General features: G+C 48.9%; 64 protein-coding genes, 1 tRNA gene and 6 pseudogenes. 31 read left to right on the top strand and 40 right to left on the bottom strand.

The window, feature by feature from the left end:
- Window positions 1-87: 87 nt before the first annotated feature.
- Window positions 88-1,599, bottom strand: a complete 1,512-nt coding sequence (pepA, locus tag FEK42_RS07775) for a leucyl aminopeptidase (RefSeq protein ID WP_000397144.1) — start codon at window positions 1,597-1,599, stop codon at window positions 88-90.
- A 153-nt stretch (window positions 1,600-1,752) separates the two neighbouring features.
- On the opposite strand from pepA, the gene ytgA reads away from it, so the two are divergent.
- The 3 genes from ytgA (at window position 1,753) to lptG (ending at window position 4,048) form a co-directional block, all read left to right on the top strand.
- A complete protein-coding gene (gene ytgA, locus FEK42_RS23005) occupies window positions 1,753-1,803 on the top strand; it encodes a protein YtgA (protein WP_211180521.1) in 51 nt (16 codons plus the stop codon).
- A gap of 62 nt (window positions 1,804-1,865) precedes the next feature.
- Window positions 1,866-2,966: an LPS export ABC transporter permease LptF gene (gene lptF, locus FEK42_RS07770; protein ID WP_105290081.1), complete on the top strand. Its 1,101-nt coding sequence runs from the start codon at window positions 1,866-1,868 to the stop codon at window positions 2,964-2,966.
- A complete protein-coding gene (gene lptG, locus FEK42_RS07765; RefSeq protein ID WP_105290080.1) occupies window positions 2,966-4,048 on the top strand; it encodes an LPS export ABC transporter permease LptG in 1,083 nt (360 codons plus the stop codon). The genes lptF and lptG overlap by 1 nt, the downstream gene beginning before the upstream one ends.
- Window positions 4,049-4,173: 125 nt before the next feature.
- On the opposite strand, the gene FEK42_RS07760 is transcribed toward lptG, so the two are convergent.
- Window positions 4,174-5,676 (bottom strand): helicase HerA-like C-terminal domain-containing protein, encoded by a 1,503-nt coding sequence (locus FEK42_RS07760; RefSeq protein ID WP_135491862.1) that lies wholly within the window; start codon window positions 5,674-5,676, stop codon window positions 4,174-4,176.
- Window positions 5,677-5,785: 109 nt separating this feature from the next.
- Window positions 5,786-5,969: pseudogene (locus tag FEK42_RS23000) on the bottom strand (alcohol dehydrogenase); the annotation flags it as partial.
- A 195-nt stretch (window positions 5,970-6,164) separates the two neighbouring features.
- Here FEK42_RS23000 and FEK42_RS07750 point away from each other — a divergent pair.
- Window positions 6,165-6,249: transfer RNA gene (locus FEK42_RS07750), tRNA-Leu, on the top strand.
- 224 nt (window positions 6,250-6,473) lie between these two features.
- On the opposite strand, the gene FEK42_RS07745 is transcribed toward FEK42_RS07750, so the two are convergent.
- From FEK42_RS07745 to FEK42_RS07735, 3 genes are all read right to left on the bottom strand, one after another.
- The gene (locus tag FEK42_RS07745; RefSeq protein WP_138211790.1) at window positions 6,474-9,590 is read right to left on the bottom strand and encodes an HsdR family type I site-specific deoxyribonuclease; all 3,117 of its coding nucleotides are present in this window, start codon (window positions 9,588-9,590) and stop codon (window positions 6,474-6,476) included.
- A 121-nt stretch (window positions 9,591-9,711) separates the two neighbouring features.
- Window positions 9,712-10,845, bottom strand: coding sequence for a restriction endonuclease subunit S (locus tag FEK42_RS07740; protein WP_135491863.1), 1,134 nt, complete (start codon window positions 10,843-10,845; stop codon window positions 9,712-9,714).
- Window positions 10,842-12,398: a type I restriction-modification system subunit M gene (locus FEK42_RS07735; protein WP_135491864.1), complete on the bottom strand. Its 1,557-nt coding sequence runs from the start codon at window positions 12,396-12,398 to the stop codon at window positions 10,842-10,844. The genes FEK42_RS07740 and FEK42_RS07735 overlap by 4 nt, the downstream gene beginning before the upstream one ends.
- Before the next feature lie 306 nt (window positions 12,399-12,704).
- On the opposite strand from FEK42_RS07735, the gene FEK42_RS07730 reads away from it, so the two are divergent.
- The 3 genes from FEK42_RS07730 (at window position 12,705) to FEK42_RS07720 (ending at window position 17,260) form a co-directional block, all read left to right on the top strand.
- Window positions 12,705-13,538 (top strand): DUF4942 domain-containing protein, encoded by an 834-nt coding sequence (locus tag FEK42_RS07730; RefSeq protein ID WP_135491865.1) that lies wholly within the window; start codon window positions 12,705-12,707, stop codon window positions 13,536-13,538.
- Between the two features lie 360 nt (window positions 13,539-13,898).
- Window positions 13,899-15,953 carry an McrB family protein gene (locus FEK42_RS07725; RefSeq protein ID WP_000249525.1) on the top strand — a complete coding sequence of 685 codons (2,055 nt, stop codon included), beginning with the start codon at window positions 13,899-13,901 and terminating at the stop codon, window positions 15,951-15,953.
- The gene (locus tag FEK42_RS07720) at window positions 15,950-17,260 is read left to right on the top strand and encodes an McrC family protein (RefSeq protein WP_135491866.1); all 1,311 of its coding nucleotides are present in this window, start codon (window positions 15,950-15,952) and stop codon (window positions 17,258-17,260) included. Before FEK42_RS07725 ends, FEK42_RS07720 begins: the two co-directional genes overlap by 4 nt.
- Window positions 17,261-17,322: 62 nt before the next feature.
- Here the strand turns inward: FEK42_RS07720 and FEK42_RS07715 are convergent, their stop codons facing one another.
- Window positions 17,323-18,195: a phosphorothioated DNA-binding restriction endonuclease gene (locus FEK42_RS07715; RefSeq protein ID WP_131161307.1), complete on the bottom strand. Its 873-nt coding sequence runs from the start codon at window positions 18,193-18,195 to the stop codon at window positions 17,323-17,325.
- A 136-nt stretch (window positions 18,196-18,331) separates the two neighbouring features.
- Between FEK42_RS07715 and FEK42_RS07710 the strand changes: the two genes are divergently transcribed.
- Entirely contained in the window at window positions 18,332-18,982 is a 651-nt protein-coding gene (locus FEK42_RS07710; protein ID WP_138211789.1) for an HNH endonuclease, read from the top strand.
- Between the two features lie 7 nt (window positions 18,983-18,989).
- Here the strand turns inward: FEK42_RS07710 and FEK42_RS07705 are convergent.
- Both FEK42_RS07705 and FEK42_RS07700 read right to left on the bottom strand, forming a co-directional pair.
- Window positions 18,990-19,169: pseudogene (locus FEK42_RS07705) on the bottom strand (sialate O-acetylesterase); the annotation flags it as partial.
- A 104-nt stretch (window positions 19,170-19,273) separates the two neighbouring features.
- On the bottom strand, window positions 19,274-20,380 hold the full coding sequence (locus FEK42_RS07700; protein ID WP_135491867.1) for an N-acetylneuraminate epimerase: 1,107 nt from the start codon (window positions 20,378-20,380) through the stop codon (window positions 19,274-19,276).
- 458 nt (window positions 20,381-20,838) lie between these two features.
- Between FEK42_RS07700 and uxuA the strand changes: the two genes are divergently transcribed.
- The 4 genes from uxuA to iraD all read left to right on the top strand — a co-directional run bounded on the left by uxuA (window position 20,839) and on the right by iraD (window position 25,424).
- A complete protein-coding gene (gene uxuA, locus FEK42_RS07695; protein ID WP_000438582.1) occupies window positions 20,839-22,023 on the top strand; it encodes a mannonate dehydratase in 1,185 nt (394 codons plus the stop codon).
- An 80-nt stretch (window positions 22,024-22,103) separates the two neighbouring features.
- The gene (locus tag FEK42_RS07690) at window positions 22,104-23,564 is read left to right on the top strand and encodes a fructuronate reductase (RefSeq protein ID WP_130204660.1); all 1,461 of its coding nucleotides are present in this window, start codon (window positions 22,104-22,106) and stop codon (window positions 23,562-23,564) included.
- Window positions 23,565-23,832: 268 nt separating this feature from the next.
- Window positions 23,833-24,606: a Uxu operon transcriptional regulator gene (gene uxuR, locus FEK42_RS07685; RefSeq protein ID WP_130259556.1), complete on the top strand. Its 774-nt coding sequence runs from the start codon at window positions 23,833-23,835 to the stop codon at window positions 24,604-24,606.
- Between the two features lie 413 nt (window positions 24,607-25,019).
- Complete coding sequence (iraD, locus tag FEK42_RS07680) at window positions 25,020-25,424, top strand: anti-adapter protein IraD (protein ID WP_135491868.1); 405 nt, start codon at window positions 25,020-25,022, stop codon at window positions 25,422-25,424.
- Here the strand turns inward: iraD and FEK42_RS22995 are convergent.
- The 3 genes and pseudogenes from FEK42_RS22995 to FEK42_RS07665 form a co-directional block, all read right to left on the bottom strand.
- Window positions 25,404-25,680: pseudogene (locus FEK42_RS22995) on the bottom strand (LysR family transcriptional regulator); the annotation flags it as partial. The gene iraD and the pseudogene FEK42_RS22995 overlap by 21 nt on opposite strands.
- A 64-nt stretch (window positions 25,681-25,744) precedes the next feature.
- Window positions 25,745-26,917 (bottom strand): beta-aspartyl-peptidase, encoded by a 1,173-nt coding sequence (gene iadA / locus FEK42_RS07670; protein ID WP_138211788.1) that lies wholly within the window; start codon window positions 26,915-26,917, stop codon window positions 25,745-25,747.
- 12 nt (window positions 26,918-26,929) lie between these two features.
- Window positions 26,930-27,118 (bottom strand): annotated as a pseudogene (locus tag FEK42_RS07665) (hypothetical protein); the annotation flags it as partial.
- A 177-nt stretch (window positions 27,119-27,295) separates the two neighbouring features.
- On the opposite strand from FEK42_RS07665, the gene kptA reads away from it, so the two are divergent.
- Window positions 27,296-27,850 carry an RNA 2'-phosphotransferase gene (kptA, locus tag FEK42_RS07660; protein WP_130204700.1) on the top strand — a complete coding sequence of 185 codons (555 nt, stop codon included), beginning with the start codon at window positions 27,296-27,298 and terminating at the stop codon, window positions 27,848-27,850.
- 12 nt (window positions 27,851-27,862) lie between these two features.
- On the opposite strand, the gene FEK42_RS07655 is transcribed toward kptA, so the two are convergent.
- The 4 genes and pseudogenes from FEK42_RS07655 to FEK42_RS07645 form a co-directional block, all read right to left on the bottom strand.
- Window positions 27,863-29,041: an MFS transporter gene (locus FEK42_RS07655; RefSeq protein ID WP_135491869.1), complete on the bottom strand. Its 1,179-nt coding sequence runs from the start codon at window positions 29,039-29,041 to the stop codon at window positions 27,863-27,865.
- Between the two features lie 77 nt (window positions 29,042-29,118).
- On the bottom strand, window positions 29,119-29,970 hold the full coding sequence (locus FEK42_RS07650) for a YjiK family protein (protein ID WP_135491870.1): 852 nt from the start codon (window positions 29,968-29,970) through the stop codon (window positions 29,119-29,121).
- Window positions 29,971-30,030: 60 nt separating this feature from the next.
- Window positions 30,031-30,191, bottom strand: a pseudogene (locus FEK42_RS22990) (2-hydroxyacyl-CoA dehydratase); the annotation flags it as partial.
- A gap of 34 nt (window positions 30,192-30,225) precedes the next feature.
- Window positions 30,226-31,506, bottom strand: coding sequence for a DUF445 domain-containing protein (locus tag FEK42_RS07645; protein WP_135491871.1), 1,281 nt, complete (start codon window positions 31,504-31,506; stop codon window positions 30,226-30,228).
- A 185-nt stretch (window positions 31,507-31,691) separates the two neighbouring features.
- On the opposite strand from FEK42_RS07645, the gene FEK42_RS07640 reads away from it, so the two are divergent.
- Window positions 31,692-32,636 carry an Rpn family recombination-promoting nuclease/putative transposase gene (locus tag FEK42_RS07640; RefSeq protein ID WP_138211787.1) on the top strand — a complete coding sequence of 315 codons (945 nt, stop codon included), beginning with the start codon at window positions 31,692-31,694 and terminating at the stop codon, window positions 32,634-32,636.
- 241 nt (window positions 32,637-32,877) lie between these two features.
- Here the strand turns inward: FEK42_RS07640 and FEK42_RS07635 are convergent, their stop codons facing one another.
- The gene (locus FEK42_RS07635; RefSeq protein WP_135491872.1) at window positions 32,878-34,290 is read right to left on the bottom strand and encodes a PLP-dependent aminotransferase family protein; all 1,413 of its coding nucleotides are present in this window, start codon (window positions 34,288-34,290) and stop codon (window positions 32,878-32,880) included.
- Between the two features lie 142 nt (window positions 34,291-34,432).
- Between FEK42_RS07635 and FEK42_RS07630 the strand changes: the two genes are divergently transcribed.
- Window positions 34,433-34,585 (top strand): hypothetical protein, encoded by a 153-nt coding sequence (locus tag FEK42_RS07630; RefSeq protein ID WP_240783156.1) that lies wholly within the window; start codon window positions 34,433-34,435, stop codon window positions 34,583-34,585.
- Between the two features lie 121 nt (window positions 34,586-34,706).
- Here FEK42_RS07630 and FEK42_RS07625 read toward each other — a convergent pair whose 3' ends face one another.
- The 5 genes from FEK42_RS07625 to FEK42_RS07605 all read right to left on the bottom strand — a co-directional run bounded on the left by FEK42_RS07625 (window position 34,707) and on the right by FEK42_RS07605 (window position 42,366).
- On the bottom strand, window positions 34,707-35,420 hold the full coding sequence (locus FEK42_RS07625; RefSeq protein WP_138211786.1) for a hypothetical protein: 714 nt from the start codon (window positions 35,418-35,420) through the stop codon (window positions 34,707-34,709).
- Between the two features lie 65 nt (window positions 35,421-35,485).
- Window positions 35,486-38,749, bottom strand: coding sequence for a DEAD/DEAH box helicase family protein (locus FEK42_RS07620; RefSeq protein WP_138211785.1), 3,264 nt, complete (start codon window positions 38,747-38,749; stop codon window positions 35,486-35,488).
- Entirely contained in the window at window positions 38,746-39,735 is a 990-nt protein-coding gene (locus tag FEK42_RS07615) for a restriction endonuclease subunit S (protein ID WP_205713113.1), read from the bottom strand. Before FEK42_RS07615 ends, FEK42_RS07620 begins: the two co-directional genes overlap by 4 nt.
- Window positions 39,716-40,021: a hypothetical protein gene (locus FEK42_RS07610; RefSeq protein WP_135491874.1), complete on the bottom strand. Its 306-nt coding sequence runs from the start codon at window positions 40,019-40,021 to the stop codon at window positions 39,716-39,718. The genes FEK42_RS07615 and FEK42_RS07610 overlap by 20 nt, the downstream gene beginning before the upstream one ends.
- The gene (locus FEK42_RS07605) at window positions 40,021-42,366 is read right to left on the bottom strand and encodes a class I SAM-dependent DNA methyltransferase (protein WP_138211783.1); all 2,346 of its coding nucleotides are present in this window, start codon (window positions 42,364-42,366) and stop codon (window positions 40,021-40,023) included. Before FEK42_RS07605 ends, FEK42_RS07610 begins: the two co-directional genes overlap by 1 nt.
- Before the next feature lie 284 nt (window positions 42,367-42,650).
- Here FEK42_RS07605 and FEK42_RS22985 point away from each other — a divergent pair.
- The 3 genes and pseudogenes from FEK42_RS22985 to FEK42_RS07595 form a co-directional block, all read left to right on the top strand.
- Window positions 42,651-43,454, top strand: a pseudogene (locus FEK42_RS22985) (DUF262 domain-containing protein); the annotation flags it as partial.
- A gap of 63 nt (window positions 43,455-43,517) precedes the next feature.
- Window positions 43,518-44,750: a DUF262 and DUF1524 domain-containing protein gene (locus FEK42_RS22980; RefSeq protein WP_346763566.1), complete on the top strand. Its 1,233-nt coding sequence runs from the start codon at window positions 43,518-43,520 to the stop codon at window positions 44,748-44,750.
- Between the two features lie 368 nt (window positions 44,751-45,118).
- A complete protein-coding gene (locus FEK42_RS07595) occupies window positions 45,119-50,329 on the top strand; it encodes a RecQ family ATP-dependent DNA helicase (protein WP_205714128.1) in 5,211 nt (1,736 codons plus the stop codon).
- Between the two features lie 72 nt (window positions 50,330-50,401).
- On the opposite strand, the gene yjiA is transcribed toward FEK42_RS07595, so the two are convergent.
- The 7 genes from yjiA to FEK42_RS07560 all read right to left on the bottom strand — a co-directional run bounded on the left by yjiA (window position 50,402) and on the right by FEK42_RS07560 (window position 57,914).
- On the bottom strand, window positions 50,402-51,358 hold the full coding sequence (yjiA, locus tag FEK42_RS07590; RefSeq protein WP_135491875.1) for a GTPase: 957 nt from the start codon (window positions 51,356-51,358) through the stop codon (window positions 50,402-50,404).
- Window positions 51,359-51,368: 10 nt separating this feature from the next.
- The gene (locus FEK42_RS07585) at window positions 51,369-51,572 is read right to left on the bottom strand and encodes a YbdD/YjiX family protein (protein ID WP_000467859.1); all 204 of its coding nucleotides are present in this window, start codon (window positions 51,570-51,572) and stop codon (window positions 51,369-51,371) included.
- 130 nt (window positions 51,573-51,702) lie between these two features.
- A complete protein-coding gene (btsT, locus tag FEK42_RS07580) occupies window positions 51,703-53,853 on the bottom strand; it encodes a pyruvate/proton symporter BtsT (RefSeq protein WP_001298933.1) in 2,151 nt (716 codons plus the stop codon).
- A 501-nt stretch (window positions 53,854-54,354) separates the two neighbouring features.
- Entirely contained in the window at window positions 54,355-55,620 is a 1,266-nt protein-coding gene (locus tag FEK42_RS07575) for an FAD/NAD(P)-binding oxidoreductase (protein ID WP_138211780.1), read from the bottom strand.
- Complete coding sequence (locus FEK42_RS07570) at window positions 55,601-55,864, bottom strand: (2Fe-2S)-binding protein (RefSeq protein ID WP_000017085.1); 264 nt, start codon at window positions 55,862-55,864, stop codon at window positions 55,601-55,603. The genes FEK42_RS07575 and FEK42_RS07570 overlap by 20 nt, the downstream gene beginning before the upstream one ends.
- Complete coding sequence (locus FEK42_RS07565; protein ID WP_131161292.1) at window positions 55,861-56,970, bottom strand: FAD-dependent oxidoreductase; 1,110 nt, start codon at window positions 56,968-56,970, stop codon at window positions 55,861-55,863. Before FEK42_RS07565 ends, FEK42_RS07570 begins: the two co-directional genes overlap by 4 nt.
- Window positions 56,967-57,914 (bottom strand): 4-hydroxyproline epimerase, encoded by a 948-nt coding sequence (locus FEK42_RS07560; RefSeq protein WP_135491876.1) that lies wholly within the window; start codon window positions 57,912-57,914, stop codon window positions 56,967-56,969. Before FEK42_RS07560 ends, FEK42_RS07565 begins: the two co-directional genes overlap by 4 nt.
- 311 nt (window positions 57,915-58,225) lie before the next feature.
- Here FEK42_RS07560 and FEK42_RS07555 point away from each other — a divergent pair, with 311 nt between their 5' ends.
- The 5 genes from FEK42_RS07555 to FEK42_RS07535 all read left to right on the top strand — a co-directional run bounded on the left by FEK42_RS07555 (window position 58,226) and on the right by FEK42_RS07535 (window position 64,385).
- Window positions 58,226-59,053 carry an AraC family transcriptional regulator gene (locus tag FEK42_RS07555; protein ID WP_135408828.1) on the top strand — a complete coding sequence of 276 codons (828 nt, stop codon included), beginning with the start codon at window positions 58,226-58,228 and terminating at the stop codon, window positions 59,051-59,053.
- A 151-nt stretch (window positions 59,054-59,204) separates the two neighbouring features.
- Window positions 59,205-60,125: a dihydrodipicolinate synthase family protein gene (locus FEK42_RS07550; protein ID WP_130204736.1), complete on the top strand. Its 921-nt coding sequence runs from the start codon at window positions 59,205-59,207 to the stop codon at window positions 60,123-60,125.
- A gap of 14 nt (window positions 60,126-60,139) precedes the next feature.
- Window positions 60,140-61,750 (top strand): aldehyde dehydrogenase (NADP(+)), encoded by a 1,611-nt coding sequence (locus tag FEK42_RS07545; protein WP_138211779.1) that lies wholly within the window; start codon window positions 60,140-60,142, stop codon window positions 61,748-61,750.
- Window positions 61,751-61,761: 11 nt separating this feature from the next.
- Window positions 61,762-63,363, top strand: coding sequence for an APC family permease (locus FEK42_RS07540; RefSeq protein ID WP_130204740.1), 1,602 nt, complete (start codon window positions 61,762-61,764; stop codon window positions 63,361-63,363).
- Window positions 63,364-63,374: 11 nt separating this feature from the next.
- A complete protein-coding gene (locus tag FEK42_RS07535; RefSeq protein WP_130259573.1) occupies window positions 63,375-64,385 on the top strand; it encodes an Ldh family oxidoreductase in 1,011 nt (336 codons plus the stop codon).
- A gap of 58 nt (window positions 64,386-64,443) precedes the next feature.
- Here FEK42_RS07535 and FEK42_RS07530 read toward each other — a convergent pair whose 3' ends face one another.
- Complete coding sequence (locus FEK42_RS07530) at window positions 64,444-65,664, bottom strand: amino acid deaminase (protein WP_135491877.1); 1,221 nt, start codon at window positions 65,662-65,664, stop codon at window positions 64,444-64,446.
- A gap of 200 nt (window positions 65,665-65,864) precedes the next feature.
- Between FEK42_RS07530 and FEK42_RS07525 the strand changes: the two genes are divergently transcribed.
- The 3 genes from FEK42_RS07525 to FEK42_RS07515 all read left to right on the top strand — a co-directional run bounded on the left by FEK42_RS07525 (window position 65,865) and on the right by FEK42_RS07515 (window position 69,278).
- A complete protein-coding gene (locus FEK42_RS07525; RefSeq protein ID WP_135491878.1) occupies window positions 65,865-67,307 on the top strand; it encodes a D-aminoacylase in 1,443 nt (480 codons plus the stop codon).
- Window positions 67,308-67,316: 9 nt separating this feature from the next.
- Entirely contained in the window at window positions 67,317-67,706 is a 390-nt protein-coding gene (locus tag FEK42_RS07520) for a RidA family protein (RefSeq protein WP_000023754.1), read from the top strand.
- A 102-nt stretch (window positions 67,707-67,808) separates the two neighbouring features.
- A complete protein-coding gene (locus FEK42_RS07515) occupies window positions 67,809-69,278 on the top strand; it encodes a sodium:solute symporter family protein (RefSeq protein ID WP_135491879.1) in 1,470 nt (489 codons plus the stop codon).
- 9 nt (window positions 69,279-69,287) lie between these two features.
- Here FEK42_RS07515 and FEK42_RS07510 read toward each other — a convergent pair whose 3' ends face one another.
- On the bottom strand, window positions 69,288-70,151 hold the full coding sequence (locus tag FEK42_RS07510; RefSeq protein WP_135491880.1) for a MurR/RpiR family transcriptional regulator: 864 nt from the start codon (window positions 70,149-70,151) through the stop codon (window positions 69,288-69,290).
- 181 nt (window positions 70,152-70,332) lie between these two features.
- Here FEK42_RS07510 and tsr point away from each other — a divergent pair, with 181 nt between their 5' ends.
- Window positions 70,333-71,997: a methyl-accepting chemotaxis protein gene (gene tsr, locus FEK42_RS07505; protein ID WP_135491881.1), complete on the top strand. Its 1,665-nt coding sequence runs from the start codon at window positions 70,333-70,335 to the stop codon at window positions 71,995-71,997.
- Window positions 71,998-72,046: 49 nt separating this feature from the next.
- On the opposite strand, the gene FEK42_RS07500 is transcribed toward tsr, so the two are convergent.
- Complete coding sequence (locus FEK42_RS07500; RefSeq protein ID WP_135408840.1) at window positions 72,047-73,405, bottom strand: MFS transporter; 1,359 nt, start codon at window positions 73,403-73,405, stop codon at window positions 72,047-72,049.
- A gap of 212 nt (window positions 73,406-73,617) precedes the next feature.
- A complete protein-coding gene (locus tag FEK42_RS07495; protein WP_138211778.1) occupies window positions 73,618-74,532 on the bottom strand; it encodes a GntR family transcriptional regulator in 915 nt (304 codons plus the stop codon).
- A 139-nt stretch (window positions 74,533-74,671) separates the two neighbouring features.
- On the opposite strand from FEK42_RS07495, the gene lgoD reads away from it, so the two are divergent.
- Window positions 74,672-75,694 carry an L-galactonate oxidoreductase gene (gene lgoD, locus FEK42_RS07490; protein WP_135491882.1) on the top strand — a complete coding sequence of 341 codons (1,023 nt, stop codon included), beginning with the start codon at window positions 74,672-74,674 and terminating at the stop codon, window positions 75,692-75,694.
- Window positions 75,695-75,860: 166 nt separating this feature from the next.
- Here the strand turns inward: lgoD and opgB are convergent, their stop codons facing one another.
- The 6 genes from opgB to FEK42_RS07460 form a co-directional block, all read right to left on the bottom strand.
- On the bottom strand, window positions 75,861-78,152 hold the full coding sequence (gene opgB, locus FEK42_RS07485) for a phosphatidylglycerol--membrane-oligosaccharide glycerophosphotransferase (RefSeq protein WP_135491883.1): 2,292 nt from the start codon (window positions 78,150-78,152) through the stop codon (window positions 75,861-75,863).
- Window positions 78,153-78,406: 254 nt separating this feature from the next.
- Complete coding sequence (gene yjjA, locus FEK42_RS07480) at window positions 78,407-78,901, bottom strand: DUF2501 domain-containing protein YjjA (protein ID WP_135491939.1); 495 nt, start codon at window positions 78,899-78,901, stop codon at window positions 78,407-78,409.
- 48 nt (window positions 78,902-78,949) lie between these two features.
- Window positions 78,950-79,687 (bottom strand): DNA replication protein DnaC, encoded by a 738-nt coding sequence (gene dnaC, locus FEK42_RS07475; RefSeq protein WP_130204755.1) that lies wholly within the window; start codon window positions 79,685-79,687, stop codon window positions 78,950-78,952.
- A gap of 2 nt (window positions 79,688-79,689) precedes the next feature.
- A complete protein-coding gene (gene dnaT / locus FEK42_RS07470) occupies window positions 79,690-80,229 on the bottom strand; it encodes a primosomal protein DnaT (RefSeq protein ID WP_130204756.1) in 540 nt (179 codons plus the stop codon).
- A gap of 106 nt (window positions 80,230-80,335) precedes the next feature.
- Entirely contained in the window at window positions 80,336-80,809 is a 474-nt protein-coding gene (locus tag FEK42_RS07465; RefSeq protein WP_130204757.1) for a threonine/serine exporter, read from the bottom strand.
- Window positions 80,800-81,570 (bottom strand): threonine/serine exporter ThrE family protein, encoded by a 771-nt coding sequence (locus FEK42_RS07460; protein WP_130204758.1) that lies wholly within the window; start codon window positions 81,568-81,570, stop codon window positions 80,800-80,802. The genes FEK42_RS07465 and FEK42_RS07460 overlap by 10 nt, the downstream gene beginning before the upstream one ends.
- Window positions 81,571-82,198: 628 nt before the next feature.
- Between FEK42_RS07460 and FEK42_RS07455 the strand changes: the two genes are divergently transcribed.
- Together FEK42_RS07455 and bglJ are read left to right on the top strand one after the other, a co-directional pair.
- Entirely contained in the window at window positions 82,199-82,924 is a 726-nt protein-coding gene (locus FEK42_RS07455; RefSeq protein WP_130204760.1) for a response regulator transcription factor, read from the top strand.
- The gene (gene bglJ, locus FEK42_RS07450; protein ID WP_130204762.1) at window positions 82,882-83,559 is read left to right on the top strand and encodes a DNA-binding transcriptional activator BglJ; all 678 of its coding nucleotides are present in this window, start codon (window positions 82,882-82,884) and stop codon (window positions 83,557-83,559) included. The genes FEK42_RS07455 and bglJ overlap by 43 nt, the downstream gene beginning before the upstream one ends.
- A 37-nt stretch (window positions 83,560-83,596) precedes the next feature.
- Here bglJ and fhuF read toward each other — a convergent pair whose 3' ends face one another.
- On the bottom strand, window positions 83,597-84,385 hold the full coding sequence (gene fhuF / locus FEK42_RS07445) for a siderophore-iron reductase FhuF (protein ID WP_135490751.1): 789 nt from the start codon (window positions 84,383-84,385) through the stop codon (window positions 83,597-83,599).
- A 140-nt stretch (window positions 84,386-84,525) separates the two neighbouring features.
- On the opposite strand from fhuF, the gene FEK42_RS07440 reads away from it, so the two are divergent.
- Complete coding sequence (locus FEK42_RS07440) at window positions 84,526-84,762, top strand: DUF1435 domain-containing protein (protein ID WP_130259585.1); 237 nt, start codon at window positions 84,526-84,528, stop codon at window positions 84,760-84,762.
- The last annotated feature ends 46 nt before the right edge of the window (window positions 84,763-84,808 follow it).

The raw sequence follows: 84,808 nt of genomic DNA, 5'->3' as shown, positions 1-84,808 counted from the left end.
CTTATCAGGCCTACGAGTTCAGTGCTGTGTGTCGGTCGGATAAGGCGTTCACACCGCATCCGACAATAACAACTTTGCCTGATGCAATTACTCTTCGCCGTTAAACCCGGCGCGATTCAACAGGAACTGTGCCAGCAACGCCACCGGGCGACCGGTTGCGCCTTTTGCTTTACCAGAACGCCAGGCGGTTCCCGCGATATCCAGGTGTGCCCAGTTGTACTTACGGGTAAAGCGCGACAGGAAGCAACCTGCGGTAATCGCCCCGCCAGGACGACCGCCAATGTTAGCCATATCGGCAAAATTGGACTCCAGCTGTTCCTGATACTCGTCACCCAGCGGTAAACGCCATGCGCGGTCACCGGATTGTTCAGATGCAGCAATCAGCTCATGGGCCAGCGGGTTATGGTTTGCCATCAGACCGGTAATGTGATGGCCCAGCGCGATAACGCAAGCACCGGTCAGCGTCGCCACGTCAATCACCGCTTCCGGCTCAAAACGCTCAACGTAAGTTAACACGTCGCACAGTACCAGGCGGCCTTCGGCGTCGGTATTCAGCACTTCTACGGTTTGACCGGACATGGTGGTTAACACATCGCCCGGACGATAGGCACGCCCGCCAGGCATGTTTTCGCAGCCTGCCAGCACGCCGATAACGTTAATCGGCAGTTGCAGTTCCGCGACCATACGCATCACGCCATAAACCGCCGCCGCACCGCACATGTCGTACTTCATCTCATCCATGCCTTCTGAAGGCTTGATGGAGATACCGCCGGAGTCGAAGGTTAAACCTTTACCCACCAGCACGATTGGGCGTGCATCTTCCGACGCGTTGCCTTTGTACTCAATCACCGACATCAGCGATTCGTTTTGCGAACCCTGACCGACCGCCAGATAGGAATGCATCCCCAGCTCTTTCATCTGCTGTTCGCCGATAACGCGGGTGATGACATTTTTGCTGTAGCTGTCAGCCAGCTGGCGCGCCTGAGAGGCGAGGTAAGCGGCGTTACAGATATTCGGCGGCATATTGCCGAGGTCTTTCGCCGCTTTAATCCCGGCGGCAATCGCCAGACCGTGCTGGATCGCGCGCTCCCCGCTGGTCAGTTCACGGCGGGTCGGCACGTTGAACACCATTTTACGCAGCGGACGACGCGGTTCGCTCTTGTTCGTTTTCAGCTGATCAAAACTGTAGAGCGTCTCTTTTGCCGTCTCGACAGCCTGACGCACTTTCCAGTAGTTGTTACGGCCTTTAACGTGCAGTTCAGTCAGGAAGCAGACCGCTTCCATCGAGCCAGTATCATTCAGCGTATTAATGGTTTTCTGAATCACCTGCTTGTACTGGCGCTCATCCAGCTCACGTTCTTTGCCGCAACCAATAAGGAGAATGCGCTCAGAAAGCACGTTCGGCACATGGTGCAGCAACAGCGTCTGCCCCGGTTTTCCTTCCAGTTCGCCTCGGCGCAGCAGGGCGCTGATGTACCCATCGCTGATTTTATCGAGCTGTTCTGCAATCGGAGAAAGGCGACGTGGTTCGAAGACGCCCACGACGATGCAGGCACTCCGCTGTTTCTCCGGGCTACCGCTTTTTACACTAAACTCCATGCACTACGCTCCTGAATCTTAAAGACAACGGCGGTGGCTACAGATAGAATTGCAAGCTTTCGTAACTCATGTCCGCTGTTGCGATGACTTCGTGTTAATCTTAACGTTATTACGGCATTGGCACGTCAGAACAAAATCTGAGAGGTGAATCCGTTGAGTATAATTATCTTAGCGACGATTTCGACGACTCAAGAGAATAAATGACGTTTAAGCCATGAAACAAGCTAAAATCCTGCAAAAGACGAGTTTTTACGGGCGTATTTAAAGTGATAATCATAAGATATCTGGTGCGGGAGACGCTCAAAAGCCAGCTGGCGATACTCTTCATCTTGCTTTTGATCTTCTTCTGTCAAAAGTTAGTGAGGATCCTCGGCGCAGCGGTTGACGGCGATATTCCGGCGAATCTGGTGCTCTCCCTGTTGGGGCTGGGCGTGCCGGAAATGGCGCAGCTTATCCTGCCATTAAGCCTGTTCCTCGGGCTGCTGATGACGCTGGGCAAACTGTATACCGAAAGTGAAATTACGGTAATGCATGCCTGCGGCCTGAGCAAAGCGGTTCTGGTGAAAGCGGCGATGGTTCTCGCGGTGTTCACGGCGATTGTCGCGGCGGTTAACGTGATGTGGGCGGGGCCGTGGTCATCGCGCCATCAGGATGAAGTGCTGGCAGAAGCGAAAGCTAACCCAGGCATGGCGGCGCTGGCGCAAGGGCAATTCCAGCAAGCGACTAATGGCAGCTCAGTGCTGTTCATCGAAAGCGTTGACGGCAGCGATTTCAAAGATGTGTTCCTCGCGCAAATTCGACCAAAAGGTAACGCGCGTCCTTCTGTGGTGGTGGCCGATTCCGGACATTTAACGCAACTGCGCGACGGATCCCAGGTCGTCAGCCTCAACCAGGGAACGCGCTTCGAAGGCACTGCACTGTTACGTGATTTCCGCATTACGGACTTCCAGGATTATCAGGCGATCATTGGTCACCAGGCGGTGGCGCTCGACCCGAACGATACCGACCAGATGGACATGCGCACATTGTGGAACACCGACACCGATCGTGCCCGCGCAGAACTGAACTGGCGTATCACGCTGGTATTCACCGTGTTTATGATGGCGCTTATGGTCGTACCTCTGAGTGTGGTTAACCCGCGTCAGGGACGTGTCCTGTCGATGCTGCCAGCCATGCTGCTATATCTGCTTTTCTTCCTGATCCAGACCTCCCTTAAATCTAACGGCGGTAAAGGTAAGCTGGACCCGACGCTGTGGATGTGGACCGTTAACCTGATTTATCTGGCTTTGGCGATTGTTCTCAACCTTTGGGACACAGTGCCGGTCCGCCGCCTGCGCGCCAGTTTTTCGCGTAAAGGAGCGGTGTGATGCAACCTTTTGGTGTTCTTGACCGCTATATCGGTAAAACCATTTTCACCACCATCATGATGACGCTGTTCATGCTGGTGTCGCTTTCCGGCATTATCAAGTTTGTCGATCAGCTGAAAAAAGCCGGGCAGGGGAGTTACGACGCGGTAGGCGCGGGAATGTATACCCTGTTGAGCGTGCCGAAAGATGTGCAAATCTTCTTCCCGATGGCGGCCCTGCTGGGCGCGTTGCTCGGGCTGGGGATGCTGGCGCAGCGCAGCGAACTGGTGGTGATGCAGGCTTCTGGTTTTACCCGCATGCAAGTCGCGTTGTCAGTAATGAAAACCGCCATTCCACTGGTTTTGCTGACGATGGCGATTGGCGAATGGGTCGCGCCGCAGGGCGAACAGATGGCGCGTAATTACCGCGCGCAGGCGATGTACGGTGGTTCGTTGCTCTCTACTCAGCAAGGTTTATGGGCCAAAGATGGTGACAACTTTGTCTATATTGAGCGAGTAAAAGGTGACGAAGAGTTAGGTGGTATCAGTATTTATGCCTTTAACGAGAATCGTCGTCTGCAATCCGTTCGCTATGCCGCTTCCGCGAAGTTTGACCCTGAACATAAAGTCTGGCGTCTGTCGCAGGTTGATGAGTCTGACCTGACCAATCCAAAACAGATAACCGGTTCGCAGACGGTGAGCGGTACCTGGAAAACCAACCTCACGCCGGACAAACTGGGCGTGGTGGCGCTGGATCCGGATGCGCTCTCCATCAGTGGTTTGCACAACTACGTGAAGTATCTGAAGTCGAGCGGTCAGGACGCCGGGCGCTACCAGCTTAATATGTGGAGCAAAATCTTCCAGCCGCTATCCGTGGCGGTAATGATGCTGATGGCGCTGTCATTTATCTTCGGCCCGCTGCGCAGCGTGCCGATGGGCGTGCGCGTGGTCACTGGTATTAGCTTCGGTTTTGTGTTCTACGTACTGGACCAGATCTTCGGCCCGCTGACGTTGGTTTACGGCATTCCGCCGATTATCGGCGCACTGTTGCCAAGCGCCAGCTTCTTCTTAATCAGCCTGTGGCTGTTAATGAGAAAATCGTAACCTGATGAACGAATAAAGGGAGCTAAAGCTCCCTTTATTATTGTTAGCAAAGTGGCGTAGGCCTGATAAGCGTAGTGCATCAGGCAAAGGCAAGCTGGTGTGAGAGAACACAAACAGCGCCTGACTTACCTTTTTCTCCCCCCAAGCAAACTCCCCAGCACACCGCGTACAATCTGATTCGTCACCTGGCGGGCGGCGCTTTTCGCCATTGTTTGCACCACGCCATCTTTCTTCCCACCGCGTGGTCCGGTAGTGCCAAACAAAATATCCTTCAACCCACCCAGAATACCGTCATCTTCACTTATCTCTTTCCCTTTGGCCGGAGGGGTATTTTGCTGCTCGGTACTTGCCTGTACGCCTTTTTGCAACATCTCATAGGCGGATTCCCGGTCCACGTCATCTTCATACTTGCCGTACACCGGGGAGTGATTAATCAAGCCATTACGCTCATCTTCTGTTACCGGCCCCATCCGTGAACAAGGCGCGATCACCATCGCACGCTCTACCACAGAAGGGCTTCCTTTCGCATCCAGAAAAGAGATCAACGCTTCGCCGGTTCCTAGTTCCTGAATCGCCTTTTCCGTATCAAATGCAGGATTAGGTCGCATGGTTTGCGCTGCCGTCTTCACCGCTTTCTGGTCTTTCGGTGTAAAGGCGCGCAGAGCGTGCTGAACGCGATTTCCCAACTGCCCAAGCACGTTGTCTGGAATATCAGAAGGGTTTTGCGAAACAAACCAGACGCCTACGCCTTTTGAACGGATCAGCCTTATTACCTGTTCAATCTTATCCAGCAGCACCTGCGGCGCATCGTTAAACAACAGATGCGCTTCGTCGAAGAAAAACACCAGTTTCGGTTTTTCCAAATCCCCCGCTTCCGGTAATTGTTCATACAACTCTGAAAGCATCCACAACAGGCTGGCGGCGTACAGTTTAGGCATCTGGTAGAGTTTTTCGGCGCTAAGGATATTGATAACACCCTTACCGTTGGCATCGGTACGCATCCAGTCTTTGATATCCAGCATCGGCTCGCCAAAGAAATGCGTTGCCCCTTGCTGTTCCAGCGTCAGTAATCCGCGCTGGATGGCGCCAACCGATGCGCTACTGATATTACCGTACTGATTCTGGAATGATTTGGCGTTATCACCGATGTATTGGGTAATCGCCCGCAAATCTTTAAAGTCGAGAAGCAACAATCCCTGATCGTCAGCAATACGGAAAATGATATTCAGGACGCCAGATTGCACATCGTTGAGATTCAACAAACGCGCCAGCAACAACGGCCCGAGATCCGATACCGTTGCCCGCACTGGATGACCTTTCTCACCAAAAATATCCCATACCACCACTGGATTCGCATGTGGTTGCCAGTCGTTGACGCCGATATTTTTCAACCGAGCGAGCAGTCTTTCCGAGGTGGTACCTTCTGCCGCAACCCCGGTCAAATCACCTTTTACATCGGCCATAAACACCGGTACGCCGATTTCTGACAGAGATTCCGCCAGTTTTTGCAGCGTGACAGTTTTACCTGTCCCCGTTGCGCCAGTAATCAGTCCGTGACGGTTAGCCATAGCGGGTAATAAAAACAGTTCTGTGTCCGGCGTGCGGGCAATTAAACGTGGTTCGCTCATGAGATTTCCTCCAGTTCCCTGTCTGGAGTATAGGCACGGTTAAAAAGTTTTCACCACTAAATTCAGCCGATTGCGAGATATCTTAAAGGCCTGGCAGAAGCGACCCAACAAAGTCTCCGCAATTCATAATTGTAGGCACCGCACCTTGCCAGAAGTTGGTCTGATTATCGCGAATACAGGTGTCACAGTGACCACTGCTGCGCGGCGCTACCCTGGGCAACCACGCGGCGAATCACCTTATGTTCGGCAAGTAGCGGATATTGCGAAATTCCTATTCGTTATTGATTATCGACATGCTTTTGTCGTCCTCTGGTGTTGCCCGGGAAGTGTAGAGAATGGCTGAGCGGGGCCCGGAGTGTGACAAAGGTTACATATCGCTGAGTGTAATGCTGAAAATTTCAGCACTTAGCAAAGTGGGAGCAAGCTGGCGCTTGCATGGTGGCGTGCGACAGGTATAATCCACAACGTTTTCCGCATACCTCTTCAGTGCCGAAGTGGCGAAATCGGTAGACGCAGTTGATTCAAAATCAACCGTAGAAATACGTGCCGGTTCGAGTCCGGCCTTCGGCACCACATCGTATGCAAATCGAGTCGCTCAAGGGCGACTTTTTTTGTGTCTGGAATCCAGCAGTTATCTACCTTTTTCGCTATTTTAACTCTCTCAGGGCTAACCAATTCCAACCCATCGCAAACGAAAAATGTTGGTACAGACGTTGGTATTTTCGGTTCGATATTAATTTGTATTAGCTTAGTCCTGATCTGACAGCTATCTGCCAGATCAGGTTCGGATTAATACATTATATCTGCCCGCCTACACCTTTAAACTTCTCAATAAACGCGACGATCTTCTGGAAAACCGTCTGTTTTTTCGTCTTATATTGTGGATTTAACGGACTGAGTTTTGGCAATGTCTCGTTTAATTCCGTGCCATTTTCGGTGGCGTATTCGCGTTTTAAAGACGTGCGAATATAGCGTTTCGCCGCCTCTTCATTGAGATTTTCTTCTTTGATCAAGGCTTCTGCTTCACGTTGCTGTTCGCGTTGAGCAAAGGTAAAAAACGCGTCAATGATGCTGGCTTTATCCGGCAAATCATCTAGGTTCGTTTGCTGAATAAAATCGACCACCAGACCTTCTTTGGCACGGTTCCCAAGGCTTGAACGAATTAAGCGTTTGACCTCTTCGGTCATTTCGCCCTTACCTTTGTTTTGTCTGTTGTGTTCGAAAATCAGTCCAAGGATATAATCCAGGTTTATTTCCTGAGACTTCAGCAAATCGATTTCAAAAACTACGTCATCCCAGTCAGTGGTTGATTTTTCTTTTTTGTCAGCTTCTTTCTCACGGCGCTGCCAGTCACGAATATCGTTATAGGCAGAACGATAATCCTGAATCTTGCGTTCAGCAGGGAGACGAATCGTTTGTAATTCAGCGAACTTTTCATCATCCACATAATGTTCTTCTTTGAATTTTTCTACCGCAACAGGATCGCTAAGATCGATTTGTTGCAGGGCTTTCAGCGTGGCAAATTCATCATAGTTTTGCAGGATGTTCTCGGCACGCAGGTATTCACCAAACAGTTTTACGAAGTCTTTCTTCTCTTTTTCACTTTCAATATTGGCAGGGTCAGGGAACCGTTGTTCCAGTTCTGAAACTACTGCCATAAAGCCGCGTTTAGCTTCACCAGTGGCAGCATCAGTAAAGCCTTCCATATACTCTGCATAACTCTTTTCTAACACCACATTTTTGGTATTTTTATCACCAAACAGCGTTATGGCATCAATGGTTGAGCGTTCCAGATCCCGGAAAGTGACGATGTTACCGAAGGTTTTAGTGGCGTTATAAATGCGGTTGGTGCGGGAAAATGCCTGCATCAGGCCGTGAAAACGCAAGTTTTTATCGACGAATAGCGTGTTCAATGTTGGAGCGTCGAAGCCGGTTAAAAACATCCCAACGACAATTAACAGATCGATATCTTGATTTTTAACCCGTTGGGCTAAATCACGATAGTAGTTCTGAAAACCGTTACCGTCGGTGCTGAAGTTAGTTTTAAAATAGCTGTTATACTCACGAATTGCAGCGTCAAGAAACTCTTTAGCACTGCTGTCCATTGCGCTGGTATCAAAAGTTTCATCGGAAATTTCACCAATGGCATTTTGTTCTTCATTAGCGGCGAAGGAGAAGATTGTCGCAACACGCAGCGGTTTATAGGTAGCCGATTTATTAGCTGCTTCCTCTTGTAACCGTTTAAACGTCGCGTAATAGGCTTTCGCGGCATCCACGCTACTCACTGCCAGCATGGCATTAAAGCCTTTAGAGCTTGGGAAAGTACGGTGGGTCTTCTGGCGGAAGTTATTCAGAATATATTGCGTAATTTCCTGTATACGCATGGGATGAAGAAATGCCTGCTGATTTTCAGCCGCACTCAGTTTTTTCTCGTCAGTTTCTGTCTCTAAAGATTTAAACTGTGGCCGCACATCGTTATAGTCCACCTTGAATTTGAGCACTTTTTCATCACGAATCGCATCGGTAATCACATATGAATGCAATTCACGACCAAATACGCTGGCGGTCGTTTCTGAACCTAAAGCGTTTTCCGGGAAAATAGGGGTACCGGTAAAACCAAACTGATAATAGCGTTTGAATTTCTTCTTCAGGTTTTTCTGCGCTTCTCCAAACTGGCTGCGGTGGCATTCATCAAATATAAACACCACTTGCTGATTGTATACAGGCAGGTCGCTTTCTACTTTCATCAGGTTATTAAGTTTCTGAATAGTGGTGACGATAATTTTGTTATCGTCCTTATCCAGATTTCGTTTAAGGCCTGCGGTATTTTCCGAGCCGTTAACACTATCTGGCGAAAAACGCTGATATTCCTTCATGGTCTGGTAATCGAGATCTTTCCTGTCGACCACGAAGAAGACTTTATCAATAAAGTCCAGTTCTGTTGCCAGACGCGCGGCTTTAAAGCTGGTCAGTGTTTTACCAGAACCGGTAGTGTGCCAGATAAAGCCACCACTTTCGGGGTTAGACCAGTTTTTCGCTTTATAGGAGCTGTTGATTTTCCATAAGATTCGTTCGGTGGCGGCAATCTGGTACGGTCGCATCACCAGTAGCGTCTGGCTAATATCGAACACGCTGTAGTTCACCAGAACATTAAGCAGAGTATGTTTCTGGAAAAAGGTAGCGGTAAAATCTTTGAGGTCTTTAATCAGCGTGTTGTCTGATTTCGCCCAGTTCATGGTGAAGTCAAAACTGTTTTTATCGCGCTTTGTGGTGTTGGCAAAGTAACGGGTATCGGTGCCGTTAGAAATGACAAACAGTTGCAGATACTTAAACAGAGAATTTTCGCTGTTAAAACTCTCTTTGCTGTAACGATGTATCTGGTTAAAGGCCTCACGAATCGCCACGCCGCGCTTTTTCAGTTCGATTTGCACCAGCGGCAAGCCATTAACCAGGATCGTGACGTCATAACGGTTAGCGTGAGAGCCTGCCTGTTCAAACTGCTGGATAATCTGCACTTTATTGCGCATGAGATTCTTTTTATCTATCAAATAGATGTTCTCAAGACGCCCGTCATCAAAAATAAAGTCGCAAATATAGTCGATATGGATTTTACGGGTCTTATCCAGAATGCCATCACTCGGGTTGTCCAGATACTGCTCCGTGAAACGCCGCCACTCGCTGTCATTAAACACCACACCATTGAGGCTCTGAAGCTGTTCCCGAACATTGGACAGCATCGCCGACTGAGATTTTACGGATATAAATTCATAGCCCTGATTTCGCAGGTCCTGAATCAGTTCACGTTCCAGGTCCGATTCGCTCTGGTAGCTGTCGCCTGTTGGCTCAGCTTTGATGTACTTATCAAGAACGATAAAGTTATTGGATTCAGCAATGGTGTGTGTTTGATGAGTCATAGCGCATCCTTTGTGCCGTTTGGCAAGGGCCGGAAGGGAGTTAAGGGGGACTTCCGGCGCGTAAAAAATAGTCTATATACAGACCGGATGTTAAGGTGGTCCGGTCGGTAGCAATGGTCAATTAATTACTGACAGTTTCAGGTTTTGGGAAACTGAACAGTAAATCACGATAGTACTCGTATTGTTTTTGACGTAACTCGATTTCACGCGGGAGACCTTCGGTGACGGAGTTGGTCAGGGTGTCGAATTTATCGAGTATAGAAACAATACGGTCTTGTTCGGTGATAGGAGGTATAGGTATATCATAGGTTTCAAACTCTTTAACTCGGACATGAGGCACACCCGCACCTTTTTTCATTGCATGGATGTGCTCTTGTTTATTTTGTAGCACGTGGTAAATAAACTTTGGTTTTACAATTTTTAAGTCGGAGTGAACACTAAAGGCATCGGTTAAAAATATTGGCTGATTCCAGAAACTGACATATCCTGCATAGGCACCAGATCTGGCTATAACGATTGTTTCACCTTGTCTGTTGCTCTCGCTATGAAAATAAGTAGGAATTGGTCCATTGGCAACTACTGGTATTTCACCTGGTGTTGTCTGTTTTTGGGTAATTGCCGTTCCTCGCTTAAACTGAGCCACTTCCCCCAAAGCCTTCCACTCAACCTCACCCTCTTTAAAACTCAACAACTGGTCGCGATAGTAGTTGTACTGTTTTTTACGCATGGTAAGCTCAGCGGTAAGCTCAGCGGTAAGCTCAGTAAATTTATCCAGAATCCGAACAATTTCAGACTGGATGGCAAGGGATTTTTCCGGGTTTTCTGGGCAGGGGATGGGGATAAGTAGTTTATTAACTACGATAGCATCAAGTGTTGGAATGCCCGCAACTCTCACCTTTGATTTCAGCAAACTTTGATAACCAATCAGTGCGAAATATAAAAACCTATTATTTAATAGCTCATTGTGCTCTAAGCAAAAGCATCCATCAGAGGACCAGAAGTCAACGGTGCTATAGCCAACAGTACCTGCTGAAGCGCCAACATTGATAATCATAACGGTATTAGCCGGACGATTCGACTTATTGTAATATCCTAACGGTTCTAAGCCGCCATGAAATACCGGGAATTTTTCTTCTGCTGAAAGCAGATTTTTAGTTAGCCTTTTTCCCCGCAAGACACTCGTGACATCTCCAAGGGCTTTCCATTCCACCTCTGTCCCATCTAGCAGTTTTTCCAGATAATTTAACTCGCTCATCTCTGCACCTCGTCACCTTCAATCTCTGCCACAATTGAGTCGATATCTTTACGCAACTGGTCGATTTTGCTGACCGTAGTTTTCAGTTCTGCATTCAGCTCAGCAATATTGATTATTTCGCGGTTATCTTTCGCTTCCACATAGCTGCTCACTGACAGGTTATAGTCATTCGCTACAATGGTTTCAAACGCGACAGATTTTGCCAGATGAGCAACATCTTCCTTGCTGGCAAATACCTGCATAATCTGGTTGATATGGGCATCGGTCAGGATATTGTTGTTAGTCTCTTTTTTGAACAGTTCGCTGGCATCAATAAACTGAACTTTGGTATCCGTTTTATGTTTAGACAGCACCAGAATATTTACGGCAATGGTGGTGCCAAAGAACAGGTTCGGTGCGAGTGAAATCACGGTTTCGACATAGTTATTGTCGACCAGATACTGACGGATTTTCTGCTCCGCGCCGCCACGGTAAAAAATACCCGGGAAGCAAACAATCGCAGCACGACCTTTGGCCGAAAGATAGTTCAGTGCATGTAATACAAACGCAAAGTCAGCTTTGGATTTGGGGGCCAGAACGCCAGCCGGGGCAAAACGCTCATCGTTAATCAGGGTCGGATCATCGCTGCCAATCCATTTCACAGAATACGGTGGGTTAGAAACGATGGCATCAAACGGTTTTACATCTCTGAAGTGCGGCTCAGTCAGCGTATTGCCCAGCTTGATATCAAACTTGTCGTAGTTGATGTTGTGCAAAAACATGTTCATACGCGCCAGGTTATAGGTCGTATGGTTGATTTCCTGACCAAAAAAACCTTCTTCGATGATATGGTCATCGAACTGTTTTTTAGCCTGCAACAACAGCGAACCGGAACCTGCTGCCGGGTCGTAGATTTTGTTAACGTGGGACTGTCCGTGCATAGCCAGTTGTGCAATCAGCTTAGAGACGTGTTGCGGTGTAAAGAACTCGCCGCCTGACTTACCGGCATTCGCCGCATAGTTAGAAATCAGGAACTCATAGGCGTCACCGAACAGGTCAATCTGATGTTCGTTAAAGTCACCAAGGTTTAACCCTTCAACCCCTTTCAAAACCGCAGCCAGGCGGGCATTTTTATCCTTAACGGTGTTACCCAGGCGGTTACTGGTGGTATCGAAATCAGCAAACAAACCTTTGATGTCAGCTTCTGAAGGGTAACCGTAAGCAGAACTTTCGATAGCAACGAAGATGCTGTTTAAATCTGAGTTCAATCTGTCATTGGTATTTGCTTTCGCAGCTACGTTGCAGAAAAGCTGACTTGGGTAGATGAAGTAGCCTTTGGTTTTGATGGCATCGTCTTTAATGTCATCAGTAATTACGCTGTCATCCAGTTTTGCATAACAGATACTGTCATCACCGGCTTCAATATAGCTGGAAAAATTTTCGCTGATAAAACGGTAGAAAAGCGCGCCCAGAACGTATTGCTTAAAATCCCATCCATCGACCGAACCTCTGACATCGTTAGCAATTTGCCAGATCTGGCGATGAAGCTCCGCGCGCTGCTGAAGACTTGTCATTATTTATCCTTTGAATGTGTTTTTAACGTCGGCTTTTGCCGGGATTTTACCGGAAGTTGTTTGGTTTTTCAGATTTGTATGACGGCGAGGAGGGGAATCAGCATCAGATTATTAGTGCATCTTACTCAGCATTCACCGCTTGAGTCAGGAGGCTACTTTATATGCCCATTGTCCATCCGTAAGTGATCAGATAATTTATTGCGAGTCACCTTCCCGATTTTCAATCTCATTATTTACCCAATCTTTCACCAGTGGATAATCCGTTTGCTACTAACGGCGAGTGTATTTTTTTACGGACAAAAGATTATGCAAACAGAAGCTGAAGTCTTAACCGATCATAACGAACTAATTTGCTCGACCAATATTGAGCGTATCGTCACAGGACGTGATAGTGCACTGAACCAGATAGCGACGTTAATACAAAAACTTCATGATATCTCCAGCCTGACATCCAGTATTGGCGGTGATGTGGCCGGAACCTGGGCAATGCGGAATGGATATTCCTTTGACTGCTGGCTGATGCAGCCAACCGGCAAAGCGATGCCGGTGATCACCCGTAATATCGACCGCAGTATCTGGCGCGATCTCATGCTGAAGTCCGGTATGTTGACTCTGATGGATGCCGAAGCTCGCAGTCAGTGGGCAAAGAATCTGGAGGAGGGCGATCTCCCGGCGATTAGCGAAGCCAACATCCTGAGTACCTTTGAACAACTTCACCACAATAAGCAGGATGTTTTCGAACGTGGGATTATCAATGTATTTAAGGGATTGAGCTGGGACTACAAAACCAATAATCCCTGTTATTTCGGTAAGAAGATTATCGTTAACAATCTGGTGAAGCATGACAGATGGGGCTACAGCCTGAACTGGGGCTGGCGGCGAGATCAGCTTGCCGATCTGGAGCGTATGCTCTATTTGCTGGATGGCAAACCTATCCCCGATAACAGGCATGATGTTGCGATTCGGTTTATGGATTTCGTTCGTGCTCACCCACATGAGCAGGTATTTGATGACGAATTATTTGTCATCCGCTATTACCAGAAAGGCAGTGGGCATATCACATTCAAGCGACTGGATCTGGTGGATAAGATGAATGACATTGTGGCGAAGCACTATCCGTCAGCGTCATCAGCAAAATGAATGTCGTATGTTTGCTGTCAATAATGTCGTTACTGGAACCCTCTGAATTTCGGCATATCCATATACTGGAAACAATGTTTACCTGAAAAACAGTTGATTCCCTATGCAACTAGAAACTGCACACAGGTTGAAAAAACGAGTAGCGATTTTACGTCTGAAGGAATGCTATGGCCTTCTCTGAGAGCCACCAACATCATGCGTTTTGCAGATCAAAGTCATCAGATAAATGTGGTGGCTCCAGGACAGAAGGTAATTTCAGGATGAAAGTTATTTTTCTATCATAAAATTTAACATTTTTGAGATTAATCCGATAAGATAAGGCTATCCCAATTTCCCTCCCCCTACATATTGGATTAAGAGATGGTTCAGGATTCATCAGCATTAGCCCCTTTCTTTCGTGCTCAAATTGAAAAAAATAATCAGTACAATTCAGTTTGGGGCAAACACTACCGCCAGCTTGTAGAACAGATTCAGGCCGAAAAACCAAACTTTTCTGAAGCCACGATTCGGCAGGTATGGTATGAACGTGACAATGGTGTCTCCAGCCTGATGCAAGGTGGGATGTCATTGGTTGAATTTGAAAATGCACAAAAAGACCTTCTAACGCTCACCCGTCAGATAGCAGAAGAGTGTACACAAGAAAATTATAATCGGGTCATTGAACGCCTTATCAAACTTAAAGCGGACGGAGTTTTAAATAAGGTGTATAGGGCTCTTTGTAATCGTGCTTTTGCAGCAATATACCCATCAAAAATTAGCAGTGTCGTGAATGTTAATAATTTTTTTAGTTGCTACAATTATTGCAACAACCATTTCCAGCTAGGTCTTTCCGGAGAACGGGAGTGGCTGGCTCGCAATGTTGATCTTAAAGAAACGCTAAATCGTGCGCTGGGTGATGATATCGACCCTATTGAGCTGAATATGTCACTTTGGCATCTCTATGCGTATGAAATTCAGGATAAAAATGCTATCGGTTTAGTTGGAAGCGAAAGTGCTTTACAAGAAAATGAGCAAGAAGATGATGTTATAAGTTCGCCATTGCCTAAAAACACAATTCTCTATGGCCCGCCAGGTACAGGTAAAACATATCGTACTATTGAGATTGCTGTACAAATTTGTGATCCGATCGCTTACTCCCTGCAGGAGGGTAAGGATGAGAGTGAAAAACGTCGCGAGTTGAAAAAGATTTATGATCAGCTTATCAAAGATAATCGAGTGCGTTTTATCACCTTTCATCAGAGCTTTGGTTATGAAGAGTTTATTGAAGGTTTAAGAGCTGAGACTACTGATGACGGTAATGTAAAATACGAAATAAAGGCAGGTATTTTTAAACAGATATGCGAGGATGCCGCCTTTGGTCATGCTGGTGCGCAGGAAATGTTGGATAGCGCACTTACTCGCCTACAAGAACGTTTATCTGAAGGTGAAAATATCACGCTGGAAACACAACAGGGTAAGGCCTTCCAGCTGACGTATAAAAGTCAAACCAACTTTGGAATTTTCCCGTCACAATCGAAAAAAGAGGATTTAGGACAGGGTTACAATGCTTATTTGAAGGATATTCGGCAAGTTTATCAGGATCCACGAGCAAAAGTACATAATCCATCTTATGTACGCAGTATCCTTAACTATTTAATTAATCAACGTTATCTGCCTCTGAATACTCAGAGCGTAGCTTCAGAAAAAAAGGAAAACTATGTTCTCATTATTGATGAAATAAATCGGGGTAATATTTCAAAAATTTTTGGTGAACTAATTACCCTTATTGAGCCATCTAAACGGGCTGGTGAGCCAGAATCGCTTAGCGTATTGCTGCCATACTCTTCCACTCCATTTAGTGTACCGAATAACCTTTATTTAATTGGTACCATGAACACTGCTGATCATTCGCTTACTGCACTTGATACTGCACTACGTCGCAGATTTGATTTTGAAGCGATGCTGCCAGATATTACTGTTCTGAAAGATACTGTCATTAAAGGTATTGATCTGCCTCGTCTATTGCAGACGCTTAACGATCGCATCCAGGTTTTATACGATAGAGAACATATGCTGGGGCATGCTTTTTTTATCCCTGTTGTGCAGGCAAAAGAAGACGAAGCTCTGGCATTTGAAAGATTCAAACGGATTATGCGAAATAAGATACTACCATTGCTGGAAGAATATTTTTACAATGACTGGCAAAAAATTCGCATGGTACTGGCTGATAACCAAAAAGAGGAAGCACCAGATCTTCAATTTGTACGTGAGGTGAAATACCAGAAAAAGTATGCCGATCTCTTTGGTGATAACGGAACAGATGACTTGGGAACCAGTTTTCACCTGGCAGCAGAGGATGACAACGTTTGGGACAATCCAATCGCCTGGCAGCAAATTTATGCACCTCAAAAAGAAAAACGCAGGAGTGCGGAATGAAATCTTCCAGTCATTTCACTGTGTTCGAATACGGGCATTTAGTGAGTGAGGAAGGTGATGCCCGTATAAATAATGCGGTAGTGCTACCTGCAGACCTATTTAAATGGCTTGAGCTGCGCTGTCTGAAAGACGATGCTGATAATACTCATCGTTTGCTCACCCTTAGCAGCCGGAATGGAGTAAAAACGCTGCAGGTAAAAAACTATGCAGGAGTAATCTCACTGCCAGGGGGGCGATTTCTCGAAATCCTGCCTAAAACAGGTCAGGATAATGAGGATACTGTTCGTCAACAATTACTGATGATGTTACGTACGTTAAAATCATTTCGTCATATTGCCTCCTCTGAATCTGGCGTCAAAATATCTAAAATGCCTCTGATGGATATCTTTATTCAACAATTTATAGAGAGCGTGCGTAAGATTGTGCTGAGAGGGTTAAAACGTGACTATTTACGTCAGGAAGATAATCTTCCATGGATGAAAGGAAGATTACGGATCTCTGCACAATTAAGCAAAAACTGTATTAGGCGGGATCGTTTTCAGGTGGAGTATGACGAGTACAGCGTCAATCGTCTGGAAAACCGGATACTCAAAACTGCAATCAATAAGATTAGTCGCCAGACCAGTAATCCACAATTATTACAGCAGATAACACAGCTGCAGTTTCACTTTGAAAATATCACGTCAGTTCATGATGCTTATATAGCTTTCGAGCAGTTACACTTTGATAGACACATGCATCACTATGAGCAAGCATTAGCGTGGGCGAAGATGATTTTATTGGGCGATTCTCCACACTGTATGTATGGGGATGTTAATGCTTTTTCACTGCTTTTCCCGATGGAGGCTGTTTTTGAATCTTTTGTGACGACATGGATGCGTTATCGTTATTATGATAAATGGCGAGTGGACGCACAGGTAAGTTCAAAAAATCTGATTAGTTATAACGGTAAAGCTTTATTTAAGCTGCGGCCTGATATTTGTTTACGGCCTCGTAAAAGTACTACTGGTTCAGTTATTACCTGTGATGTTAAATGGAAGATAGTAAATGGCAGAAAGGACAGTCTTGAACAATCTCAAGCCGATCTCTACCAAATGCTTGCCTATGGATTGAATTACCAGGAGGGGGAAGGTGATATGATTTTGATATACCCCTATCATAACGGATTTAATCAGCCATCTCCTCATCCTTATGAATTTAGCCATCAGAAGGAAAATAGGTTACGTTTATGGGTTGTACCTTTCTTTATTGGCGAGAGTTTACAGACATCAGAGTTGCGTTTTCCCAGTGGGGCTGAATTTATTTAGTATTTGTAGGCTATCTCTTTATACAGTTTATTTGTCTATTTGTATGCACAAGATAGCCTACCTCACCCCCTAAAAACCTCTTTCCGATGCCACTCCACAAACCCCTCATAAGGGTAATTTTTACGCACCTGTGGCAACGCAATAGTTTTCCCGTCAAAATCCCAGAACAGTTTCTCAACGATCCCTCCGCCATTTACCGCATCCGATACCAGCACTCGCATATTTTCATCCAGGCCAATCGATCCTTTATCAAAGGCTTTATGGTGAATAGCGCAAAGCGCCAGGCCATTAGGGATTTCACAAGGGCCGCCGTGCTGTTTCCATTTTATATGTGCTGCCTCCAGCGCGACGGTGGTGTCGTCGTGGCGCATATTAAAGCCACATATCGCGCACTGGTAGTTATAAGCGCGTAATACATTTTTGCGAAATAAAGGGTCACGCTGTTTACGGATTTGCTGGAGATCAAAACCCAGCTCGTCAGCGATTTCTTCCTGAATACTCTCGGTGAAGTGCGCTTCGAGTATCTGTTGCGCCAGAGTGTTGATGAGTTTTTTATTGCCGGTTACCAGGGCGTAGTGCTGTTCATCGAAACCGCCTGCAACGTGGTATTCAGTCAGTTCCTTCACTGGCGGTTGTCGGCTGCTCCCTGCTGTTGAGCAAAGCCCGGCATTGTGTAATTGCCAGAATCCGTCGCCTTGTAATCGCCAGAACGGCATATCAGGTCGGTACTGTGAACGCTGTGGCCCAAAACGTTCCAGTAAACTGTGCAGAGGTTCGTAGATTTCCGATCCATAATCGAAAAGACGCGGATGTCCATTCAGGTATCCCGCTAATACGTATAGCAGTAACAATGGTTTATGTGGCGCGCGCTGTTCACCCTTGTGCCAGATTTTTATGTTGGCAATTGCCTGCTGTAGCGATTTACTGGAAGCCATTGTTATCCCTGGCAGTGAAATAATTGCGATCATGCTCGCAAATTTTCTGCTGTTCAAGCCTGCAAGCGAAGATATATTACCTTGATCTCATTTGTTTTTTTGCTGCCCATTCATAGAACGTATAAGGACATCCCTCATGAATAAACTCCCTGACCATCTTCCGCGGCGCTACATCATCGAAGCTATTCATTTATGGGATGCGGGAGAAACGCATCAGTTCCAGCCTGCGCGGTTGTATGAGATTGAATATCATGGCCGACGTTACCCCTCGAAGGCGATTGCTGGTATTGCAGCGACATTGATGACGGGGACGCAATTCACGCCTGCGGATTTCACCGGCGGAATAAAATCTAAATGTGTCAAGTTACTCATAGATCAGGGATTTTACATTCATCAGGATAAAGCCGCTGCGGCTCCCATAGCCGACGTTCTGTTCCCGAATGAGTTGTCGTCGCAGGAGAAATACGTTGAAGGCGCAGCGATAAAAGTGATGGTAAACCGCTATGAACGCGATAAAAAGGCCCGCGATAAAGCAGTCGAACATCACGGATGCCAGTGCAAAGTCTGCGGAGTGGATCTGGTGAAGATCTATGGCGATATCGCTGAGGGCTTTATCCATATGCATCACCTTGTGCCGCTTTCAGCCATTAAAGAGGATTACCAGCTGGATCCGGTTAATGATTTGCTTCCTGTTTGCCCTAATTGCCATGCGATGCTGCACCAACGCAAACCACCATTTACACCGGAGGAGTTAAAAGCGTTGATGGATGCAAATAAATCAAATTAATGAACGCTCATCTTTCGCGCCAAAACTGCAAAATAGCGTCAACAAATTTGTCTACAATCATCCCCCGACTGAAATGACGGCTTCGTAGCGCCGTCGTCTTGTTCTCAGGCATTCGGTACGCTGAACCGTTATATCCCTTGCTCAAATTATTTGGATTTTCATCAGGCGCGTTTGTCAGTTCTCTTTTAAAGTGATATGGCGGGCGCAGGATGTATCTGCGCAAACCGCGCCAGTTATTTTATTCCAGGATGAACAACATCTTTATTTTCAGGCAATGGAAACCCAGAAAAGTTAGTTTTGCACGGTAACTTTATTATCTCTCACTGAGAGCAACACTGAATCCGCAACAGCTTTACCCCCCGCAATTTCACCGCCAATAATCAATAGACTATTATTCCAGGGCAATGATACTCCGTAGGCTCGACCTTGCGACAGTTCGCCAGATTTCTCCCATTTCCCGTTATGCCACAGATAAATATCAGCACTATACGATTTTTTCAGGCCTTCATGCGCATAGTTCTTACCGTTCTGGTAATTTTCGCGCGAGCCTTTAAATCCGGCTCCTCCGGCAAATATAAGAGAGTCATTGCTAATACCTGCAAAACCGCCAGCGACGCCATCTGGTGATGAGACGGGAGGAAGCTTATTCCATTTTACGTTATTGCCGGTAAGATCAAGTTCAAATACGGCATCCGTTCGCAATCCTGGTTTGGCTTCGCCATTAATAAGCCAGGTTTTATCACCTTTATTCACAACCGCCGCACCAGCCGTCCCGTACCAGGGCGATTCGCCAGCGTAACTCCATTGCTGTGTTGAGGGATCAAAAGACAAAAGAAACTTATTGAAGAAATAATCTTCTGCTTTTTTATCGAAATAGCGGGCGTTGATTTTATCTATAGTTTTTGAATCTTTTCCGGCCTCATTGAGATCTTCAAAATAGCCATTGAAAATATTTTGGTTAACACCGCCAGTAACATAAGCCTTGCCGTTGTGCACAAAAGTCACATGACCCGCCATGCCCATCGGTGCGTGTGACATCAATTTAATCCAGGTATTAGTTGCTGGGCTATATTTGTACACATCGTTGAACACCCTGGTTAAACCTTGTTGGTTTTTGCCAACACCGCCAAATACATACAAATCACCATCAATAAATGCGGACGTTGCTTGATCTCTTGCGCCACCGGGGAATTCAGCCAGAGCTGTCCATTTTTTATCTTTGGCTTGCGTATCCAGCTTGTACCATGCCGTACCAGCGCTACCTAAACCAATGTAGACAGTGTCGTTATCAATTGCACCAGTACCACTTTTAAATGGCACAGGAGTTTCCGGTAATACAGACGCGTTCGCGGCAAATGATGCCATCATGATAGCAAGCGCCGTTATTGTTCTCTTCATTGTGAATTACTCCTGCTCGCTGGAATTCAAATGTTGCACCATGTGCCTGTATACCTTTTATACCAAAACTAAATAGCAATCTTTGCAACAACATCAGTTTTGTTGTGTCGGTCACAACTTATGCAATGGGGGAGCAGGTTAATCCATTGTTATGTTGGACGACACGTTATGTAAATTGGTCAACCATTATTGCGATGAATGTCACATCCCCCGCTCACTAACTGCTGATCTTCCTTTGTTGTCATTTGCGTCAACAACCAGGAGAGTAGATTTCTTGTGATGTGGTTAACCAATTTTAGATTTCAGGTTGACATGTATTACCAAAAGGTAGAACTTATACGCCATCTCATCCGATGCAACGCCACGGCTGCGGTCTGGTCGTTCATTCGGATACCTAAACAACTCCGGGGTTCCGCGTCTCTTCGCTGTTGAACCCACTACGTGAAAGAGGAATAAACATGGAACAGACCTGGCGCTGGTACGGCCCTAACGATCCGGTTTCTTTAGCTGATGTCCGTCAGGCGGGCGCAACTGGCGTGGTTACCGCGCTGCACCATATCCCGAACGGCGAAGTATGGTCCGTTGAAGAGATCCTCAAACGCAAGGCGATCGTTGAAGACGCAGGCCTGGTGTGGTCTGTCGTAGAAAGCGTGCCAATTCACGAAGATATCAAAACCCACACTGGCAACTATGAGCAGTGGATCGCTAACTATCAGCAGACCCTGCGCAACCTGGCGCAGTGCGGTATCCGCACCGTGTGCTATAACTTCATGCCGGTGCTCGACTGGACCCGTACTGACCTTGAATACGTGCTGCCAGACGGCTCCAAAGCTCTGCGCTTCGACCAGATCGAATTCGCTGCATTCGAAATGCACATCCTGAAGCGTCCAGGCGCGGAAGCGGATTACACCGAAGAAGAAATTGCTCAGGCAGCTGAACGCTTCGCCACCATGAGCGACGAAGACAAAGCGCGTCTGACCCGTAACATCATCGCCGGTCTGCCGGGCGCGGAAGAAGGTTATACCCTCGACCAGTTCCGTAAGCACCTGGAACTGTACAAAGATATCGACAAAGCCAAACTGCGCGAAAACTTTGCCGTCTTCCTGAAAGCGATTATTCCAGTTGCCGAAGAAGTTGGCGTGCGTATGGCTGTTCACCCGGACGATCCGCCGCGCCCGATCCTCGGCCTGCCGCGTATCGTTTCCACCATTGAAGATATGCAGTGGATGGTTGATACCGTAAACAGCATGGCGAACGGTTTCACCATGTGCACCGGTTCCTACGGCGTGCGTGCTGACAACGATCTGGTTGATATGATCAAGCAGTTCGGTCCGCGTATTTACTTCACCCATCTGCGCTCCACCATGCGTGAAGATAACCCGAAAACCTTCCACGAAGCGGCGCACCTAAACGGTGACGTTGATATGTACGAAGTGGTGAAAGCGATTGTTGAAGAAGAACACCGTCGTAAAGCGGAAGGCAAAGAAGACCTGATCCCGATGCGTCCGGACCACGGTCACCAGATGCTGGACGACCTGAAGAAGAAAACCAACCCAGGTTACTCCGCGATTGGTCGTCTGAAAGGCCTGGCCGAAGTTCGCGGCGTCGAACTGGCGATTCAGCGCGCTTTCTTTAGCCGTTAATACCCACCGGCATGGCTGCGCGCCGTGCCGGTTCCTTCTTCCTTGCCGTCACTCTCTGAAGACGGATTCTGGAGTTTACGATGACTACTATTGTTGACAGCAATCTGCCGGTTGCCCGCCCGTCATGGGATCATTCTCGTCTGGAATCACGCATTGTGCATCTCGGTTGCGGGGCGTTTCACCGCGCGCACCAGGCGCTGTATACCCATCACCTGCTGGAAAGCACCGACAGCGACTGGGGTATCTGCGAAGTTAACCTGATGCCAGGCAACGACCGCGTGCTGATCGAAAACCTGAAAAAACAGCAGCTGCTGTACACCGTGGCGGAAAAAGGCGCGGAAAGCACCGAGCTGAAAATTATTGGTTCGATGAAAGAGGCCCTGCATCCGGAAATCGACGGTTGCGAAGGTATTCTCAACGCGATGGCGCGTCCGCAGACGGCGATTGTCTCCCTGACGGTCACGGAAAAAGGCTACTGTGCCGATGCGGCGAGCGGTCAGCTGGATCTCAATAACCCGCTGATCAAGCACGATCTGGAAAACCCGACTGCGCCGAAGTCCGCAATTGGTTACATCGTAGAAGCCCTGCGTCTGCGTCGTGAAAAAGGGCTGAAAGCGTTTACGGTGATGTCCTGTGATAACGTGCGTGAAAATGGTCATGTGGCGAAAGTTGCCGTTCTGGGGCTGGCTCAGGCGCGTGACCCGCAACTGGCGGAATGGATTGAAGAGAACGTCACCTTCCCGTGCACCATGGTTGACCGTATCGTTCCGGCGGCGACGCCTGAAACGTTGCAGGAAATTGCTGACCAGCTGGGCGTTTATGACCCGTGTGCCATTGCCTGCGAACCATTCCGTCAGTGGGTCATTGAAGATAACTTCGTTAATGGTCGTCCGGACTGGGATAAAGTCGGCGCGCAGTTTGTTGCGGATGTTGTACCGTTCGAAATGATGAAACTGCGTATGCTTAACGGCAGCCACTCTTTCCTGGCATACCTCGGTTACCTCGGCGGTTATGAAACCATTGCCGACACCATGACTAACCCGGATTACCGCAAAGCGGCCTTTGCCCTGATGATGCAGGAACAAGCACCAACGCTGTCGATGCCGGAAGGGACGGATCTGAACGCCTATGCGACGCTGCTGATCGAGCGTTTCAGCAACCCGTCTCTGCGTCACCGTACCTGGCAGATTGCGATGGACGGCAGCCAGAAGTTACCGCAGCGTTTGCTGGACCCGGTGCGTTTGCACCTGCAAAACGGCGGTAGCTGGCGTCACCTGGCGCTTGGCGTAGCGGGCTGGATGCGTTACACCCAGGGCGTGGATGAGCAGGGTAATGCTATCGACGTGGTAGACCCGATGCTGGCCGAGTTCCAGAAGATCAATGCGCAGTATCAGGGCGCAGACCGCGTGAAAGCGTTGCTGGGCCTGAGCGGTATCTTTGCCGATGATCTGCCGCAAAATGCAGACTTTGTTGGCGCGGTGACTGCGGCATATCAGCAGCTGTGCGAGCGCGGCGCGCGTGAGTGTGTGGCTGCACTGTAACTGACTGATTACCCTACAGACTCACTGGTCAATCAAAAACATATTTGGTTGACCAGTTTTCGTTTTTTGCCCACCTGTACGTGCCAACTTCCAGTGCTAATGGTATAGTTTGAAATTAACGGTCAACGTAAAATTGCCCGGTAAGTAAGCCTGGCGGGCCTACGGATCAATCGCAATTTATTGAATACGCACTCTTTGTAGGCCGAATAAGGCGTTCACGCCGCATCCGGCAATAATTTGATTAATCGCATCTAACGGACACAACATCATGAAATCTGCCACCTCTGCGCAAAGACCTTACCAGGAAGTTGGGGCGATGATCCGCGATCTGATCCTTAAGACGCCGTACAATCCTGGCGAACGGCTACCGCCGGAGCGTGAAATCGCAGAAATGCTGGATGTCACCCGCACGGTGGTGCGTGAGGCACTGATCATGCTGGAGATCAAAGGGCTGGTAGAAGTACGACGTGGTGCCGGTATTTATGTGCTCGACAGTTTACCCAGCCACAATGCAGAGAGCACAGAGGCCAACGTCTGCAATGACGCCGGTCCTTTTGAACTGTTACAGGCGCGCCAGTTGCTGGAAAGTAACATCGCCGAGTTTGCCGCTTTGCAGGCTACCCGCGAAGACATCGTTAAAATGCGTCAGGCATTGCAACTGGAAGAGCGTGAACTGGCCTCCAGTGCGCCGGGCAGTAGCGAAAGCGGCGACATGCAGTTCCACCTCGCTATTGCTGAAGCCACGCATAACAGCATGCTGGTGGAACTGTTCCGTCAGTCCTGGGAGTGGCGGGAAAATAATCCAATGTGGATCCAGTTACATAGCCATCTCGATGACAGCTTATACCGCAAAGAGTGGTTAGACGATCACAAACAGATCCTGGCTGCGTTAATCAAAAAAGATGCCCGCGCGGCAAAACTGGCGATGTGGCAGCATCTGGAGAATGTGAAGCAGCGCTTGCTGGAGTTCTCTAATGTTGATGACATCTATTTCGATGGTTATCTGTTTGATTCGTGGCCGTTGGATAAAGTGGACGCCTGATCCCTCATTTCTGGTGCAAAGTTGAACCGCTTTGCACTATGTATGTTCCCTGAATAATTAATTATGTTCTGCAGAATATATTATGCGTAATTTAATCATTACGTACGATATATTGTTTTGGAATAATTATATATCAGTTTAACGCTGAGAAATTATTCGGAATAATCAGAATATGTTAACGTATTTCCGTTATGTTTAATGACTTTTGTCAAATGATACCTTTTTAAATAAAAAGTCAGTGGATATTCTTTTCTGTACAGTGTTTTATCTTTGGCGGATCTTATAAATCCCTTATGAAAGTGCCAGGGACGCAATGAACATAAAGGAATGATTATGGAATATGAGCATCAACCCAGTGGTGTCCAGCAGCCAGGGCAGGATACAGATGCCACTAAACGTCAGGAGTGCGCAAAATGATGCGCCAATCAGTTCAGACGGTATTACCTGAAAGTACAGGGAACAATACGTTATCGCTGCGTGATTCCGTATGTCGGGATCTCTTTCAACTTTTTAGTTCTCCCCATTCACCGCTACCAATATTACTTGTTTCAGGCATGCCTGAGTGGCAAGGGCATAATCAGAGCGACAAGCTTCTCCAGAGTTGGTATTGCCGCCAGTTACGTTCCGCGCTTTTATTTCATGAGCCACGGATTGCGGCATTGCAGGTCAATCTGAAAGCAGTCTATTGCCACGAGTTGGTCATTAGTCTGGAGATGATGCTGTACCACGATGATGAGCCGCTAACGTTTGACCTGGTCTGGCAGAAGGGGAGCTGGCATAGTTTAATACCGGGACTTTCAGCCAGGTTCAATCTTTAGCCCACGCAGTTCACGCCAGAAACGCTCTGCAACGGGATTCATCCGGAATGCGGGATAACTAATTCGTCCCGATTCAGGACAATGAGCTACCCGCTGCGAATTTCTTGTTGTATGGCGTACTCCGGCAGCCAGATATTCCACAGCTGCCGAAGGCAACTTGCTTGAATAATTGGCCCATGAAGAGCCAAAAAGTGCTGAAACGTAACTCGCAGTGGCATGTCAGGGGGCGGTTAATAAATCGCCCCACACAGGAGTTGTAGCGTTGCCTTTGGCGATTAAACAGCTCAACGCCAGTCGCCTGTTCAAGCGTTCGGAACTGCTTATGCAGTTTCAAACGTCCCTTTCACACACGCTTTGCCGTCTTTGACCATCAGTTTGCCGCGAGCGTATACCTGTTCGATACGCAACTGTGGTGTCATCACTAACAGATCCGCGTCATTGCCCGGCAGAATTTCGCCTTTCCCGTTCAGGTTAAGGAAACCAGCGACGCTACTGGTGAGTGGACGCAGGGCATCGCTGATACTAAAGCCATAGTCTTTAACCAACACTTGCACGGTTTCCAGCAACGTCTCAAAACCCGCAACACCGATATGCGTTAAATTCCCTTCATCGTCAAAGAACGGCTGACTGCCGTTGCCGTCGGAGCTAAGGGTAACGCGAGCCAGCGGAATACCCGCCTGAACGGCGCGGGCAATACCTTCGGCAGGGGCGACCGGTTCGTCAATGCTGCTGGTGATATCGATGGTGCCGCCTTTGCGCGCGAACTCCAGCGCCTGCTCAAACAACGGAACGTTGCGGTTAACGTGGGTCGGCAGCAACTTGCTGATGGGGACGTCGCAGTTCTCAAGAAGGTCATAGATGGGCTGTAACGCCTTTTTGCTGTCGCCCATGTGGAACACGGTGACGCCAGGTTTACCGCCGAGCAAACCTCCAACGCGGGATTCCGCCGCCATATTGGCCAGATGATAAACATCCGGCGCGGCCGAGCGGTGGTCTGAGATGGCACATTTCACGCCAATCACGCGATCGATAATCGCCACATCTTTTTCCACCGAGCCTGTAATGGTACGGGAAGGAACATGATAAGCACCGGTCAGCATCCAGGCGCTAATGCCTTCTTCATTGAGCGCACGAGTCTTGGCGAGTAAGGATTCCGGGTGGCGAGAGATAGAGTCGGTGCCGAGCAGACCAACCACTGACGTGACGCCCGCTTCTGTCAGACGACTAAGCGCGACTTCCGGCGTGCGTGTAGTGGGGCCAGCTTCGCCGCCGCCGCCAATTAAATGGACGTGTTGATCAATAAAACCTGGGCAGAGGATCTGCCCGCTGAGATCGACAACCGTGCAGTCCGGTACGATGTCAGAAGGGATGTTGCTGGCAACGGCGATAATCTTGCCGTTAGCGACGAGGACATCGCAAATTCCTCGATCTTCCGGCGCATATAAATGCGCTCCCTGCAGCAGGGTAAAACCGGCTGCGGAATAATCAATCATGGTAACTCCTTGTTAAATAATAAGCTGCATAACCAGGTTTGACAGCAACGCGTTAATCACGCAGACCGTAATGATATGCGGGTAATATTTGGCATTTACTTCGGCTGTCCCCAGGCAGCGACCGACATTTTGCACCGGGTTGCCCATTAAATACATCGCGGGCAGTAAAACGGTGACATCATGGTCGGTTAACACGCCAGCTACAGCATCCCCTTGTTGTGCCATAACAATCCCCATTATGTATGCTTGTGGCGGCTACGTGGAAAAATTACGCTGCGCGGAGAACCTTCCTGTAAGGATTGAGTTGCAGAAAATTCATAAACACAGTGACAATAACGGCTGGTGAGTAAAGGCGGCGAATACAAGGACGAATGCAAAATGGCAAAATACAACGACAAAGAGCTGGCAGAGACGAGCAAGTTTTTAAGTTTTGTCCTCCGACATAAACCGGAGGCGATTGGCATCGTGCTGGACCGTGAAGGATGGGCGGATATCGATAAGCTCATACTCTGTGCACAAAAAGCTGGCAAGCGGTTAACCCGCGCATTACTGGATACTGTGGTCGCCACCAGCGATAAGAAGCGCTTTAGTTATTCCAGTGATGGTACGTGTATTCGCGCCGTTCAGGGGCATTCGACTTCGCAGGTCGCCATTGCCTTCATCGAAAAAACACCGCCACAATTTCTCTACCACGGTACGGCAAGCCGTTTTCTTGAGGCGATAAAAAAACAGGGGCTGATTGCAGGGGAGCGTCATCATGTGCATCTCTCTGCTGATGAAGCAACGGCCCGCAAAGTTGGGGCAAGACACGGTTCGCCGGTTATCTTAACCGTCAAAGCACAGGAAATGGCGAAACGAGGGATCCCTTTCTGGCAAGCGGAAAACGGGGTCTGGCTGACATCAATGGTTGAGGTTGAGTTTCTTGAGTGGTAAGGGAAACAGCCCTCATGAAGTGACCACTTGTAGCTTAAATAATTGCACTGTGCTGATAAGCGCAGCAATAAACAACGCCGCCGCGCCGCAGAGAGTGGCGCTGGCAAGCGCCGATGTTCCATTGCCAAGCATACTGGTTAGCGCCGGGCCGAGGATTTGCCCAATGCCGTAAATGAGCGTCACAAAGCCTAAAAGATTGAGATTTCCCGGTACGCTCAGTTGGCGGGCGATAGTCATCACCAGAGATGTCGTACCCATAAAGGTACCGCCAAAACCGATACTACTGATGATAAGCAAGAGAGGCGAGTCGCTGGCGAGAGTAAGCAGCACACAGATAGCCTGTACCATTAAATTCGCCGTCAGGCAGGGTAATGCTCCCCAACGTTTTGCTGCCCATAGCCAGCCAAAGCAACCAGGCACAATTGATAAGCCGACTAACGTCCAGAGATGGGCGGTTAACAATGGTGAGCCTGCATCTTTCGCCATGAGCGGCAGGTAAGTCGCGACGATGATGTAACCAAATCCCGCCAGGCCGTACAGAATAGCCAGTAACCACCAGCTCATTATCTGTTGCTCCGTTTTTGCCAATGGCGTTGGCGCGACGGTGTGTTTTTTCGAGGGCATTAAAAGCGTAAGTGCAATCAGCATCATGCCAGAAAGCGCCCCGGCGCCTTGCCATAACGTTTGCGAGGAGAGGGCAAAATGCAGGCCTGCCAGAACATATTCATTGCCCAGCGCGATGCCAATACCAACGCCAGAAAACAAAGCTGCCAGCACAAAAGGATGGAGCGTGTGCTGCATAATCAGCGTCGAACCAAAAATCAGCATTCCAGCGCTGGCGACACCCGCCAGGAAGCGAATCAATAACACCAGGATAAATGACGGCAACCATGCCATTGCGAGGATCAACAATCCGCTCGCCAGGGCAGAAGCCAACAGAAATGGGCGCAGACGCGACGGCTGGTGAAATGCGCCAAACGAAAATAGCAGACTGCCAGCCAGATACCCCGCATAGTTGCCGCTGGCAATCCACGAGAGCTGGCTAAATGAAAACGCCCCTTCCGCCATCATGACGGGCAACATAGGTGTATAAAGGAAGCGACCTAATCCCATACCTAAGGTCAGAACCAGCATCCCGAAAAGCGCGGTGCTGAAAGAAAAGCGTTCTACGGGATGCGAGGACGGGGGCATGTTTAACCTTGTTTGTATTTTTTTGCAATTAACAAGTTAATAACAAAAAAGTGAAACATGCCAGCCTGCTAATGTGATTATTTAGGGGTAAAGCGATAAAAATGATTTGGTTCGCTAACGATATAAATATTACCAGAGGCATCCATCGCAACCCCTTCGGCCTGTTTGATGTTATGTGAAAGGCCGTACTTGCCTTTGGTTAACGACATTTCGCCGATCACGTCTCCTGTTACGGTTACTTCCTGGAGTGCGCGTGATTCATGAGACAACACCAACAAGCTATTTTTTTGTGGGTTAAAATCTGCGCCAGAAACATCATCTAAATTAAACTGCTGCTGTAATGTCTGGTCTTTGCTAATGTGTAATTCATCGTTACGCAACAGCCCGCTCACTTTGTAGACCTCGATCGGATTTTTCTCTTTAAAAAACCAGAAAGTTTGATCGGCAGGAGAATAGGCCAGCCCTTCAAAACCACAATTGGTCGGGGTTTCCTGCAGCGGGATTTTTATTTTTTTGAGGATTTTTACTTCCGAGTTGGCATCAAGTGAAATCACATAAATGGCATAATCGCGCTCATCGCTAATGACAAACTTATTATCGCCAATGTATTCGATCGTCTCGAGATCCTTAACAAAATCCAGAGGAATAGTGCGGATCAAATCGCCATTGGTGGTCATTTCAACAATGGCGGCAGGTTTGTTGATAGTGCTAAACAGGGTATTGCTCTGTGCCGACCAAGTCAGCGAGGAGATATTATTCGTTACGCCTGCAATTTCTTTGCCGTCAATGGTGGCGTGGTAATTCTGAAATGATGCTGCATGATTGCTTTTACGGGCGCAAGATTGCACGAAGAAAGTACACACTGCCACAATGGCAAAAAGAATCACAATAACGGAGATGCGTTTACTTAATGAAATACTTTTTGTCACGGTAATCCCTTTAAGGCAAATCAATAAGATATCGGGAAGTATACGTAGCGATCTTAATAAATCCTTAACGCCGTTCGGCTGTTGCATTACATGAACAGGTTTAAACGCCGCCATGTATTCGTACATTTTCTTTTTGCTGTCGCAGATAGCTTCACTGACCACCAGATCAGAAAAATAGAAGTAGGGGCATTATCGGTTTTGCTGAAACTGTAGCTGCTTTTCTCAGTTCGCCCCTGGCATAATTTTTATCGCTTCCTAAAAATTGCTGAGGGGTAGCAAGGCCGGGAGCTGCGACAACAAATACAAAATCAGACCAATACAACCGCCGACTAGCGTGCCGTTAACACGGATAAACTGGAGGTCCTTGCCAATATTTAACTCGATCTGCCGCGACATATCGCGCGCATCCCAGCTTTTTACCGTATCGCTGATGTGGCGCGTCAGGAATGCCGAAAACTCTGGCGCGACGCGGTGCGCGGCCTGTTCCAGATGACCATTTAACGAGGCGCGCAGGGCATCATCGGCAATTAACGTCTCGCCAAACCACTGTCCTGCACGAGCAATACGTTCTTTCACGCGAGAATCGTCGCTGTTGATATCCGCTTTCAGCCATTCCCGTAAATCCCCCCACAATTCACCAAGATAGCGGTTAAATGCCTCATCTTCTTTCAGATAACTTTTCACGGCATCGGCCCGCGCCGCCATTTCCGGATCGTTTTTCAATTTATCGATCAGCGCGAAGGTAGCGCGATCAAACGCATGGCGGATCTGATGTGCGCGATCGCGGCTGATATCATCAAGCAAAGAATTCACGGCGTCAGAAACCAACTCCGCGCTATGTTCGCCCAGCCATTCAGTGGGCAAAATTTTGGCTTTCAGCGGATGCTCGCTCTCCAGCCAGCGGACGATCTGCTGGGCGATAAACTTGCGTGATTTGTCGCGCTGGAGAAGGGCGATCAGTTGTGCGATTAACGTATCGAGCAGCACCTGATGACGATCGTTTTTGGTCATGCTCTCCAGCATCAGTGCACTGGTGCCGGAAAGATCCACTTTATCGATCGCCTTATGCACCGCACGCTTAAGCAGACGTTGAATACGCGCATCATCGGTCAGTTCGAGAAAACCACTCATGATCTGCAACAGATGCTGTCCAACGCGACGGGCGTTTTCCGGCTGACTAAACCAGTTGCCAATTAACAACGCCGGTTCATGACGCCGGATTAGCGCTACCAGCGATTGAGTATCGAGAAATTTTTCCTGCACGAACTGGCCGAGATTTTCGCCAATCCGGTCTTTATTACGCGGAATAATCGCCGTATGGCGAGAAATAATCGGTATCGGCACGCGGCGAAACAGCGCCACCACCGCAAACCAGTCCGCCAGCGCGCCGACCATCGCCGCTTCGGCAATCGCCTTCACGCCGCTCACCCAAAAATTAGGCGGTAAAAACAGCGTAACGATAAAAGTCGCGGCAGCAACGAGCAGCAAAGAGAGCGCCAGCATTTTGGCGCGTCGGAGTTCAATGATTTTATTCATATCGTAAGAATAGAGCCTGACGGTAAGAAAACGCAAAAAGCGAGATATCTTCCATAAAAATGTATCGCTTGCAGGAGAACAAAAATAGCTTGGAAAGTGCCTCGGGGAATGGGAAATTGCCGGGTGAGAATGGTTTTATTAGTCGCTAAAGTCGGGTCATCTTTTTCAACAGGTGATGGATCGCCATGACAAACTTCACGACCAGCACGCCGCATGATGCATTATTTAAAACCTTTCTCACGCACCCTGACACTGCGCGGGATTTTATGGAGATCCACTTACCCAAAGATTTACGTGAACTGTGCGATCTCGACACCTTAAAACTGGAATCTGCCAGCTTTGTCGATGAAAAATTGCGGGCGCTACACTCCGATATTTTATGGTCGGTAAAGACCCGCGAAGGCGATGGCTATATCTATGTGGTGATTGAACATCAGAGCCGCGAGGACATTCATATGGCGTTTCGCCTGATGCGCTATTCCATGGCGGTGATGCAGCGCCATATCGAGCATGATAAACGCCGGTCGCTACCGCTGGTCATCCCGATGCTGTTTTATCACGGTAGCCGTAGTCCTTATCCCTGGTCCCTGTGCTGGCTGGACGAATTTGCCGACCCGACTACCGCACGGAAGCTTTATAACGCCGCGTTCCCGCTGGTGGATATCACTGTCGTGCCAGACGACGAGATTGTGCAGCATCGCAGAGTCGCCCTGTTGGAGTTGATCCAAAAGCATATTCGCCAGCGCGATCTGATGGGGCTTATCGACCAACTGGTAGTATTACTGGTTACAGAGTGCGCTAATGACAGCCAGATAACCGCGCTGTTAAATTACATTTTACTGGCTGGCGATGAAGCGAGTTTTAAAGAGTTTATCAGCGAACTAACCAGTCGAATGCCACAACACAGGGAGCGAATAATGACCATTGCAGAGCGAATTCATAATGATGGATGGCTGTTGGGGAGGGAGAAAGGGAAAGAAGAAGGGGAACAGAGCCTCCTCCGATTGTTGTTGCAGAATGGGGCAGATCCTGAATGGATACAAAAGATTACTGGACTTTCGGCAGAGCAAATGCAGGCATTAGAGCAGCCCTTGCCTGAAAGCAAGCGCGATCCATGGATCGAATACTAATCAGAGGCTGATGACAAACGCAAAGCTGCCTGATGTGCTACGCTTATCAGACCTACATTATCTCTGCAATCTATTGAATTTTCGCGGTTTGTAGGCCGGATAAAGCGTTCACGCCGCATCCGGCATGAACAAAGCGCGCTTGGCCTAAGCCATGCTGGAACGTGGCGATGGCCCAGCAGAGATAAAACGAGTTACAGGTGATTCGTGAGAGTAAATCAGGTGTTTCGCCACTATTTCGAAATTATTCCATTGCCCGATACACGGCCTCGCCAATTTGCTTCAGTGCTTCGCGATAGGTTTCGCTGAGCGGCAAAGCGCAGTTGATGCGCAGACAATTACGGTATTTGCCGGAAGCCGAGAAAATCGAGCCTGCCGCCACCTGGATTTTCATGCGATACAGCTGCCGCGCGACGCAGACCATATCGACCTGTTCAGGCAATTCTATCCACAGTAAAAATCCGCCTTTCGGGCGCGTAATACAGATTTCGCAGGGAAAATATTCCCGTATCCAGCAGGTATAAAGCGCCATATTGCGCTGATAGTTCTGCCGCATACGCCGGATATGGCGATGATAGTGACCTTCCAGTACAAACGTTGCTGCCGCCATTTGCGTGGACGGTACGTTAAAGCTGCTGGTGGCGTATTTCATATGTAGCAGTTTATCGTGATAACGTCCCGGCGCGACCCAGCCCACGCGCAGGCCGGGCGCAATGCTTTTACTGAACGAGCTGCACAGCAGCACCCGACCGTCGATATCCCATGAGTGAATGGTCCGCGGGCGCGGATACTCCGTTGCCAGCTCGCCGTAGACATCATCTTCAAAAATCACAATATCATGACGCTGAGCGAGAGAGAGAACGGCCCGTTTGCGCGCGTCCGGCATAATAAATCCCAGCGGATTATTACAGTTTGGCACAAGAATGATGCCTTTAATCGGCCACTGTTCCAGCGCCAGTTCCAGCGCTTCAACGCTGATGCCAGTTTCTGGATCGGTCGGGATTTCAATCACGTTCACGCCAATGCCACGCAGCATCTGCATCGAACCGTAATAACAGGGCGATTCGACCGCGACGATATCGCCTGGTTTACACGCTGCCATTAACGCCAGCGCCATCGAGTTATGGCAGCCGCTGGTGATGACAATGTCATCAGCGGTGACCACCGAGCCGCTGTCGAGCATCAGTCGGGCAATCTGCTCGCGCAATACCCGCTGACCGGTTAATGAATCATAGCTGAGAACGGTTTGTAGATTATGCTGCACCACCCGACTTAGCTCCCGCCAGAGCGGTTTCAGGCTGGGCGCTTCGACATCCGGCGTGCTTTTACTGAACGGAACAATAGAACTGTCGCTATGCGCTTTCAACATATCCAACACCTGATCCCACTGGGTAATTTCCACCGGGCGCTGCACCGGACGTGTCATTAGCGGCACTGGCGGCTGGGCTTTATGTTGCGTGACAAAATAACCCGAACGTGGTTGCGGAGTGATGAGCTTCATCGTCTCCAGCGTCTGATACGCCTGCTGCACGGTGCTGATGCTGACGCCGTGCTCCTGACTTAAGCTGCGCACCGACGGCAATTTCTCCCCGTGACGATACAGCCCTTGCTCAATCCGCCCGGCAAGCAGAGTCGCCAGATGTTGGTAACGCGTCATGCTGTATTCCTTCTTTGGACCATACAGAGAGAAAAACCGGTACAGATGAGGCTAAAAAACCGGATGCAGATGCTGTTTTAACCTGTCTGTATGTTAAATAAAAGTAATGTTTGCATCTGTATTGTGAACTGCCAGATGGCGGATGATGAAGCCTCTGAAAGATGAGGGGGCAGCAGATGGAATTTCACGAAAACAGAGCCAAAGCGCCGTTTATCGGCTTCGTACAACTCTGGCAGGCGGTGAGGAGCTGGTGGCTGAAAAAGCAGACCCGACGGGTGTTACAGCAAATGAGTGATGAACGGTTGAAGGACATTGGGTTACGCAGGGAGGATTTGGAGTGAGGGGGGATGTTGGAAATAAATCAGGATATTAACTTTTTATATGTACCCTGGAACAAACCAGGGTACATATGGATATTAGTTGAATTTAATATCAACAATCAATTTTTTGATATAATCTTCTGGTTTCATCTTTGTTTTTTCTTTTATTTGCTGATAAGTTTCTTTCTTAATGTTGATTTCAATTGTTTTATTTTTATTGATAATGCACGCAATTGGTAATAATAGCAATAATGTAATGGTTATAATTATAAGAATTATTTTTGAATTCCCATGTGAGTCAGATTTCTTCATTTTTTGGAATGTTCTGCTCATTACTGGATTAACTGCTGAAGAAATTATAATCATAATGATAAAAGCAGCTAAAAAATTTAATGTATATTTTGCGTAGTAACTTTCAGTATTCATATTAAAAAACAGCAACCACACCAGTGCACAAAACAAAGTCATGCCAAAACATATAAATGAAATAATAAAGCCAATTTGTTGCGTTCTTTTATCAAGTTCAGAGAGGAATTTCTCACCAACTCTTTGATATTTATAGGGTGAAATAAGTGCATGGACGGCATTGAAAAATATATTTGTGCAAATCAAAACAAAGAATATATTGATTGGTATAAATCCTATAAGTGTATAAAAGAAGAAGTCTTGTTGAAGATAGTACGGTAATTGATCATTAACTTCCATTAACAATGTTAATATAAACCCGAAAGAAACATAAAAAAACAAACCTTCCTCACGTAATTTTTCAATGTATTTTTTGAATTTAAAATCTTTAACCATCTTCAGCATAGCTATTCCTTATTGTAAATAATATGGCCGGGGTAGAAAATGCGACCCCGGCTATCAACGTATTTTTATGTTGGCAAAGCAATTTTCCCCGTTAGCATATCAAACATCAGATAAGCAAAGCCCTTTGCCCGAGCTGGATCGGATAAATATTGCACCATAAATTCTTGCCGAGCGTCATTACTGTCCATTACAGCATTATCAACTGCCTGGAGGAAATCACCAAGAATAGCTTGTTCTGGCGGATTGTTTTTAATTTGTGTCATAACATTTTCATTTTCAGTTATTTTGTTATACACCGCAAAAGCATTGCTGATCATATCTTTGTCGGTCAAATGGTCGCTAATGAATAATTCATTCATCCGAGAAAGCACCTGCGATAAAAACTCCTCTTTTTTATCTTTCGCTTTTGCCGTACCAATATCATTACTTGCATCCAGCGTATAGTCAGGCGTTTCTTCCTGTAAGCGTAAATCTTGTTCATGGATTTTCGATAAGCGATAGTGACTCATCTCCACATTACTGAGATCAATTTCATCCTCTTCCAGACGCTGCTCATGCAGCAGCGGGCGTAAATGGCGGGCAAACAGGCTTAGCTTTTCCAGATCCTTGTCATCGTATTCGACGATCTGCGACATAAACTCGTAAAAGCGAACAAAGCTGCCGAGATCTTTCTTAAAAATCTCCAGACGATCTTTTTCCTGTTTACAGGCTTTAAAACTGTTTTCCGCATTGGTGATTAACACAGTATCGCCCGTTTTTTTGGTGCGCTCGAACATCTCTTTGGCGGTCAAATAGGCGTCTATCGCCATCAGATAACGCTTTTTCCAACGTTCTACCGCCGGTTTGCAGATATTACTGATTGCCGCATTCGATTTATTTTTGATGAAGTACGCCTCGCAGAACTGCTCGACTTCATGCCACTGAAAGATCTGCGTAGCGCGCAGTTTTTCAAACAGATCGAACACCTGCTGCGGATCGCTGACATCGGTCAGTTCCGCCGTCTGGTAATAGGGCTGGAATGCGTTGAGGATCTCGCCCGGAACGTTGATAAAATCGAGGACAAAAGTGCCTGATTCCTCTTTGCCCGGATAGGTGCGGTTCAGGCGGGAAAGCGTCTGGACACACTCGACGCCACCGAGGGGTTTATCCACGTACATTGCGCACAGCTTTGGCTGGTCAAAACCGGTCTGGAATTTATTGGCGACCAACATCACCTGATAATCATCGCTGTCGAAGGCTTTGCGCATATCCCGCTCTTTCAGGCCGGGGTTCATGTTTATTTCAGTAAATTTCTGGTTTAACAATGCCTGGCTGTTAGGGTCGCCTTCCTGGAATTCAACTTCCCCGGAAAACGCCACCATCGCGCTGATTTTCTGGTAATTGTTCTCGCTAATGTATTTATCAAACGCCAGCTTATAGCGCACGGCGGCTTTACGTGAACTGGTGACTACCATCGCTTTGGCCTGGCCGCCAAGCAGATGCATCACATGTTTGCGGAAGTGCTCCACAATCACCTTCACCTTCTGCGAGATATTGTGGTCGTGTAGTGTCACCCACTGGTTGAGCTTTATCTTTGCCTTTTTGCTGTCGACTTCGCGGTCCTTGTCTTCCAGCTTTTGCAGCAACTGATATGCCACTTTGTAGTTGGTATAGTTTTTCAGCACATCGAGGATAAAGCCTTCTTCGATTGCCTGGCGCATGGAGTAGACGTGGAAGGCCTCAGGTTTATTGGTTTTTGACGCCGGTTCATCGGGATGTGGGCACCGACCAAAGAGTTCCAGGGTTTTGGATTTTGGCGTGGCGGTAAAGGCGTAGTAGTTCAGGTTACTGCTGCCTTTCCGGGCGGCAACGGTCGCATCCAGAATATCTTCTGACGACAGCACCACGTCATCATCCATCTCTTCGCTCATCAGCACTTCTTTAAGCTGACGGGCGGTGGAACCGCTCTGCGAGGAGTGCGCCTCATCGGCGATCACCGCGTATTTACGCTGTTTCAGGCTGACGCTGTTTTCGATTGCTTTCAGTACGAACGGGAACGTCTGGATGGTGACAATAATAATCGGCTGCGAGTTTTCTAGGGCGTTGGCGAGCTTTTCCGATTTGGAGCCGTCGCCCTCTTTGTTATTAATGCGCCCGACCACGCCGTCGGCGTGTTCGAACTGCCAGATGGTGTCCTGTAGCTGGTCGTCCAGCACCGTGCGGTCTGTCACCACGATAACGGAGTGGAACTGTTTTTCCCCGTTCGCGGCGTACAGACGAGAAAGCTGGTGGGCGGTCCAGGCAATGGAGTTCGATTTACCGGAACCGGCGCTGTGCTGGATCAGGTATTTATGGCCGGTTCCTTCAATCGTCGCGGCCTCCAGCAGTTTGTTGACCACATCCCACTGGTGATAGCGCGGGAAAATCAGGCTCTCTTTCTTTGTTTTCAGCCCGTTCCAGTCCTCTTTTTCTTCAATCTGCAAATGGACGAAACTGGCGAGAATTTTTAATAGGTTGTCGGGCAGAAGCACTTCATTCCACAGGTAATCGGTGGCGTAGCGGCTGGTATCTTCGGGGATTTCGTTGCCCGCGCCACCGTCTTTGGTGCCTTTGTTAAACGGCAGGAAGAAAGTGCTGTCACCGGCGAGTTTGGTGGTCATAAAGACGTCATACTGGCTGACGGCAAAATGCACCAGCGCGCCGCGCTTAAAGGTCAGCAGCGGTTCAGGTTTATTGGTAGCGGGATCTTTCGGCAGGCGGGTCTTTTTATACTGCGCAATGGCGTTCTGCACCGCCTGTTTAAATTCGGATTTCAGCTCCAGCGTGGCGACAGGCAGGCCGTTGATAAACAGCACCAGATCGATACGCCATTTTTTAGCTTTTACGCCCGTTTCTGCAAAGACGTTATTTGAGGCATACGGGCTGTAGACCAGTTCCGGCACGATACGGCAGATATTTTGCTGATAGCGCGCCAGCGTTTCCGGGTTGAGGTTGTGTTCCGGTTTAAACTGACACAGCGAAAAACGCGCGTTGCGGATTTTCAGGCCGTGGCGAAGTACGCCGAGCGTACCCCAGGTGCGCGACTGAATATCAGTGGCGTTGCTGTCGGCTTTTTTAAGCTGCGCGACCAGCGTGTCGAGGAAATGGCGTTCGGTATCGTTAGGGTAAACGCGGGCGAATTTCTCCCACTCCTGCGGGTGGGTGGTCTGCATGAAGTTTAAGGTGTCTTGTGCGTATAGTGCTCGTTCCCGGTCGTAGCCGTCACCTTTGCCGACAATCCAGCCTTTTTCCACCATCTGCGCGATGATGTCGTTTTGCAGGTTCACCTCTTTTGTAATGTCGTTGCTCATGCGCTGGTCTCCGTGGGTGTTTCTGCTTTGGGGATGGGGGCGGCCCAGTTGCGTAGATCGATTTTGCCGGTGACGGCGGCGGAGATAAGGGCGGTACGGCGTTCTTTTAGGAGTTCAATATTATCTGTACTATGCTCAATCAATTTTTTATCTAGAGAAATATATTTAGATATATAAGTTCCGATATTTATTTGCTCTTGATATGGTGGGATTGGAATATATAAATCAGTAATTCTTTCAACCGCAAGCCCCGGTTGTGCAGCAGAAACTGAATATTGGTTTAAGTTCATTATTCTTAATAATTCTCCTAACCATATTGTAACTGCTCTTTCGTTTGGGGTGACAACAACAGCATGTTCTGAAGCCCAAAATTTTCCAATTGCGTAATTTATATTTCCGCAAAGAGCACCTTGTCTACCAATAAGAACATATTCACCATTGTGTGTAAAATGAGAATAATATCCTCTTAATCCATTTCCACCATAAACAGGATAGTTTCCTTCTGGTTCTATTGAGTTGCTGGTTATAAAATAACCGCTTTTTAAATCAGCAAACCATTTTAACTTACATATATGCCAGTGTTTCGGAACTTCTCCCAACCACTTTACCCCAGAATCTTTCATCGGCACATCAGGATTTAGCCCCTTGGTCACAGCATGGCTAATCACTGCCTGATGTTTTTCTTTCAGCAGTTCAATCAGTTGCTGTTGTTTTTCTATAAGGTTATAAATTTTTGTTGTTTCAAATTCAAGAAAACATGCGATGTTTTTTTGTTCGGCTATTGAAGGAATACTTATATGAATGTTCTTTAATTCTTCTCCATTTACATGAGGGATACCCATACCAGTTGCATGTTTCCGCATTTCTGGTTCGATTGCAATGCATAAATACCAGTAATATTGCATGTGCAAAGGATAAATAAGCGTTGCAGAGGCCATCGTTGAGGATAGAATACCCTTTTGGCCTTTAATTAAATTCCCCTGCATTAGAACCATCCCAAATAATAAGTGGTTGTTCCTCTAATGCAATACGAATATCATTAGATACTATAGCGTATTTATCTATGGAGTTATTTCTTAAACAATCCATAGAAAGATAAGGTAGGGTGTTTTTAGTTGGGGTATCGAGTAAAGTAGAAGGATTTTTTCCCTTAGTATAATATGCGACGTATTTATGCTGTAACGTTTCCCAATGAGCAGGTATCGCCCCCAACCACTCAACCCTGGAATCCCTATACTCCGGATACGCCTGATATTTATTTAACCCCGCCATCAGGAATGTACCTCCTGAAGCAGTTTCATAATCTCAGCGCTTACCGCATCCAGATCCGCATCAATCTCCTCCAGCGGCCTTGGCGGCTGATAAACATAAAAATGGCGATTAAACGGAATTTCATAACCCACAATCCCGATATCCCCATCTTTCGCATCGCGCTTATCGGCGTTAATCCACGCATCCGCGACATGCGGCAGCACTTCTACTTTGAAGTAGCCCTCGATCAACTCGCTGGTAGATACCGACGGGGCCAGCGGCACATTCTCGTTATCACGCAGGTCGCCATCCGGCTCAAATTCCACAACCTTTCCGTGGTACTCAAACGCGCCGTACAGCGGTTGGGCTGCTTCTTTCAGTACCTTGCTGATTACTGGCTCGGCATCCGGATTTTTGCGGGTGATGGCATCAATAAACTGCTTGTTCTCTTTCGCATCCAGCTTCACGCCTGCGGTTTTGAGCGCCTCTTTCAGTGTCAACTGGAACTGATTAAAGTCATTGCTGACGGTCTCTTTGCCACCCGCCTGCATCCCCATCGCCGCCTGAATACGCTGCGCTTTTTCCATTAATCCGCGCTGGGCCAGCCATAATTTACTGTCGAGCAGATCTTTAATTTGCTTCTCTTTCAGCTCGGTAAAATCGGCTTTGAGAATGGCGCGGGCCTCACTTTCTACCCCTGTGAAGTCACCGTCGTTACCGTCCTGCCACTGGAAAGCAAAGGCGTCATACAGTTGCTCCATCGGCGCGTTAAACGGCTTCGGCGCAAAGCGCAATGTGGCAATGGCGTCATCGGTGATCTGAGCCGACAGGCGTAACGGGCGCTCAACGGTGATGCGACGATAGCCAAATTCGGTGCTGTGAAAGACTTTGCTGGCAAAGGTTTTTGCCGCCTCGGTTTTGGTTGTTGCGGGCTGGCGTCCCCGGCTGGATTTTTGCTCTGGTGCTTTCTCCAGGCCTAACGCCGCAAGCGTGGTGGTGGCAACGGGTTCGAAATCGCCAAACGTGCGGGTGATTAAACGTATATCCTCCTCCCCGAGAATATTGCGTTTTGACCCCAGCGATTTACGCATCTTGCCGCACAGGTTGCTGCCGTCGATAAGCTGAACTTTGCCTTTGCGTTCTGGCGCTTTTTTGTTGGACAGCACCCAAACATAGGTAGCGATACCGGTGTTGTAAAACATGTCGGTTGGCAGAGCGATAATGCCTTCCAGCAAATCCGCTTCCAGAATGTAGCGGCGGATCTCGCTTTCACCGCTGCCCGCGCCGCCAGTGAATAACGGGGAGCCGTTAAGAATGATGCCGATCCGCCCGCCACCGCTTTTGGCATCGCGCATTTTGCTGATCAGGTGCAGCAGAAACAGCAACGAACCGTCCGAGACGCGGGGCAGGCCGGGGCCAAATCGGCCATCAGCACCTTTGAGTTTGTGCTCGTCGTTGATGTCGCCTTCGATCTTTTTCCAATCCACGCCGAAAGGTGGGTTAGAGAGCATGTAATCGAATTTTTCTGCGGGGAGTTGATCGTTGGAAAGGGTGTTGCCGAGTTTGATAAGGCTGACGTCCTGGCCCTTAATCAGCATGTCAGCTTTGCAGATAGCGTAGGATTCCGGGTTTAACTCCTGGCCAAACGCGCGCATCACGGCATTCGGGTTTTGTTTGTGGACGAACTCCATACCGGAGGAGAGAAAGCCGCCAGTTCCCGCCGTTGGATCGTAAATGGTGCGGATGATGCCGTCTTTATTGAGCGCATCATCATCATCGAAAAATACCAGCGAGGTGGTCAGATTGACGATATCACGCGGGGTAAAGTGCTCCCCGGCGGTTTCGTTAGAACTCTCGGCAAAACGTCGGATCAGCTCCTCAAACACCAGCCCCATATCGTGGTTGGTAACGTGCTCCGGGTATAAATCTGCTTTAGCGAATATTTGCACCACTTTGAACAGTAAATTCGCATCAGCCAGTTGCCCGACAAACTCGCTGAACTTGAAGTGTTCGAAAATTTCGCGGGCATCCGAAGAGAACGACTGGATATAGTTTTCCAGGTTGTCCTGTATGCCATTTTGCCCCATTTTGCTGAGATCCATCGCTGAGGCGTTAAAGAACGTCAGGCCATTAGTCGCCCGCAGGATCATTTTCTCCTGGGCTTCCTCCGGCAGTTTCATAGCTTTTACTTTTTGCGCCTCGGCAATGACCGCGTCTTTCGTTGTTTCGAGTACACATTCCAGACGACGAAGAAGAGTGAAAGGGAGAATAATTCGCCCATATTGTGATTGTTTAAAATCGCCGCGTAACAGGTCGGCGACAGACCACAGGAAGGCTGCAATCTGGCTAAAATTAGTTGATGACATAAAAAGCATTCCTTGCCCTGAAAAAGAGGGGGATATTCAATGTGAAGTGAATGCTTTGTTATATCAAACTATCGTTGCGATGATCAAAAACATGATCATTTTCAATATGTTATAAATATACATTGGAGGTATTAATTGTTCTAATGAATGCGTTTTGAGGTGTTTCTTAATATATTTTGATTTATCCTGGAATGGTATTTTTGCAGAAACAAAGACGCTAACTTTTATTTTTTATTCGCAGCATAATGACACCGTTTGCCAGCGCAATTTGACAGGAGTCATTCATGAAAGCCACCGAAGCCCGATTACTCGATTTTCTAAAACGCTCTCAGCAATTCGTTATTCCCATTTATCAGCGTACTTATTCATGGTCAGAGGAACAGTGCCGCCAGCTCTGGGACGATGTAATACGTGCCGGGCAGCGTGATGATATCCCGGCGCATTTCATCGGCTCGGTGGTGTATATCGAACAGGGCCTATATCAGGTTTCGGGGATCTCGCCATTACTGGTGATTGACGGTCAGCAACGCCTGACAACGGCGATGTTATTGCTGGAAGCGTTGTCCAGACATCTTGGCGATGACGAGGTGATGGATGGTTTCTCCGCCATGAAATTACGAAACTATTATCTGCTCAATCCGTATGAATCGGGCGAGCGTGGTTTTAAGTTACTGCTTACGCAAACGGACAGAGAAAGCCTGCTAGCATTGATTAGACAAAAACCGCTGGCAGAAAATTGCTCTCTACGCGTGAAAGAGAATTTTGAGTTTTTCCATGAGCAAATAGGCAAACTCCATGGCAATTTCAACGCGTTATGTCAGGGCCTTTCCAAACTGCTTATTGTGGATGTCGCCTTGAATCGCGGTCAGGATAATCCGCAACTTATCTTCGAAAGTATGAACTCTACAGGGAAAGCGCTGAGTCAGGCGGATCTAGTACGCAACTATGTTTTGATGGGGCTGGAGCCAGAACATCAAAGCCAACTGTACGACGATTACTGGCGGCCCATGGAGTTGGCGTTTGGTCAAAAGGGATATAGCGAATATTTTGACAGTTTTATGCGTAACTATCTCACGGTAAAAACCGGAGAGATCCCGCGTATTGGTGATGTGTATGACGCCTTTAAACGCTATGCGCGCAAACCAGGGGGGATGGATGGAGGCATGGAGGCGCTGGTCGCGGATATTCGTACCTATGCGGATTATTTTTGTGCAATGGCGCTGGATAGCGAAAAGGATAAAACCTTAAAGATCGCATTTCAGGATCTACGCGAGCTGAAAGTCGATGCCGCCTGGCCGTTCCTGTTGGTGCTTTATCACGACTATAAACAGGGAATTCTTTCTGCCGCGGATTTTTTAAGTGCCACGCGTTTAATTGAGTCGTATATCTTCCGGCGCGCAGTCTGTGCCATTCCCACCAACTCATTTACCAAAACCTTCGCCACGTTTTACAAAGTGCTGGATAAAGAGCGTTACCTTGAAAGTATTCAGGCACATTTACTCAATCTTCCTTCTTATCGCTGTTTTCCTGATAATTGGGAATTTCAGACCGAGTTGAAACGGCGCGATCTCTATAACTTTCGTAATCGTAGCTACTGGTTACGCCGCATTGAAAATTATGGGCGCAAGGAACGCATTCGCGTGGATGAATACACCATTGAGCATATCATGCCGCAAAACAGAAATTTATCAGCAGCATGGCGTAAGGATCTTGGTGAGGGCTGGCAGCGGGTCCATACAAAATATCTGCATACGTTGGGTAACCTTACTTTAACGGGATATAACTCGCGTTATAGCGATCGTGCTTTTGCGAAGAAAAGAGACATTGAGGGCGGTTTTAAGGAAAGTCCATTACGGCTGAATGCCGGGTTAGGACACTGTGAAAAATGGGATCGTGCGGCGATTCAAAAGCGAGCCGATCGTCTGGCTGAGATGGCAATTGAAGTGTGGGCGATCCCGGAACTTCCGGTTGAAGTGCTGGAGCGCTATCAAATGATCGCGGAACGTGGAACAGGTCATACGCTTGCTGATTTTCCGCAACTTGAAGAGGGTTCGCCTACCCGCACGCTTTTCGACGACCTTTCTGATGCCGTTATGGCGCTGGATGCCGGGATTACGCAAGATGTATTTAAACTCTATATTGCGTTCAAGGCGGAGAATAATTTTGTTGATGTTATACCGCAGAAAAGCCGCTTAATCTTATCGTTATATTTACCTTTTCCTGAGCTGCTCGATCCAAAGGAAATGGCCAAAGATGTCACTGATTCAGAGCGGAGGGGTTATGGTGACGTTGAAGTAGGTTTCAGCGATCTTTCTGAGCTTCCTTATGTGATGGGATTAATTCATCAGGCATTTGAAAAGCAGATGGATAGCGTGGAAGGATAATTTTTTACCAGGGAGTAGTTTCTGGACTTGCTCCCTCTCTGACAAGGCGCGGCACCGTACAGCTTTATAATTGAACGAAGAATATCTTTACAACACAAGCTTTGCATCCACACTTTGTAGCAGCCGCAATAATTCAGGTGAATTGCCAGGATTAAGAAAATGATTGATCAAGTGTTATTTATTATAAGTGTGATATATCTCAAGATAAATTATATTGATGATATGTATGTTTTGTAATATATAACCCATTTATATTTTACGTTATGCTCTGTAATGTTTAACGTTACCTGATTCTCCAGGGAGTGTGTTATTCATTCCTTACATGGTCAGAATTATTGTAGAAATCGTTTAGAATGGAGTCGCTCCTGATGGCTGATGTCACTTATCCGCTTGATTATAATAACATTCTCTCTTTTGATTTAGAGATAACTCGTGATGGTAAATTCAGACATTTAGGAGCGGTTCTTGCTGATGAGATGTTAAATTTAAAAAACAACCAGGATGAAGCTATTAGCCAGTTGGATGACCTGGCGAAGCGCGCAGAAGTAGTCCTTGGACACAATATTCTGGATTTTGATCTGCCCTGGCTTTCAGCTCAACGTATACGACCTGAATTTCTCTTCGATAAACCGGTCATTGATACCCTTTATTTATCTCCTCTGGCTTTTCCCGCGAATCCCTACCATCGGCTGATCAAAGATTATAAACTTGTACGAGATAGCATCAATGATCCGGTTAATGATGCTAAGCTTTCATTACAAATATTTATGGAGCAAATAGAATCATTAAAAAATCAACCCGCTGAGCAATTGCAGCTCTATCAGTATTTATTTGAAAATGGCGTCTCGAGTCACTTTAATACTAAAGGTTTGGCTGCTGTATTTGCATCATTGACGGGCCTGGCAACGATTTCTACTGTTGTCCTGCCAACATTAATAAAATCAGTAGCCCGGGATAAAGTGTGTCCGAATCAACTCGGTCGGGTAATTTCGGATGCACTTAAGCAACCTCTTCAGTTATTACCTCTGGCCTTTGCATGTGCCTGGTTGCCCGTATCGGGGGGGAATTCTGTTTTGCCTCCGTGGATATGGCGGCGTTTCCCCTCGACGGCAGAGATTATTCGTCAATTACGCGAGGAGAAATGCTTATCTGCAGAGTGCCGCTACTGTCGTGAAAACCATAATGCACGACTTCATTTGCAGCGTATTTTTGCCCTGGATGACTTCCGTTCTCTACCAAATGGCATCCCCTTACAACGCAATATTGTTGAGTGTGGTTTAGCGAATCGTTCCTTGCTTGGGATATTACCCACGAGTGGGGGAAAATCATTATGTTATCAACTTCCTGCGATCGTCAGGAATTTGCGTAATGGTTCATTGACAATTGTCATCTCGCCCTTGCAGGCCTTAATGAAGAATCAGGTCGATAATTTACAGCAAAAGGCGGGAATAAAAGGAGTAGCAGCGATCTCAGGAATGCTAACGCTACCTGAACGTGGCGCTATTCTTGAACAGGTGCGTCAGGGCGATATTGCTATTCTTTATCTTTCGCCGGAGCAATTACGCAATCGTGCCGTAAAACAGGCTATCAGGCAGCGACAAATAGGTGGCTGGGTGTTTGATGAGGCACATTGCTTGTCAAAATGGGGCCATGATTTTCGTCCTGATTATCTCTACTGTGGTAAGGTTATTGAGGCTTTCGCGCAGGAGCAAAATGTCCAGCCGCCGCCTGTTTTTTGCTATACCGCAACCGCTAAGCTGGATGTCATTAATGATATTTGCCGACATTTTAAAGAGAAACTTCCTCAGCCTTTGTCGCGTTTTGAAGGTGGTGTTGAGCGAATCAATCTGCACTATGAAATTCTGGAAAGTTGCGGCTTAAGCAAACTCAGTCAGATTCTGTCACTCCTTGAGCAATATTTTGGTGATAATAAGCACGGATCCTGTGTTATCTATTGTGCGACCCGTCGTTCCGTAGATGAGATTGCCGATGCGTTGTCCCAACAGCAGTCTCTACCTGTCGCACGTTTTTACGCCAGGCTGGAGAGCGGAGAAAAGAAAGATATTCTCGAAGGTTTCATTGCTGGTCGATATCGTATTGTCTGTGCAACCAATGCATTTGGTATGGGAATAGATAAAGATGATGTTCGTTTAGTGATACATGCAGAGATCCCCGGTTCTCTCGAAAACTACCTTCAGGAAGCAGGTCGCGCTGGACGAGATACTCTTGATGCTCAATGTATTTTGTTATTTGATGAGCAGGATATTGAAAAGCAATTTCGTCTCCAGGCGATTAGTGAGGTCAGCTTTAGCGATATTCGTGCAATATTTAAAGGGATTAAGAAAAAAGCGAATGATAATAACGAGGTTGTCGCAACGAGTATTGAGCTTATTAACCAGCCAATGATAGAAACTAGCTTTGCTATAGATGATAATAATGCCGATACCAAGGTAAAAACAGGTGTGGCATGGCTTGAACGGGTGGGCTATGTTTCACGAAACGATAACATTACTCAGGTATTTCAGGGAAAAATTAAATTTTCCTCCCTGGATGAAGCCCAGCAGAAAATTGCGCCATTGAATTTAAATTCTACTGCAAAAGCGCTCTGGAATGCAGTTTTGCAGGCGTTATTAAATGCTAATGATGATGATGGACTCAGCGCTGATAGTATTGCCAATGATGCTGCTCAGTATCTTTCTCAGGCATCTGGAAGTATGCAACATATTGAAGCTAAAGATGTCATGCGAGTGCTGACACAAATGGCAGATATGGATTTAATCTCAAAGGGTTTATTGTTAACCGCCAGAATGAGGGCTAAGGGTAAGGATAATGCACGACAGACTACCGAACTGATCCATAAAATTGAAATTGAAATGCTGAACTTAATGATGGAAGATCAGCCTGATTTCACACTTGGCGAATCCTATCCTCTGCAAATAAGTTTATTAAATCAACGGATAATTGAAAAAGGCTATCTGCGTAGCAATACGACGTTAATACAAAATCTTTTATTTAGCTGGTCCCAGGATGCCAGGAAAAATGGTCAAAAAGGGCTGATTGGTTTCCGTTATGGCACAAGAAATAGCTATCAGATTACTCTTCACTATAGTTGGTCAGATATCGGAAAATATATACGCTTACGTCACCAGGTCACTTTTTCTGTACTCAATTTCTTGTATGCATTAGTCGCCGGTAATGATGAAAGTAATGTCAAGAAAGTGATGCTTTCATTTTCGCTGGAGCAGGTTATTGAGTACATGCGTAAGGACGTCGATATTCTTCCATTGATTCAACAACGTGATATTGATAATGAGCAACAGTGGTTGATCGCCGGGGCTGAACGAGCGTTGCTTTACCTTCATGAGCAACATGCGATTATTTTACAGAATGGTCTGGCGGTATTTCGTTCGGCGATGTCGTTGAAATTAGAAGTAGATAATTCACAGCGCTATGTAAAATCCGACTATCAACCTCTGGCTCAACATTATCAGCAGAAAATTCTACAAATTCACGTTATGAATGAATATGCGCGCCTGGGGCTGGAACAACCAAAATTTGCGCAGCAACTGGTCAAAGATTATTTTTCTCTTGATACAGACTCTTTTGTTCCCTTGTATTTTAAAGGGCGTCGAAAAATTCTTGACCTGGCAACAAGTGAAAATTCCTGGAAACGTATTGTAGAAGACCTGCATAATCAAAGTCAGGAACAAATCGTTCAGGGAAGTCTTGAACAAAATATGTTAGTCCTGGCAGGACCAGGCTCTGGTAAAAGTAAAGTCATTATTCATCGCTGCGCTTATCTTATGCGTGTGAAGCAGGTGGATCCAAAAAAAATTCTCATTCTTTGCTATAACCATAATGCTGCTGTTTCATTGCGTCGGCGATTAAAGAATTTACTTGGTCGGGATGGTGCACGCGTTATGGTGCAAACTTTTCACGGTCTGGCCTTAAGTCTCTCTGGATACATAGTTGAGCGTAAAGACAATGATGAGATTGATTTCGAGAATATTCTGCTTAATGCAATAAAATTGCTTAAAGGTGAAGAAGCTCAACTCGGCCTGGAGGCAGAGGAGCAACGTGAACATCTTCTGGGAGGCCTTGAGTTTCTGTTGGTTGATGAATATCAGGATATTGATGAACAACAATATCAGTTAATCGCAGCGTTGGCGGGCAAGAATGAAGCCGAAGATGAGGTTCGGCTCAACCTAATGGTCGTTGGTGATGATGATCAATCTATTTATGGTTTTCGGGATGCTAACGTCCGGTTTATTCGCTTATTTGAAAGTGATTACTCGGCTAATACCCATTACCTTACCTGGAACTATCGCTCGACAGCGAACATCATAGCCTGTTCGAATGATCTGATTGCTCACAATCATGAGCGAATGAAACATGAACATCCTAGTGTTATTGATATAGCCCGGCAAATGTTACCCGCAGGGGGCGTGTGGAGTGCGCTTGAACCATCTAAGGGTAAAGTGATCATCCAGCATTGTAATGGTGCCGCCCAACAAGCGGCGGAAGTGGTAAGACAAATTAAATTTATCTTACAGCAACAACCCCACTGTTCATTAGAACAGATCGCCATTCTCGCCCGTAATGGCATAGATAAAAACGAATTAGTTTGGGTACGCTCTGCGCTTGCGGATGCGGAAATTCCGTGCCGTTTTTCGCTCGATAAAAATTATGGTTTTCCAGTTCGCTATTGTCGGGAAATTGAATATTTTCTGGATTGGTTGCGTCAACAGGGGCTCACACCGTTAACGCCCGATGAATTACGTCAGACATTACCATCGCAGGAAGAATCTAATCGTTGGCATAATATTATTCACGATTTGATTGAACAGTGGGAGCTTAGCCAGGGGAGTGAACCACTGCCAGCCGCCTATTTTGCCCATTTTATTCAGGAATATTTAAGCTCACAACGCAGGCAAGTCCGCTTCGGTAATGGTGTATTGCTCAGTACAGTGCACGGTGTTAAAGGTGAAGAGTTTGAACATGTGATTATATTAGATGGTGGCTGGCAAAACGTTCTTGAGCAAAAGCCAGAAATTGGTGAAGAGGAGCGTAGATTATTTTACGTCGGTATGACGCGAGCAATATCCCGGCTGGTCATCATGTGTGATGATAAATTACACAATCCCCATCTGGCTTTACTGAATAGTGATTTTGTTTATCATCAATATAGTCAGGCTGTTGCGCCTGATATGTTGCGGCGTTTCTCAATTCTGGGGCTCCGACAGATGTTTATAAGCTTTGCTGGGGCATATTCTGCCAGCACGCCCATTCATAGTGCGCTTAATGATGTACAAGTCGGAGATGCTGTTAGTCTGGTTGCTTCTGAAAATGCGATAAAGGTGGTGCATAAGCAAAAAAATATTGCACAACTTTCTAAGGCAGGGCGAGAACAATGGTTATCTTCTCTTGCTCATATTAAACGTGTGGAAGTATTGGCGGTTATCTTACGCAGTAAAGAACATACATCAGAGGAATATCAGGGATCATTAAAGGTGGATCATTGGCAACTCCCCGTATTGCTGGTGGAAACGCATGGAAATACCAATAGCCCACATTCTTAATGTGAGGCTGGGCAATTGAAAAATGGTTGGGAGGCGGCCCAACCATTTTCTTTTTTTGTGCGGGCGTGAAGTTTACTTCCTCAACCCCGCAAACGCCGCCCGAATCTCTTCCTCCGGCAACTGAATCCCGATAAACACCATTGTGCTATGCGGTGTTTCATCACCCCATGGGCGGTCCCAGTCGGCGCTGTAGAGGCGCTGAACGCCCTGGAACAGCAGGCGGTTAGGTTCGCTATCAATCCATAGCATCCCTTTGTAACGCAGCAGTTTATCTGCCGATTCCAGCAGCAGGTTTTCCATCACCCGTGAAACTTCGCTGATATCTACCGGGTAATCCAGTTCCACCACAATCGACGAAATATCGTTTTGTTTGTCCGCGATAAAGTGAAAACGTGGCTTGGTGCTGACGACGTTTTCTTCCAGCATAAAACCGTTGGTGTTGAACAGCAGGCCCAGGTCGATGTCGCCGTGGGTGACGGTGTAGACCGGTGCGCGGGCGTTGATGCGCGCCAGGCGTTCACGCAGTTTTTCTGCTTCGCCCGCGACGTCGGTTTTAGTCAGCAGAATACGGTCGGCGTAGCCAACCTGCGACTGGGCGATGGTGAACTGGTTCATCTGCTCATCGGCATGTACCGCATCCACCAGCGCAATCACGCCGTCCAGCAGGTAACGCTGGCATAAAATCTCATGGGAGAAAAAGGTCTGAATAATCGGGCCGGGATCGGCCATGCCGGTGCATTCAATGACCAGGCGATCGAACTGAATATTGCCCTTGTCGAGATTATCCAGCAGGTCGAGTAGTGCGTCTTCCAGCTCGTTGGAGCGCGAACAGCAGATGCAGCCGTTGGTCAGCGTTTTGATCTGCGTGGCGCGGTCGCCAATCAGTTGATCATCAACGGAGACTTCGCCGAATTCGTTTTCAATCACGGCAATCTTGTAGCCGTGTTGTTCGTTAAGAATATGGCGCAGCAGGGTGGTTTTGCCCGCGCCTAAAAAACCGGTGAGTAGGGTAACTGCAATCGGGTTCATGCTCTCTCCATTAACAACAGCGCATACCGCCTTTACCATCGCCGCCGTAGCGCGCGTTCTGGCGTTCGCGGAAGAATTCTTCATAGCTCATGTACGGCTTGTCGGGATGGTTGGTCTTCATATGCTCGACGTAGTTGTCGTAGTCTGGAATGCCAATCAACATCTTCGCCGCCTGGCCGAGATATTTTTTTGCCTGTCCTAAGTTACCAAACATTTTGCCTTCCAGATATGCGTAAAGCCCGGAAGGTCCGGGCTGGGGATTTGCCGGATGCGGCGTAAACGCCTTATCCGGCCCACGATAGACACTTTGTAGGCCGGATACGCGCAGCGCATCCGGCAACCGGTTAGTGGTGCGAAGAGATCTTCACGCCGCCTTCCGGGATTGGAACGTACGGTGTTTCTTTGTCAGTACGTTTGTCGCTGTTACGCACCGCAAGCCAGGTTTTGAAACCGTAGAAGATGATGCTGTACACCACAATCAGGAACAGAATACTCAGACCTGCGTTGGTGTAGTTGTTCACAACGATGTGGTTCATGTTGGCAATCTGCTGCGCCGTCAGGTCAGTACCGTTAGCAATCTTCTCTTTGTACTGACTCGCCATGTAGAAGAAGCCTTCCATCTGCGGGTTGGTGCTGAACAGTTTCAGGCCCAGCGCCCAGGTGGTGCAGATAAGCAGCCATACAGCCGGAACAACAGTTACCCAGATGTATTGGGTGCGCTTCATCTTAATCAGCACAACGGTGCCCAGTACCAGCGCCACGGCTGCCAGCATCTGGTTGGAGATACCGAACAGCGGCCACAGGCTCTTAACGCCGCCCAGCGGATCGACCACGCCCTGATACAGCAGGTAGCCCCACAGACCCACACAGCCCGCCGTACCGATGATACCGGCAACCAGAGAGTCGGTTTTTTTCAGGAACGGGATGAAGTTACCCAGCAGGTCTTGCAGCATAAAGCGGCCAGAACGCGTACCGGCATCCAGCGCGGTCAGGATGAACAGGGCTTCGAACAGAATACCGAAGTGATACCAGAAGCCCATGTCAGCCATCGGCAGAACTTTGTGGAACACGTGAGCGATACCTACCGCCAGCGTCGGCGCACCACCTGCACGGTTCAGGACAGAAGGCTCACCAATGTCTTTCGCGGTTTGCAGGATCTGCTCTGGCGAAATCACGAAGCCCCAGGAGCTGACGGTCGCTGCCGCGTGTGCGGTAACGTCTTTCAGTTGCGCCATGATGATTGGCGCGTTCTCGCCACCCATTTCATGCAGGTTAGGCATGGTGATGCCAAGGCCCGCAGGCGGTGTGTTCATCGCGAAGTAAAGACCCGGTTCGATGATGGACGCAGCAACCAGCGCCATAATCGCCACGAAGGACTCCATCAGCATTGCGCCGTAGCCGATGAAACGCGCGTCGGTTTCATTAGCCAGCAGTTTTGGCGTCGTACCGGAAGAGATCAGCGCGTGGAAGCCAGATACCGCACCACAGGCGATGGTGATGAACAGGAACGGGAACAGAGCGCCTTTCCACAGCGGGCCAGTACCGTCAATATACTGGGTCATCGCAGGCATTTTCAGTTCCGGGTTCAGCACCACGATACCCAGCGCCAGGCCGACGATAACGCCGATTTTCAGGAAGGTTGCCAGATAGTCGCGCGGTGCGAGGATCAGCCATACCGGCAGCAGTGCGGAAACAAACGCATAGCCAATCAGCGCGAAGGTAATGGTGGTGTCTTTAAAGGTCAGTGCCGGACCCCAGTACGGATCGTGAGCAATCACGCCACCGAAGTAGATAGAGGCAACCAGCAGCACGATACCAATGACAGAGACTTCACCCACACGCCCCGGACGGATAAAGCGCATGTAGATACCCATAAACAGCGCAATCGGTACGGTTGAGCAAACGGTGAAGACACCCCACGGACTTTCGGCCAGGGCTTTAACCACAATCAGCGCCAGGACGGCAAGGATGATGATCATGATTAAGAAACAGCCAAACAGCGCGATAGTTCCCGGTACTGGCCCCATCTCTTCTTTGATCATCTCACCGAGAGATGCGCCGTTACGGCGAGAGGAGATAAACAGCACCATAAAGTCCTGAACCGCACCGGCCAGCACTACCCCCGCCAGCAGCCACAGCGTGCCAGGCAGGTAGCCCATCTGCGCGGCGAGAACCGGACCGACCAGCGGACCAGCACCGGCGATAGCGGCGAAGTGGTGACCAAACAACACGTAACGGTTGGTCGGAACGTAGTTCAGACCGTCGTTGTTAATAACCGCAGGCGTCGCGCGCGTGGGGTCGAGTTTCATCACCTTCTGGGCGATGTACAGACTGTAGTAGCGATACGCCACCAGATACACCGACACAGAGGCGACCACGATCCACAGGGCGCTGACGTGCTCCCCCCGACGTAATGCAACTACCGCGAGGCAGAATGCACCGATGATTCCGAGAATCACCCAGGGTATGTGCTTGAATAGTTTTTTCGTATCCATAGTAAAACCTGGCATTTTACTCGTCGTCTTTTGGCTTACGGGTGCGGCAGCTGCGTTCGTTCACCTCTGTCACTTACTTTTGTAAGTGACAGGGGATTCACTCACTTGCTGCCTTCCTGCAAACCAAAATCCATAGAGTAATTTGTTAATCATAGGCCGAAGCCGTTCTAGGTTTGCGTTGCGTTTGAGGAGGTAAATTGACCGCTATCCTGCAGTGATGTTGCCAGAGTTACGCGCGCGTAAAGTAAGGTAAATAACTGAGTGGTTATATTAGGGACGTAAGCGGTCAGGAATGGCGGTGAGCGGTTGGGCAAGAATTATTCATTAGGCTAATATGTGATTGAGATCACGAATTTTTTTGCCTGGATAGATTTCTCGTTTGCGCCTCAATAATTGCCAGATGCGCCATGCTTATCTGGCCTGGATAGATTCTGCAATGTATTGAATTTGTAGGATTTACCAGACCGGATAAGCCATTAACGTCAAATCCTTATCAGGGATTTAATGTGGTGAAGGTGGCTGGTGCGCCAGGGCAATTAACGTTTCGCTGCGAGAGGGGGAAAGGGGTTCTCGTGGTTGCGGTAATGGCCAGCCGTACAACCATCGAGCGGTAGCGGCGCAGGTTCTCCCCTGACAGGCTCCCATGCCGCAGCGGGTCGTTAATTTGGCCTGCAGCCAGCTTTGTGCTTGCTCTACATCGCTACAGCGAATGTCTTCGCAGCGGCAAAGTAGCGTTTCTGGTATCGCAACGCGCTTGAGACTTTCGGGCAGGGCAAAGGTTTTATGAAGTGCAAGGGCGAAGCGCTGCCACCCGGCACGTTTTTGTTGCAGAAACTTGGTTTCATGTGCGCGATCGGCCGCACAAAGTCCGGCTATCTCACCTTCTATCAGCGCCAGTTCACTGCCACCAAATCCAGTACATTCACCGGCTGCATAGATGTTTTTAACCGAGGTTCGCTGCAGTTCATCCACCTGCACGGCATCATTGCTGATGGCACAACTGAAGAACAACCCAGGTTCAAGATTAGGCACCAGACCATAGCCAATAGCCAATTTGTCGCATGGCAGTGTGATTTCCCTACCATTGTGTCGGAGGGTGACAGCACGCAATGTGGCGTCGCCGTGAGCAGCGATAACCTGGCTTGCACTGAGATAACGACGAGGAAATAATGTCGCCAGTTGGCGCAGCTTACCCGGCCAACGCCATAGCCCGAGGCCAAAGCGCAATAGCGCTGCGCGTGGGGCTTGTTCCACAATCGCCACCACTTCGCCTCCGGCACGGCGAACGGTGTCAGCAACGGCCAGTAATAGTGGCCCGCTTCCGGCAATAACCACTTTTTGATTCGCCATGTGCAGCCCCTGTTTCACTTGTGCCTGTAACCCACCCGCGCCACTGACACCGGGCAGCGTCCAGCCTGGAAACGGTAATGCAAGTTCACGAGCACCGCAGCAGAGAATCAGCTTATTCCAGCTTACTGTGCCGTAGTCTTCTGCAGTTTCGAACAGTACACAATTTTCGCTGCGGCGGGCGATTAACCTCGCTCCGTTGAGCACACGAATCCGCGATTCGTTGGCAACGGCATCGCGGTAATGGCGGGCCAGTGGAGGAACCTGACTTTGTGGGCCATCGCGCCAGATTTGACCGCCAGGACGCGGATTATCATCAAGAATGATGACCTGCTTATCGCACTTTGCTGCGGCCAGAGCAGCTGATAGCCCCGCCGGGCCTGCACCGAGAATTAAAATGTCACACTGTAAGGTCTGCATATCCGCTCCTTTCAATCTGCATGTCTGGCTGGCAAAGGGTCTGACAACCTGGTACCCGACGACCATTAACGCTCACCCGACACTCCTGGCAAACGCCCATGCCGCAGAAGGGCGTACGTGGTTGCCCGCTCACCGAAAGGCGCGTAATGGGGTTATCAGTTAAGGCCAGTGCCGCCGCTACGCTAATACCCGTCGGGACAAACCAGGGCTGTCCGGCAATAAAAATTCGAATGGTGCCACTCATGCGCTGGCCTCCAGGGAGATAAGTCTGGCGGGTAGCCAGGGGGCAGGAGATACGAGGCTGCGTTCACCCAGCAACTGTGCGGCTAACAGCGACGCGCTGGCGGGGGCAGTGGTCACGCCAAGCCCTTCATGACCAAGAGCCAGCCAGACGCCAGCACGGGAAGGATGCGGGCCGAGAAGGGGATTACCATCCTGCGAGGCGGCGCGAAAACCGCTCCAGCAACGAATAATATTGAGCGTTGCCAGAGACGGCAGAAAGTGTTGCGCTCTGGACAGCATCGCGGCCAGGAGTGGAAGGTCCAGTTCGCGATCCAGGTTATCGAACTGACGCGAAGAGCCAACCAGCAGTTGGCCGGTGGGACGAGGCTGCACATTAAAGGCCACTGACGTGCCGCCGCCGTGAGCACTGGCGCCGTAGCCAAGTTCAACCAGTTGGTGATTGACCAGTGGACCATAGCGATCAGTAATCGCCAGTTGGCCTTTCTTCGCGCGCAGCCATGGCTCCCCCAGTAACGTATTGGCCCCCAGACCACTGGCGATGACGATCGCGTCGGCGCGTAATTGGCGACCGCTCTGTAATGTCACTGTTGGTTCTTCCAGACGAATGGCCGGATCAACCAGATGTGTCAGCTTATCGCCCGCATTGGCAATAAACCAACGGGCAACGTTTGGGGCGTAGACGATGCCATCGCCCGGCACCCATAACCCGCCGGATAACCCCGGGCGTAGCATAACTTCTCGCTCGGCCAATTGTGCGGCGCTTTGCATTTCGCTGTTTACTTTCTGCGATGCCAGACGTCGCTGCTTCTCTCGGGCAATTTCCAGTTCTTCTGGTGTTTCCGCCAGCCACAATGTGCCACAGCCGCGCCAGGCACAGTTTTCCGGTAACTGAGGCGTCAACGTTCGCCACAGTTCCAGCGACCAGGCAGAGAGCGTCAGTTCTGCGGGATCATCATCCATACAGACCAGATGCCCCATTCCTGCAGCTGTAGCTCCGGCTCGGCCGTCGTCAATTAACGTGACTCTCACCCCTCGTTTTGCCAGTTGCCATGCGCAGGCGGCCCCGATGATGCCTGCGCCGATGACAATGACCTCCGTGCTGTTCACAGGCTAATCCCCCAGCAGAAGGGATCGTCCGGATTAAGGAGCAGGCGATTGTCGCCGCATACCCAGGCTTCTCCACGAATGGTGGGAATAATCTTCTCGCCATGGCGGGCATAGTGAGCCGTAAACTGGCTACCAATAATACTGGCCTGGCGCCAGATATCGCCGGGGGCGAGTTTTCCGTCCTCTGCCAGACAGGCCAACTTGGCGCTGGTGCCTGTGCCACAGGGAGAACGATCCCACGCTTTGCCAGGGCAAAGGACGAAGCTACGGCTATCCGCCTGATCGTCATCGGCAAAAAGTTCGATATGATCGATAATGCCACCATTTTCACCGACGATACCCGCATTATCGAGTCCTTCCCGTACCGCCCAGGCGTATTCAGTTAACTGCGGGATTTGTTCCGGCACAATATCAAATGGATGATCATTAATAAGAAAAAACCAGTTGCCACCCCAGGCGATATCACCTGTAACTGTACCCACCGCCGTTTCCACACTTACCTGTTTTTGCCAGCGCCAGGCCGGAACGTTTTCAACTGACACACTGCCATCGTCATGCAATGTGGCGTTTACATCTCCAACAGGGGTTTCAATGCGATGAACGCCTGGTTTAATACGATCTAACCAGGCCAGTGAAGCAACAAGCCCGATAGTGCCGTGCCCACACATATTCAGGTATCCAGCATTATTGAAAAAGATGACACCCGCCGTGGCATGAGGGGAAACCGGCTCACACAGTAGCGCGCCGACCAGCACGTCGTTACCGCGTGGCTCAAGAATTATGGCTTTGCGCCAACTGTCAAATTCCCGGGCAAAACGTTCGCGCCGTTCGGCCATGCTGCCGCTACCGAGATCGGGAAAGCCATCAATAATCAACCGGGTCGGCTCGCCTCCGGTATGGGAGTCGATAGCCCTGAGTTCAGTGATTTGGTGAGGAACATGCATGCTCTGGCTCCATGTGGTTAACGAAATGTTTCTAAATGCTGGCGTAATTGCAACTTTATCGCTTGAAGGGTTTCTGCAAGGGAAATGACGAAATCAGCACAGTGAATTATTTCGCGACACCAGGAGTGGTCATATTTTTTTAATATTAATCATCTTGTTAGTGATGTGTTAGACCAAGAACAAGCGTTCGTCAGTAGTGAGAGCAACGGAAAGTGGAAATACACGGAAGGATCGCAAAATGCGCTTTCAGTACTTGTCATGTTAACTAAAGGTTAATAAACATTCATCCTCAATCGCTATGAGGAACAGCTATGTCCAGCATATGTCATCAGACTATTGAGTTTTCCCCTTGTGAAGAAACTGCGCTGGCCGTTGATGAACTTAGTCAAATTTGCGAGGGGCTGGCGCGGCAGCGTCCACAAAATATTCAGGCATTGTTAAATGCACTGGCACTGATTGCGCCACTTCTTAACGCCATTCCTAATGTGGTGTTTTTTATTAAGGATGTGCAGGCCCGTTATCTGTTAGTCAATATGACGTTGGCGCGACGCTGCGGGTTTAAAAACGTGACATCGCTACTGGGGAAGACATCGGCAGATGTTTTCCCTTCTGCACTGGGACGAGGATATACCGAACAGGATCTGCGTGTGCTACGCGAAGGGGTTGCGTTACGTGATCAACTGGAGATGCATCTCTATAACGGGCGCGAACGCGGCTGGTGCCTGACGCAGAAACTGGCACTGCGCGATATGCAGGGGCGTGTGATTGGAATGGCGGGGATCTCACATGATCTCCAGGAAGCACATGCGCGTCATCCTGCCTGGCAACGTCTGGCGATCATCGATGAGCACATTCGCAATCACTACCACCGCGCGATCTCTATGGAAGAGTTGACTGAAATGAGCGGAATGTCTGTGGCGCAAATTGAACGCTACTGTAAGCGGATTTTTCACCTGACTCCTCGCCAGATGATCCACAAAGTTCGACTGGAAAAGGCCACTGAGTTGCTTGCAGGAAATACGCCGATTACCGATATCGCTTTGCAGTGTGGTTATACCGACCACAGTGCGTTCAGCCGTCAATTTAAGGCGATGACAGGCTCAACACCGCGTGATTTTCGGATGACGTTGGTCGGGTAGCACGACAAATCGCAACCGGGCATTGTGCTAATTTCGTCATCCTGGGGAAAGAAAATCGACAAGCCGCCAGCGCAAGGAGAGGTCAATCTGTTAATGAGGATTCACTTTTAATTCACATTAACGCAACAGGTTGACAATAAGGAAACCAAAGATGAGCAATAAAGCGATTAACTGGAGTGGCGTTTTTCCGGCGGTTAGCACTCAGTTCCGTAGTGATTACTCACTTGATTTGGATGCCACCCATGCGGTGATGAAAAACCTGGTTAAAGACGGGGTTTCTGGCCTGGTAGTGTGCGGTAGCGTAGGAGAAAACACGTCACTTACCACTCAGGAAAAACTGCAAATCATCGAAGTCGCGAAAGATGCTGCTGGCGGAAAAATTCCGGTGATTGCCGGGGTTGCTGAGTTCACCACCGCCTTTGCCCGGACGATGGCAAAAGAGGCCGAGAAGGTCGGTGTTGATGGCGTTATGGTGATGCCTGCTTTGGTTTACTCGTCTAAACCTCATGAAACTGCAGCGCACTTCCGCAGTGTGGCAATGGCGACCGACCTGCCGATCATGGTCTATAACAACCCACCGATTTATAAAAACGATGTCACCCCTGATATCCTGGAAACACTTGCTGATTGCGAAAATATTGTCTGCTTTAAAGATTCCTCTGGTGATACTCGTCGTTTTATCGATCTTCGCAATGCGGTAGGAGATCGCTTTGTGCTGTTTGCAGGGCTGGATGATGTCGTGGTTGAGAGCATTGCGGTGGGCGCTGAAGGCTGGATTTCCGGGATGTCAAACGCCTTCCCACGCGAAGGTGAGACGTTGTTCCGTTTAGCAAAACAACAGCGTTTTGACGAGGCTATGGCGCTGTATCGCTGGTTTATGCCGCTGCTGCATCTCGATGCGCGCCCTGACCTGGTGCAGTGTATCAAGCTGTGCGAAGCCCTGTTGGGGCGTGGCAGTGAGGTTACTCGCCCGCCGCGTCTGGCGCTGGAAGGTGAAACGCGTGCCCAGGTTGTGGCGATAGTTGAGAAAGCGCTGGCGACTCGCCCTGCGCTGCCGGACGTGGGCCTTTGAGGTGGGGAGAGACTATGACTGAAACTTTCCCTTTCACCGGGCAACAGTTCATCGCCGGGCAACGTGTTGCCAGCGGTGAACCGTCGCTGGTCAGCCTGCGAGCGCAGGATGGCGAACCTACCGGGCAACGTTTTTACCCGGCCTCCGCGGAGGAGGCCGCGCAGGCGGCTATTGCGGCGCAGCAGGCTTTTGTGCGCTATTCACAGACCAGCGTCGGGCAACGTGCCGATTTTTTAGAAACCATCGCCGATGAACTTGATGCGGCAGGCGACGAACTGTTCGCTACGGCACATCAGGAGACGGCGTTACCCCTGGCGCGTTTACAGGGAGAGCGGGCAAGAACCAGCGGGCAGATGCGCATGTTTGCCGGGTTATTACGTCGGGGCGATCTGTTTGAGGTAAGAATTGATACTGCGTTGCCGGAGCGTCAGCCTTTGCCTCGACCGGATTTGCGCCAGTATAAAACGGCTCTCGGGCCGGTGGCGGTATTTGGTGCCAGCAACTTTCCACTCGCTTTTTCTACCGCCGGTGGTGATACAGCAGCGGCACTGGCTGCAGGATGCCCGGTAGTTGTGAAAGCGCATCCTGGGCATATGGCAACGGCAGAAATTATCGCATCAGCGATCGCTCGTGCCGTGACTAAATGCGCCATGCCCGCAGGCGTATTCAATATGATTTTCGGTACTGATATCGGTGCTGAACTGGTGAAACATCCCGCAATTCAGGCGGTGGGTTTTACCGGCTCATTACGTGGTGGCATGGCACTCTTTCGTTTGGCCCAACAGCGTCCACAGCCGATACCGGTTTTTGCCGAAATGTCGGCTCTCAATCCCTTTTTCATTCTGCCGCAAGCGCTATCAGTACGTGCCGATACGCTGGCCCGCGATTTAGTCGCATCGTTCACGCTGGGATGTGGACAGTTCTGCACTAAACCAGGCCTGATTGTGTTGCTGAAGGGGGAGAAAAACGCGGACTTTTTGCAGCAACTGGTTGAGAAAGTGAATGCCGCCTCACCGCAACTCATGCTGAACGCCTCCACGCTTGAACACTATCGCCACAGCGTAGAGAAACTGGCAGGACATCCGACAATTCAGTGTTTGGCGGGGGACGATAATCATCAGACCGGACGTGCAGAAGCTCGTCTCTATCAGGCTCAGGTGGCAAGCGTACTTGAAAAAGATCCTCTGTTGCAGGAGGAAGTGTTCGGGCCGCTCGCGATTGTGGTTGAAGCCGCTGATGAAGCGGAGTTGTTGCAGGTGATTAACGCTCTGCAAGGGCAACTTACTGCCACACTTCAGGCGGATGAGGATGACCGGCAACTGGCTGGTCGTTTATTGCCGTTGTTGGCTGATAAAGCCGGACGCGTATTGTTCAATGGCTATCCCACCGGCGTCGAGGTTTGCGATGCCATAGTACACGGTGGTCCGTTCCCGGCAACCACCGACGCGCGCGGCACGTCCGTAGGCACGCTGTCCATTACTCGTTTTCTGCGCCCGGTATGCCTGCAAAATGCACCCGCTGCGCTATTACCGCCTGCGTTGCAGGACAGTAATCCATTAAACCTGCTGCGCCTGGTTAACGGCCAGTGGACCCGGGAAGCCATTTCCTCCTTGTTGACTCATTGAAGGGCATCACTATGACAATTCCTTCTACCCAAAGCACGCAAACCGTCGTTGTTGAGTCGGGGAAGTTTAAAAAGCAGTTAACGCTCACCGACTTGACCTTTATTGGTCTGGGGGCGATTTTTGGTTCTGGCTGGCTGTTTGCTGCCAGCCATGTCGCTTCGATCGCTGGCCCAGCCGGGATTGCTTCCTGGGTTATTGGCGGTTTTGCGGTGTTGCTACTGGGGATTATTTACTGCGAACTGGGGGCGGCGCTTCCCCGCGCGGGCGGTATTATTCGTTACCCGGTATTTTCGCACGGCGAATTGATGGGCTATCTGCTGGGCTTTATTACCCTGATTGCCTTCTCCAGCCTGATCTCCATTGAGATTGTAGCCGCACGGCAATATGCTGCCGCCTGGTTTCCGGCGCTGACGCAGACGGGGAGCAGTGACCCGACGCTGTTAGGCTGGGTGGTGCAGTTCTTACTGTTGTGCTTCTTTTTTGCCCTGAACTACTACAGTGTCAAAACGTTCGCCCGCTCGAACAATTTTATTAGTGTGCTGAAGTTTCTGGTGCCGTTGCTGGTGGTAATAACGTTATTTGCCTTCTTCAAACCGGAGAATCTGCATATACAGGGTATGGCTCCATTTGGTATGTCAGGAGTGGAAGCGGCAATTAGCGCGGGTGGGATTATCTTCGCTTACCTTGGGCTGACACCGATTATCTCCGTTGCCAGCGAGGCGCAAAATCCGCAACGTACCATCCCATTTGCGCTGATCCTCTCGGTAATTCTCTCGACCATCATCTACGTTCTGCTGCAGATAGCCTTTTTGGGTAGTATTCCTACTGAATCGCTAAGTGGGGGTTGGGCGGAGATCAGTAAGAACTATTCGCTGCCGTATCGTGATATCGCCATTACCCTTGGGATGGGCTGGCTGGCATTTATGGTGGTATGTGATGCTATTGTGTCTCCCAGCGGCACTGGCAATATTTACATGAATGCGACACCGCGCGTGATCTATGGCTGGGCGAAGGCGGGGACATTCTTTAAAACCTTTACTCATATCGATAAGGAGTCAGGTATTCCACGTCCGGCACTGTGGCTGACGTTTGGTTTATCTATCTTCTGGACGCTGCCGTTCCCGTCGTGGGAGCAATTGATTAGCGTGGTTTCTGCGGCTCTGGTACTGAGCTACGCCATCGCGCCAGTTACAGCTGCCGGGCTGCGTCGTAATGCACCAGATATGCCGCGCCCGTTCCGCGTTCGTGGTTTTGCGGTGCTCGGCCCACTCTCTTTTATGATTTCCGCGCTGATTGTTTTTTGGTCTGGTTGGGGAACGCTTTCCTGGCTGCTGGGGCTACAAATCGTAATGTTTGTGGTTTACGTGGTTTGTAAGTCGAAAGTGCCTGTTCAGCATGTCAGCCTGGCGCAGCAGATTAAATCTTCATTGTGGCTTATTGCCTTCTATGCCCTGATTATGCTGTTTTCCTGGTTGGGTAGTTTTGGCGGTAGCGGCATTATAGGTCACCCGTGGGATACTATCGTCGTCGCGCTGATGTCGTTGGGAATTTATTACTGGGGCGCATACACCTGCCTTCCTCGGGCGAACTTTAACGGGGATGAAGAAGAATAAAGGAGTAGAAAATGGATAGAGTAATCCTCTCGTTATCAGAGGCTTACGCACTAGCCTATCATGCGCTCATCAGTAACGGATTTAGTGAGCAACATGCGGTGGTGATTGCGAAAAACGTTACCGCCGGGGAGCGCGACGGTTGTGCCTCGCACGGTTTATGGCGACTGCTGGGGATTGTTGACACGCTGCGAAAAGGGAAAGTCTCTGCCGATGCTCTGCCGACAGTGGAATCTCAGGCTCCGGCAATCGTTAAGGCCGATGCCAAAGGTGGCTATTCGCTGTTGGCTTATCAGCAGGCACTGCCGTTACTGATCGAGAAAACGCGTCAGTGCGGGATTGCAGCACTGGCGATTAATCATTGTGTTCACTACTCCGCCTTATTTGCGGATGTTGAACCGCTGACTGAAGCCGGACTGGTGGCGCTGGCGACCACGCCAAGCCATGCCTGGGTTGCGCCGAAAGGGGGGCGCAAACCTCTTTTTGGTACTAACCCAATCGCGTTTGGTTGGCCGCGCGACAAGCAGCCGCCATTTATTTTTGATATGGCGACCAGTGCGGCGGCACGCGGGGAGATTCAGTTACATCAGCGAGCCGGGAAATCACTTCCTGAAGGTTGGGGGATCGACAGCAATGGCAATGCCACCACCGATCCACAAGCTGTGCTGGACGGAGCAATGTTAACCTTCGGCGGTCATAAAGGTTCGGCACTGGCAGCGATGGTGGAGCTGATTGCGGGGCCACTGATTGGCGATATGACCAGTGCTGAGTCTCTTGCGTGGGATAACGGTGCAGGTGGTTTGCCATATGGTGGAGAGTTGATCCTGGCACTCGATCCGCAGCGTTTTCTTGGTGAGGATGCCGGGAGGCATCTGGCAAGGGCGGAAACACTGTTTAGTCAGATGCAGGCACAGGGCGCGCGCCTGCCAGGAGAACGTCGCTACCTGGCACGATTGCGCAGTGAGCAACAGGGTGTAGAGATCAGCCAATCACTCTATGACGATATTCGATCCTTAAGTAGCTGATAGATACTAAAGGATATACATACAATTAATGGCGGGAAGGATCCCGCCATCTGCGCTATCAAAACAACGTATCCAGCTCTGCCAGTACGTTGTAGTCGTCATCAGTCAATAACAACGTTTTCCATTTGTCGAAGGTCAGGCACGGATGGGAAGTGCCAAACACCAAAATATCCCCCACCTGCACGTCGCTATTAGCTGACAATTGCAACATGCAGTGCTGATCCATAATGCCGACACTGCGAATAGCCTCAGGATCAAATGCCAGTGGCTTGCCGTTGCGATAGTGGGCGACTGGTTGCGGCAGTCCGGCGTCGAAGGCGCAATCACGCTTACCAAAATTAACCACTGCACGATCGGCCTCCGGCACCGATTGCACCATGGCGACCAGTTCCAGTGCAGATGTGAGATCGCCTGCCAGATCGCAAGCCACGGGATCACGGGCGATCAATTGCTGTTGCGCGATGTCGTAGATCCCTGCGTCATGGGTGATGTAGCAGCCTGGGCGAATGACGATTCGGCAGTTAGTCGGTTTTTCTGCCGCCAGCCAGATATTGCACACCACGTCATACCAGACCGTGCCTGCTCCGGTGAGAATAAACTCGCCATCAACCAGACTCGCCATATCACAAGCCAGTTGTGCGGCATCCCGCAGCAGCGCTTCTACCTGCGGCTGTGGATCGTCACCGTGTAAAACACCTTCATATAACTCAAGCCCTCGCAGACGTAATCCTGGTAATTGGGCCGCTTGTTTAGCCAGTGCCAGTGCGGCATCCGTTGAGCGGCAACCACAGCGCCCGCCGGGAACCCCCAGCTCAATCATCACGTTCAGCGTCTGTTGCTGGCTGGCAAAAAAGACAGACAAAGCGCGGGCGTTCTCAATGCTGTCGATACAGCAGATAAAATCGACTTTCGGGTAATGCCGTTGCAACTGGGCAATCAACTGCATATTCGCCTTGCCGACCAACTGGTTAACCATCAGCACACGCTGAATACCGCTCGCCATTGCCGCACCAGCCTGCCACGCGCTACCGACACCAATTGCCCAGGCACCAGCCGCCTGCTGCGCCTGAAAAATCCACGGCGTCATGGTGGTTTTACCGTGCGGTGCCAGCGAAACGCCGCGCGCGTCAGCATAGCGTTGCATCCACATAATGTTGTTCTCCAGAGCCTGCTTTTTAATGATCGCGGCAGGTAAACAAACATCTTCGGCAAGGATATTTGCGGGCATTTGCATCAGGGCAGATTTATGGGGAACCAGCGGCTCCGAGTGGTATTTCATAACATTCACCTTTTAAAGATTTCACTGTATCGGATGTGAGTATCATTTTTAACTAAATGAAATATAAACATTTAGTTTATTTATCTTATGATTTATGAATAAAAGTATCAGAAAATCATCTGGGTTTTGCGTAGTTTTCCACTGTTTTTCATCCTTGTAAATGGTTAACTTATCACCATTGCAGAAATGGAGTGACGAACATGCAGGTTGACTGGTTATTCAAAAATGTGACGGTTATCGACGGCAGCGGCGGCCCTGAATTTCGCGGTGACGTGGCAATAACAGGTGATCGGATTGTCGATATAGCCCCTGCGCTTAACGTTACGGCGCAGCAGGTCATTGACGGTGAAGGACGGGTGCTGGCACCAGGGTTTATCGACGTTCATACCCATGACGATATCAACGTTATTCGCATCCCGGAATATCTGCCAAAAATCAGCCAGGGGATCACCACCGTGATTGTCGGCAACTGCGGGATCAGTGCAGCGTCGGCGAAAATGAAAGGCGAAGTCCCTGACCCGATGAATCTGTTGGGGGAAGCGGAGCACTTTATTTATCCCACCGTTGAAAGCTATGCCCAGGCAGTGGAAGCAGCCAGACCGTCACTGAACGTAGGCACGCTGATTGGTCATACGGCGCTGCGTAATAATCATATGGACGACCTGTTTCGCCCGGCGACGGCGGATGAAATTACCGCTATGCGTGCCGACTTACGTCTGGCGTTGAGTCAGGGGGCGCTGGGGTTAAGTTCCGGACTGGCTTATGCCACGGCATTTCAGGCGACTACCGAAGAGGTAATGGCGCTGGCGGAAGAATTAGCCGGTGAGAAGGGGGTTTATACCACTCATCTGCGTTCTGAATTCGAACCGATTCTGGATGCGCTGGATGAGGCGTTTCGTATTGGGCGTCATGGCAAAGTACCTGTTGTGGTTTCCCACCATAAATGCGCCGGGGCGAAAAACTGGGGGCGGACAAAAGAAACGTTGGCCTTTTTTGACCAAATGCGTCAACACCAGGAAATTGGCTGCGATGTCTACCCTTACTCAGCCAGCTCTTCAACGCTGGATCTCAAACAAGTCACCGACGAATTCGATATTGTGATCACATGGTCACAAACACATCCGCAGCAGGCCGGGAAAACACTGGCGCAAATCGCCACCGACTGGCAGATGAGTATGCTGGAGGCCGCGAAGCTGCTAATGCCTGCCGGGGCTATCTACTACAACATGGATGAGCGCGACGTCCGCCGAGTGTTGAGTTATCCGGTTAGTATGATTGGCTCTGACGGCCTGCCTAATGATCCCATGCCGCATCCGCGTTTATGGGGCGCTTTCCCTCGTGTGCTGGGTCACTATTGTCGTGATGAAGGCTTATTCCCGCTGACCACGGCTATCCACAAAATGACCGGGCTTTCTGCCAGCCGTTTTTGTCTGCCCCAGCGTGGACTGGTAAAAGTCGGCTATTTTGCGGACCTGGTGTTGTTCGATCCGCAAACCATTCGTGATGTTGCCAGTTTTTCTGATCCCAAACGCCCGGCAGAGGGCATTGAGGCGGTGATGGTGAACGGTGTTATGAGCTATGGTCGCGATAAACATATTACAGGCCGTGCGGGCCGTTTCCTGCGCCGCCAGACCTCACATTAAGGAGTGAATATGAGCATTAAACGTTACGGTACGGAAGGTGGAACAGGCACTGGTGGGCAGCATTTGCCGTTTGCCAGGGCGGTTGAGGCGGGCGGCTGGCTGTACGTCTCCGGGCAAACCCCCATGAAAAACGGTGAAGTGGTAGAAGGCGGTATCGTTGAACAGTCACGACTGGCGATCCAAAACTGTGTCGACATCATGACCGAAGCCGGTTATAGCCTGGCGGATGTGGTTCACGTGAAAGTGATCCTGACCGACGCCCGCTATTTCCAGTCCTTTAATAAAGTATTCAGAGAATTTTTTGGCGAGAATCCGCCTGCACGTATTTGTTGTGTGGCTGATCTGGTTGTCGATTGTAAAGTCGAAGTCGATGTGACCTGTTATAACGCGACCCGCTAATAAATTTAAGAATTAAAAAAACAGACCGCAATTGAGTGCTGAATACATTCAGCACTCCGGGAATTCTTACATTATTTTCTCTCTACTGGCAGGATGTGAATTATGAACAGTCATATCTTTTTAGTCGGCTTTATTATTTATGCCATCGCCATGATTTGGCTTGGTTGGTTTGTTTCTCGTAATCAGAAACGCGGAGAAGATTTTCTGCTGGGCGGGCGTTCGCTGCCGCTGTTTCTGACGCTGGGTTCAACCGTTGCCACGATGGTTGGCACAGGTTCCAGTATGGGCGCAGTGGGCTTTGGCTACAGTAATGGCTGGGCCGGAATGCTTTATGGCGTCGGTGGGGCCGTAGGTATATTGCTGGTGGCGTGGCTGTTTGCTCCGGTACGTAAATTACGTTTTATGACCATGAGTGAAGAACTCTCTTATTATACTGGCGGGAGTCATTTAATTAAAAATATTGTCGGTCTGATGATATTTATTGCCTCTATTGGCTGGCTGGGCGCGCATATTTTAGGTGGCAGTATGTATCTTGCCTGGGCAACAGGTATTGATCTTACTGTAGCAAAATTAATTATCGCCTTAGCTTTTGCGATTTACGTTATTATCGGTGGTTATTCGGCGGTAGTGTGGACAGACACCATTCAGGCCTTAATTTTGTTCTTTGGTTTTATTTTGATGGCTATTCTTGCCGTTGTTCACGTAGGCGGCTGGAGTGCGATTGAACAGGCGATGGACCCAAAAGCGATGAGCCTGTTTGCGATTGATAAAATGGGCGTGTTACCTGCGCTTTCGCTGGCGCTGGTTATTGGCGTAGGTGTGCTGGCCACACCGTCTTATCGCCAGCGTATTTACTCGGGTAAAGATGTTCCCTCTGTACGCCGTTCGTTTGTTATTACTGGCGTGTTGTATCTGTTCTTCTCGATTCTGCCTGCCATTATCGGCATGGCGGCGTTCACCATGAACCCGAGTCTGGAAAACAGTAACTATGCCTTCTTGTTCGCCACCAGTTTTCTGCCGCCATTGCTTGGCCTGGTGGTACTGATTGCCGGGCTTTCTGCCACCATGTCTTCTGCCAGCTCCGATGCCATCGCAGCGGTGGCGATTATGATGCGCGACGTCTACACCATGGTTACCGGCAGAATGCCGCCGGAGAACAAGGCAATCACTTACTCACGCTGGATGCTGACCTTTGTTATTGGCCTGGCGCTGGTCTTTGCTCTGACCTCTAACGACATCATCAGCTACATTACCAAAATGATTTCGATGCTGATGTCCGGGCTGTTTATCTGCTCGATTCTCGGTCGCTTCTGGCTACGTTTTAACTGGCAGGGCGCGCTGGCGGCGTTAGTGAGCGGTATGGTGATGTCAATTGTGGTGCTGATGAATGCCGACTGGCTGGCTTACTGGGGTAACCCGTGTATTCCGTCAGTGCTGGGAAGCCTGGTCGCTGGCGTACTGGTGACGCTGGTAACGCCAGCAAGCGAGATCAGCCGGGAAGAAGCTCTGGCTATTATCACCAATGAGCGTGAAAACCAGAGTGTCGTGATCACCAAACCTGAAGAGGCATAACCAATAGTGCTAATCGCCAAGTGGCTGGCGGTTAGCGCCACCCCGGTGGCTGTCTAGTGCCAGTTTTATCCGCCGCAGGCGATCTTTCGCCTGCGCTTTATTTGCCATAGCCAGCTCTGTTGCCAGCACATCGATCATCGCGAGCATGGCGTAACGGGAAGGGGTGGGCTTAAAAATGTAATCACTTTCCTGAACCAGCAACGGCAATACCAGATCCACCTGTTCTGCCAGCGGTGTTTGTGCTGGCGTAATGGCAATAACACGCGCGCCATACTGACGGGCGATTACGGCACTTTCGATGATTTCCGGTGTATAACCGCCCAGCGACAGTACAATCACCACATCCTGCGGCATAACCGCAGAGCACATCATTCTCATCATGAGTGAGTCGTTCTGACTGACCACTGGCAATCCCAGGCGGAACAGACGGTACTGGATCTCCTGCGAGCAGATGGTAGAACCGCCGCCCGTTCCCAATGCAAGAATTTGCCGCGCCTGGCTTAACCAACTGACCGCCTGGCTGATGGCGTTCATATCCAACGAGCGACGATGCGTTTCCAGCACGCTGATAATTGATTCGTAGATCCCCTGAACACCGTCAAGATCCGGTACATCGAGAATAAACCGCTGCCCGATAGCCAGTGACTGCGCCAGTTTGACTTTCAGCTCGCGGACATCTTTACACCCCAGAGCACGGGCAAAACGTGTCACCGACGCCTGGCTGGTTTGTGTTAACCGCGCCAGCTCAGCAATTGGCAGTTCCACGGCTGCGGAGACGTCATCAAGAATAAATTGTGCGATACGCTTTTCAGTGGCGGTTAACGCCATAAACCGTTCGGTAATGCAGGAGATGATATCGATGCTATAAGCCATGGGAGTATCACTGATTCAGTAAAAACTGGTACTTTGTACCATAAAAATTGCTCCAGAGTGTGACCCTCATAAAAAATGTAAGTACGCAGCGACAAAAAAACGCTCAACACCGCTCCAGATCATAAAGTTTTCTACCGCCAGGCCGACAACCTGAGTATCAGGTCTGGAGGGAAGAGAAACCATGTTTAAACGTATTAAGATCGTGACCAGCTTATTGCTGGTTTTGGCCGTTTTTGGCCTTTTACAACTGACATCAGGCGGTTTGTTCTTTAATGCCTTAAAAAATGACAAAGAAAATTTCTCCGTTTTACAAACCATTCGTCAGCAGCAATCCACGCTGAATGGCAGCTGGGTCGCGTTGTTGCAGACACGTAACACTCTCAACCGCGCGGGTATCCGCTACATGATGGATCAGAACAATATTGGCAGCGGTTCAACCGTCGCCGAGCTGATGCAGAGTGCCAGTATTTCGCTGAAGCAAGCGGAAAAAAACTGGGCGGACTACGAAGCGTTGCCGCGAGACCCGCGTCAGAGCACAGCCGCAGCGGCGGAAATCAAACGTAATTACGATATTTACCACAATGCGCTGGCGGAGCTGATCCAGCTGTTAGGCGCAGGCAAAATCAATGAGTTCTTTGATCAGCCAACTCAGGGATATCAGGACGGTTTCGAGAAGCTGTATATGGCTTATATGGAGCAAAACGATCGTCTCTACGATATTGCCGTCAGCGATAATAATGCTTCCTACAACCAGGCGATGTGGGTGCTGGTGGGTGTGTTGATCGTCGTGTTAGCCGTCATTGTGTCCGTCTGGTTTGGTATTAAAGCCTCGCTGGTAGCACCAATGAATCGCCTGATCGAAAGCATTTGTCATATTGCTGGCGGGGATTTGGTAAAACCCATTGAGGTGGATGGTTCTAACGAAGTAGGACAACTGGCTCAGAGTTTGCGCCATATGCAAAGTGAACTGATGCGTACTGTCGGAGATGTACGTAACGGTGCTAATGCCATTTATAGCGGTGTCAGCGAAATTGCCACGGGTAATAACGATCTCTCATCACGTACTGAGCAGCAAGCGGCTTCACTGGAAGAGACGGCGGCCAGCATGGAGCAACTGACTGCAACGGTGAAACAGAACGCCGAGAACGCGCGTCAGGCCAGTCATCTGGCGTTAAGTGCTTCTGAAACCGCGCAACGTGGTGGCAAGGTAGTGGATAACGTGGTACAGACGATGCGCGATATCTCCACCAGTTCGCAGAAGATTGCCGATATTATCAGCGTTATCGATGGTATTGCCTTCCAGACCAATATTCTGGCTTTGAACGCGGCGGTTGAAGCGGCGCGCGCGGGCGAGCAAGGGCGTGGTTTTGCGGTAGTTGCGGGGGAAGTGCGTAACCTGGCGCAGCGTAGCGCCCAGGCGGCCCGTGAAATTAAAAGCTTGATTGAAGACTCCGTAAGTAAAGTGGATGTCGGATCTACGCAGGTCGAAAGTGCCGGGGAAACCATGACAGAGATTGTCAGCGCCGTAACACGCGTTACTGACATTATGGGAGAAATCGCTTCAGCCTCTGATGAGCAAAGCCGTGGCATTGATCAGGTTGGTTTAGCGGTTGTCGAAATGGATAGGGTAACGCAACAGAACGCCGCGTTAGTGGAAGAGTCTGCTGCCGCTGCCGCCGCGCTGGAAGAGCAGGCCAGCCGTCTGACCGAAGCCGTAGCGGTGTTCCGTATACAGCAAACGCAACAGCGTCAGTATGAAGCTTTGCCAGTGGTAAACGCAGCGTTGCCGGTTGTGTCGCGCAAAATTGTCGTCGCTGATAGCGGGGATAACTGGGAAACGTTTTAATCGCCATGAAAAATGCCCGATAAGAGATGACTTATCGGGCAAGGGAAAATTACTCTTTATGTGGATCGCTAATTGGCTGATGCACCATGAAGATGTACGCCAGCGCACCTGCCGCTGTGACACAACCGCAGATAATCAATGCCAGGCGAAACGAGTTGGTGGTATCAACAATGAAACCGGTAACAACTGGCGCGAAAGAGGCGCAGATGAAGCTGGCAAAGTTCTGGATACTACCCACCGTCGCAGCCATGCGAGAAGCTACTGCTACGTGGACCAGCCCCCAGCCGGATGTTCCGGCAAAGTGCAGGAAGAACAGCGCCATGCCAATCAGTAGAACCGCTGTCATGGGCGTTGTCGCTTGCGGTACTACCAGAGTAAAGGAGGCTGAACAGAACATCCCAGTAACAATACATATCTTACGATTCTTAATCGGATCCATCCCTCTTTTGACCAGCCAGTCGGTCGCATATCCGTTGAGCAGCATCCCTGTTCCCCCAAACATAAAAGGTATTGCCGCCATCAAACCGGTGCTTTTTAAATCCAGGTGATAGACTGTTTGCAGGTAACCTGGCAACCAGGCAATGTACAGCCACCCTGCATAGTTCATACCACTGAAACCGAGCATCATTCCCCACATTGTGCGGTTACGAAACAGGCTGCGCCATTCGGCAAAATTGAGTGGATCGCGGCGGGTATTGACGCTACCGCTGTTAAGATAGGTTTGTTCAACGGCGGTCAGTGTTATCTGCTCGCGGTTGCGATAGAGCATAAACCAGGCGATGGCGAGAAAAATGCCCAGTGTGCCAATGGAAATAAACATTCCACGCCAGCCGATGGCCAGCATCATCGCTGCCAGAATCGGTGGGCTTAAGGCAATGCCAAGGACGGAGGCTGCGTTGAAAAAGCCCATAGGACGCCCACGCTCTTTGATGTTGAACCAGTCGTTAATGACTTTGACACCACACGGGTTCATCGGTGCTTCACCGAGTCCCATACCAATACGTACCAGCACAAACTGTGTGAAGTTGTGTACCAGGCCAGACATTGACTGGAACAGCGACCAGACGATCATCCCCAGCCCAAGTATCAGTCGGGGGCCTTTACGGTCCAGCAGCACGCCGCTGGGCAACTGCCCAATCCCGTAAGAGAGCGAAAACACAGAGAGCAACGCACCAATTTCGGTGGCGTTTAACCCCAGTTCTTGACGAATAGTTAAATTCGCAACTGACAGCGAGCTGCGATCAAGAAAGTTTATTACCGCTGCAACAAATAACAAAAACATGGCGATGGTTCTGATGCGTTTAATTCGGGGGCTGCATTGAACTAATTTCTCTGGCTGCTCAGGTATATCTTCCGATAACGAACTAAACGAAGAGCGTGGTGCGAGGTTAATATTTCCTTTTTTCACGCCGGACTCCTGTGTTTATATTTAATCGTTTGCGTAATAATATATTGCGCAAGGTTGATATTAATGGCAGATGAAAGCTTTAGGCTTTCACTACCGCTCACAAAAATATTTATAGTCGACTGATTGTGAGAATAAGTAAGCGGGAATTTTGCTGTGTTTATATTTTGATAAAACCGTGCACAAGCTAATGGTTTGCTGTTTTTAATCTGTACTTAATGAGGGAACCGTTTGTTCTTATTGATGGAGCGAATCATCGATTGTTTGGCTGAATTTAAATGGCTACGTAGTGTGATAATGGCATCCAGATTGCTGCGACATATCAAAGCGCATAGAATGGTCATATGTTCATCTATAGCAATAATATTGCGCTGCTTGAGATCGCTTTCATCCCATTGCAGATGAAAATGAAAGATAACTGAGATTATTTCAAACGAGTGGTCAAAAAAGATATTATCGGTCGCTGAAAGAAGTAGGGCGTGAAAATCTCTGTCCAGTTGTGAGAACATGCGAAAGCTGCTGCCGATGTTGTCCCGTAGCGTTCGGTGACGTTCGAGCATGGTTTTTGCCTCCAACCAGCGTGGATCATTATCAGGCAGGTTGAGAAAATGCTTAATTGAGTGCGTTTCAAGCATTTCACGCAGTTCAAAAAGCTGTTCGGCGTAGGACTGGTCGAATTGCTTCATGCTCCACTGACCGCGTTTTTCACTTTGAATAAAGTTATAACACCATAATTTTGAAATATATTTCCTTGCTGTCATTGAGCTAACTCCCGCCGCTCGTGCCAGTTGTAGCTCAGAAAAAGTTTCCCCAAGGAGTAACTGACGCTGATTTATCATCGTGAAAAAAAACTGCTCAAATACTTTATTTTGTTCATTCATCAAAGTAGTAGTACAGGCAAATCCGTCGTTATGATCAGGTTTACGCGCGATGACGTATTCATTTCCTGACAGGATAATGACACCGCATTGGTGTAAATGGCTAAGAATATGACGCACCGTAGTTCGACTGACACTGTACATTTCCGCCAGTGCGCTTTGCGAAGGGAGTGGGGAAGGGATATACCCACGTGCCATATCATCAATGAACTGGTTAATCACATTGTGGCGTAAATTTTTCGAACGACTCATATTTTCCTCCTTGTCGCGCCATTAAAACCCGATTTAAAACATTTTTATGTGTGTGTTTTCACAAAATGGATTTTACGTTGCGCAGGTGTTTTTTATTTTTATAAATATCTAAGAAAATGAAAAAATGGAGAGCAGAATCATGTCTAAGATAAATATATTAATTTGTCAGAAACCAAAGGAGTTAGTCTGGAAACAACGTGAAATGCCTATTCCTGGTAACGAAGAAGCATTAATAAAAATTAAATCTGTAGGGATTTGTGGTACCGATATTCATGCCTGGGATGGGAATCAACCATTTTTTAGTTATCCACGCGTTTTAGGCCATGAAATATGTGGGGAGATTGTTGGGATGGGAAAAAATATTGCTGATCTTAAAAATGGTCAGCAAGTTGCGGTTATCCCTTATGTTGCGTGTCAGGAATGCCCTGCGTGTAAAAGTGGTCGCACCAATTGCTGTGAGAAAATTTCGGTCATTGGCGTGCATCAGGATGGCGGTTTTTGTGAGTATTTGAGCGTGCCGGAGGCGAACATTTTGCCTGCCGATGGTATTGATCCGCAGGCGGCAGCGTTGATTGAACCTTTCGCTATTAGCGCTCATGCGGTTCGTCGCGCAGCAATTGCGCCTGGTGAGCAGGTGCTGGTGGTCGGGGCGGGACCAATTGGTCTGGGCGCGGCAGCAATCGCTAAAGCCGATGGTGCACAGGTGGTGGTGGCGGATACCAGTCCGGCGCGGCGTGAGCATGTGGCAACGCGTCTGGAGTTACCCGTGCTGGACCCGTCAGCCGAGGATTTTGACGCGCAGCTGCGAGCGCAGTTTGGTGGTTCGCTGGCGCAGAAAGTGATCGACGCGACAGGTAATCAACATGCGATGAATAACACCGTGAATCTGATTCGTCACGGCGGCACGGTGGTCTTTGTCGGTCTGTTTAAAGGCGAGTTGCAGTTCTCCGATCCGGAGTTCCATAAAAAAGAAACGACGATGATGGGTAGCCGAAATGCCACGCCGGAAGATTTTGCGAAAGTCGGGCGGCTGATGGCGGAAGGGAAAATTACTGCCGACATGATGTTAACCCATCGCTATCCGTTCGCCACGCTGGCAGAAATCTATGAGCGCGATGTGATTAACAATCGTGAGTTGATTAAGGGCGTAATTACTTTCTGATAATCGAGTTGCCATGCAGCGCCCGGGGAAATGTTGGGCGCTGTTTTTTCTGTTTTCAATAATGTTTTGTAGGTCGGAGAAGGCGTTTTCGTCGCATCCGGCATTATGTACTCAATGTTGGATGCGACGCTTGCGCGTCTTATCTAACCTACAAATCAGTCAGTGATTACCCTTCACGCGCCACCACTTTGATTTCCACCATACCAATGCCGAGCTTACGCGGCGAATGGCCGAGAATATTCCCTTCGTTGGTTGAGACAGGTTCTGGCGGAACAATTACCAGCGTGTCGGCATCGGTTGGGTTCTCGAAATGCAGCGTGGTGGTGGTCACTTCATTGTCCAGCACGATGGTTTGTTCTTCGTTGCCTACGCGTACCGGAATGGGACGGCTGGCGTTATTACCGTATGCTTTGGCGGTGATCACCAGGTCAAATTTCTTCGGCAGAGGATGTTTGTACTCGATTTTCACTTCATCGCCCAGCTGCGCGTTGGACCAGCGTCCCCACGACTCCGGACGGGAAATCCCGCTAAACTGTTTCACTTCTTCCGGTGCACCTGCGACGTTAAAAATGAAACTGTCGGCTTTGTAGCGAATATCGTTATCGACAATCTTCAGCGTATCGACATTGCCTTTGTAGCGTTCCATATCGATGACGGTATCTTTAAATGCGGTTTTGCCCTTCCACGTCGTTTTATCAACATGTTGAACAATTTGCTGACCACCAAGCTGCCCCTGGGAAACACACCAGTCAGTGGAGAGAGCCAACTCTGGCGCCCATAGCTGCGCCATCTTGTAGCAGCGATCAACCCAGACGAAATTGTCGCGCGGAGCGAAATCGGCCAACTGGAAACGAAGTGGTGCAGAATATTCGCTTTCTGGCAGTGGTTCCACACGTTTATCCGACACGCGTAACAGCAGCGGCAGACGGAAATGGGTACCCGAGAAGGCGATCATGTTTTTATTCTGATCGATGGTGAACTCTTTCATCTCGGTGGGGAATTTCCACAGACGAATGATATCGGGCTTCCACGCCAGCACTTTCTCTTTAATGTTGAGGAACACTTCCGACATGGATTGACCAGAGAGGCTACTACGCCCAAGGCCGATAAAGTTATCGCCACCAAGAATATCCAGCACTGTAGCGCCGTTGTCCATGGTGTTGCGCTTCACCGCCAGCGTCTCTGGCTGTGGCTTGTCGCCACGAATGACGAAAAACAGGTTGTTACGATCCTGTTTATTAAGGTATTTCCACGCCGTGTTGTTCATCGCTAAATGGTCAGATGAGACGACGATGACGGTATCTTTAAACCACGGTGACGCTTTGATTTTATTGATAAACGTCGCGATGTTCTCCTGGCTGCAACTTACCGCGCTGAATGACTGATTCGGCTTACCGTCAAAATCATATTTTTTGCGGTTGCAGGTGCGAGAGATAAAACCATCCGGGTGATGGGTATCGACCGTCAGAGTAAACAGTGAGAATCGCTGACCAGAGCGGGAAAGCTCTTCAAACTTTTTCCACGCTTCATCCAGCACGGTATCGTCGTAGAATCCCCAGTCGTTGCGATAATGCGGATCCGCCACCACACTTTTCAGCTCTTCTGCACCATACAAATGGTCGAAGCCGTGTGATTTCAGGAACACATCTTTACCCGCAAAACGCAGGTTAGCCCCTTGCACAAAATAGTTCTGATAACCTGAGTTTTTCAGGATATCGCCAAGACAGATGTTCTGCGGGAAGAAGCTGGAAACCGAGGCAGAGGCGTTACCTTCAAACGGGGCAAACAGTGGAATCCCGCACTGAGACGCCACCATGCCCGCGATAGTGTAATCCGTTCCTGGTAGTTGCTGAGTATGGCTGAAATCCAGCCCTTCATTTTTCAGTGCGCCCAGTTCGGGAGTGAGGTCCGGAAAAGCGTCGTTATCAAAATAGGTCCGCTCCAGACTCTCACCATAGATATAAACCAGGTTAAGTTTGGGGGCAGGGATGGTTTTCGACGGTTCTTTATAATAAGCAGCAAAGTCAGGATCGCCGTCGCGTGACTGGGATTTTACCAGCTCCGTTATCTGGCGAAACGCCGGGCTGGCGTCCACAGAACCCAGCGCCAGTAAGAGTGCCAGCAGGCTGTAGCCAAAATGGTGAGGATGATGACGGCGTCGGCGTAGGATCCAGCCCAGCGCGCCGAAAACTACCGCCAGCGCCAGCACGATACCCACTCCCGGCAGGATATACTTGCTGACGCCAGCACCGGTCAGGCTGTTAGTTAAGGTATAGAGCACCGCGTCGTTAATGCCGTCGCCAGTAAAATAGTCACTGGCAAACAGGGTAATGTTTAAAACGACAAATAACCCCAGTACCGTTAACGTGGCGGCAAACCACCAGGTGTTACGTCCCGCTTTCCATGCGTAGATCAGCACAGAGGCGAGAAATAGGGCGAAAGAGAATAGTTCTGACAACGGGCGATCCTCACTAAAACAGGCCGGTTAGCCGATGTTTAAGATTTTTTGAGAAACACAATGTAATGGTGCTGCCATATAGCTGCAATTCTAGTGTCAAAAAAATGCGATGTTGTTAGGAATTAGTTTATAAACAGACTTTTTTGCGCAAGAAAGCTTCCCGTGTAACAGAGGAAAAGACGTCCAGAAACAGGGAAAAGAGCGGGGAAGGGCCGCGTTAGTTTGTTAATAGCTAAAACGCGGCGTTATGCGGATCAGGAAATAAAGTTCAGACCTTGCTTTAACACCAGATCGCAGGCTTTGGTTTTTACCTTTTCAGCCAGAGGCGTCGTACCGATGTTATCCAGGTTAAGCTGCTGACCATCTTTGGTTTTTAGCAAACCCTGAATGCCATCCAGATAGTTGGTATCTTCTTTCTGTTCTTCGCTGTTCAGGCCCAGCTTCTCCAGGACCTGATTTTTGATGTTTTCCGCATCGGTAACTGAAGCCAGCTTTTGCTTCGCGCAGTATTGCAAAATGCCTGCGGCATTGTTCATGTTGTCTGCGCTTAACGCCTGGTTGCCACTACCAAGCAGGTTAGTTAATGAGGCGAGCGACCAACCGCCTTCCTGTGTGGTGCTGTTTTGGTTGCCAAGTTCGCTGGCGGCGCTGGAAAGCGCATCTTTCCAGGACGCGGCATGCACCCCGGTGGAAATTAATGCGCTGGTGGCAATTGCACAGCACAAAAGGTGTTTAGTAGTTTTCATCATCATTACTCAAGGTGGAATTGTGTCGCAGTATAGCGCCGGAAAGGAGGATTAATACTCTTTACCCGTTACCCGGCTACGATAGCTTTCCCAGTTAAAAATAACCCACAGACTGTTACCCAGGCGCATACGATCCATAACGCGTTCGCCCAGTAACTTGGTCATCTCGTCCATATTGCTGTTGGTCAGCATCCCGGTCGGGCGTTTGGAAGAAGAGCGGCGATCGACGATCTGGTTGATGATCACTTTTTCGTATTTCGATTCGGTCTGCACGCCGATCTCATCGATCACCAGCAGATCAACGTTGCTCAGATCGTTAAGCAGTTGTTCTTCGCTGGTACCGCTATTTCTGAAGGTATCTTTCATCGCCGACATAATATCGGCCACGGTGATGATCAATACGGATTTACCGCGTAGCAGCAGTTCGTTGCAGATTGCCGCCGCCAGATGGTTTTTACCAGTTCCCGGCTTGCCAGAAAAGATAAAGCTGGCGATGTTGCCGTCGAACTCTTCGACATACTGGCGCGCTTTGCTCAACGCATTCATCTGCCCTTCGCACTCAACACGATAGTTCTCAAAGGAGCAGTTTTGATGCAGCGGACGAATGCCGGAGCGGTTAAAAGTACGCTGCATTTTCATCGCCCGATTCTCGCGCTCAAGAGCGGCGGCGCGGAGTGCCCCTTGTTCTTTCTGCCACGCCAGAAGTTCTTCACCCGTTTTGAAGGCGGGTTTGATATGGGCTGGCATCATTTTTTGCAGACGTTGCATCAGGTCGCCAACGTTTTTCATCGTTACCCTCTGAATCCCGGTGGAATTTGGCTGTCAGGTTCACTGACTGTGTTCACATCTCGTTTCGTTAATCCGCCATTGCTGGCACGACCTATTTGCAGGCTGCGCGCCAGTTTTTGTTGCCACTGCACATGATGGAAGACTTTGCCTTCCGCCTGCCAATAAGAAATAAATGACGCCAGTTCTTCGGCGGTTACCGGCTCTTTTAGCGCCACGCCCCATAATGCCGCCTGACGGATAAAGTCGGTATCGGGTTGCCAGTCTGGGTACATGGCGAATTTACCCATGGGTACGGCAACGGGGGCGGCTTGCGGTTCCTGATAGAGTTGATCGTCCAGGGCCACGTCACTTCCCGGACGCGTCAGTTTTTCTTCCAACGCCAGCAGTTCAGCAAGACGCGCGGGCGTAACGGCATAAAACGCCGGGGCATTGTTGGCAAATACGGCAACCATGCCGCCTTCTGCTTTTGCCAGAACGGTTTGGTGATCGTGTACCAGGGCGTCAATACCAATGACGTCCGGGGTCAAAACTCTGGAGGACATACTGTTTCTCAATATGGAACGATTAACGAGAAGGGAGATTACTTTTATAGTAACACACGGATGAGGCCAGGCAGCCTCTCATCCATGTGCTTTAAGCGAGGCAATTTTATACGCGGGGGCGCTTGCGGTACAACCACAATCCAGGAACGGAAAGACCGATGGATAACGCGCCAACAATTGATGAAGCGGTAAGAAAGTTAGTTAACAGGGTAATCATTAACGGCTCGCTGTAACCTAACTGACTGATTTTTACTGCTGAAATCATTGCAGTATACGCCGGGATGCCCGGGAACATCGGAATGACAGCCGCCACGGTAAAGACTTTCGGGTGCGCCAGATACCAGCGCGACCACTGAATACCAATGGTGCCGACCAGTAGCGAAGCCATAAACGTCGACCACTCAATATTGAGTCCGGTAGTCATTAAAATCATTCGTGAACCATGGCCCATCGCGCCAAGCAGCGCACACCAGCGTAATGCCCGGATTGGCACGTTGAACACCATCGCAAAGCCGACCGCTGGGATTGCCGCGAGAATCATATCCTGCGCTAATGCTAAGAGAAATTCGATTACACCCATCCGCGTAGCCCCCAAATTGTGAGTGCCATCACCACGCCAACGCAGGTTGCCAGTGTCAGCAGGCTGGCAATCGCCCAGCGTGCCAGTCCGGTATTTATATGACCTTTAAACATATCGGCTACAGCATTTATCAACGGAAAACCCGGCACCAGTAAAAGAACACTGGCCGCCATTGCCACAGTAGGCGTATGACTGAATGTCGGAAGTTGTAGAAGAAGGCCAGAAATTGTGGTGGCGGCGAAGGCAGTGATGCAAAAGTTTATTTGTGGATGGAGGTGGCGTTGTGCCAGTAGCTGGCGGATATACATGGCGATCATACTGGCGAAGAATGTAATCAACGCACCATCCCAACCACCGTTATTCAGTTTACAGAAACAGGCGCAAGAGAGTCCCACCATCAAAGCGACCAGCCAACGCGGATAGCGCAGGGGATGTATTTGGCTAAAACGTTTCTCAACACCTTTGTAATCCAGCAGCTTATGTTCCGCCAGAATCACAATGTGTTGTACCTCAGTAACCACATGCATATTAATGCCGCGATCGTGGTTTTTGCGCGTAGATGTCAGACATTGACCATCTTTAATGGTGGTCAGCACTATGGCGTTCGAAGAGATAGAACTTTCGACGCAGTCCATCCCTAACGCCCGACCCAGTCGTGAAGAAAGCTCGTCAACCAACGCACTTTCCGCACCATGTTGTAAAAGAAATAACCCGCACTGGATACATAGCCGTGTAACGGCTCGCTGTTGCTCTGTTTGCATAACTCGCCCTTTGTCATAGACGCGTTGCGTATTTTTCAAAAAATGAGAACCCTTTTGTATCACGAAGCATGGCTGTTTTGACGTTGGTTAAGATCAAAATTGCGCTGATTAATCCTGGTTGCGGTGATGAGTTCGCTGAAGGGAAGCGATGCAAGTTTTGAGTGGAATAAATAATTTCATGAATATTATCATTAAAATGAATTTATCGTTTTATTTTTACGCGTTTGAGTAATGACTGATGAAATCATTTTTTTCGGAACCGGGTAAGAAATATCCTTCAGTTTTTATTGGTTTTTTTCTTGATATTCTGGCTAAAGGCGTTTCATTTAACTTTTATTCGTTATTTTAAATGATATCTTAAACTGATTGGTTTTGAGGGTTTTGATTAAGTATTTCTAACAACATAATTTAGATATTTTAAATGTGTCAGAGGTATTTTTCCAGGTTATTATTTGATGCTAGTCTCCTGAAACATACAAAGGATTTTTTGTGTGGCTGGGGTAAACTGATATGAAGTGAATGCTAAGGATAAATTATTCGCTCAATCTATTAATTTGTTGGAGTCATTTGAAGGGTGAATGTCCTGAATAAACCATCATAATTTATAGACAGTGGATATGGAGGATATATGTTGCCAGGATGCTGCAAAAATGGAATTGTTATCAGTAAAATACCCGTTATGCAGGCAGGGTTAAAAGAGGTCATGAGGACCCATCTCCCTGAATACGATATAACGAGTAGCACCTCTGCGGAGGAGCTGACCATATTACAATTACGTCGTGCTGGGTTAGTTATTGCCGATTTAGCCGGACAAACAGAAGATCCGCGTTCTGTTTGTGAACATTACTATTCATTGATCTCACAATACCGGGAAATTCATTGGGTTTTCATGGTTTCGCGAGCCTGGTACTCTCAGGCGGTGGAGCTGCTTATGTGTCCAACTGCGACGTTACTGTCCGATATCGAGCCTATTGAGAATCTGGTCAAGACCGTTCGTTCCGGCAATGTCCATGCAGATCGCATCAGCGCCATGCTGACTTCGCCTGCAATGCCGGAAATTCAGGAAGTTGGTTATCGCACCGTGATTCTTACCCTTTCTGAACGCAAGGTACTGCGGCTGTTAGGTAAAGGATGGGGCATCAACCAAATAGCTTCATTGCTTAAGAAAAGCAATAAAACCATCAGCGCACAAAAAAACAGTGCGATGCGTCGGCTGGCAATTCACAGTAACGCTGAGATGTATGCATGGATTAATAGCGCACAGGGGGCAAGGGAACTTAACTTGCCTTCTGTTTATGGAGATGCCGCGGAATGGAACACAACCGAATTAAGAAGAGAAATGTCGCACTCATAGAAAAGTGCGTCATGAGCAGTATCGGTATTGAGAGTTTATTCAGAAAGTTTGCGGGTAATCCTTATAAACTCTATACGTACACCAGCCAGGAGGCTTTTCAGGATGCTATGTCGCGGGTTTCATTTGCGGCGGTTATTTTTTCTTTTTCTGCCATGAGAACTGAGCGCAGGGAGGGATTATCTTGTCTGACTGAGCTGGCAATCAAATTTCCACGTACCCGGCGTTTGGTTATTGCGGATGATGATATTGAAGCGCGGTTGATTGGCTCATTATCGCCTTCTCCTTTGGATGGTGTGTTAAGTAAAGCATCAACGCTGGATGTTTTTCACCAGGAGCTGTTTCTGTCATTAAATGGCGTGCGTCAGGCGACCGATCGACTGAACAACCAGTGGTATATTAATCAAAGCCGGACGCTGAGCCCGACGGAGAGGGAAATATTACGGTTTATGTCGCGTGGCTACTCAATGACGCAAATTGCTGAACAGCTTAAACGGAATATAAAAACGATCCGCGCGCATAAATTTAATGTGATGTCGAAACTGGGTGTCAGTTCTGATGCCGGATTGCTTGAGGCGGCAGATATTCTGTTATGTATGCGGATTTCAGAAACAAGTAATGTGTTGCATCCCTATTAATCTACTTAATGCCGGGTTTATCCTCCCGGCAGTGTGCTTATTTCAGCGTGCAATCCCCACACTGTTGCACATCCGGTAAGCGATAACGCTGGCAACAGGTGCGGCGCACCAGCAGGCCGTCGCGCAGCACGACTGTGCGCCACAATGGATTATCTTCGCCGCTGGAGAGCGTTTTCTCAAAGAACAGGGCATGGCGGAGCGATTCAACTAACGCCTCGCCAAGCAACTGCTTCATCTCGGTCAGATACCAGTTAATCAAATAACCGGTATTACTCCAGATAAGTTTGCCGTTAATTTCACCTGTCGCTTCTAATGCCTGCACAACCGGAACCAGCGCCTGGCTGATTAACGTTTCCATTCGCTGCTGTGGCGAATGTGATGTTGCGTTTTTATCTTCACACACATCGACCCAGAAACAGGCGGCGCGTCCGGTTTCGTGAAACTCAACGTGGAAATGTTCCGGCGACACATCTAATGCTTTTTCCTGCGTCAGCAGCGCCAGCATTAATGGCGGCACCATCAGGCCGATATACCATTGCGCCCACAGTGAGATTAGCGGTTTGTTCTCGCGGATCATCATTGGTTGATTGCGGTAAATATGATCGGAGTAGACCGCCAGTAGAGAACTTAGCGCATTGGGAGAGGACCATTGCGCCAGCGTCATGGCACTAAGCGGGGCGGGTTCATCCAGACGGATAAACTCCAGCAAATGTTCACGATGTTCGGCGATCGTCGCGCGAACCGCTTGTGCAAGTGTGGGATCTTGCGGCTTGAGATGCGTTCGCCAGATAACATCTTCATAGAGCGGTGCGGAACGATAGGCCATAATCGTGATAGTAATCTAAATGATAATGATTGCTAATCCTAGCGATAGGTTTACCCGATAGCAAGGGATTTCTCTGGCTTGCAAATGATAAAAATTATCATATGATATTGGTTATCATTATCAATAAAAGAGATCAAACCATGTTGCAACGTATGCTGGGCAGTGGCTGGGGAGTGTTGCTGCCAGGATTGCTGATTGCAGGGCTGATGTATGCTGATTTATCGCCGGATCAGTGGCGGATTGTGATTCTGATGGGATTAGTATTGACGCCGGTGATGCTGTATCACAAACAATTACGGCATTACGTTTTGCTACCATCGTGCCTGGCGCTTATTTCTGGCGTTATGCTGATGATAATGAACGGGAATCAGGGATGATAAAACAGGGAAGGAAGTAAAGATAATTGGTGCGAGGGGGGGGACT

The organism is Escherichia sp. E2748, from assembly GCF_005781125.1.
Classification (GTDB): domain Bacteria; phylum Pseudomonadota; class Gammaproteobacteria; order Enterobacterales; family Enterobacteriaceae; genus Escherichia.
Note: the sequence above shows the minus strand (reverse complement) of the source record. Positions and strands in the feature narration are given on the sequence as shown.

What these genes read in the sequence shown, in the direction of transcription:
- iadA (WP_138211788.1), bottom strand. Translation starts at nt 26,917, where the DNA reads ATGATTGATTATTCCGCAGCCGGTTTTACCCTGCTGCAGGGAGCGCAT.
- FEK42_RS07550 (WP_130204736.1), top strand. Translation starts at nt 59,205, where the DNA reads ATGAGCAATAAAGCGATTAACTGGAGTGGCGTTTTTCCGGCGGTTAGC.
- lptG (WP_105290080.1), top strand. Translation starts at nt 2,966, where the DNA reads ATGCAACCTTTTGGTGTTCTTGACCGCTATATCGGTAAAACCATTTTC.
- FEK42_RS07640 (WP_138211787.1), top strand. Translation starts at nt 31,692, where the DNA reads ATGACAAACTTCACGACCAGCACGCCGCATGATGCATTATTTAAAACC.
- FEK42_RS22980 (WP_346763566.1), top strand. Translation starts at nt 43,518, where the DNA reads ATGGATGGAGGCATGGAGGCGCTGGTCGCGGATATTCGTACCTATGCG.
- FEK42_RS07760 (WP_135491862.1), bottom strand. Translation starts at nt 5,676, where the DNA reads ATGAGCGAACCACGTTTAATTGCCCGCACGCCGGACACAGAACTGTTT.
- uxuA (WP_000438582.1), top strand. Translation starts at nt 20,839, where the DNA reads ATGGAACAGACCTGGCGCTGGTACGGCCCTAACGATCCGGTTTCTTTA.
- dnaC (WP_130204755.1), bottom strand. Translation starts at nt 79,687, where the DNA reads ATGAAAAACGTTGGCGACCTGATGCAACGTCTGCAAAAAATGATGCCA.
- FEK42_RS07700 (WP_135491867.1), bottom strand. Translation starts at nt 20,380, where the DNA reads ATGAAGAGAACAATAACGGCGCTTGCTATCATGATGGCATCATTTGCC.
- uxuR (WP_130259556.1), top strand. Translation starts at nt 23,833, where the DNA reads ATGAAATCTGCCACCTCTGCGCAAAGACCTTACCAGGAAGTTGGGGCG.
- FEK42_RS07715 (WP_131161307.1), bottom strand. Translation starts at nt 18,195, where the DNA reads ATGGCTTCCAGTAAATCGCTACAGCAGGCAATTGCCAACATAAAAATC.
- FEK42_RS07740 (WP_135491863.1), bottom strand. Translation starts at nt 10,845, where the DNA reads ATGAGCGAGTTAAATTATCTGGAAAAACTGCTAGATGGGACAGAGGTG.
- FEK42_RS07595 (WP_205714128.1), top strand. Translation starts at nt 45,119, where the DNA reads ATGGCTGATGTCACTTATCCGCTTGATTATAATAACATTCTCTCTTTT.
- FEK42_RS07570 (WP_000017085.1), bottom strand. Translation starts at nt 55,864, where the DNA reads ATGAGTGGCACCATTCGAATTTTTATTGCCGGACAGCCCTGGTTTGTC.
- FEK42_RS07440 (WP_130259585.1), top strand. Translation starts at nt 84,526, where the DNA reads ATGTTGCAACGTATGCTGGGCAGTGGCTGGGGAGTGTTGCTGCCAGGA.
- FEK42_RS07605 (WP_138211783.1), bottom strand. Translation starts at nt 42,366, where the DNA reads ATGTCATCAACTAATTTTAGCCAGATTGCAGCCTTCCTGTGGTCTGTC.
- btsT (WP_001298933.1), bottom strand. Translation starts at nt 53,853, where the DNA reads ATGGATACGAAAAAACTATTCAAGCACATACCCTGGGTGATTCTCGGA.
- FEK42_RS07545 (WP_138211779.1), top strand. Translation starts at nt 60,140, where the DNA reads ATGACTGAAACTTTCCCTTTCACCGGGCAACAGTTCATCGCCGGGCAA.
- FEK42_RS07735 (WP_135491864.1), bottom strand. Translation starts at nt 12,398, where the DNA reads ATGACAAGTCTTCAGCAGCGCGCGGAGCTTCATCGCCAGATCTGGCAA.
- FEK42_RS07560 (WP_135491876.1), bottom strand. Translation starts at nt 57,914, where the DNA reads ATGCATGTTCCTCACCAAATCACTGAACTCAGGGCTATCGACTCCCAT.
- FEK42_RS07575 (WP_138211780.1), bottom strand. Translation starts at nt 55,620, where the DNA reads ATGCAGACCTTACAGTGTGACATTTTAATTCTCGGTGCAGGCCCGGCG.
- FEK42_RS07530 (WP_135491877.1), bottom strand. Translation starts at nt 65,664, where the DNA reads ATGAAATACCACTCGGAGCCGCTGGTTCCCCATAAATCTGCCCTGATG.
- FEK42_RS07720 (WP_135491866.1), top strand. Translation starts at nt 15,950, where the DNA reads ATGAAATCTTCCAGTCATTTCACTGTGTTCGAATACGGGCATTTAGTG.
- lgoD (WP_135491882.1), top strand. Translation starts at nt 74,672, where the DNA reads ATGTCTAAGATAAATATATTAATTTGTCAGAAACCAAAGGAGTTAGTC.
- FEK42_RS07460 (WP_130204758.1), bottom strand. Translation starts at nt 81,570, where the DNA reads ATGCAAACAGAGCAACAGCGAGCCGTTACACGGCTATGTATCCAGTGC.
- FEK42_RS07725 (WP_000249525.1), top strand. Translation starts at nt 13,899, where the DNA reads ATGGTTCAGGATTCATCAGCATTAGCCCCTTTCTTTCGTGCTCAAATT.
- FEK42_RS07730 (WP_135491865.1), top strand. Translation starts at nt 12,705, where the DNA reads ATGCAAACAGAAGCTGAAGTCTTAACCGATCATAACGAACTAATTTGC.
- FEK42_RS07610 (WP_135491874.1), bottom strand. Translation starts at nt 40,021, where the DNA reads ATGGCGGGGTTAAATAAATATCAGGCGTATCCGGAGTATAGGGATTCC.
- FEK42_RS07635 (WP_135491872.1), bottom strand. Translation starts at nt 34,290, where the DNA reads ATGACGCGTTACCAACATCTGGCGACTCTGCTTGCCGGGCGGATTGAG.
- FEK42_RS07465 (WP_130204757.1), bottom strand. Translation starts at nt 80,809, where the DNA reads ATGGGTGTAATCGAATTTCTCTTAGCATTAGCGCAGGATATGATTCTC.
- FEK42_RS07540 (WP_130204740.1), top strand. Translation starts at nt 61,762, where the DNA reads ATGACAATTCCTTCTACCCAAAGCACGCAAACCGTCGTTGTTGAGTCG.
- FEK42_RS07620 (WP_138211785.1), bottom strand. Translation starts at nt 38,749, where the DNA reads ATGAGCAACGACATTACAAAAGAGGTGAACCTGCAAAACGACATCATC.
- FEK42_RS07515 (WP_135491879.1), top strand. Translation starts at nt 67,809, where the DNA reads ATGAACAGTCATATCTTTTTAGTCGGCTTTATTATTTATGCCATCGCC.
- FEK42_RS07555 (WP_135408828.1), top strand. Translation starts at nt 58,226, where the DNA reads ATGTCCAGCATATGTCATCAGACTATTGAGTTTTCCCCTTGTGAAGAA.
- dnaT (WP_130204756.1), bottom strand. Translation starts at nt 80,229, where the DNA reads ATGTCCTCCAGAGTTTTGACCCCGGACGTCATTGGTATTGACGCCCTG.
- tsr (WP_135491881.1), top strand. Translation starts at nt 70,333, where the DNA reads ATGTTTAAACGTATTAAGATCGTGACCAGCTTATTGCTGGTTTTGGCC.
- pepA (WP_000397144.1), bottom strand. Translation starts at nt 1,599, where the DNA reads ATGGAGTTTAGTGTAAAAAGCGGTAGCCCGGAGAAACAGCGGAGTGCC.
- FEK42_RS07625 (WP_138211786.1), bottom strand. Translation starts at nt 35,420, where the DNA reads ATGCTGAAGATGGTTAAAGATTTTAAATTCAAAAAATACATTGAAAAA.
- iraD (WP_135491868.1), top strand. Translation starts at nt 25,020, where the DNA reads ATGATGCGCCAATCAGTTCAGACGGTATTACCTGAAAGTACAGGGAAC.
- FEK42_RS07510 (WP_135491880.1), bottom strand. Translation starts at nt 70,151, where the DNA reads ATGGCTTATAGCATCGATATCATCTCCTGCATTACCGAACGGTTTATG.
- FEK42_RS07615 (WP_205713113.1), bottom strand. Translation starts at nt 39,735, where the DNA reads ATGCAGGGGAATTTAATTAAAGGCCAAAAGGGTATTCTATCCTCAACG.
- FEK42_RS07745 (WP_138211790.1), bottom strand. Translation starts at nt 9,590, where the DNA reads ATGACTCATCAAACACACACCATTGCTGAATCCAATAACTTTATCGTT.
- yjiA (WP_135491875.1), bottom strand. Translation starts at nt 51,358, where the DNA reads ATGAACCCGATTGCAGTTACCCTACTCACCGGTTTTTTAGGCGCGGGC.
- FEK42_RS07455 (WP_130204760.1), top strand. Translation starts at nt 82,199, where the DNA reads ATGTTGCCAGGATGCTGCAAAAATGGAATTGTTATCAGTAAAATACCC.
- FEK42_RS07655 (WP_135491869.1), bottom strand. Translation starts at nt 29,041, where the DNA reads ATGCCCCCGTCCTCGCATCCCGTAGAACGCTTTTCTTTCAGCACCGCG.
- kptA (WP_130204700.1), top strand. Translation starts at nt 27,296, where the DNA reads ATGGCAAAATACAACGACAAAGAGCTGGCAGAGACGAGCAAGTTTTTA.
- FEK42_RS07535 (WP_130259573.1), top strand. Translation starts at nt 63,375, where the DNA reads ATGGATAGAGTAATCCTCTCGTTATCAGAGGCTTACGCACTAGCCTAT.
- FEK42_RS07520 (WP_000023754.1), top strand. Translation starts at nt 67,317, where the DNA reads ATGAGCATTAAACGTTACGGTACGGAAGGTGGAACAGGCACTGGTGGG.
- fhuF (WP_135490751.1), bottom strand. Translation starts at nt 84,385, where the DNA reads ATGGCCTATCGTTCCGCACCGCTCTATGAAGATGTTATCTGGCGAACG.
- FEK42_RS07710 (WP_138211789.1), top strand. Translation starts at nt 18,332, where the DNA reads ATGAATAAACTCCCTGACCATCTTCCGCGGCGCTACATCATCGAAGCT.
- bglJ (WP_130204762.1), top strand. Translation starts at nt 82,882, where the DNA reads ATGGAACACAACCGAATTAAGAAGAGAAATGTCGCACTCATAGAAAAG.
- FEK42_RS07630 (WP_240783156.1), top strand. Translation starts at nt 34,433, where the DNA reads ATGATGAAGCCTCTGAAAGATGAGGGGGCAGCAGATGGAATTTCACGA.
- FEK42_RS07690 (WP_130204660.1), top strand. Translation starts at nt 22,104, where the DNA reads ATGACTACTATTGTTGACAGCAATCTGCCGGTTGCCCGCCCGTCATGG.
- FEK42_RS07495 (WP_138211778.1), bottom strand. Translation starts at nt 74,532, where the DNA reads ATGAGTCGTTCGAAAAATTTACGCCACAATGTGATTAACCAGTTCATT.
- FEK42_RS07525 (WP_135491878.1), top strand. Translation starts at nt 65,865, where the DNA reads ATGCAGGTTGACTGGTTATTCAAAAATGTGACGGTTATCGACGGCAGC.
- yjjA (WP_135491939.1), bottom strand. Translation starts at nt 78,901, where the DNA reads ATGATGAAAACTACTAAACACCTTTTGTGCTGTGCAATTGCCACCAGC.
- FEK42_RS07585 (WP_000467859.1), bottom strand. Translation starts at nt 51,572, where the DNA reads ATGTTTGGTAACTTAGGACAGGCAAAAAAATATCTCGGCCAGGCGGCG.
- FEK42_RS07645 (WP_135491871.1), bottom strand. Translation starts at nt 31,506, where the DNA reads ATGAATAAAATCATTGAACTCCGACGCGCCAAAATGCTGGCGCTCTCT.